The following is a 112,039-nucleotide window of genomic DNA, read 5'->3' on the forward strand; positions in this document are numbered from 1 at the left end:
GGCGACGCGGGTGGTGACGGTGCGCAGATAGGTGACGCGGCCATGCAGGAGAAAGGTCATTTGCCTCGTGATGTCGTTGCCTGCGCCTTGCATGATGATGTCCCACACCGCGTCGAGCTTCTCAGCATGCTGCCTGGCAAGCTCGGAGGTGTCGGTTTCGCCTGCTTCCGAAATACGCCGCGCCAATTCGTCCATTTGTTCCTGGCTGGCCCGTTCGACAAACAGGCGCGCCATGGCCGATTCCAGGATTGCGCGGGCCTCGTAGATCTGCCGGACTTCCCGTTCCGACAAGCGGGTCACGAACATGCCCTTGCCGGCTACCCGAGTCACAAGCCCTTCGGACTCAAGCTGGCTCAGCGCTTCCCGAATGCTTGTGCGGCTTACGCCGGTCTGCTCGGCGAGCTTCCGTTCGACCAGCTTGTCACCCGGCTTGAACACTTCGTTGAACAACGCCTCGCGCAGCGTGACAACGGTCTGCTCGCGCAATGTCGGCGAATCCGCAATCGACCAGTCAGTCCATTCATGCATCGCGGCGTCCTCTCCCGTCGTTCCTTTCATGACAGCTACGCGTTCGACTCTTTCATCACAAGTAGCCGATTCAAATACGGTTGACCATATGCCTGTCTGTCGGTATACCAAAAAAATCGAGTTCGAACGAGGGACCTGGGATGGCGCCGATGCGCACCAAAGACGATCTCATCGCCTATGAGAGAAGCGGTAAGGGGCATCCTCTCGTGCTGGTGCACGGTGTCGGCGCCAATCTGCAAAGCTGGGACGACGTCAGCAGCGAACTGGAGGGCAGCTTCGACATTATTCGTTCCGACCTGCGCGGTCATGGTCAGTCCGCGCACATCGACTCGGAATATTCCGTCGAGAAATTTGCCGCCGATATCGTTCGGGTGATGGACGATGCCGGCGTGCGCAAAGCCCATCTGGTCGGCTTTTCATTGGGGGGCTTGATCGCGCAAGAACTGGCCTGTTCCTATCCGGACCGGTTTGAGCGCGTCGTGCTTCTTTCCGCAGTTGCGGGGCGCACCCCCGCCGAACGTGAGAAGGTTGTAGCGCGCCTGCAGATGATCCGCGACGGCGGTATGGACGCAGTCGTTGGTGCTGCGCACGACCGCTGGTTCACCAAGGAATTCGCCGAGCGCCATCCCGATGTAATCGAGCGGCGAATTGCCGAGCTCAAGGCTGTCCACGTGCCGTCTTACCTGGAGGCGTATCGGGTGTTCGGCCTTACCGAACTGGTGGATCGGCTTCCCGAGATCAGGCAGCCAACGCTGGTGATGACGGGCGAATTCGATCAGGGGTCGAATGTCCGGATGGCCGAGACGATGCGCCGGCTGATCCCCGATTCGGAATTACGCATTCTGGCCGGCCTGAAGCACAGCGTCCTGGTCGAGGCATCCAAGCTGGTGTCCGATCATGTCCGCGAGTTCCTTTTGCGTCCACGCTGAAAATGAAGGGAAGACGAATGAACGAGACGCTATTTGAGCGTGGGCTGGAGCGGCGCAAGGCGACGCTCGGCAGCGAATATGTTGAAAACTCGCTGAGCAAGGCGACGGAGTTTTCCAAGGGTTTTCAGTCGTTTATCACAGAATATTGCTGGGGGGCGGCCTGGGGCGACGACAGGCTGGATGCCAGGACCCGCAGCATGCTGAACATCGTCATGATTGCCGCGCTCAACCGCATGCATGAGTGGGAACTGCATTTTCGTGGCGCCCTTCGCAACGGGGTCACCCGGGATGAGCTGGACGCATTGATAACCCATCTCACGATCTATTGCGGCGTTCCTGTCGGCGTCGAATGCCATCGCATCGCCAACCGCGTGCTTGCCGAAGTCGCAGCCGGCGGAGTGAAAAAATGACTGGGGTCCTGATCCGCAAGATCGTCGATTTCGTCGAGGACACGCTTATCGAAGGGGGGCGCGTCGCGCCGGTTCCGCTTCGCATGGCCGCCTGCGCGGCGGTAATCCGTAATCCCTGGGCAGGATCGGCATTCGTCGAGGACCTGCAGCCGCACATCATGGAGCACGCCAAGGCTCTCACGGATACCCTCGTGCCTCGCCTGGTGGCGATCATGGGCGGTCCGGACCGGATAGAAGCGTTTGGAAAGTGCGCGGTGACCGGGACGGACGGCGAAGTCGAACACGCGGCCGGCCTGATCCACACGCTGCATTTCGGCAATGTCTTCCGCATCGCCGCCGGCGGCGATTCCTTTCTCCCGTTCACGAACAAGCGTGCCGGCGCCGGCACTGCGCTCACCGTTCCCTTGACCCACAAGGACGCCGAGAGGAAGGGGAGCCGCGCTCATTTTCTGACCGTGGAATTCACCATTCCCGACGCGCCTGCCCATGACGAGATCGTCATCGCCTTGGGCGCCGCGAGCGGCGGGCGTCCGCACCATCGCATCGGCGATCGGTTCAACGACATGCGGATCATGGGAGTCGATCAGGCCGGCCGGCCGCTGCCAGCCGAGAGCAAATAACGCGCAAGCCTCCGGGTCCTTGCCCGGAGGTCAATAACGGCAATGCCGATAATATCGGGAACTGAACCAACGGAGGATTTGTCATGGATAGAAGACAATTTATGGCCGCCGTCAGCGGCTTCGCAATCGTGGCCTCTTTGCCGGTGGCAGCGCTGGCTCAAGATACCCAGCCGGTCACCGGCGGCACGCTCAACGTCGGCTTCATCAGCGACGTCCGCACGCTCGACCCGCTTCAGTCGTCGCAATGGACCGAGCGGCAGATCCTTTTCCTGATATTCGATACGCTTCTCGAAACCGAGGCGGACTTTTCCCTCAAGCCTGCCCTGGCGAAAAGCTGGGAGTTTTCGGACGACGGCAAGCGCGTGGTCCTGAAGCTGCAGGAAGGCGTGAAGTTCCATGACGGCACACCGTTCAACGCCGAGGCCGTGAAATGGAACCTTGATGCGCGTCTCGATCCGAAAGGCAACTCATCGCAGCTCAAGTTGCTGGAAGGCGTCAAGAATGTCGAAGTGCTCGACGAATTCACCGTCGCCATCGACATGAAGGAACCTTATCCGCCCCTGCTGGCGCTGTTTGCCGACCGCGCAGGGCTGATGGCTTCGCCAACTGCGGCCAAGAAATACGGCAGCGATGTCGGTTCCAATCCTGTCGGGACCGGTCCGTTCGTTTTCGGCGAATGGGTGCGCGGGTCACGCATAGCGCTCACCAAGAACGACAGCTATTGGCAGAAGGGAATGCCATATCTCGACGGCATCACGTTCCATGACATTCCGACGAACGTCGTCGGCATTCAGCGCATGGCCATCGGTGAACTGGATTTCATAAGCCAGCTTGATCCGCTAGATACGCGCCTTTCCAAGGCCAGCCCGGACATCGAGCTTGTGCCGTCGAAGGGTGGCGTCTGGTATTCCTACCAGTGGCGGTGGGACGCCGAGCCATATAACAAGCCGGAACTGCGCCAGGCCATCGCGCATGGCCTCAACCGCGACCGCATCAACCAGATCATATGGGCCGGGCAAGGCAAGATTTCCGACAGCTTCACGCCAGACGGGCTGTGGTGGACCCCAACCGATCTGGTGCACTACGAATACGATCCGGAAAAGGCGCGCAAGATCGTGGCTGATTCCGGCCTGAAGGGCACCACCATCAAGCTTGCGGCGCCAAGCGGCGATACGCTGCGACGCTTCGCCGAACTTGCCAAGGAAGACCTCGACGCGATCGGCCTCAACATTGAGCTCGAGCCGGTCCCCCAAAGCGACTACTACGCAAAGGCGGTCTCAGGCGAGATACGCTTCACGCCGATGCGCTGGACGCAACGGGCGGATCCCGACGGCCTTATCCACTATCTCTTCTCCAGCAAAGGCACCGCGAACTCCACGGGCTACAAGAATGACCAAGTGGACAAATGGATCGATGAAGCGCGGGTAATTTCCGATCAGGCGCGCCGCAAGGAATTGTACGAAAAGATCCAGCGTCAGATTTCTGCCGATCTGCCTTACATGCCCGTCGGGTTCAGCGTCGAATTCAACGCCATGCGCAACACCGTCAAAGGGTTCGCTCCGATGCCGGACGAAATCCCGCGGTTCCGTTACGTCTGGAAAACGCAGGCCTGATCTTCAGGCATTGCCGCGGCGCGCCGCGCCGCGGCTTCTGGCGCAGGTGGACCTGGTCCCGCCTGAAACCGGTAGAGGAACTTGATCGCCACTATGACCATCGCCCATCGGATGTGCCCCAACCGCCCGCTTTGCGAGACGGGCGCTCCGGAGGCGTTTCTTCAATCCTTCGCGATGAACTGAGGCCGGCATGCTTGCGCTTGTACTTTCCCGCATAGCGATCATGGTTCCGAACGTTATCGTTCTGACGTTTCTGCTGTTCACGTCGGTGACGTCCTTTCTGGGGACGCCGGCGGCGATCATGCTGGGCGAGAACGCATCCCCCCAATCGATCGCCGAACTCAACGCGAAGCTAGGCTTCGACCAGCCCATCCTGTCGCGTTACTGGAACTGGATTAGCGCCGCATTGTCGGGCGACCTGGGCCGGTCTTATTCCACCCAACAGCCTGTCGCGCAAATGATCGCGGATGCCCTTCCTCTAACGCTTGAGCTGGCATCCTGGGCAATCCTCATCGCTTTCCTGGGCGCCACGCTGATCAATTCGGCGACGTTCATGAAAAAGCTGGTGGACCGGCTCACCGCCGCCGTCAGCATCGTCGGCATCACCGTACCGAATTTCTTTCTCGGACTGCTGCTGATCTACCTGTTTTCGGTTCAGCTCCGCTGGCTGCCGACGACCGGATGGTCGCCGTGGTCACGGGGCGCTGGGCAGCATCTCATCCACATGATCCTGCCCGTCATCACGCTTACGACCTTCTATTTCAGCTCCTTCACGCTCGTCTACAAAGCCGAATACCAGTCGGTGAAAGGCAGCCTCTACATCCAGGCCGCGCGTTCGAAGGGGCTGTCCGAGGCGCGCATTTCCTACCGGCACATTCTGCCCAACAGCATATTGCCCTTGATCACCTATGCCGGTCTTTCGCTTGGGCAACTGGTTGGCGGCGCGGTCGTCACCGAAACCGTCTTTTCGATGCCGGGCATGGGCCGGCTTCTGGTCGAAGCGATCTCGTCCCGGGATTTTCCTGTCATGCTGTCGGTTGGAATGGTGATCATCGTCGGCGTGATGATCCTCAACCTTGTGGCGGACGTGACCTACAGCCTCGTCAATCCGCTCGTGCGAACATCGGCTTAGCATCCAATGAGAAAACTTCCATTCCGATTGGTCCTTGGCCTGACGCTTCTGGTGATCATCACTTTGATCGCGGTGTTCGCGCCCTTGATCGCGCCCCTGCACCCGACCGCCACGACGGTGAACGTCCTCGGGCCGCCTTCGGCTGAAAACATCCTTGGCACGGATCAACTTGGCCGGGACGTGCTGTCGCGCGTCATTTACGGAACAAGGGTTTCACTGCAGGTGGGTGCTTCGGCGGCCATCGTGGCTGTGCTGATCGGCGCCCCCATTGGCCTGATCGCCGGATTTTTCCGTGGCTGGATCGATTTCTTCCTCGTCCAGATCATCGACATTTTCATCGCCTTGCCGGGGCTCGTTCTCGCATTGATCATCACCGCGATGCTCGGGCCATCGGTGGTCAATCTGGCGGTGACACTGGGTGTCGTCACCGCGCCGACGGTCGCCCGGCTGGTTCGGGGTCAGGTCTTCGTCGTCCGGGAAATGGTCTTCGTGGAAGCTGCGCGCGCCACCGGCGCAAGCTCTTTCTGGATCATCCGCCATCATATCATGCCAAACACGATGCGCGTGGTGTGGGCGCAGTTCGCAATCAATGTGGCCTTCGCGATCTTCACCTCCGCAAGCCTCAGCTTCCTGGGGCTGGGCGTTCCTCCGCCGGCTCCGGATTGGGGCGGCATGGTACGCGACGGTTCGATGTTCCTGCCGATCCTGCCGCTGCTCAGCCTGGGGCCGGGCGCTGCCGTCGCCCTTACCGTTTTCACATTTTATCTTGTCGGGTCGAGCATGAATGAGGCCGCGTCCCGCAATGATCGCTGATTGGAACAGGGAAATGACGTCTGACCAGATCGAACCGCCGCTGCCGGCATTCATAGAACAACGCCTGCAGGAGTTTGCGGGCCGGGAAGGTGCCCTGAAAGCGCGGCGATGGATGCGGCCGGCGGATGTTCTGATGCGTGTGGAGAACCTTCGCTGCTTCAAGGCTTCGCGCGTCAGTTTTGCCGACATGTTGTTGCGCAGGATCGTTCGCGAACGCTGGCAGATAAGGATGATCTCGGCGGAATGCGGCGATGACGGCGCGGCGAGATTCGTCTACCGGATCGACGCGGAGGGCCATTCCTTCTCCTATATTGCCCGAGCATATCCATGGGACGGAATCGAAAAAGTCGGACGCCGCTCCGATGGCGCGGACCGTGACATGTTCGGCGCGCTCTTCGTCAACCTTGCCAGCCAACAGCGTATCGAGCGGGAATTTGAAACGTTCGACATCAAGGCCGAAGGCCAGATGCGTACGGATTCGGATGTGGTCGGCTGGACCCCGGCCAATCGCAGCAGCCGGCATTTCGACGCCGCTGTCGAAGCCCTGTCCCGCGGCGAACAGCCCGCTCCGGAGCTTGGCATCGCCTATCTCATGCGGAACGGTGGCTTTCAAAGCAGCGGCCGCAACGGCACGGTTTCCTATCCGGGCATTCCCGAGGGGCATCCGCTGGCGCACCCATTCTTTGCGGATATCTTCGCCATCTACCTGGTGCGGCTCGTCTCCATCGATCTCGTCAATGCCGTCGCGCGGCGGCGCAATCCGGACGCAGCGCAGCTCGACATTTCGATCGCGCGCGGGCTTGGAATAGGCAACTCCTCAGGCCAGGGCATGTGCGTTGCCCTCCAGCGCTGGCCGCATTGGGTCGCCACCTGGGTGACCGTGCGCGAGGCGGCGCTTGGCTACGCAAAAAGCCTGCCGGTCGATACGGGAAGCATTTCGGTTGTCCGCGGCTCGATAGAGAGCACCATCCGCATCTATGCGCAGACCGACCCACAGACGCAGGACTATGTGATGGCCAACGAAACCATCATCGAGAACCTGACACGCATATCGGCAAGCCTGCGCGAAGGACGGTTCCAGTGCTGGGGCGACGTTGCTGCGCACGTCGCAGAAGTCATGGATGGCGAGACCAGTGAGCAGTTCCATAGCGTACTTCTCGACGTGGTACCGGACTTTTGTGACGCCATCGCGCCCTATTTCCAGATGGGCGCAGCCCGCAAGCGGCAATTGCAGCCAGCAATGACAGTCGCTGAATTGCGCGAGATCCTGCGCAGGAACTACGTCTGGGCTCTCACCGCCGACCGCACGCTTGCCGAAACCCATCAGCACTTCTGGTACCATTCGATCGATAATGGCGAACAAAGGCGCGGCGAGCGGGTCATCGACCCGCACGAGCGTTTCGAATCCTTCATCGATCATATCGGACTGATCCAGAGGCTGGCGGCGGTGCTGGTCAGCCGCGGTGACAAGGAGCGCGCCGGCGACGTCGTTCTCGACCATCCGGACCTGCACTACGCCATTTCGCGCGTGCAATATCTGGATGGCCTGCCCTATGCGGAAATACGCGATCCGCTCGCGCATCGCGATTTCGTCCCCGCCGATCTCATACGGTTTTTCCTTGCGTCGCTGGGCATTCGCGGCTCGACGCCGCTCAGCATCCGCTATGTGCGGGGGACTTTCTTCCAAGACCAGCCGCTGCCTTCGGAATTCCTCGAGCCTGACAAGCCGGGTTCCCGGGTTCGCAAGCATGAGAATGAGGTCGCCCTGTGAGCACGACCATGTTTGTTGCCTATTCCGAACTGACCCGCGTCCTGCCGTGGTCGCTTAGGGCGCTGGGCTACGCGTTCGGAACCGCTGACCGGGGCGCTCATCTCGTTGCAACAGGTGCGGCGCTCGATCCGGCTATTCTGGATGAAATTCGCCAGGCGGGACCGCGGCCCTCCCATGGCTTCCGCTATCGGAAGTCGAACGGACTCACGATGCTGGACGCCGCCGGCGTTTCATTTCTGGAAACGGGACCTGCCGCGATCGATGCTCTCGCCGCGCATGCAGGCGGCGCCAAATGGGAAATGTGCCGGATATCGTCGGCGACCGAGCTGTCGCTTGTTCCGGCCACGCTGGTTGGTGCGATGGACTACAATCTCTCCTCTATCGGCATCATCGCCAGGGATGGAACCTTCGACTGGCTGTTGGCTGAACCGGACCCACGGGGTGTGCTTTATTCGGGCCGGGGCCGGGATGCCCTGGCGGCGCTCCTCGGTGAGGACACGGCGGTTCTGCAATCGATCGACGCCGCCGGGCTGACGCCGGGCTGCGCGCTTCTCATGGTCAGCACCCGCAGGCCTGAGCTGAAGGCGTCCGGGCACGTTGCCGTTCGGCCTTGGGAAAAGATCGCCGTGGCGCACCAGAAGGGCATTCCCCTGTCGCGCGAGACGCTGGATGCGCTGTACGCGCTCGAAATGCTCACCTGGGCTCCAACTTCGGAGCGCTCTCGCTCGCAGGCGGGCTTCACTGTTGCACCGGCGCCAAGCTCATGAGTGAACGGAAATCCGATCCAGTGGTCGAGGTAAAAGGCCTCAACGTCGCTTTCGGCAAGCATCAGGTGGTGCATGACGTCGATCTGGCCATCCATGCTGGCGAGACGCTGGCGCTTGTCGGCGAGTCGGGGTCCGGCAAGAGCGTCACCTCCATGACGATCATGGGACTGCTTTCCGGCAATACCCAAGTGACCGGTTCGGTCATCGTGGATGGCCAGCAAGTGGTGGGCGCGTCGACATCGACATTGCGGCGGGTGCGTGGCGGCATTGCCAGCATGATCTTCCAAGAACCGATGATGAGCCTGAACCCGGTTCTGCAGGTCAGCACCCAGATCAAGGAAATGCTGCGCCAGCATCGACCCTTGAGCGATGCCGAGGCGCGGGAGGAGGGCATCCGGCTTTTCGACCGCGTTCGCATTCCTGACGCGCGGCGGCGGTTCAATGACTATCCTCACATGTTCTCCGGGGGGATGCGGCAGCGGATCATGATCGCCATCGCATTGGCGTGCTCGCCGAAGCTGCTTATCGCCGATGAGCCGACGACAGCGCTCGACGTGACGATACAGGCGCAAATCCTCGATCTCCTGAACGAGGTCCAGCGCGATACCGGCACCGCGATCCTGTTCATCACGCATGACATGGGCGTAGTGGCCAACATCGCCGACCGCGTCATGGTCATGCACAAGGGACGCGTGGTGGAGACGGGAGCAGTAAAGGACGTTTTCGAGCGTCCGCGCGAGGACTATACGAGGATGCTGATCGACGCGGTCCCCCGCCTGGGGCAAGGCGTGGCCCGCTCCTACCGCGCGCCCGTCAAGGATGCTGTGCCGAAGCCGGTTTTGAGCGTGCGCAAGCTGGTAACCCGGTTCGACGTGCGTGGCGGGGCGATGCGTCGCAAGGTGGGGCGTCTCCATGCCGTCGAGGGTCTGAGCTTCGACATCATGCCTGGAGAAACGCTGTCGCTGGTTGGCGAGTCCGGCTGCGGCAAGTCGACGACCGGACGCAGCATCCTGTTTCTCAATCCTCCGGATTCCGGCGAGGTGGTCTTCGACGGCCGCACGGTGCGGCGCGACAACAGGTCCGATCTTTCGGATCTGCGGCGCAACGTGCAGATGATCTTCCAGGATCCGTTCAGTTCCCTGGACCCGAAGCAAAACGTCGGTGCGATCCTGGCTGAGCCCCTGCTATGCCATGGGTTGGCGACCAGGGCCGAGGCCCTGGACAAGGCCAAACACCTTCTGGAGCGTGTCGGCCTCGAACCGTCGATGATCACCCGTCTTCCGCACGAGTTTTCCGGCGGGCAGCGCCAGAGAATCTGCATTGCGCGGACCCTGATGCTCGACCCGAAGGTCATCATAGCCGACGAGGCCGTCTCGGCGCTCGACGTTTCGGTCAAGGCGCAGGTGATCGACCTGCTGCTTGAGTTGCAGGAGGACCTGCGGCTGTCCTACCTCTTCATCAGTCACGACATGGCCATTGTCGAACGTGTCAGCCACCGTGTGGCGGTCATGTATCTTGGCGAGATCGTGGAGATCGGGCCCAGCCGCGAGGTGATAGGGAACCCGAAACATCCCTATACCCAGAGGCTGATGGCAGCGGTGCCGAACCCGGAGCCGGCCGCGGACAGGCACCGCTTGATCGGCAAGCCAGTGACGGAATTGCCGTCTCCCGTGCGGCCGCTCGATTTCATTCCGCCGAAGCGGCAGCCTCGCGCGGTCGGACCCGACCACTTCGTGATCGAGTGACAAGCTTTAACGAGGGCGCTTCAGATGGACGCCCTTGAACGAATCCGGGCAAGGCGCTTCCCGATACCTATGGAGAATTCGATGAACACACATGCTGATCAGTTCCGAATTGGAGAGAAGGCGGCGTCCTTTTTACGCCAGGAGAAAAAACTCCTTATCGATGGAAAATGGGTGCCGGCCCAGTCCGGGAAAATTTTCGACACATATGATCCGGGCACGGGGCGCATAATCGCGCAGGTTCCGGAGGGCGACGCCGCCGACATCGACGATGCCGTCAAAGCTGCGCGGCGGGCTTTTGAAGAAGGCCCATGGAGCCGCATCACGCCCAGCGAACGTGGACGTCTCATCTGGAAACTGGCGGATCTGCTGGAACAGAACGCCGATGAACTGGCCGAACTGGAGGTTCTCAACAACGGCAAGCCGCTTGCCAATGCCCGGAATTCCGACGTCGCGCTCAGCGTGGATATGTTCCGCTACATGGCGGGCTGGGCGACCAAGATAACAGGGGAAACCATTTCGATCTCCGCGCCGGACAAATACCATGCCTTCACGGTGCGCGAGCCGGTCGGCGTCGTCGGGCAGATCATTCCGTGGAATGCGCCACTGCTCATGCTGGCCTGGAAAGTAGCTCCGGCGCTGGCCACCGGCTGCACGATCGTGCTCAAGCCGGCGGAGCAGACGCCGCTGACGGCGCTGCGCTTCGGTGAACTGGTCCAGGAGGCCGGCATTCCCGCTGGCGTGATCAATATCGTGACCGGTTTTGGCCCGACGGCGGGTGCCGCGATCGCCTCGCACCCCCAGATCGACAAGGTTGCCTTTACGGGTTCCAGCGAGGTCGGCCGCATCATCGTCAAGGCTGCCGCGGGCAATTTGAAGAAAGTGTCGCTCGAACTGGGAGGGAAGTCGCCCGTCATCGTCTTTCCCGATGCTGACATGTCGGTTGCCATTCCCGGTGTCACGCAGGGCATTTTTGCCAACAGCGGCCAGGTCTGCACCGCGGGATCGCGGCTGTTCGCCCATAAGAAGGTGTTCGACCAGATCGTGGATGGGATCGGCCAGCGGGCGGGGAATATCCGGGTCGGTCATGGCCTCAGCGAAGGCGTCCAGATGGGGCCGGTCATTTCCCCGGTCCAGTGCGACCGCGTGATGGGCTATATCGAGCAGGGCAGGAGCGCCGGTGCAACGGTGGCGTTTGGCGGCACGCGGATAGGCAATGAAGGCAACTTCATTGCGCCGACCGTGCTGACCGACACCCGGCCCGACATGGCTGTGGTGCAGGAAGAGATTTTCGGTCCTGTCCTGTGCGCCATGAGCTTCGATGACGACGACCTGGAACAGATCGCACGGCAGGCGAACGATAGCATTTTCGGGCTTGCCGGCAGCGTCTGGACGCGGGACCTGAGCGTCGCCCACAAGATGGTACGGCGAATTCGCGCGGGCCGGATCGGGGTCAACGTACACGGCTCGGTGGACGCGGCGATACCCACCGGCGGCTTCAAGCAATCCGGCTGGGGCAGGGAACGGGGACAGGAAGGGCTGAACCTTTATACGGAGACCAAGTCGGTCATCATGTCGCTTTGAAGGCCTGCCAAACCTTTCGCGAACAGCCGGCAAGGTCGATCCTATCCATGCCGGCCATGCGGCGACATGGCCGCCGGTAACGAATATGACTGTGGCGCGCCATCGACCAGGAAGGTTATGTAACGATCGAGTACCGGCAAGCAGCGAGGTTCTGTTGAGCGCTTTGGATCGCCCGCTGTCACGCGTCCTGCGCGACGTGACCAGCCTCATCAATTCCAGCGTCGATCTCGAGACAACGCTGCAGCACCTTGTCGATGCGGCATGCCAGCACGATGCCTGGTCGATGGCGGCGGTGATGAGCATCGATCAGGCGGATGGAAATGCTGTGGTCGTGACTCGGCATGATCCGAGCCAGTTGACGAAGTCCTATCGCAACCGCTGGACGCTGGCGACAAGTCCATCCCTCATCGCGTTGACCCGCAATGATCCGGTGATCATTCGCGATGCCCAGGAGAGCATCGAATTTCCCGGCTATCGGGAAGAGGCAATCCAGCGCGGCTATCGCACTGTCGTGGTTTTGCCGCTGGGCTGCCGGGACATGGAAGACCGCGCGATGGTCTTGTCGGTGCAGTCGCGCGACGTTGTCGATCTGTCGGCGGCCGATCTCGCATTCCTGCAGACGATCGTCCATCTGGGCGCCATAGCCGTGGACAAGGCGCACAGGCTAAGGGCGGAACATGCTGCCGCCGCGCAACTCCAAAACGCACTTGCCGCGCATTCCTCCCTGATGCACCAGGTCCTGTCGGACGGTTCTGTCGCATCCGCGGCTTCCATGGTCGAAACCTTCCTGCCGAACGCAATCGTGGTGGTGGATCTGACTGCCAACCTGGTCGTTGCCGGACGCTCGCCCAAGCCGGACCTCATCGACACCGACCGCTGGCGCGAGGAGATGGACGATTGCATGAGCCGCCAGTTTCTGCGTCTTGCTCGCGATATCTCGGACCAGGCCGGGCTTGAAATGCGCAAGCTGTACCTGAACTGCGGCGGCCATCACCTCAACCTGCCGGCGGCGGTGGAGCCGTTGGTCGTGGATGGCAAGACGGTAGGGGCCCTGATCGTGTTTTCGCTCGACGCCAATTTCGGCGACCTCGATCATCTTCTTCTTCAGAGCGCCCGGTTCGCGCTCAGCGTCCAGTTGATGCGCAGCCATTTACGCTTCCAGACGGAATCGCAGACTTCCAGCGAATTGTTCATGGAAATCGTTTCCGGCAACTGGCGCAACGTCGACGATTTGACGGCGCGGGCGCGCCGGCTCGGCATTGACGTAAACGCCACCGCCAGGCTGGTCGCGATCGGCCTCCCGGAAACTGTGCCGGAAAAGGGCAAGACCATACCCGAACTGCACCGCTCCATCATGCGGCTCGCCGGCCAATTGGCGCCGCAGGCGACCGCCGCCGCATTGGGCGAGATCATTCTGTGCCGCATTCCCGACGCGCCCCGCGACGCGGACACGGTGGTCAAGACGTTTGTGCGCAAGCTGATCGAGGAAACGCAGTGGCTGATCGGTACCAAGCCGATCATCGTGGCGGGTAAGACCTGTTCGAGCATTCACGACTATCCCCAGGCATGGCTTGAATGCGAGCGCATGATCCGTCTTGCCGTCCGCTTCAACCGTACCGGGTTGCTTGCGCCCCAGGACTTCGGTCCTTTTCCGCTGCTGCTTTCGGCGGCCGACAGCAAGGAAGTGAGGTCGTTCGTGGATATCGCCATTGGCGCGGTCGTGCGTCACGACGAGGCGCATGCAACGGACTATATCAGGACCCTGACCGTCTTTCTGGAGCACGGTTGCCGCAGCCAGGCCTGCGCGGATGCGATGGAATTGCATGTTACAACGCTTCGCTACCGCCTGAACCGTATCCAGGAACTGTTTGGCATCGAGATCGATTCACCCGAACGTCGGTTCGCGCTTGAACTGGCAATACGCCTCAACGAGACCATTGCCCGGGAGCAACCTGTCTGACGCGGTCTCTGCTTCGTGTCCTAGGAGCCTGACTGCCGCTTCTCCTGCGTAGAGCAGGAAGACCCTCTCTCACGTCCCTTTATCCTTCCACTCTCTCCTGGAGAGGCAGGACGCATGACGGACAAGAGGGAAAAAGAGCTGAGCACGATCGATCCAGTGGAACTGCGGCGAACGTTCGGCACCTTCGTCACGGGCATCACGGTGGTGACGACGCGGGACGAAGATGGTTCGCCGCGCGGCATGACTGCGAATTCCTTCACCTCAGTCTCTCTTGAGCCGCCGCTGCTGCTCGTCTGCATAGGAAAGAGCGCCAGCAGCTTTCCGGCGTTCAACACCGCCGAAGGCTTCGCCGTCAACGTTCTGCACGACCGCCAGAAGGAGGTGGCGAGCCTCTTCGCCTCGAAGTCACTCTCCAAGTTCGAGACGATAGCCCATACCACCGTGCATACGGGCTCGCCGGTGCTCACCGACAGCCTCACCTGGTTCGACTGCACGGTGCATGACCGTATCGAGGCAGGAGACCATGTGATCCTGATCGGCCGGGTGCGTGCTTTCGGCACCAGCCCTGCCGCTCCGCTAGGGTTTTGCCGGGGACGCTATGTCTGCGTGGAAGACCCGATGCCGCCTGGCTGGACGCCTTCCCATCGCATGATCATCGGCTACCTGGTCGAGCATGACGGCCGCATCCTGCTGCGCGACGATGGCGCCGGAGGCTGGGAACTGCCGACGGCAACGCACCGTAAGCCGGGCGACATGCTCAGCTTCGAAGGCGGCGGCGTGGTTGCGCCGCTCACCAGCGATGCGTTTCTCTATTCGGTCTTCGACGTGGCCGACCAGCAGCCCGGCTATGTCGTCTACCGTGGCGCGCTCGCGGGCCCACCCGGCGAAATGCCGGATTTGTCGCCGTCGCTGAGGTTCTTTGCCCATGAAGAGCTGCCTTGGGACAGCATTCCGATCAGGCAGATACGCGCAACGCTGCGCCGTTACCTGCATGAGCGCGCGGACTCTCGCTTCGGGATCTACGTCGATTCCAGCGATGGCGGCCGGGTGGCGATGATAGACGGCCCCCCGCGTCCGTGGCGGTCGCTTAACGGCTTGGCTGGCGACCGAGAAACCGCGAAGGGATGAGATGATGGGCCTGACGCTGAAGGTGATCGAAGGATCGCGCCAGGATCTTTTCATTGCCGGGGAGCGCGTCGCGCCGCGGTCCGGCCGCTACATGCCGAGCTACGATCCGACGAACGCGGCCCCTTGGTATGAGGTTGCCGACGCCGGGGCGGATGATGTCGACGCCGCCGTGCAGGCAGCCAAAAGAGCGTTTCACGACCCGGCGTGGCGCAGGCTGACGCAGACGGATCGCGGCAAGCTGCTGCGCCGGTTGGCCGATCTCATCGCGGAACATGCCGATGAACTCGCCGCCATCGAGACGCGTGACAACGGCAAGCTTCTGAAAGAGATGCGTGTGCAACTGCGCGCGGCGCCGGACAGCTATCTCTATTTCGCCGGAATGGCTGACAAGCTGCATGGCGAGACCATACCGGTCAATAAGCTCGATATGCTGAACTTCACGCTGCGCGAGCCGATCGGCGTGGTGGGCATGATCTCGCCGTGGAATTCACCGCTGATGCTGCTGACCGGCACGCTCGCACCCTGCCTGGCAATTGGCAATACGGTTGTGGTCAAGCCATCAGAGCATACTTCCGCGTCCACCCTTGCCCTCGCCGAACTGATTGCAAAAGCGGGCTTCCCGGCTGGCGTTTTCAATGTCGTTACCGGCAAGGGCGCGACGGCGGGCGAAGCGCTGACCTTGCATCCCGATGTCGCCAAGATCGCCTTCACGGGCAGTACGGCAACCGGCCGCCGCATCGCCGCCAACGCTGCCAGCCGACTTGTTTCGTGCCAGGTGGAACTGGGCGGCAAGTCGCCTCATGTCGTATTCGCCGATACCGACATCGAGCGCGCGGTGAACGGCGTGGTTGCCGGCGTGTTCGCCGCTGCCGGGCAGACCTGTATCGCAGGCTCGCGCTGTTTCGTCGAAAAATCCATCTATGCCGCATTCGTCGAAAAGCTGGCGGATCGTACCAGGCGCGTGCGTATCGGCCATCCGACCGATGAGGACACGGAAATCGGTCCGCTGGCGCTGGCTGCCCAACTCGACAAGGTCGAGCAGTATGTGGACTACGGCGTCGCCGATGGCGCGCGGCTGGTTGCCGGAGGCCACCGGCCGCGGCGGGACGACCTCTCCGGCGGCTGGTATTACGAGCCCACGGTTCTGGCGGATGCGCGCAACGACATGCGCTTCATGCGCGACGAAATTTTCGGCCCGGTCGTGGGCGTCGTGCCGTTCGACAATGAAAGCGAACTGATTGGGCTTGCCAACGACACCCATTATGGGCTGGCGGCGGGTGTCTGGACCCGCGACATCGACCGGGCGCTGCGCTTTGCGCGCAACGTCGATGCCGGCACGGTCTGGGTCAATACGTATCGCTCGGCTGCTTACATGTCGCCCTCCGGCGGGTTCAAGGAGAGCGGTTACGGCAAGCGCGGGGGTTTCGAGGTCATGCGCGAGTTCTCCCGCCTGAAGAATGTCGTCATCGACTACTCCGGCGCCACACAGGACCCGTTCGTAATCCGTTTGCGCTGATGCCTCATCCGACGATTCCCTAATATTCGAAAGGTCATTGCCATGAAATTTTCCGTTTCCCTGAACATGGAGAGGTTCAGTCCGGACAAGGATATGCGCCAGGTGGCGGCTGAGACGCTGGAACTGGTCCGTATGGCCGATGCCGGCGGCTTCGAGACCGCCTGGTCGCCCGAGCATCACACGATTGAATTCACGATCGCGCCCGGCCCGTTCCAGTTGCTGGTCTGGTGGGGAGCTCATACCGAACAGATCCGGCTTGGCACCGCCACCATCGTCGCGCCGTACTGGACCCCGATCCGTCTCGCGGGAGAGGCCGCACTTTGCGATCACCTGACGGGAGGGCGGCTGGAATTCGGCATCGCCCGCGGCGCCTATCAGTATGAATTTGACCGTATGGCGGGAGGCATCCCGCAACAGGAAGGCGGCGCCTACATGCAGGAACTGCTGCCGGCAGTCCAGAAATTATGGGCAGGCGACTACGCCCACGAGGGTAAGTATTACCACTTCCCGCTGGCAACCTCGGTGCCGAAGCCCTTGCAGCAACCCAACCCGCCCATCTGGGTGGCGGCGCGTGACCCCGGCACATTCGATTGGGCGGTGCGCAATGGCCACAACATCCTCTCCACGCCGTTGTCGCGGCCGGTCGCGGAAGTCGGCATTCTCGGCGACAAGTTCAAGAAGGCGGTCCAGGATCATCCGGAAGTGCCGAGGCCGCGGTTCATGATGCTGCGCCGCACTTGCGTGTATGAACGTCCCGAGGACTGGGAACTGCCGGTCCGCTACAGCTATCAATATGGGCGCAGCTTCGAGAACCTGTTCCAGAACATCGGCCCGGTGAAGAACGGCTTTCCTGAAGCGGTTTCTTACGACACCGTTGGCAACAGCGGCGACTACGATCCGCGGTCGATCCGCGACAATCTCCTTTTCGGCACTCCGGACGAGGTGGTCGAAAAGCTGATGGTCTATGAAGCGGCGGGCGTAGACCAGTTCTGCCTCGGCCTCGCCTTCGACCTGCCGTTTGAAGTGCAGAAGAAATCGCTGGCGCTGTTCATCAAGGAAGTGATGCCCGTATTTGCGATGCGCGAGAAGGAAGCGGGCAGGGAAAAGTCGCGGGTGATCGCCTGATGGGAGCTGTCGCGCCATGATTGTCGAGGAACGCATCTACAAGATAAGGGCCGGCCGTCTCGCCAGATACATGCAGCTTATCAGCGAGGAAGGCCTTGCCATCCAGCAGCCGATCTTGGGCAACCTGATCGGCTATTTCCGCACCGAGATCGGACCTCTCAACCATGTCGTGCATCTATGGGGCTATAGCGATCTGAACGACCGCGCCGAGCGGCGTCAGCGGCTGGCCGAAGATCCCGCGTGGCGGGCGTTTACCGTCAAGCTCACCGAGAATATCGAAACGATGGAAAACCGAATCCTGATCCCGACCGATTTTTCACCGCTGCGATAGGTTCAAGACCTGGCTTCCCGCTTGCCCCACCGCGAAAGAATCCAGAACCCGGTCCGTGGTCATGACCCAGCCGTAGTTGCGTGCGAAAGCCTCGAGCATGGCCTGCCGGCTGGGCGGATGGTTGGAAGAAACAGCATCCTCCACCACAATCGTGGGATAACCGAAATGCACGGCGTGACGGCAGCTATCTTCGACGCACATCTCGGCTACCGTGCCGACGAATACCAGACCATCCACCGCAAGCAGCTTGAGCGTCTTGGCAAGATCCGTGGCATGAAAGGCGCTGAAATAGATCTTATCCAGCACGATGTCGCCATTCTGTGGCGCAAGCTCGTCGATCACCTCCGCAGCATCCCGCATGCCCTCGACATCGCCGTAGGAGCGCATGAAGCCCGGCACGCACGCATGGGTCGGCGCATCGGTCAGCTTGATCCAGGTCAGCTTGCCGGCGAGGGCCTGATACAGGGGGGCGGCAACATATCGCGTGAATACCACCGGCTTGCCGTTGCCGCGAAACGCCGTAATGAGTCTGCCGATCGAAGGTATGGTTTCGCGCGCGGATGCAACCTCCATCGGCGCATGCCTGCGCACGAAATCGTTCTGCATGTCCACGACGATGAGAGCAGGGTTTTTAAGCGAAGCCAGCACGCCGTTTCTCCATACAGGCGTCCCGGATTATACCTATCCGGGTGGCGGAGAGCCTATATCATCGAACCCGCGAGCCGTATGCTTTCCTTCGTAGTATTGGGCTACGCGGGTATCCTGCCGAACGGGGGAAGACGGCGGCTGCAGTTCTATCTTCATTAATCGGGATCGTGGCTCTGGAATGTGCTGACTATCGTCCGCCAGGCCAGGAGTGGAGAACAGGTGTGACGGATCGCATAACGGTCGAGGGCGTGTACAAGATTTTCGGCAGATCGCCGGAACCGGCTTTGGCCATGCTGAAGTCTGGCGAGACAAAGGAAGCGGTGCTCCAGAAGACCGGGCAGGTCGTCGGCTTGAGCGACGTGTCGCTGTCCGTTCCCGTCGGTTCGATTTACATGATCATGGGCTTGTCCGGCTCCGGTAAGTCGACGCTTGCGCGATGCATCAATCGCCTCATCGAGCCGAATGCAGGGCGCATCCTTATCGATGGCGAGGAGATCACCGGCGCCAGCGAAGCGCGGCTGCGCGAAATCCGCCGGACGCGTATCTCCATGGTGTTCCAGCACTTCGGCCTGTTGCCCAACAGAACGGTGTTGGAGAATGCCGAGTTCGGCCTGAAACTGCGCGGTGTGCCAGCCGCCGCGCGCAGGAAGAAGGTGATGGAGGTACTGGAGGTCGTCGGGCTGGCTTCGTGGGCAAATCATCTTCCCGGTACGTTGAGCGGCGGCATGCGTCAGCGCGTCGGATTGGCCCGCGCACTCGCCACGGATGCCGACGTTCTGATCATGGACGAGGCTTTCAGTGCGCTGGATCCACTCATCCGCAGCGAAATGCAGGACGAACTGCTGCGCCTGCACAGGACTTTCCACAAGACCATCCTGTTCATCACGCACGATTTCCAGGAGGCGCTGAAGCTCGGAAGCCGGGTCGCCATCATGGCGGATGGAATGGTGATGCGCGAAGGCGTTCCGCAGGACATCGTGACCAAGCCCGGCAATGACTACGTCGCCGCCTTCACCCGCGACGTCAACCGGGCCCATCTGTTCGATGCCAGTTCCGTGATGGTGGAAAGCAGCCCGCTCCGGCTAGACGCACGTGCGTCCGGCGGCCGCGATGCCGAGGGCGAACCTGTGTTCATCGTCGACGATTCGATGCAGGTCGTGGGTGTCGTCGGACCGCGCCAGTTGCCACGCCTCGCCGATGGTTCGGCGATCCAATCATTGATGAGCAAGGACTATGAGACGGTATGCGGCACGGAAAAGCTGTCCGTGGTGGCCAGCCTGTGTCATCGAGACCGGCCGATAGCCGTTGTTGATGAGGGCGGCCGATATCTGGGGCGTGTCGATCCACTCCAGATCTTGTCCCGCATTGGCGCTCCGGCGGCGGCTTCCTCGCAATCCCCGGGAGCGGAGGCCTGATCATGCTGGATCTCGATAATCTCTATGTCATCCCGCTGGACCAGTGGATCCAGGTCGGCGTCCGCTGGCTGGCAATGCATTTCCGGCCGCTGTTCCAGACAATCAAGTGGCCCGTCGAGACCCTTCTGACCGCGATCGACCATGGACTCCATGCCATTCCGTTTCCGATCCTGATCGGGATCTTTGCCCTCATCGCATGGCGCTCCGCATCGCGTGGCGTGGCCATATTCACGCTGCTTTCGCTGACCCTGATTGCCTTCATGGGCCTGTGGGCGGAAGCGATCACCACCCTGTCGCTCATCGCCACGGCAATCGTGGTGTGCGTCATCCTTGGCATTCCAATCGGGATCCTGTGCGCCCGCCACGACCGCGCCTGGACCATTGTGCGGCCGGTGCTCGACGTCATGCAGACGACGCCCAGCTTCGTCTACCTGGTCCCGGTGGTCATGCTGTTCGGCGTCGGAACGGTGCCTGGGGCAGTCGCGGTCATCGTGGCGGCGATATCGCCGCTGATCCGCTTCACCAATCTCGGGATTCGTCTTGTCGACAAGGAGATGGTCGAGGCGGGGCGGGCTTTCGGTGCCACCGATCGCCAACTTCTCTGGGAAGTCCAACTTCCATTGGCCTTGCCAACCATTCTGGGCGGCCTCAACCAGACGGTGCTGATGGCCATGGTCATGTCGGTGATCGTATCCATGATCGGGGCCGAAGGGCTCGGACTTGTGGTCCTGCAGGGGCTGGGACGTCTCGATGTCGGCATGGCTGCCGTCGGCGGCATCGCCATCGTCCTGCTAGCCATGATCCTCGATCGCATCACGCAGGGCCTGGCCAACCAGGACAAGGCCGGACCGACCCGGGGCATCCGCGCCGCCCTGGCTCAGCTGCTGCGTCCCGGAAATGAGGAAGCGGGGAGTTTCGAAACGAACCACCAGCAGGTGTGAACACCGTCTCGATCAGGCGGAACGACGCAACAAATATCACAACAAGGGGATAATACATGTCGGCGAATTATCGATACCGCAAAGGGTTGAGACTGGCCTGCGCCACGGCTGTTGCAGCAACCATGATGGGTGGGCTGAGTTTTGCGCAGGATAAGCCTGGCGAAGGCAAGACCATTCGTTTCACGTCGTCCGACAGCCTGGGCGCCAACTATATTCAGGACCAGGTCCTGATAGCGGGCCTCGAGAAACTCGGTTACGACGTAAAGTTGTCGACCATGAACATGTCGGCGATCCTGCAGGCCATTTCGCAGGACGACCTCGACATGACCGGCGACATCAACTGGCCGCAGGCCGAGCCCGCCATCGCACAGATCTCGGATACGGTCGAACTGATCAATGAAGGCACGATCGCGGGCGGCGGCATCAACGGCTACATGATCGACAAGAAGACGGCCGAAGCCAACAACATCACCAATGTTTCGCAACTGAAGGACCCGAAGATCGCGGCCTTGTTCGACACCGACGGTGACGGAAAAGCCAATCTGGTGAATTGCGATCCCGCTTGGAAGTGCGGTGACGTCGTCGATTTCCAGGTCAAGGAGTTCGGTTTGAGCGATACGGTGCGCTCCATCCGCGCCAAATACGAGCCGCTGATCGGCGAGGTCTTTGCACGGGCCGACCGAGGAGAGCCGATCCTTCTTTACACCTGGAGCCCATCCTGGATCGTCTATCGGCTGAAGCCCGGCAAGGACGTGGTGTGGCTGCCGATCCCGTATGACGCTCTTCCCGAGGGCGTATCGAAACCGAAGACGCACGAGGTCAAGGATGTGGTTGGCTGTGCGGGGGGCCAGAACCCATGCCGCATGGCGGTTGGCCCATGGAACTGGCGCACGCTCGCCAACAAGAAGTTCCTGGCTGACAATCCGGCGGCCAAGAAATTCATCGAACAGGCGAAATGGTCGCTGGACATCTGGAGCCAGTGGGAAGGCGATCTGGGGGCCGGCAACAAGACCGACGCCGAGATCAAGAAGATCGCCAACGACTGGATTGCCGCAAATCAGTCGGAGTTCGATGGCTGGGTAAAGAATGCGGCTGCCGCCGGAAAATAATCCGGGCAGACCTCTATCGCGGCTTGTTATCACAGTGGTGGCGGACCCTGTCCGCCACCACTGTCGATTGAGGAGACCGATTGCCGGCCAGGCGTTTTCGCTTCATGGCGACGTTCCTTGTGCAGAGCGGCTACACCAGGCTCATGCAAAGGGCAGGCGATCGTTTGGACATGCGGCCACAGAGACGATTATCTCGGGATAAATAGCGCCGCCGCGCCTGGTCGAGCGCGGGCCGCTTGGCATAGCGAGAAAAGCTGAGTGAAGCTTTATTTCTCGCGCAGCTATTACTCTAGGTCGCGCGTGAAGGTTCCATTCCCCTTGAGCCCCCTGCTGTCGTGGAACCTGACAACTAGACGCCAATGCGAACGGCGGCGGCATGTCGTTACAAGCGCGAAACCGTCGCCAGGGGCGAAACTTGTCTGCACGTCGCAACAATACGGCCCGTTCGTAGGATCGGGATCGGGATCGCGAAAGTAAAAAGTCTCATTGGCCTGGAAATTGTCGGCAGTTCCGTTCGCAAACGGATAAGGCGCGTACAGCGCCGAACTGTGGATACAATGCAGGATGCTCTGCTTGCCGGTTTTGCTGTTTGTTACACGGGCGGTGACCAGGCTGCTCACGTGCTCGTCACCCGACAGGAATACCAGTCGCTTTATTTCCTTGTCGCACGCGAACCTGAGCAGCGCGTGCATGGAGAGCGGGTACCCATCCCACGCGTCCGAACGCAGGGCACAGGTGGGGTCCTCGGCCACCTCCCGCCGCCGCGGCAGCACTGCCGAGGATGTGAGAACAAATTTGGGCACTTCGGCGTGTTCAGGCTTGGTAAGCCATTCACGAAGTTTCGCGAATTGGGTTGGACCCATAATCCGCGCTTTGCACCAGTTCGAAACCGTCCGTCCTTCACGTTCGGTGCGCGTGTCGCAAAGGAAGAATGGCATCCCTTTGTGGGTAAAATCATCTCGCCAGATGTGTGCCGGCAGGCGTTTTTCCAGCACCCCGGCCTTGACACGTTCATACCTGAAGTAAGCCAGCTTCCCAGGCTTTATGACGGGATCGTTCTTGCGCATCGCCGGGTCGGGGTCTTTTGCCCAATTGTCGCGCAACTCGTGGTCATCGAGCATCATTTCAACCGCCATGTCCAAGCGCTGCATCACCGCCTTCACGCCGCGGCTCTGGCCTCGGCGTTCGTAGGGTATTCGGAATCGGTCATCGGTCGCCTTGGGGTCGAAAAGCCCTGCCGTAGCGTCGACATATACTTGGTCGCCGGCCAGCAGCAGCAACGTGGGAGCGCCGGGTTTGCCCAGTAGATCGCCGAGCGCGAGCAGAGACGCATCCGCGGGCCCTCGTGTTGCATGCTGACCGTCGGGCATGTGGTCGAGGAAATCACTGGGGTATTGGCAACTTGCGAGAGCGAATGAAAGGTTCGATACCGTCCCGATAGCGCTCTTGTGGCGGTAGCTTCTGTGTGATCTTCCAGGCCTGCCGAGGATCAGGCCACCTCGCAAATCATCCAATGTGTCAGTCTCGAGCGCATACCGAATAGCCTCGGCGGCCCTCTTCACCGCGTACTCGGCATGCAAACCTTTGTCGGGGATTTCAGATGCTGATTCCGCCGCGTCGGGCAGTTTCGGTAACCGAGCCAAGCCGCCAATACCCTGCGCCTGAACGTACAGCAGCAAGACGAGTACCTGCTGCGCTTCAGGCCACTTGTGGAGCGGAACTTCAAATACATAGGGAGATGCGGGTTGCTCGATATAGTACGGGAGGAGACTGTCATGGAGGCTGCCGTCTCTCTGTCCTTTCTCGTCGCCAGGGCTCGTAGCCGGCGGATCGATCATGTGCAGGCGGTCGCCCTTTGCGTAAACGGGAACAATAAGGGCTGCATGAGGCAAGCCCCGCCCTCCGCTATCGGCCGCTTGCACCAGGATCTTGCCCGCTTCGATCCCTACGCGCACGCCGAAGACGGGCGCCCTGGCTTCGAAGGGGAGAGAACGCGTCATGGCTTGTCCTCCAGGGGGCCCGGCATATCCGGCATTCCAAGGTATTTCGCTATAACACCGCAGATCGACGGGGCGTCTTTGCCAATCAGGCAATCCTGATGACCGTGGCCGGCAATGCACCAGGTCAGGTAGGACGGTTGGCCGAGCCCCAGGAACTGGCGGCTTTTGTCGATAAGATGCCTGATTTCTTCGTCCGATTGCACCGCCTCGACCGCATGCAGAGATGAGTTCAAGTGCGGCACGCCGGCCCCTTTGAGCATATTTCGCATCAGTGTCAGCGTTGAGGGGGCGACCAAACCGTTTTCGGCTCCATGGATCGACATCATCGGGAACTTCAGTCGATCCCTCACCCGGTCCGGCAGCACATAGCGATTTATGCCGGCGCGGTCGGTCACGGTGTTGAAGCCAGCAAAATGTATGACCTGCGAGACTGTCTCGACGCTGAGCGGGCCGAAGAAATCGTCGATGTGGTCGAGTACGAGGTCAGAGAGATTGTTGAGCGAGAAGGTGCGTGCATAGAGCGCGTCCATCCGATGTCTTGTGCCGACCCAAGGCGTCGCCTTGCCTGGAGGCCAGAGGGGATTCTCGCGCCGATATTCATCGGACGGCAGCCTCATTGCCGAGAGCGCTCTGTCGAGCAATTGACCGGCGAGCGAGATATCGCCATGCGGACTAAACACATAGTCATCAAGCTGAAGAAAATAACGCACATATCGCATGACATATGCGGCGAGCACATTTGCCGAACTCAACAGCATTACCGGGCCGACTTGTGAAAATACCACGCGCCCGATCTTATTGTGCAAAGTCCTTCGATCGTGCCCGCCAAGCACTGCCATGCTGAACATTGCCGCGCCCATACAATGGCAGACGACATCGAGCCTTTCCTGCCCTGTCGCAGCCAGCACGTGTTGGATGGCGATCGGAATGTCATTCTCCGCCATCTCCTCAAAAGCCCAACTGCCCGTGGCGGTAGTCAGGCCTGAACTCGATCGCATATCGAGCACCCAGACATCGCGCCCAGCATCACACAGCGATTGAGCGAGGTTGCCGGGTACGGCAGCATGAGCAAATGTGGTGCCGCTCGCACTGTAGCCATGAACAAGCAAGACGGGGCGTTTCGGGACGCCGTTCTCGACCGCCTTTGCGGACCTGCCGTCATAGCGGGCCAGGCGAATGCGGATCGGGGGGCTTGGCTGGCCGTCCAAAGTCAACCAGTCGATCTGCGGCGCCGGTAAGCCCGGCACTGCCCCGGGCAGCCGTTGCGGTTCACGCGTCGATGGCGGGTCGGGGCGGCGAAAACTCAGTGCATGTATCTGAAGCACGACGCGAAAGCCGTAGAGAATGAAAGAGGCCAGATCTGCCAGCGCTGCGACACGGTCTTGCTGATCTACTATTCGCAGCAATGGCACTCCCTGTCGCGCCAGGTATCGCTTATTCAGTTCCAGCGAGGACAGCTTTTTGCGAACGATGGCCTTGCGCATCTGCGGGAATGCCTCGACCGACATTTCCATCAACTGCGTCCAAGGGCTGGCGCCACGTGCATATGTGAGCCGCTTCACCCCTCTAATTTTCTTCTGTGCGAACAAAGAACTGTCGAACCTCACGCCCGTGCCGAGATCTTCCGGCTCGACAACCTTGTCGATGTGCAAATCGTATTCGATCAGGCGCACCCCGCCCGCACGCGAGCACAGGTGCAGAATATCGAGCAGTCTGAGATGGGACGGCTCTCCGCTAGGTGGCGTGAGACGCAACCATTCCTGGCCCTGGCGGACCAAGCGGTAAGCAAAGTCGCGCACCCCGCGGTTGAGCGCCCACGCAAGGACAGCGCGCAGCATTCGAGGCACGGGACGCGATTCTTCCAGATCGAACAGGTGGAGCGATCCCGAGATCTCCGCCTCGAGCGCAACATCGCTTTCATAGGCCTGATCTGCAATGGGGTCGAACTCCTTTCCTGCACGCAGAACGCGCAGCCGACCGTGGGCAATCGGCAAACAGCGTCCACGGGGCGTTTGCAGCGCGAAGAGATCGGCAAGCGCCACCGGCTTGGTGGTCAGGGTCAGTTCGACGGTATGCGGTTTCACACCTCTGCCGCGCACCGCCAGAGGGATCTTGCCGCGCACCTGTTCGGTCAGTTCGATGCTGGTAGGCGTAGGTGCAGCATTCGTCCGCGGCGTGGAATAAATCGGCCGCGTTTCGCCACGAGAGTTCCCAGACAAGGGTGCATTGGTCAAACGGCCGCCACTGAGTTGCCATTCCCCCTTGAGCTCGGTGATCGCTCGCAATGCCAGAACGGCTATGGTCAAGGCGGGATTGATGCCGAGAGACGTCGGCACAACCGAGCCATCGAGCACGATCAACCCTGCGTGAGTGCGTCTGAGGCCGATCGCGGCGGCATCGAACACGCGGCCGCAATGATCGGTCACGCCTTGTCGAACGTCGTCACCCATGGCGCAGCCCCCGAGCGGATGCACTGTCAGCAGCGGCCCGCGTTGGCGACCGAACACGGCTTCGAGCCTGTCGGACAAAGGTCTCCACAGCAGGTTGTTCACCAGCCGTCCCCCCAATCCCGACTCTCGAAGCAAGCTGTCAAGGCGCGCATGATGGTTCTCCAGCCGGGGGTCAAGTCGCAACTCCGGCCAGCGCACTGTGAGCATCCCGTCGGCGCGCATTTCGTCAGCATCGTCTTGCATCTCATCGACGCTGTTTTGCCTCGAGGCCTCTAGTGCCAGTGCTCCCTCCGCGTCGTCGCGGCCGATCATAGCCAGCACCAGGGAGTTGGTGATGGCGGCAGGATTGACGGCTGCGTCGTCTGCCCGTGAAGGATTCGGCTCATGCTTGGCCCAGTCGCCATCGGCAACGCGATTGAGCACATCGAATGTGGTGGCGCTTTCCTCAAACAGGCGGCGCAGCGGTCCCGGTACGGCAAGATCCTGGATCACCAGGTCAGTAGCCGCGTTGCCGTCGCGCAGATCGATCATTGCGGTTATTGTCGGGCCGACCGCGCGACCGCAATTCTCGCTTTTGATGTTTGGAGCCGGATCCTCGGTTTCGTCAGCAACGCCATTCACCCTTGCCGCCAAATCGTGAGCAACCACGAGCATGTCACCATTGGCGGAGAACTTACCTCCCAGCTGATCGGAGAACTTTATCCCGCGAATTTGCGAGCGCATCAAAATTTCCGTCGAGCCGAATGTGCCTGCTGCAAGGATCACGCGCCTCGCCAGCAGCGCGAACGGATTCCGCTGGTTATCGCGTAGATGGCCATCGGTGTGATTGACGTCCAACTGCCATCCTTCGCCCGCGCGCAAAACGCGCAAGACGGTGGCGCCAGTGACGATTCGTACTCCGCTTTGTCGAGCCAGCCGCAACAAGTTCAGGTCGAGGGATTCTTTGGCATTGTAGTTGCAACCAGTGGCGCAGTCGCCGCAACGGCGACATTCGCTCATCGCGACCCCGGCGTGGTTGGTGTGGCAATCGGAAGCGACGGTTATGTGAGCGGGTCGTGCTTTGCCACCAGCCAAATTTCTAATTGCTTCGGACTTGGCCAAGAAAGGCTTGGTGGTGGTACGTATCGGCTTGGCTCCCAACCAATCGCGCAGCCGTTCAGCCGTCTCTGCGAGCTTCGTATCTCTACGGATTTTGGTGGGCCAGCGTGCTTCCCGGAAAATCTCCGGCAGCGGCATCTCCATCACGCCGGCGTTGATTAATGAGCCTCCGCCCAAGCCACACGCGACGAGAGCTACCGCGTCGTCGCTGCAGCGCAAGTCGTAAAGACCATCGAACACGCCGCGTTGGCGTTTCGCAAAGGGGGTGGCAAAGCGGACGTGGCCGCCCAGATCGGCCAATCGCGAAGGGAACATTCCAGCCAGGTACTCCTTGCCGCGTTCGAGCACGCAGATTTTTAAAGATTGGCCTTGCACGTCCTTGCAGCTACTCAGTTCGGCGGCAGCCACCGAGCCACCATAGCCGCTGCCAACGATGACAATATCAAAGTCATATCCGCCGTTGACGGTTGTCCTTGGCGTATCAGCGATCTGCGGAAAATCGTGGACCAACGCCTCAAGTCCGCGCGAGAGCCAAGTCGTCGCGCGTGGCGGCTCCGGCGCTGCCTTGATGTGTACAGGCAATGCGTCCTCCCTAATTTAGGTATCAATAATATACGAAATTTGGTGTAACGTCAGGAAGTCACGCAATCTATCGGGGCGATCTTCATTCCCTCTAAGAAGTGCGCGGTCGGCGGTGCCTTTCTCTGCCCTGAAATTATGGGCACGGCTGCGGGAAGGAACCCATGAAGGGTACTTGCGAGCTACTTGAGAGTTTTCTGCCGCTGGAATTACTCGGTAGAATTCACGCACTTCGAGCGGATGGCCCAGTAGCCGTCGAATTCCCGGCCGCAGTGGTGTTTGTCGATGTGTCGAGATACACGGCCTTGGTCGAGCAACTAGCACGACGAGGGCAAGAAGGACTTGAAAGAATCCCGAGCCTGCTTAGTCACTCCTACGCACGATGCGTGGAGCAAGTATACAATCGTGGAGGCGAGATTTTGTACCTCGCCGGCGACGAACTGCTGGCCTACTGGTCGGCGGATGTCCGCGGACTTGAAAGCGCGGTGCGAGCGGCGACAGCCTGTGCCAAGGCAATCTGCGGCGGCCGGAACGAGCGTTTGGAGAACGGAACAGCTGAAATCGCACCCGCGCTGCATGTTGGAGTAGGGGCGGGGGCCCTCTGGGCGGCGGCTTTGGGCGGTCAGCCGGTCTGGACTCTCTTTGCAGGTGGAGATGCCATCATGCAGGCCGCTCAGTCCCAAGCGGCTGCGCGCCGATGGGAATATGTACTTTCCGACAAAGCCAACTTGGCCCTTGCGCAGCCGTCTCAATCGCGGCGCAGTCGGCCTACGCTGGATTCTCCGCCTCCGGGCTGGCTGGCAAGGTTCCTGCCTTTGCAGCTCAGGGACCTGCTGTCCGAAGCCGACTTGCGCTCAGTTGCTGCCGACAGCGCCATTGCCATCCGTTCCGAAGAAGATCGTCCAACGACCGCCCGCTTAGACGCCCTGGCGGAGATTAGGCCGATCACCGCCCTTTTCGCGCGAATTGCCGGACTTGACCACCGCCAACCTCAGGCGCTTGCGCGCTATCAACTGCTATGCGCGACCCTCCAGGAGGATCTGCGTTCGCGCGGTGGACCGGCCGGCGAGTTGCTCTTTGACGACAAAGGTCTGATTTTCTTTGCGACGTTCGGGGCGCGGGGCAGTTTCCACCGCGACGACCCTTGCCGTGCCGTCGATGCTGCTCGCGCGATCCGTCTGACGGCCCAACGCTTGGGCCTCTCCGCGTCGATGGGAGTGGCTACCGGCGATGCGCTTTTTAGTGTTGTCGGAAGCGCACGTCGGCGCCAGCTGATGGTGATCGGCGCGCCCGTGAATCGGGCGGCGCGGCTTATGACAGCGGCATCGGCAAACGTTCTCTGCGATGCGCCGACAGAGCGAGCCAGCCGGGCGGCGTTTTGGTTCGAAGAACACGGCACGTTGCAACTGGACGGACTTGGGGACATGGCAACGGTGTTTTGTCCCATGGATCCGCGCGCCCCGGTCCAACCTCTTAATCCGCTGATTGGTCGGCGGAGCGAGCTGGAGTTCCTGAAACGTACGTTCGAGGAGACCCGCCGTGGAGGCAGGCGTTTGCTCGTTGTCTTGGGTGAGTCGGGCATTGGAAAGACCGCTTTGATCAGAGCTTTCACGGACGAACTGCGCTCAACCGCAATCGAGGTTCTGACAGCGCGCGCCGAACGTGACGATCGCCGGACATCGCTCCTGCCATGGCGGCGGGTGCTTGTGTCCCTTCTCGGCCTACCGTCCGACAGCGATGGATTTGCGGTGCTTGATGTCGTCACGCAACGGGTTCAGGGCAATCTGTCGCTCGTTGCGCGACTGCCCTTGCTAGGTGATGTTTTGAGCATCGAAATTCCCCAAAACGACGGGACGCGACATCTGGAGGGACCTCATCGCGCTGATGCCACCATGCGCCTTTTGGGTGATCTCATGGATAACTTGGCACCGCGCCCGCTGGCATTGGTCCTGGAGGACAGTCAGTGGCTGGATTCGGCATCGTGGCGCCTCGTCGAGTGGGTTCTCTCATCTCTGTCCTCGTTGCTTCTGGTCCTGTGCGTACGCTCGGACGAAGTTCCGGAGGAGTTAAAAAACCTACGAAGGCGAGCCGAGGCCTCACGAAGGAATACATCCGGAACGGAACCTGACGATCCCGCCCGCCTGTGTCGTATCCTGGATCTTGAGGAACTCAGCGAAGCGTCGATTTGCGAACTGGTCGCCCGCACGCTCGGGGATGTGCCCCCACATGGCGAACTGGCGCGCCGGGTCTCGGCCTTGGCCGGTGGCAATCCGTTTTTCGCCGAGGAGATAGCGCTGACATTAAAGAGCCAGGGGCTCATCGCCATACGCGATGGTTTGTGGTGTCCGATCCGCCCGCTCGAGAGCCTTCGATATTTCGAAGGTGTCGATCGGGTCATTCGGGAGCGCGTTGATCGATTGGAGACCCCAGTCCAGCACGTTCTCAGGGCTGCGGCGGTGATCGGGCGTTCCTTTACCGGCGAGGCCCTGGCGACGTTGCTCGAGGGCGAACTGGGTCACGACGGTGTGGGTGCAGCTGTCGAGTCGCTCGTGGCGGCGCATCTCGTGCGTCAGGGCACCGGATCAGGGAACTACGAGTTCCGTCATGATCAAATCCGAGACGTCGTTTATGGTTCAATTCCCAGTGAAGTGCGACAGCGACTTCATGCAGCTCTGGCCGCCTGGATCGAGTCGAGCCAGTCGGCCGCCATGGGCGCGGATGTCGCGGCCCTCGTTCAGCATTTTGAGGCCGCCGGAAACAATTTCAAGGCAGTTGAATATGCCAATTTGGCAGCAATCAAGGCGCTGCAGGTCGGTGCATTTCGAGAGGTCGAGGCGTTTCTGGAAATCTGCTTAAGATACGAGTCGAAGCAGCCTTGGAGTGCTGAGCAAAGACTTCAGTCGGTGCGTTGGCGCAGGCAGCTCGGCGAGGCTCATTACAGTCGCGGCGACCTCCATGCTCAGGGCATTTCGGTGAGGCGCGCCCTCACCTTGGCGGGCACGCCGGTTCCACGCTCCTCGGCAGCCCTTTTGATGCGGCTGCTTGGGGGTGGAATGCGGCTCGCGTTCCAACAGGTGTTCCCTCCCTCGCTATGGTCAACTCAGGGTGGTGTACTGGACTCATGGGAGCGAGAACTAGCGCGCTGTCTTAACCAGGCGGCGGTCGTGGACTATTTCGAGCTTCGCTTTTCGCGAGCGTTTTCCCACACCGTCGCGGCTGTCGCCCATGCGGAGCGCACGGGGCTCACCATGGAGATGGTGGTCGCGTCCGCCCAACTGGCATGCGGGCTGGGAATTCTGGGGCGCCGGCGCGCTTGCAACTACTTCATGGCAAGGGCAGAACGGGTGGTGACTGCGCTCGCCGATCCAGCGGTCCATGCCCACCTGTGTAATCTCGATGCTCTCTGGCGCATCGGGCGCTGCGACTGGCTGATGGTAGATCGTCGTCTGGATCAGTCCCAAGAGCTATGTCTAAAGGCGGGCGATCAACTAAGTTGGTGCAACGCCCAGGCCATGCGCTTCTGGTCAATGTACTACCGGGGTGAATCGGGTGCGCTGGAGTACACCGCCCAAGCGCTGCTCTCCCGCGCACAGAACAGCGGAAACCTCCAGCAAGAGATTTGGGCGCTCCGATGCAAGTCGTTGTGTGTGCTCCACACGGATAGCCCCCGTGAAGCGGTGGACATCCTTCGGCTGACCACGTCCGCTATGGCCGGGTCCGCCGATCTCGCCGACTTGGTCTCCGCCAAAGGGTCGCTTGCGCTCGCGCTTGCACGGGTCGGGCTCCATGCTGAGAGCCTTCGGGCTGTGGTCGAGACGCTACGCCTGCTGCGCGAGATGCGTCGGCCGACTGTGCACAGCACACTGCCCGGCATTGCTGGCGTGTGCGAAGTGCTTCTGCGCGGCAGGGAGGCAGGCCTCTCGCGCGAGTACGACCAGTGGCACCACTGGGAGCGCCAAGCGCTGCATGAGCTCAAGCGCTACCGCCGCGCGTTTCCTGTCGGCACCGCCCAGTATGGGCTGTGGGTCGGCGTGGCCCATTGGTTGGACGGGCGCGGTGACCGCGCCGTCTCTACTTGGCGGCAAGCACTCGCGGCTGCGCGGCGCCTCTCGTTACGCAGGGATCAGTCGATCATTGCGGCCGAGCTGAGGCGCCGGCAAGACAAGATCTAAGATACTCTCTTGCGTTGGAGTTATCCGATCGGCAACTTGGGGGCGACATGGCTTTTGGCGGCGCGAACGAAAGAAATGATCTGCCGCGCCTTGCACGGATCGATCCGCGCTTGTTCGATCTTCTTTTCGGCGGCTGCAAGGCTGAACGCCACGCGGCGGGCCAGATTCTCTTCGTCCAGGAAGATCCATCCGATCGTATTTACGGGGTGATGAGCGGGACGGTGGAGATCTCGATGTATTCGCCGGGAGGCCGGAAGCTGGTGGCCAATATCGAGCTTTCGCACAGCTTGGTCGGAGAGATCGGCGCGCTCGACGGGCGCCCTCGCACTGCAACCGCCACTTGCCTGACCGTTTGCGATCTGGCCTCGCTCGGCCGGGCGCAGCTCTTCGATCGCATCGAAAAAACCCCACATCTGGCACGCGCCATGATTGAGCTTTTGTGCGCACGGCTGCGTTGGGTCAGCGGCGAACTTGGCGATCAGGCTTTCTTCGGCATTGAGGCCAGGCTGGCAAAGCGACTGGCCTTTTTGGCCGGCGCTATGGCGGATGACTCAGGTTGGATACCGATCTCTCAGTCCGAACTGGGCGAGTTCCTGGGCGCCACGCGCGAGTCCGTCAACAAGACGCTTAACGATTGGCGCAACCGTTCGATCATCGCAATCAAGCGTGGTGGCCTGCGCATAACGAATGCCGGTGCGCTTCGTCACATCGCCGAGTCACAGGACGATGACTGATCGTTTCGCAATGGGCGTGCGCGCATCAGAGCCGCGAATTAGGTTGCGCAACGAAGACCGGATCGGCATGAAGAGATAGTCCTCTACCTGCATCGCGACGAACTGGGGCTTCCGTTCAGCATCCTGACGCCGGCCCAGGCGGATTTGACCTGCCACGGCTGTCGCGCGATCCATGGTCGGGCCTTTTCTTGATAGTCCGTCGGTCAGTCGGTACCCGCTCAAGGAGGCAGAGCGGTGGCGCTAGCCACCGCTCTTATCTGGGTCAATTCCGGCAGTCCGGGCTGACGGGATCGTACTGGTGTGGGCTGACCCCCATGCACTTGGAGTTCGAAGCGCCACCAGGCAACCCGATCGATCCGGTCGGGAAGCCATACACCGCTTCTTCTGAAGGCAATGAATGTTGACCCTTCAAGTCACCCGGGGCCTCGAAGTCACCATTGTCGGCTCGCAGACTGTGGACGAAGGTCGAGTCGATCGCGAACGAAGGCACCGTGAGGATGAAGAACGCAGACGCAGCTGTAATGATCTTATACATGTTGATCTCCCTTTGGTTGATGGCATCACAACAAGTCGTGATGAGAACGAAATTGGCTTAGTTTCAAAAAACCAACTTCCTCTTCGGATTTGATCTTCTCTATTTTCTTTACGATCTATCCGAAAGAGAGACTAAATTGCCTGCTCTGTCATCTCTTGTACGCCGCGGGTGGAATTTGTATGTGAAGGAATTCACAAAGGGTGCCAATATGATCGATGGGACGCCTTTCAGGCATACCCTTCCCGCGAGATGGGTGACATTTCATTCCGGATAGTTGGGTTACACTTTCGGCCCTTTGCAAGGAGAGCAAGGTGCCTTGGAAGGAGTGTAACGTCGTGGAAGAGCGGCCGAAGTTCATCGCCCGGCTGCTGGACGGCGAGAGAATGGTGGTGCTGTGCCGGAATTCGATATCGCTCAAGACGGGCTATAAGATCCTCACGCGCTACAATGATGGCGGCCTGGAAGGGCTAGCTCCGTGATCAATCCCGCTGCTTCTGCACCGGGATCGGAATGAGGGACATCGGCTGGTACTGAGCCAGTCTTCGAAGGCCCGCAAGATCAGTCAAATCGATGAAGCGCGCGTTGCTGGTGATAAGCTGTTCGGCGCGCAATTGCTGAATGACGCGATTGAGATGGGGCACGCTCAACCCGAGCGCGTCTGCCATGATTTCCTGTGAAAACGGCAAATCGAAACTTGCTTCGTCGGCGCGTTCGACCTCCAGGAGACGTGCGTGAATCTCCAGCAAAAGGTGCGCCAGCCTTTCAATCGGAGTGCGCCGACCCAGATTGACAATGTGTTCCGCATAAGTCGCTGCCTCTTGGGCGGCGAGCCAACTTAACACCAGACCGAATTGGGGCTGCTCGTAGCAGAGACGAATGTAAGCGTCGAACGAACAGACGGCGTAGGTCAGTTCGCTCACGGCAACGACCGCACAGGTGGATCGATCGAAAAAGCTGACCGGGAAGCCAATGACATCACCGGGCAGGATGAGCTTCAGGATTTGCCGCCTGCCGCTGCGCAGCAACCTGTAGCGGATCGCGTAGCCGTCTTTAACAAAGCACAGGTTTCGGAACTCGGAGCCGTGAACGACGAGCTCCTCCCGTTTCCGAATGGTAAGATCGCGCTCGAAGATTGCCTCAAGACGTTTGATGTCTAGCGCATCCAGCTTCATTGCACGTGTCAGTCGGGTCACAATCGGGTGGCCGGTCAGCGGCATGCCATGCTCCAAATGTTCATGACCTTCAACGAAACTTTCCTATGCTTATTAATCCAGATCAATGAACAGAATCATCAAACGAAAGTTGTATTGACTGGCAGGCCTACGCCACTGCGAATGCCCATGCAAATAGGCCATTTTCAGCGTTTTTGCTGGAAAAAACCGGTTTCCGGGAACAACAATGAGAGCCGTCCGACGGCTCCACGCTTAGGAGGAACAGCTGATGCCGCTCGACGATCAAAATACTTCCAATATATCCCGCCGTACCATGCTGCACGCGGGCGCAGGTCTTCTCGGTAGTGCCGTTCTGCCGTTATCCAGCTTTGCGGCTTTTGCGGCCGACGACAAGCCCGCGATAGGCACCTGGCCGGCCGGGTCGGCGGGCGACACCGTCCACATCGGAGCGGCGGTACCCCTTACCGGCGCCTATGCGGTGCAGGGTGCTGACGAACTTAAGGGCTGGCAGCTCGCGGTCGACCACATCAACAACGGCCATGAGTTGATGAAGGCGTTGGCACCGAAGGTCGACAAGGGGCTGCTCGGCAAGAAGGTCGAGCTGTTGTCCGCCGACAGCGCGGCCAAGCCGAACCAGGCCGTCGAGCTTGAGCAGAATTTCATCCACCAAAACAACATCATCCTGATGACCGGCTCGACTTCATCGGCGGTCGCGGTTGCGCTCAACAAATTCGCGCAGCGCGAGAAGATCCTCTACGTCGCGGGGATCTCCGGCTCAAACGACACAACCGGCAAGGACTGCGTCCGCTACGGCTTCCGCCAGAACTTCTACGGCCAGACCGCAGCCAACGCGATTGGCCCGATCCTTGTGAAGACCTACGGCAAGGGAAAGAAGGCCGCATTCATGACGCCGGACTACACTTACGGCCACACCGTCACCAAGTCTGTGAACGACTACCTGACCTCTCAGGGCGGATGGGAGATGGTGACGGACCAGGTCTCGCCGTTGGGCACCCAGGATTTCAGCCAGTATCTGACCAACATCGCCAATTCGGGCGCCGAATTCATTGTCAACGTCAACTGGGGCCGCGACGCGGTGCTGTCGATGCAGCAGGCCAAGCAGTTCGGCCTGACTCCGAGCATGAAGATGGTCATCCCCTACCAGATCCCCTTCCTTGCCAAGGAAGTAGGCCCCGAACTGACAGCCGGGGTTTTTGCCGCTACCGATTTCTGGTGGACCCTGCAAGACAAGTATCCGCTCGCCAAGCAGTTCGTGGACGCGTTCCAGCAAAAGTTCGGCTATCGGCCGGAATGGGGCGCCGAAAACGCCTATGTCAGCTTCGCTCATTGGGCGCGCATGGTGTCGCAGGCCGGTAGCTTCTATCCGCCGGACGTCATCAAGCAATACGAGAAGGGTGAGACCATCCCTTCACTCGTCGGCGACGTTCACTATCGGCCGGAAGACCATCAGTGCGTGCGACCGGTCGTACTCGTCCAGGGTAAGGACCCCAAGGACATGAAGAGCGACGACGACTACTGGAACGTGGTCGAGGTGGTCGATGGCGCGCCGCTGATGCAGAAGCCCGACGAGTTCGGCTGCAACCTGGGCAGCTACACCTGATACCCGACAGCGCCTTCTCCGCCCGACTCGGGTGGAGAAGGCGCTCGCACCGGGACTGGCTCTGGCTGAACGCAGACGGTTTGTCTCCCGGCGGTCGGTGTGATGTCGGTTGTTCGCGACTTGTCTGCCAAACCCTTGCTGGCGCGAGGCCAGGGCATATTTTCCATGATTAAGGTGGGCGCAGAGTGATCAACTGGGCAAATTTCATTTCGCAGTGCTTCAATGGGCTCGTGCTCGGCGCGCTTCTGGCGCTGATCTCCTCCGGGCTGACCATCATCTACGGCACGCTCGGCGTCCTGAACCTTGCTCATGGCGCGATGTTCATGCTCGGAGGCTATGCCGGCTGGCTCGCCTACACCTATACAGGTTCATTCCTCGCCGCGGTGGCGGCCGGATCGCTGTTCGTGATGATCGTCGGGGTGTTGATCGAGCGGCTGATCATTCGCCATTTCTACACGCGGCCGCTCGAGGATCAGCTCCTCGTCACGTTCGGGCTTGGCATCGTTTTCGTCGAGACGGTCCGTTTTTTCTTCGGCAGCCTCTCGCGCACGGTGCCGCCGCCCGCCTCGCTGGTCGGCATCACCCATCTGGGCTTCATGGTCTATCCCACCTACCGATTGGCGCTGCTCGGCATCGTCGCCCTGGCGCTGCTGATGCTCTATGTCGTGCTCTATCGCACCCGCATCGGGATGATCGTGCGAGCAGGCATCGAGGATTCGGTAATGGTCGATTCGCTTGGAATCGACGTCTACAAGATCTTCATGCTCGTCTTCGGCATCGGAGCCATGGCGGCCGGCTTTGCCGGCATTGTCAACGCACCCGTGGTGTCGATCGCGCCCGATGTCGGGGAAGCCATACTGGTCCAGACCTTCGTGGTCGTGGTGATTGGCGGCGTCGGTTCCTTTCCGGGCGCCATCCTCGGCGGGCTCATCGCCGGCGAAATCATCAGCATCACCTCGATGTTCAATCCCGGTTATTCCTATGTCATGCTGTTTGTGGCGATGACGCTGGTGCTGGTGCTTCGCCCGCACGGGCTGCTCGGCACGGCAGGGCGCGAGTAGACGCGGGCGGCCATGAACATCAAACATCCCTTCCTTGTCGAGCTTCTGACAGCGCTGGCGCTCGTCCTGGCGCCCTTCGTGCTGCCCCATCTCGGCTTCTCGCCCAGCACGATCAATCGCATTCTCATTTGGGGGCTGTTCGGGATCGGCTTCGACATCCTGTTCGGCTATACTGGATTGCTGTCCTTCGGCCAGTCGGCCTTCTACGGTACCGGCGGGATGTTCGCCGCCTATCTCCTGACTGAAACCGGTTTCTCCTATGTCATGGCTGCCATTGTCATGGGTGCCGTCGTGTCGGGTGTCGTCGGCTATGTGATCGGATTGATCGCCCTGCGACGCACCGGCATCTATTTCGCCATGATCACGGTGGCGATCGCCGAAGTCTTCTTCTTTGTCGAGTTCAATCCGCTCTCGGCATTCACGGGCGGCGAGAACGGCTTGCCCGGCGTGCCAACCCCGGTTGTCAACCTCGGCTTCACGGCGCTCGAATTCAATACCGACTGGACGATGTATACCTTCCTGGCGTTCTGGTATTTCGTCGGTATTGTCGTCGCACTTCGCATCGTACGCTCGCCCGTTGGCGCGATCCTTTCGGCGATCCGCGACAATCCGCTCCGCGCCGCGGCGCTCGGCCACGACGTACACGGCTACAAGCTCACGGCCTTCGTGGTTGCGGCGATCTATGCCGGCTTTGCCGGCGGCTTGTTGGGCGTCATGCAGGGCTTCATGCCGCCGGACGCTTTCATGTTCGACACGTCCGGCCAGGTCGTGATGCAGACGGCGATCGGTGGTGCCGGCACACTGTTCGGGCCGCTGGTGGGCGCGACGGTGTGGCTCTATCTGAGCGACTTTTTCCAGAACACATTGCATCTCGGCGCCACATGGAAGTTGGTGCTCGGTGTCGTTTTCGTGCTGCTGGTCTGCTTCCTGCGGCGCGGCATCGTCGGTGCGATCGTCGATCTCTATGGGTTGACCCGCGGCCGCAAGCGCATCGAACCGGCCAATACCGCGGTTGAGAGTGCGCCGCCCGTCGTGACCGTCGTCGAGCCGCTGGCGGCGCGCCGGCGTGGCACTGCGCCGGCATCCGGACCGATCCTGCAGGTGCAGGGCTTAACCAAGCGCTATGGCGGTATCACGGCCAACAGCGACATCGACTTCAGCGTCGGTCACGGGGAGATACGGGGCATCATCGGTCCCAACGGCGCGGGCAAGACCACGTTCTTCAAGATGCTCACCTGCGAGATCGCGCCGACCTCCGGCCGCATCATACTGGCCGGCCGCGACATTACGGGCATGGGTGTGTCCGAGGTGTGCCAGCTCGGGCTCACCAAGAGCTACCAGATCAACCAACTGTTCGACCGCCTGACGGTGCGGCGGAACCTGATGATTGCCGCGCTGGGCGAGGCGCGTGGAAAGTTCCGGCTTGACCTGTTCAAGAGTATCCACAGCGTTCCCGGTCTCAATGAGCAGGTCGAGCGAACGGCGGCGCTGGTGAACCTTACGGCGCGGCTCGATCGGCCTGTCTCGGAACTGGCTTATGGTGAGAAGCGGCGGCTGGAAATCGGTCTTGCGCTGGCGACGTCGCCGAGCCTGCTCCTGCTTGACGAACCGCTTGCCGGCATGAGCCCGCGCGAGCGCGTTGAGACCGTGGCGCTGCTCAAGTCAATCGCGCGTGGACGCACGATGATCATCATCGACCACGACATGGATTCGCTCTTCGAGCTGGTCGACAAAGTGACCGTCCTGCAGGAGGGCAGGGTGCTGGTCGAAGGCATGCCCGGTGCGATCAAGACCAACGCAAAGGTGCAGGAAGCCTACCTCGGCGGGGTACATGGAGAGGTGGCATGAGCCTGCTCGAAGTCAGAGCGTTGAACAGCTATTATGGCGACAGTCACATTCTGTTCGACGTTGCATTGAGGGTCGAGAAAAACGAGGTCGTGGCGCTGCTCGGGCGCAACGGCGCGGGCAAGTCGACGACGCTGAAGAGCCTGATGGGCGTGGTGATGCCCCGTGCCGGCTCGGTTGAGCTCGACGGGGTTGAGCTGGTGGGCAGGAAGGCGCACAGCATCGCTCGGGAAGGCATGCAGCTCGTGCACGAGAATCGGCGCATCTTCGGCAGCCTGAGCGTCGAGGAAAACATCATTCTGGCCGGGTTGACCGCCGTCGACCGCTGGCCGCTGGAACGCATCTACACGATGTTCCCACGGCTGAAGGAACGGCGCACCAGCCGTGGTACGGATCTCTCGGGTGGCGAACAGCAGATGTTGGCCATAGCCCGTGCATTGGTGCGCAACCCGAAGATCCTTCTGCTTGATGAACCCTTCGAAGGACTTGCTCCAGTCATTGTGCACGATCTGGTGCGCGCCTGCCGCGAACTGGCCGAGGCGGGTCAGACAATCGTGCTGGTGGAACAGAACATCGCCGCGACGCTGGCACTCGCGAGCCGCGTTTATATCATCAACAACGGCCATATCGCCCATGAGGGCCCGGCCGCCGAGCTCAAGACACAGCCGGGGCTGCTGCAGCATCACCTCGGCGTCTAGAGGCGAGCAGTCGCGGACGGCGTTCGACTTTCGACGCCTTCGGCCATCCCGCTCTATCGCGGCAATCCGTGGTTCATGCCGGCGATTATCCGGGGCTATCGCCTGCAGGGCCGTATCGCCTTCTGGCGCGCCAGTCGCTGATCGCCGGAAATATCAGGGCAGTCTCCAGGTTGGAGTCGGCCTGGATTATTGCCGACCTGCTGTGTTGGAAAAGAGAGGCACCGTTCGATTTTCGAGGAATTTCAAGTCGAGCCGGCGCCGGCTTCGGCGGCAATCGAGCAGATGATCGCGTGGAACCCGGAACGGATCGTGTCGACGCACGGTTGATGGTCTCCGGCGGTGCGGTGGCCGAACTGAGGCGGACCTTCCGCCGGGTCTTGTAAAGAGCGCTTTGCCGGCTTGTGCACCGCAAGCGAGCGCTCTGATATTGGCGCGAGGAGATCGAGATGACTGAACGACCGGAGAGATATCGAAACGCGATTGTCCCTCACATCTATGTCGACGGGGCGTCGGATGGGATCGCGTTCTACGAGAGGGCATTCGGAGCGATGGAACTGTTCCGAATTGCCCACCCAGACGGCAAAATCATGCACGCCGAGATTTTGATCTGCGGAGCCGTGATCATGATCGGGGATCCGGACGAGAGACTTTACGGCGAGCCGCGGACACTTGGTCGCTGCACAGCAGGCCTTCACATCTTCACTGATGATAATGCGACCCTGCTGCGACGCGCGGTCAAGGCTGGCGCGGAAGAGATTCAGCCACCCACGGATATGTTCTATGGCGCCAGTTCCGCCTCCGTGCGCGATCCCTTCGGCCACGTCTGGGTGCTCCTGTCGTGGAAGGAGGACCTCGATCCGGCAGAGATGGAACGACGCGGGAATGCGCTCCTGGCCTAAAGAAGGAGACGCCGGCGACATGGCCAAATGCGGCTTGTTCGCTGTGCGGCTCGTAATGAGCGAGGTAGCCGAGCTTCGCCCGAGCGGCGTCGCAGTATTCTCCACAGGACCCGAGAAATGTGGGTCATCGAGATTGCTCCCGGATCTCTGAACCCGCCGCGTGAATCATTCAGATGCCTGGCGTCAGGGCGTCGGCCTTTGCCGCTTTCCATTCCGCCGGCTCCGCCCTGCGCCATTCGGTTTCCCCTGCGGTGTGCCGAGCAGCACGCGAACGGCGATTTCATGAAGCGGTTGCGAGGCGCCCTTGACGACGTAGTCGAGGCTGGAGCGATCGGAGATCAGGGTCGGCAGGCGCAAGGTGCCGACCAGTCCTTCCGCTTCGAAGCGGGAGCGTAAAAGTTCGTAGAGTCCGGCATTGCAGGTAAACGGGCCGGTGATGAACACCTTCTCTGGGAAAAGCAGCCTGCAGGCATTACCTAGCGCACGCGCCACAAGATCGACGGCGACCCGAATTTCGGGAATATCCGTCAGCTCCATCGTCTCGATTTGGCTGGAGAGGAGTTCCTCCTCCCCCGAAGCCCACGGATATATCTCCCGTATGGCCGGCAACAGGGCTGACAGCGAAGCTGCTGTTTCGAGACAGCCCCGGTTGCCGCATCCGCAGGGGCGATCCTTGAGCACGTTGAAACGCCAATGGCCGATTTCGCCGAAGGGGCCGCTCTGGCGCATCGGCGCATCGTCGCTGCCGCGATAGGCCAGGCCGATGCCCCAACCCCAATGAAGAATGAAGGCGCCTTCCAGCCTTTCCATGCCCGGCACGGCGTATCGGGCGCTCAATTCGACATCCAGTTGGCGAAACAGGAACACGCGCGGCGTGATGCCGTCGAGCGCCTTGCCGACGTCGAAATCGCGAACGTTCGGCCATCGCGAGGTCAATATCCACGTCCGGGTCTTCACGTCCACAATGCCGGAAACGGCAACGGACGTTCCGACATGACGCATGCCAGACGGACAGTTGCCGAGCAGACCGGCGACAAGGTCGCACATCGTGGCGGTCATGCGGGCCGAATCGGCGTCGGACGGAACATGGGCGGTTTGCCGGGCGAGGACACTTCCGCGGAAATCGACAAGGACGCCAACCAGTTCCTGGCTGGAAACAAGAAGGACGGTCGCGCCCGCGCAACCGGGGTTCAAAACGATTTGCGCTGGTGGGCGGCCACGGCCGCTCACTTGGCCGACGCTTTGCTCGATGATGCCCATGCCGACGAGGTCGGCGATGGCGCGCGAGGTCGCCATCGAGGTCATGTCCAACTCGGCGGCAAGTGTGGCGCGGGATTTGCCGCCGCCTTGGTGCAGGCTGGCGATGATGCGTGCGCAGTCGCGTTGGCGGGCGTCCTCGAAATCCGCGGTGTGGAGCGTCAACATGCCCGGATTCTTTCCTTTCGCATTTTTGGATAACATTATTCAAAAATGGCTTGCAAGCGGTATCGGGCCGTGTACTCTCCCCGTAAGGAACCTTGGCGATCGGCCGCATCATGATTACTCCCGGTCTGGTCGACATGCAGGTCAATGGCTTTGCCGGCGTCGATTTCAACTCGGGGACCCTGACGGCGGCGGAACTCGACGAAGCGCTGGAGGCCCTTCTGGCGTGCGGCGTGACGGCGTGCCTGCCGACGATCATCACGGCAAGGCCGGACGAATTGTCGGCGCGGTTCAGCGCTCTCGACAAGGCTGTTTCCGAAAGCCGCCTCGGTCCCCTCATGTGCCCCGGCTATCATCTGGAAGGTCCGTTCCTCAATCCCGCCCCGGGTTATTCCGGATGCCATCCCGCCTCGGCGATGACCGCCGCGGATCCTGCTCTCATTGAGCGCCTGCAATCGCTGCTCAAGCGCCCGATCCTTCTGACGACGCTGGCACCCGAAGTGGAAGGTGGCATTGCTTTCATACGGGCCATGAACCGGCACAACATCCTTGTTTCGATTGGCCACTCGGCTTGCGGTTTTGAGCTCGTGGCGCAGGCCGCGGCGGCTGGCGCTGTCCTTTCCACCCATCTCGGCAACGGGCTGCCGCAAAGCTTGCCGAAATTGGACAATACCCTGTTTGCCCAACTGGCCGAAGACCGTCTCGCCGCGACCTTCATCGCCGACGGGATTCACGTTCCGCCAGGCGCGTTGAAATCGCTGGTCCGGGCAAAAGGGCTGGACCGGTCGATCCTGGTTACCGATGCCGTTTCGGCTGCCGGTGCGCCGCACGGGTCTTACGAATTTGCCGGAATGGGGATCGAGAGCCGCGCCGATGGCTCGGTCCGCGTTCCTGGCGGCATCGGGCTCGCCGGGTCGGCGCTGCGACTGGACGACGCCGTGCGCAACCTGGTGCGCTGGGGCATCGCCGGTTTCGCACAGGCTGTCGATATGGCTTCGGCAAATGTGATGGCGCTGCTGCAGCCGGTGCTGGACGCGCATGGCCTTCGCGTGCCCGCCAGCGAGATCGAGTGGGCGCCCGACATGACCATCAGCCGTGCGCGCGTCGGAGAAGAAGAACGCGGATACCGGCAAACGACAAAATGGGAAGGAAGACAGCCATGACTGCTCGTGAACTCAAGGTGAATCGCCGCACCATCCTTGGCGGCATTGGCGGTACATTCCTCGCCGGCACGACGCGGGCCTGGGCGCAATCACCCAAATTGCCGGCATCGCCGGTCGTCATCTCGGTGATGGACGTGGGCGGCGCGCTGGCGCTTTCGCAACCGGCCTTCGAAAACTACGCCAAGAAATATCCCGAGCGCACCGAACGGATCGTCTTCACCAAGGCGCCGGTGACCGAGCTGGCCGGAAAGCTGCGCGCGCAGCAGGAAGCCAACCGCGTCGATATCGACATGGTGCTGACGGGGTCCGACGGTCTGGCGGCAGGCCTAGCCAACGGCACATGGATCAAGATTCTGCCTGATTTCAACGACAAGTTCCCTAAGATCGAGGACAATTACGAACCCGCCGCACTGGCCCTGCACAAGAAGCAGGGCGCAGGATATGGCGTTGTCGTCAACTACTATCCTTCCGGCCCGCTGATCGAATACGCGCCTGAGCGGGTGAAGGAGGTTCCCGGCTCGGTAGAGGCGCTGCTAGCCTGGGCCAAGGCCAATCCGGGCCGCTTCATGTATGCGCGGCCCACCAATTCCGGCCCTGGCCGTACATTCATGATGGGTCTCCCCTACCTGCTCGGCGACAAGGATCCGCAGGATCCCGTCGACGGCTGGGAGAAGACCTGGGCGTATCTGGCAGAGATCGGCCAGTATATCGACTATTATCCCACGGGCACCGGCGTTACCATGAAGGAATTCGGGGAAGGCAGCCGCGACATCATCATTTCGACCACGGGATGGGATATCAATCCGCGCGCCCTCGGCATCGTGCCGGAATCGGCAAGGATCGGCACGCTCAAGGGCTTCCATTGGGTTTCGGACGCATTTTTCATGTGCGTTCCGAAAGGCATTTCCGACGACAAGCTCGCCGTGGTGCTCGATCTGATGGCATTTTTGCTTACTCCCGAAGCGCAGGCCTATTCCTACGATGAGGGTTATCTCTACCCCGGCCCGGCGGTGAAGAACGTGCCTGTCTCCATGGCGCCGCAGCACAGCCAGGACATCGTCAAACGTTTCGGCAGGGACGAGTATGCCAGCCTCATCGCCGATAACCCGGTCGAGCTGCCGCTGCCGCCGGAAAAGATGATCGCCGCCTTCCGAAAGTGGGACGAATTGGTCGGCGCAAAGAAATCCTGATGCTTCGCCAAAGGCCGGCCGCGTCGAGGGATTGGCGCTAGGATAGTACAGCATGCCAGGCACCGGCCTGACGCGGCCTGTCCGCGACGGGACCTCAGCGCAGCGGGGCGTCATTTGTGTTGCATTCGATACTAATAGACTAATATATCATTCGTCTGGGAGAACCGGGATGAAAGCGCGGAGATCCCGTTCTTTCAAAGGGATAAATGAGGAGGACGACGATGTTCACGATTTCACGCCGCCAGGCGCTTGCCGGATTGGCCGGGTTTGCAACGCTGCCCTTTGGCAGGTCATTCGCCGACGAGCTTGCCCTGCCCACTTCGCCGGTGGCGCTCAACATCATTGATGTCGCGGGCAATCTGCAGCTTACCCAGGCGGCAATCGAGAAATTCGGCAAGGAAAATCCGGGGCTCGTCTCCAAGATCACGTTCTCGCGCGCGCCGTCCCCCGAACTGCCGGCCAAGCTCGCCGCGCAGCAGGCGGCCAACCGGGTCGACATCGACCTGGTGCTGACGGGTCCGGGTGCCATGTCGGACGGCATCACCCAGGGCCTGTGGATCGACGTGTGGACGAAATACCCCACTGCGCTGCCCAAGGCTGAGGACGTCTATCTCGACAGCGCCTTGATGATGCAGAAGAACTTCGGCCAGAACGAAGGCGTCGCCGTCGTCTATTCGCCGTCGGGCCCACTCTTCGAATATGCGCCGGACAGGGTCAAGACCATCCCCAGGAACACCGACGAACTGCTGGCGTGGGTGAAGGCCAATCCCGGCAAATTCTGCTATGCGCGGCCGGTCAATTCGGGACCGGGCTGGACCTTCCTTATGGCCATGCCCTACATCCTCGGCGACAAGAACCCTTCCGATCCCATCAATGGCTGGGAGAAGACCTGGGCCTATCTGAAGGCACTGGATGAAGGCATCGATTACTATCCCTCCGGCACCACCGTGACGATGAAGGAACTGGCCGAGGGCACCCGCGACATGATCGTTTCCACCTTCGGCTGGGACATCAACCCGCGCGTGTTGGGCATCGTGCCGAAGGAGATCGAGACGTTTGCGCTGGAAGGCACGCATTGGGTGCCCGATACGCAGTTCATGTGTATTCCCAAGGGCGTCGCCGAGGAAAAGGTCGCGGTTCTGGTCAAGCTCATGGCCTTCATGCTCGAACCCGCGCAGCAGGCCTATACCTACGACAAGGGATATTTCTATCCCGGTCCGGCGGTCAAGGGCGTACCGCTCAGCGCCGCGCCGCAGGAAAGCCAGGACGCCGTTGCCGAGTTCGGCCGCCCACAATATGAAGAGCTGATCAGGAAGTTCCCGGTCGAAGCCCCGTTAAAGCCGGAAGCACTGGTCGCCGCCTTCGAGAAATGGGACCGCGAGGTCGGTGCCAACAAGATGAAGTAGCCGACCAATGCGATTTGCCGTGATCGGCATCGATCATCGTCACGTCTATGACCTGATCGGTGGACTTCTGGATGCCGGCGCCGAGTGCGCCGGCTATGATCCCGCGACGACCGATCCCAAGGTTGCCGCCGGCATCGCCGATCGTTTTCCACGGATCGCGCCGGTCGAACGACGGCGCCTGATCGAGGATCGCGCCATCGACCTCGTCGTTACCGCGGCTGTCCCCTTCGAGCGGGCCGCCATTGCCGTCGAGGCCATGCGGCATGGCAAGGACGTGCTTGCGGACAAGCCCGGCCTGACCACGTTCGGGCAGCTTGCCGCCGTGCGGCAGGCCGTGCGTGAGACGGGACGCATCTTTTCGATCTGCTTTTCGGAGCGCCTCCTGACCCGAGCCTCGACGCTGGCGACGCAACTGGCGATGGGCGGCGCCATCGGCGAAGTCATCCATGTGACGGGCCTGGGGCCGCACCGGCTCAACCGTGCGCTACGCCCGGCGTGGTTTTTCGATCCCGTGAATTACGGCGGCATCCTGGTCGATATCGCCTCGCACCAAATTGATCAGTTCCTGTTCTATACTGGCTGCGCCGACGCGAATGTCGTTTCAAGTGCGGTCGGCCATTTTGGCGCTCCTGATATTCCGGCATTCCAGGATTTCGGCGACATCCTCCTGCGGGGAGACAAAGCGAGCGGCTATATCCGCGTCGACTGGTTCACCGCCGATGGGCTGCCGACCTGGGGGGATGGACGGCTCATCCTGCTCGGCACCAAGGGCACGATCGAGCTTAGGAAATATGTCGACATAGCCGGCAAACCTGGCACGGACCACGTATTTCTCGTCGATGGCCAGGGCACGCGCCATTTCGATGCGTCGGGCGAAAAGATATCCTATTTCGAGCGCCTGCTTGCCGATGTGCGCGAGCGTACCGAAACGGCGATGACGCAGGAGCATGTCTTCACGGTCTGCCGGCTGGCGCTTGAGGCGCAAGCGGCGGCGGTCGTCGTGACGGGGCAGGAAAGGAACGCGCGATGAGCAGGCTACGTGTCGCCATGATCGGCTTGGGTCCGGCGGCGTTGCCGCATGCGAAGAGCCTCGTCGATCTTGCCGGCAGGATCGAGGTGAAATGGGCGGCCAGCCGCAGCCAGGCGACGGCAGAGGCCTTTGCCGACCAGTTTTCCTTTCCCGTGACGACCGATATCGCGGCCGCGATTGCCGATCCCGAGGTTCAGGCGGTGCTGGTGCTGACGCCGGCCAACGCACATCTGGCGGTGGCCGAACTGGCCCTTGCCGCCGGCAAGCACGTGCTGGTCGAAAAGCCACTCGAAACGACACTGGCGCGCGCCGAGAAGCTGGTCACGCTGGCCCGCGGGGCGGGCCTGCACCTCGGCGTCGTCCTGCAGCACCGTTTCCGGCCGGCCAGTCTGCGGCTGCGCCAAGTGCTGGCTGCCGGCGCCATCGGCACCGTCGAGGCGGCCAGCCTTCGGGTTCCGTGGTGGCGGCCGCAGGCCTACTACGACACCGGCGGCCGCGGCAGCTTCGCGCGGGACGGGGGCGGGGTGCTGTTGTCGCAGGCCATCCACGCCATCGACCTTTTCCGCTCTCTCCTGGGAGAGGTCGAGGTGGTGGCTTCGCAGGTGCGGACGACCGGCCTGCACCGGATGGAGGCTGAGGACTATGTCACCGCCCTGATGCGGCTCGGCAACGGCTCACCGGCCTCGCTGCTCGCCACGACGGCGGCCTATCCGGGCTCGCCTGAAACCATGGAGCTTGTCGGCTCGCTCGGCACGGCCGCGCTGACCGGCGGAGCGCTGAGCGTCGACTGGCTCGACGGGCGCGAAGAGCGCGTCGAGGCGGAGGGGAAGACAGGCAGCGGCGCAGCCATCATGGACTTCCCCCATGACGCGCATCGTGCGCTGATTGACGATTTCGCCGATGCGATTTCGCAAGACCGCGATCCGGTCGTGACGGGTGAGGAGGCGCTCCAGACACAGCGCCTGATCGCAGCCCTCATCCGTGCGGATCCGGCCAGCAACCAACCGGTATAAGAGCGCTTCCTTCGAACCTCGAACGCTCCAGGATTCCTGGAGAGTGGCTTTCCGCCGCCATCATGCGGCGGAAAGAAAGCCTGTTTCAGGCGGAGGCGGGCTGCTGCTTTGCCCGCGCGACAATCTGCGTCGGATTGACGAAGCGCAGTGCGATCAGCAGCCAGACCAGCGTCGTTATCATATACACCACCGCCATCGCATCGATCGACTGCACCGCGCGAACGCCCGAGGCGAAAACCGAATAGTACAGCGCCACGACGAGCGTCTGGCTGGTCGGCCCGGCCGTCAGGAAGGTCAGTTCGAACATGCCGATGGTCCGCACCAGCACCAGCAGCAGCGCCGCCAAGATGCCCGGCATCAGCATCGGCAGCAGAACATGGAGAAAGAGCTGGAACGTGTTGGCGCCGAAAACACGCGCGGCTGCCTCGATCTTGGGATCGATCTGCTCGATGAAGGGGATCATCACCAGAATGACGAAAGGAACCGTCGGCACGAGATTGGCCAGCACCACGCCCCAGAAGGTGCCACCGACCCCCGATTGGTAGAGCACGGTAGCTAGCGGAATGCCGAAGGTGATCGGCGGGACCAGAAGCGGCAGCAGGAACAGAAGCATGATCAGCTTCTTGCCGGGAAAATCGCGGCGCGCCAGCGCATAGGCTGCCGTCACGCCGAGCAGGCCTGAAAGCGCGACCACGGTAAAGGCGATCTGGAAGGTTACGATTAGGATATCGTGGAGCTGGAATTCCGCCCAGGCGGCGAAATACCAGCGGGTGGTAAAGCCGGCAGGAATCCATGTGCCCAGCCAGCGCGTGCCGAAGGACGACAGGATGACCGTGGCAATCATCGCCGCGAGGTTGAGTACGAAGAAACCCACCACCACCCAGATGGCGGTGATCCAGAGCTTGGCGGCGATGGTTGTGTCGCGGATCATGTCAGCCCTTTCCGCCTGCGGTGCTGCCGCGATAGAACAGGTTGCGCAGCATCAGGATGGCGACGACGATGACCAACTGCACACCGGCCATGATCATCGCGATTGCCGAGGCCATCGAGTAGTCATATTGCTCGAAGGCGGCCTGGTAGGCTGCAATCGAGATGACGCGGGTCGGCCCGGCCGGCGCACCGAGCAGAACCGCCGACGGAAAGACGGCGAAGGCCTGTACGAACGAAAGCAGGAAGGCGATGGCCAGGCCGGGGATCAGCAGCGGCAGGAACACATAGCGGAACCGCTGCCAGGAGCGCGCGCCGTGGGTCGCCGCTGCCTGTTCCAGTGCCGGATCGATGCCTGTCACATAGGAGAGCGTCAAAAGGAACGTGAACGGGAAACCGGTGATGATCAGCGACGCGAAAACACCCCAGTAATTGTTGGTGAGTTTCACGGGACTGCTGATGACGCCGAACAACATCAGCGTGCGGCTGAACCAGCCCTGCGGTCCCAGATAGTTGAGCAGGCCTTCCGCCACCAGCACCGTGCCGAGCGTTACCGGCAGCACGAGGATGGTGGTCAGCATACGCTGGTGCGTCATCAGGCGAACGCGAAAGGCGATGGGCAGCGCCAGCGCCAGGCTGATAACGGTGACCGGCACGGCCAGCCACAGCGTTGTGGCAATGGTGTTGTATAGGAACGGGTCGGAAAAGAAACGCTGGTAGTTGGCGAGGAGCCCCCCTTCCTTCGGCTGGAAGGACAGGAGCAGGCCGTAGACAAAGGGATAGACGAAGATCGCCAGCGTAAACAAGGCGGCCGGAAGCACCAGAAGGGTGACGCCGTCCATCCCGTGCAAGGCCAGCCGCTGGCGCAGGGAAGGAGAGGGCGTATGATCGAGCGTCGACATCGCCGTCCTCAGGCCGCGTAGATCAGGGCGTGGGCAGAATCGATCGAGAGCGAAACCGTGTTCCCGACCGACGCGGCCTGGCTGGCATGGAAGATCAGCTCGAGGCCGCCCTCGGTGCGTGCCGTGCCGACGAATTCCCGGCCGCGATACTCGATGGTTTCGACCTTCGCATCGAGCGTCCCGATGCCCTTGTCGCTCACGGTGACATCGTCCGGTCTGGCGGCGATCACGGCTTGCGCGCCAGCCGCGAGATCGTCGCGCAGCCTGCCCGAAAGGCTGACGCCGCCGACTTCGACCGTGGCAATGTCACCGTCGCGCCGCGTGACCTTGCCGGTTAGCCGGTTGCGGTAGCCCATGAATTCGGCGACGTCCAGATGGTCAGGGCTCTCATAGAGGTCCCGCGGAGCGCCGACCTGCCGGATTCGGCCATCGCGCAGCACGACTATGCGGTCGGCCAGCGACAAGGCCTCGTCCTGGTCATGGGTCACATAAAGGGTGGTGGCCCCGAGCTGGTTGTGGATGCGCCGGATTTCCGCACGCATCTCGATGCGCAATTTTGCGTCGAGGTTGGAGAGCGGCTCGTCCATCAGCACCAGCGGCGGCTCGATGACGATGGCGCGGGCGATGGCCACCCGCTGCTGCTGGCCGCCTGACAGTTGACCCGGCAGCTTGTGGCCCTGCGTTTCCAGCCGCACCAGCCCCAGCGCCTCGTCGACGCGCTGCGTGATCTCGGCCTTGGGCGTGCCGCGCATTTTCAGGCCGAAGCCGATATTGGCTTTGACGGTCATATGCGGGAACAGCGCATAGTTCTGGAAGACCATGCCGAAGCCGCGGTCTTCCGGCTTAAGCTGGTCGATGCGCTTGTCGTCGAGATAGATGCTGCCGCCCGTGGTGGAAAGCAGTCCGGCGATGCAGTTCAGTGCGGTCGACTTGCCGCAGCCCGAAGGTCCCAGCAGGGCGATGAATTCCCCCTTGCGCACGGTCAGCGAAACGTCACTCAGCGCGCTCATACTGCCGAATTTTCGACTCATATGATCGAGGCGGAGTTCGTCGAATTTCGACGAGGCGAGCAGCATCCGTTCGTAGCCCTATTGTTGTAGGCGAACCGGGCGGCATGCCCGGTTCATATTATGCGCTGAAACTCAAAGGTTTGTCATTTCGCGGCGGCGGCGACCTGTTCGTCCCAGATTCGGAATGCCGTTACCATCGAAGCGGGCTCCAGCGGCAGTTCGATCGGGTTGTTGGCGATCAGGTCGGCATATTCGGTGCGGCCGAATTCGGCGATCGCATTCTGGCTTTCCTGCGGCGCCATGTCGAGGGTGACATCCTTGACCGCCGGGCCCGGATAGAAATAGCCCTCGTCATAGGTATAGGCCTGCTGCTTAGGCGCCAGCAGGAATGCCATCATGTCCTTGAGCACGGCCAGTTTTTCGTCGCTGACCCCTTTCGGCACGCACATGTAATGGGCGTCGGCGACCCAATGGAAGCCTTTCAGCGCCCCAACCCTGGCTTCCTTCGGCACGACGCCGAGAACGCGCGGGTTTATGTCCCAGCCCGTCGTCGACACCGTCATGTCGCGCGTGCCTTCGCCGAGTTCCTTCATCAGCGCCCCGGTGCCGGTCGGATAATATTCGATGTGTTTGTGCAGTTCCTTGAGATAGGCCCAGGTCTTGTCCCAGCCCTTGACCGGATCCTTCGGATCGCTGTCGCCGAGCAGATAGGGGAGGCCCATCAGGAAGGTACGGCCGGGGCCGGAATTGGCCGGGCGCGCATAGAGGAACCGGTTCGGGTTCTCCTTGGCCCAGGCCAGAAGCTCCTCCGCCGTGGTCGGCACTGTCTTGACCTTGTCCGGCATGTATTCGAGCAGCGGCCCGGACGGGTAGTAGGTGACGACGACGCCGTGGTCCTTGGCCAGCGTCTGCATGCGCGCTGCCGGCTCCTGATAGATATCGGCCAGCTTCGGCAAGGCGCCCGAATCATCAGGAAGCAGCTTGACCCACAGGTCCATCTCCAGGCCTGCCGACAGCGCATCCGTTCCGGTAAGCACGAGATCGATATCGACACGGTTCGCCGCCTGCTGCGCCTTGATCTTGCCCGGAAGCTCCGGGGCGGGCGCCTTGGTGAAGACGATGTTCGAGATCAGTTCCGGCTTGGCCGTCTTGTAATTCTCGATCGCCTTCTGGGTTAGCGCCAGATTGCCGGCGACATCGACGATATTGATGGTGACGGGCGCGGTCGGCAGCTTGGCGGTCTGGGCAAGCGCGCGCGCAACCGGAAGCGCCGCCATGCCGGCTAGTCCGCCGACCGCCTGTCGCCGAGTGATCTTGATCATCTTCATCTCCTCCGCTGGGATCCTGTCTTGTCCGGGCAGGATCTCAATTTTGATATATTAATCTACCAGTCCTCAAAAACAACCGCTTTCTGCTCCGTGCATGAACCGCTGCACCCATCGTGGCACGGTGGCCGCGGTGCCGTCGTTCAAACGATCGATCAATACGGTTCCCGGCCTTGCGAAATGGAGCTCGGCCGGGAGATCGGTGCCGAAGACCTGCTTCAGCCACAGGAAGACGGGGGCCAGTTCGGCAGCCGAGCCGAGCTCTGCGGTCCGTGCGCCCGATCCCGGCCGGCAGGTCACCAGGGTCCGATTGGAAAGCCGCTGCGCCATGGTCAGAACCTATAGGCTTTCTTGGCGAGGCGGTAGGCGAGATCGTGCGCCACTTCCTGCGCCTCGTCCTCGTCGAGCCGGTGGTCAGCCACCAATTCCGCGAGAAAATTGCAGTCGACGCGGCGCGCCATGTCGTGCCGCGCGGGGATCGAACAGAAGGCACGGGTGTCGTCGTTGAAGCCCACCGTGTTATAGAAGCCGGCTGTCTCCGTGGTAAGCTTGCGAAACCGGTACATGCCTTCGGGGCTGTCGAAAAACCACCAGGGCGGGCCGAGGCGCAACGCCGGATAATGTCCGGCAAGCGGCGCAAGCTCGCGCCCATAGGCCGTCTCGTCCAGTGTGAACAGGATCAATGTCAGGCGCGTGTCGTTGCCGAACGCGTCGAGGAGCGGCTTGAGGTCGTGGACATAATCGGTGCTGGTGGGAATGTCTGCGCCCTTGTCGAAGCCGAACTCGGTGAAAATCTGCGGGTTGTGGTTGCGGAAAGAGCCGGGATGGATTTGCATGACCAGGCCGTCCTCGACGCTCATGCGCGCCATTTCGGTCAGCATTTGCGCGCGGAACAGGTCGGCATCCTCGGGCGAGACATCGGCCTTCAGCACTCGGTCGAACAGAGCCGTTGCTTCCGCCTTCGACAGGTCGGCGGTGCGGGCATTCGGATGGCCGTGGTCGGTGGATGTCGCGCCACGCTGCTTGAAATAGGCACGGCGGATGCGGTGCGCCTCAAGATAGCCGGGATAGCTGGCCGGCGTTCCGGCCAACGCCAGAAACCGCTCCACCTCGGCATGGAAACCCTTGCGCGAAGGGTCGACGACGGCGTCTGGCCGGTAGGCCGGCACAATCTGGCCGTTCCAGCCGGAAGCCTTGATCGCATCATGCGCGGCAAGCGCATCGGTGGCGGCGTCCGTCGTTGAGATGGCTTCGATGTTGAAACGCTTGTAGAGCGCGCGCGGGCGCATCTCCGGCCGTTCGAGCTGTTCGGCGATTCGATCATAAAGAAGGTCGGCATTCTTCGCGCCGAGCCGCTCTTCGATTCCGAAGACCGTTGCCAGCGAATGCTCGAACCAAAGCCGCGTCGGCGTGCCGCGGAAAAGGGCGTAGTTCTCGGCGAAGCGGCGCCAGATCTTGCGGGGATCGGTTTCGATCGGGCCCCCATCCAGCCGTGGGACGCCGAAATCTTCCATGCGCATTCCCTGGGAATAGAACATGCGCAAAATGTAGTGGTCGGGCTTGACGAACAGCGTGGCCGGATCCGGGAACGGCAGGTCATACGCATACCAATCCGGCTCGGTATGGCCGTGCGGGGAGATGATCGGCAAGGCACGCACGCCTTCATAGAGGCGCCTGGCGATGGAACGGACGGTAGGGTCAGGCGAAAAAAGCCTGTCGGGATGGAGCGGCATTGCAAAATCCTTGCGGTCGAGCCGCGAAGCGGCGTTCGGAAGGGAGGGGCGATTGAATGCGCGCAATCATAATTTGGGATGAAGCGGCGTTCCGATATTGGCGAACAGTAAGGAATAATATATTAATATGTCAACTGATTGAAGATCGGGGATTGAGAATGACATCAGCAAAGGCGCATGCGGGCATTGCGGGCTCCGACCGCGACGCCGTCCCCGTTCGAACGAAGATGCGTCGGCCGGGCATCGTGCGTACGACCGCTGCGTCCGCAGTATACCGCGAACTGCACGAGGCGATCGTATCCATGCAGCTTAAGCCCGGCAACGCCTTGAATGAAAAGGTCCTGACCGAGCGTTTCGGTGTCAGCCGCACGCCGGTTCGCGAGGCGTTGATTCGCCTGGTCGAAGACGGGCTGGTCAATATCTATCCCCAGTCGGGAACCTTCGTCGCGCCGATACCGATCTCGCTCATTCCCGAAGCCGTCGTCATCCGTAAGGCGCTGGAAGGCGCCACGGTCGAAAAGGCCGCGCAATGCGCAAACGGCGACGATGTGGGAAAGCTCGACGATATATTGGCGCGGCAGCGGTTCCTTGCCGAACGACAGGACATGAACGGCTTTCACGAGGCCGATGAGGCCTTTCACGAGGCGATTGCCCGAATAGCCAACTATTCCGGCATCTGGAACTATCTGAAGCCGGTCAAGGTGCAGATCGACCGGGCGCGACGCATGACGCTGCCGGCGCTCGGCCGCATGGACCATGTGATCGGCGAGCATACGGTTATCCGCAACGCCATAGCGGCGCATGACGTGGAGGCTGCCTGCAAGGCCATGCGTATCCATCTGGGCGCTGTCATTCCCGATGTCGAGCAACTGCGCGACGCCTACCCCGACTGGTTTATTTGAGCCGACCAGCCCTGAAATAGTTGGAGAAATGACGAATGCGCGAGGCATGGAGATGGTTTGGGCCGGATGCCGGGGTTCCGCTCGATGCGGTGCGTCAGGCCGGCGCCACCGATATCGTATCGGCGTTGCACGAAGTCCCGATCGGGCGTGCCTGGACGAAGGCGGAGGTGGCGACGCGCAAGGCGATGATCGAGGATACGCCGTCCGACCGATCTCCGCTTGTCTGGTCGGTTGTTGAAAGCATACCGGTCCCCGACGCTGTCAAGCGTCACGGCGGCGAGGCGAAAGCCGAGATCGAGGCCTGGATCGCCAGCATGGAAGCGGTTGCGGCCAACGGCATCCATATCATCTGTTTCAATTTCATGCCGCTGGTGGACTGGACCCGCACGGATCTCGACTACGAACTGCCAAGCGGCGCGACCGCGATGCGTTTCGATCAGGACCGGTTTGCAGCTTTCGACCTGCACATCCTGCAGCGCAGGGGAGCCGAGGCCGATTATTCGAACGAGGACCGGGAGCGGGCGAAAGCTGTCTTCGAGGCGATGAGCGAAGAGGAGGCCGCGACCCTCGTCGCCAACATCGCCAGCGCGCTGCCGGGTTCAACCACGGAGCCATTGACGGTCCCGCAATTTCGCGACCGGCTGGAGCGTTATGCGGGCATCGATGCCGCCCGGCTGCGCCACCATCTCACCGAATTCCTGGCGGCGATCGCGCCCGCTGCAGAGAGCAGCGGCGTCCGGCTTGCGCTGCATCCGGACGATCCGCCCCGCTCGCTCTTCGGTCTGCCGCGGGTGGCCTCGACCGCCGCCGACTACAACGCGCTCTTCGAGGCAGTTCCGTCGCCGGCCGTCGGCATGTGCTTTTGCACCGGAAGCCTTGGCGTGCGCGCCGACAACAATCTTCCGGCGATGGCGAAGCACTTCGCGCCGCGTATCCCCTTCGCGCATTTGCGGGCGACCAAGCGCGAAGGCGATGGCCGCACCTTCCATGAAGCGGCGCATCTGGACGGCGACGTGGACATGGTTGCGGTACTGCGCGAATTGTTGGCCGAAGACGGCAAACGGGAACCGCACGACACCATCGTCTTCCGCTCCGACCACGGCCACCGCATGCTGGACGATCTCACAAAGAAGGTGAATCCGGGCTATCCGGCGATAGGCCGCCTGCGCGGTTTGGCGGAACTGCGCGGCGTGATCCACGCGCTCCAGTCCAAGGGTTGACGGCGCGGCAATGCCCACCGTGATCGGCGCGGCCTTCGGTCCGCCTGCGCCGATCCTGTCCTATCCCTGACGTCGATCGGCATTAGGTCGGTTTCCGCCTGTGGAGGACTGCCTCGGGGGACACCCCGACTATCCGACCTGTTCTAGGTCAATCAATCCTTGACACGACTTCGTGCAAGCGCTTTCATGCAAGCGCTTGCATAGGGGCGCGCATGCCTGACCGAAGGCGGAACAATTCATCTTCAACACCGACGCTGAGCGAGGTGGCGGACGCCGCCAACGTCTCTTCGGCTACCGTTTCGCGTGCTTTCAGCCGGCCGGAACTTCTCAGTCGCGAGACGGTCGCGCGGGTTCACTCGGTCGCCGCGCGGCTCGGCTACGTTCCCAACCATGCCGCGCGCGCACTAAGCACCGGCCGGATGGGCAATATCGCGCTGATCGTGCCCGACATCACCAACCCGTTCTTCGCGGCGATGATGCGTGGGGGGCAGGCGACGGCCCGCGACTGTGGCTATGCGACGTTTATCGGCGATTCTGACGAGACGCCGGAAGTGGAAGACATTCTCCTGACCAAGCTGTCGGCGCAGGTAGAAGGTTTCATCATCGCCTCTTCGCGCCTGCACACGAAACAGATCCTTGAACATGCGCGGAAGCGGCCTTGCGTCCTCGTCAACCGCGACATTCCCGGCATGGTACGGCTTCTGGTCGACAGCGGGCCAAGCTATGGGCAAGCGCTGGAGCATCTGGTTTCGCTGGGCCATAGATCGATCGCCTATGTTGCCGGGCCGGCATTCTCCTGGTCGAACAGCCAGCGCTACGGCACCGTGACCAGGAGGGCCGCCGAGCTTGGGGTCGAGATCGTACGAGTTCCGACCTCGCGGCCAAGCTTCGAGGCCGGCCAGGCCTGCGTCGATGAACTCGTCCTGACGGGCGCGACCGCCGTACTCGCGTTCGACGATGTCATGGCGCAAGGCATCATGGCCGGGCTTGCCGCGCGCGGCCTGTCGGTGCCGGGCGACTACAGCGTGATCGGCTGCGACGGCATACTGGCGCCAACCCTTTTCCCGCCCCTGACGTCCATCGCAACCCATTGCGCGGAGGCCGGCAGGCAGGCGGTCGAGCTTCTCGTCGCTATGCTGCAAGGCAAGCCGCTCGCTCACAAGCGCATCAATCTCGTCACCGAATTCGTCATCAGGGCGACAACCCAGGCCCCGTGCTCGCAGCGAGCCACGGCGGGGCTCGATCGACTTACAACCACGGAGTGATCATGCGAATTTACGTGAAACCGGACAAAAAGCTGCTGGGCGCCGCTGCCGCTGAACTGGGGGCGCAGTCGATCCGCGCCGCGATCGAGGCGCGCGGCGCGGCCAATATCGTCGTCGCCACCGGCGCCAGCCAGTTCGAGGTACTTGCCGCGCTGGTGAAGCGGGATGACATCGACTGGTCGCGCGTCACCGGCTTTCACCTCGATGAATATGTCGCCATGCCGGATACGCATCCGGCCAGTTTTCGGCGCTATCTCAAGGAGCGCTTCACCGCACTGCTGCCGTCGCTCGGGGCCTTTCATTTCATCGACGGGGACGTGCCGGATCCAGGTGCCGAGGTGGCGCGCATCAATGCGTTGATTGCCCGCCACCCCATCGATGTGACCTTCGCGGGCATCGGCGAAAACGGCCACCTCGCCTTCAACGATCCGCCCGCGGACTTCGAGACGACCGCGCCTTTCCACCTGGTAACGCTGGATGACCGCTGCCGCCGCCAGCAGTTCGGCGAAGGCTGGTTTCCGACGCTGGAAGACGTTCCGCACAGGGCGATCTCCATGACCGTCAACCAAATCATGAAAAGCGGTCTGATCGTGCTGGCGGTGCCGGACCGCCGCAAGGCCGAGGCGGTGCGCGATACGGTCGAAGCGCCGATCTCGCCGATGGTGCCGGCCGGTATCTTGCGCAGGCATGCCGACTGCCACCTGTTTCTCGATCCGCAATCGACTGCTTTGCTTCGCGAAGTGCCGGACACCGTGGGCGAATAATCGTCCACGCAACCTAGAAAGGGAGGAGACACCAATGACAACCCGACGCAATGCCCTTCTAACGATCCTGGGTGCTGGCGTTGCCGCGACGGCAAGGCCGGTTTTCGCGCTTGCCAAGGAGTTCCCGAAGCCGAAGGAACCGCTGGTCATCAATGTGGTCGACGTTGCCGGCGACCTGCAGCTCAGCCAGCGAGCGCTTGAAAAGTTCGCCGAGACCCATCCGGAACTGATTTCGAAGTTCGTTTATACGCAGGCCCCCGCGCCCGAACTTGCCGCCAAGCTCAAGGCCCAGCAGGCGGCAGGCCGGTTGGACATCGATTTCGTGCTCACCGGTAACGACGCCCTTGCAGCGGGCATCGACCAGGGATTGTGGACCCAGATCCTGCCCGACTACGCCGATATGTTTCCCAAGCTCGACGAGCGCTACCTGCCGGGCGCCTATGCCATGCAGCAGATGGCGAAGGGCCAGGCCTTCGTCGATAGCTGGTATCCGTCAGGCCCGCTCCTGGAATATGCGCCGGATCGGGTCAAGGACCTTCCTGGGACCGCTGAAGAGTTGCTTGCCTGGTGCAAGGCGCATCCGGGAAAGTTCATGTATGCGCGACCGGCGAATTCCGGCCCCGGCCGAACCTTCGTCATGGGCCTTCCCTACCTGCTCGGCGATAAGGATCCGCTGGATCCTATCGACGGCTGGGAGAAGACCTGGGCCTATCTCAAGGAACTGAACGACTGCATCGACTATTATCCCTCCGGCACGACCGTCACCATGAAGGAACTGGGTGACGGCACGCGCGACATCATCGCCACGACCACCGGATGGGACATCAATCCGCGCTATCTCGGCATCGTTCCCGAAGACTACAAGATTGCGACCCTGAAGGGCTTCCACTGGGTCAGCGACGCCAACTATGTGGCTATCCCAAAGGGCGTTTCCGACGAAAAGCTCGGCGTTCTCCTGCAACTGATCGCCTTCATTCTTGAGCCCGAGCAGCAGGCATTCATGTACGATCACGGCTACATGTACCCCGGCCCGTCGATCAGGGACGTGCCGATAGAGATGGCGCCGCAGGACAGCCAGGACACGATCAAGCGCTTCGGCCGGCCCGAATATGCCGCGATGATCGCCGACAACCCGATCGAACCGCCGCTCGACGCCAAACCGCTGGTTGCCATGTTCGAGAAGTGGGACAAGGAGATCGGCGGGGCCAAAAACGCCAAATAGGGCATCTCCGCGCACGGCCATTCGACAGCGGTTTGTCCCCGCTGGCATGATAGCTAGGCCGCCTTGACAATACCCCTGGTGGTCCGGGGAAGCCGCCGGTCCGACCGAGATCGCGGTCGACTGGCCAAGGCCTTGGCCGGTCGAGGGATGGATGACTCGTCTCGCTACATGGCGGCTGCGATGCCATCCATCCTGACGCGAATGCGGCAACCGTTGCGGTACGGTGCCCAAGTTCGACGCTCGCCCGCCTGCGCTGCCGACAGCGGGGATGCCTCCAACTGCGCTTGGTGCCGCCATGGGCCGGCTCCTTGGAAATCGTCGAGGACGAGGGAAGCTTTCATCTGTCCCGGACGTTTATGACAGTGTTTACCATCTCTCAGGAGCTGGTCCCGACCCGGTCGGGTTCCTAGTCACGCCCGCGGTACACCAGCCTAAAGATGTAGGCCGAAGAAAAATGCCCGCTCAAGCCTTCATCAATCGGATTGCGGCAGCCGTTCCGCAGAATGGCGTTCACCGCTTCTTTCTTCAATTTGCCGGTTCCCAGCTGACGGCAGATCCCCGTCGCCGGGCGATCTTTGATCGCATGGCGGACCGATGCGGAATAGAGCATCGTTATTCGTGCTTTGCGCCCGCCGATGATCCTGAAGGTCCAAGTGTCGATCTGGAGGGTGTTTTCAAACGCGGCGCGTTTCCAGGCACGGCAAAGCGCATGGAAATGTTCGCGGCCACAGCGCCCGCTCTGGCTGAACAGGCCGTGGAGAAGCTCCTTCATGGTCAGGACAGGAGCCGTATCACGCATTTGATCGTTACCACCTGCACGGGGTTTTCCGCCCCCGGCCTGGATCTGGAAATAATTGCCCGGTGCAACCTGCCGACCACCATCGAGCGCACAATCATAGGCTTCATGGGTTGCTATGCAGCGATTAACGCACTCAAGCAGGCACGACACATCATCCGGTCGGAACCCGAGGCCCGGGTTCTGGTGGTCAGCATCGAACTCTGTACGCTCCACCTCAAGGAGACCTCCGACCTCGAAAAGCTGCTCTCGTTCTGCCTGTGGGGCGATGGCTGCTCGGCTGCGTCGGTAAGCGCCAGCCCTTTTGGCATCGGATTGGATAGTTTTCACGCGCTCGTCGATGCCGGCAGCCGCGACCTCATGACCTGGAACATACATGACGATGGTTTCGACATGGTGTTGTCGGGAGAGGTTCCCGCCGCAATCCACCATGCACTCGGCACAGACATCGGCAGCATTCTGGGAAACAGGAGCGTCGCAGACGTCGACCTTTGGGCCGTCCACCCGGGCGGGCGCTCCGTTCTCGACGCTGTGGAGCGCGCGCTAAATCTCCATTCCGATGCGTTGTCGGCCTCCCGGGAGGTCCTTCGCGAAAACGGAAACATGTCCTCTGCTACCGTCATGTTCGTGCTCGAGCGAATGCTGCGCGAGGCCACAAAGGAAGACCGTGTGGGTTGTGCCATGGCATTCGGACCCGGCCTGACGACCGAGACGATGATGTTCCACACAGCCGGCGATACCTAAATGGCCAATGATCTCGACCATCGTCGGATCGAGCGGGAACTGCTCGACAATTTGCCCCCCGACGATCCCAGAGCAGTCGGTTCGCGGCGTGATCTTGCTTGGATAAACGCACTAATGTTTCAGAGCGCGATCATGGCCAGCCTGTTGAAGGCGAACGTGCGCAAAAGCCCGACCAGATTTTTGGAAATTGGTTCCGGCGATGGAGCATTCATGCTCTCCGTCGCAAAGCGCCTCGCCCGGCGCTGGACAGATGTCGACCTTGTCATGCTTGACCAGTTCAACCTCATTTCGGACAAGCGGTTCGCTGATTTCTCCGCACTTGGTTGGCGTATCGAAACCGTCACCGATGATGTCTTCGAATGGATCGAAAGACCCCGCGCCGGGACCTTCGATGTGGTATCGGCCAACTTGTTTCTGCACCATTTTTCGGACGCAGCCCTGAAACGCCTTTTTTTGGCGCTTCGCCCTCTGGCGCCAGTGTTTCTCGCCACCGAGCCGAGCCGAAACGCCATTGCCTTAAGAGCCTGTTCGCTTCTGCATGTCATCGGCGCGAACGAGGTGACTTTGCACGATGCGCCGGCAAGCGTCCGCGCCGGTTTTGCGGGGCATGAGCTTTCCAGCCTATGGTCTCCGGATTTCAGGCGCCAGTGTGCAGAACGCAGAATTGGACCGTTTACGCACGCCTTCCTTGCCGTCGACCGCGCTTCGGAAGGTTTGCCATGATGTACGACGCCATCGTCATAGGCGCCGGGCCAAGTGGTTCTTCGGTGGCCTTGGCTTTGAGCGGCCAGGGGCGCGCCGTTGCCATCGTCGAACGAAGTGAATTCCCGCGCCGCAAAGTTTGCGGGGAATTCATGTCTGCGGTCAATCTGGATCTGTTGGACAAATTGGGTGGGGGCGCCGTGGTTCGCGCCAAAGCTGGTCCTGAGGTCAAGCGAGTTGCACTTTTTGCATCGGGTCCCAGCACGGATGCGGGCATGCCGCGGGCCGCGGGAGATGCATTTGGACGCGCGCTCGGGCGCGACGTTCTGGATGGCATACTTTTGGATGCGGCTCGCGATGCCGGAGCCGACGTGTTTCAGCCTTGGCGGGCGGCGGAGATCACCACCGATGGTGACAACGCCATGGTTCGGATCGAAAGCAAGCACGTTCAGGGAGTTCTCGTTGCGCCGGTCGTGATCGCCGCGCATGGCTCGTGGGAGCAAGGAAGGCTTCCGACGAATCTGCCGAAAACCAACGCGCCGCACGATCTTTTCGGATTCAAGGCTCATTTCACCGGCGCTGAGCTCGACCGCGACCTCATGCCCCTGCTGGCATTTCCAGGCGGCTATGGCGGCATGGTCTGGGCCGACCGGAACAGGATGTCGCTGTCGTGCTGCATACGCCGCGACGTCTTGATCAGGCTGCGCGAAAAAGGCAACGCCTCGTCGGCAGCCCAAGCTGTTCATGCGCATATCCTTGCTTCGTGTCCCCGTGTCGCCTCCATGATCGTGAATGCCACGCTCCATGGCGAATGGCTCGCCGCAGGTCCCATGCGGCCTGGCATACGCCCACGTTTTGCCGACGACATATTTCGGGTGGGCAACCTCGCCGGTGAGTCCCATCCCATCATCGCTGAAGGCATCTCGATGGCGTTGCAGTCAGGCTGGTTGTTGGCCAATGAACTGGCCAGGTTCGACCGTTGGGACCGGGCGGCGAGGATTGCTGTTGGACGCCGCTATTCGAAGGCCTGGAACCGACAATTTGCAACCCGCATTCGCGTGGCTGCCTTGTTGGCACGCCTTGCCTCCCATCCCATGTCCGCTGCCGCGGTGAACACGTTCGTGAGCGGGTTCCCGAACAGCCTGACGCTGGGGGCCAGATTGACCGGCAAAACGAAACTGCTGCCGATCGCGTGCGACTGAGAGGCTCAAGGCTTGGTAGTAGCGGTCACGCACTGAGTCTTTCGATAGGCCCAGCCTTACGATTCTCAGGCCCGGTCATCGCCGGGCCTGAGCTGAATTCTGCTGGCGGAACTATTTGTTGCAATTCTGGGACGGCGAGGTGGCAGTGCCGCTGGCGGTATTGGTGTCGACGTCATTGCCCGCAGTGTCCTTGCAACGGTCATTCATGCCGTTGGGCGTTGTCGTGGTCGAGTTCGTCGCATTCGGATCAGTTGTGACGGTACCCGTGGTGTTGCCGGAGCCATTGACGCTCGTGCCGCTGTTGTTCATGCCGCCACCTGCGGTACCGCCGGCATTGCCCGAGCCGCTCGTTTGGGCCAGGGCGGATGTGGCGAGCGCTAAGGACAGCGCGGATGCGACGAAGATCGTTTTCATCATAAGTGTCTCCATTGGTTAAATCGCTTGTTGCGATCACTTTCCCAACGGTGCGCCCTCCTTGTTGTTCCTGTAACGAAAAATCGTGATCGATCTTCATTCTTGTCCGACTTTGATGCTGAGCGAAGCACATCAAGAACTGTATAAATGACGACTGCCGGTCCGTGGCGCCGGGCCACACTCAGCCTGATCGACGGTTATGCTTGCTGAGCAGGATCGGCAGGGAAACCGGCCGGAAATTCCACACGTCAACGCCGACATCACGCTGGCGAGTAAGCGGCTTCAGCTTGCCATGCGAATGCCCGTGCAAATTCACCGATTGCTTGCCCATCTGATTCCAGGTCCGAAACGGATAATGGCACAGGATGAGGAGGGTGCCGTCCACCACCAGTTCCGCATAGTGCTGGATGCTGGCCCAGCCAGATGCGAGCGTTGCATCGCTTGCGTCATTATTGCCGATGATCAGGTGCTTGCGCCCGTTGAGTTGCGACAGGATGTTTTCGATGCCGGCCCTCGGGCGGGCAAAATCACCCAGATGCCAGATCTCGTCGTCCGAGCCGACGGTCTCGTTCCAGAGGCTCATCAGCGCCGCGTCATGCGTTGCCAGCGAGCTGAACGGCCGCCGGTCGATTCGCAGGATGCGTGGATCGTTGAAATGAGTGTCGCTCGTGAAGAAGATCATCCTGTGCGGGGCTTCCCTCGCTGATCGACCCAGCCCGATACGCCAGACTAACGATCCGGTATTCGGCTGTAGGCGCTCGTCAGCTCTCTTCCTTACGGCCGTCACCAGCGGCAGACGCTGAGTGTTCAGGCTCCGCAGCCTCAAGACCTTCGATGATTGGCGTGAGCGAGCCATCTTCTTCCGGCACTGGCTGCCGGCCGTTGGTTGCGCTCGTCTTGTCGAGGGCCTGCTGGATGGCGTCCTCTATGTTGCCGATATCTTCTTCGCGAACCTCGCGCCCATATCCTGCGGCGTCCGCATCCTGCTCGAATTGCTGGGCCAACACGGCGACGCTGACTTGCGTGTCGGTGGCCAGGTTTCCGACATTCTCCTGCAGCCAGGTTCGAAAGAACTCGATCGTCGCGCTCATATTGCCTCCTGAAGCGGACAACTGCTGCTGAGAGCGGTTGTTCCATGTTCCTGGCCACACTTTGCGGACTCTTGTGACGCTGACCTTGGGTGACAGGGATCTGATGAAAACGCTGGTTGAGCATGGCCGTTGCCGCCACGGCCCCTGCCATCGGTGCCGCGGCCCTTGCCGTCGGCAGCACACGGTATCCGAACGGAGTAGCCCCAAACTGCCAGCTTACAATTTGCAGTCATAGGTTACAGACTTCCCGTGTTCTATAAAGGGAGGTGGGAAGTACCTGGGCCTAACAATACTCTAATGCGTGGTTGACGGTTCGCCTTCGAATCGCGAAATGCCCAGGTGGTTCACAACTCCCAAAACAACGGGAGGTGTCAGCCAAACAGGATGAAAATCGGGTTTCGGACCCTAGTCCCCTCGGTCCGATTCACCGCTTCAAGGGCAACGTTAACACAGCTCAAAGCCGCACAGGAAAAATGCAGTCCGGCAAGTCTCGGCCTCACATCGGGAAACCAGAGCCAGGCACCGACTTCCGCGCAGCACGACGTGTCCTCTCCGGCGATTGAGGAAAAATTGCGAGGTGATTGTCGCGTCTGTCGCCTGTCTTGACGCAGTCCCCCCGTTCATGGACAGAAGCGCTCCCGCAACTGCACCGCGCACAGTCGGCAGTGCCTGGCACACGCCGACCACCTCTCCTAGCTGGCCAGGGCGCGATATCGCGCGGCTTGGCCAGCTAGCTTCCCGCAACGTCCTTCAAAATAGATGGATCATTCCGGATCAAGGTCCGGAGATTGAATCGCAAAGCCCGGCAGGATCCAACTCTGGCTCTCCACCCACGCGCAGTGGTTCATGTTGGATATCCACATATGCTCATATGATCGCCGAAATTGCAGCAACGCTTCCATTTCCGGCTTCCCGCGCTCATAGGTGGATTGCGGATCGCCGAGCGTGAGCTTGCTGGCCGCTCGCGAGCACAGCTTCGCATGCTGCAATCCCAGCTCAAGGAACTTCACCCGCATGGAGGCTTCCGGATCTTGGATTGCGAAGGCGGTCGCCCGGTCCAGCAAGGCTTCCGCCGGCGCGAAACTCTCCTCTGGATAGACAGCGTGCGCCGCCTTTGCCCAGCTTCGCCAACGAGATGCTCCAAGAGCCTCGAACCCGTCCCGCAGCTGGGCGCGAGCGTTCGAAGTATACGCCTGCCAATAATTAAAATAGCTTTTGACGTCGTCGGCCGCAGGTCCGAAGGCTGAATAATATTCCGACAACAATGACTCCACGGCAATCTCAGGATGTGTCTGCAGGCGCATCAACAAATAGAGATTTGGACCTTGCGTCGCCCAATGGCCTGTCAGCGAGTCAAAATCGGTTCCGACCATCCCGTTTCGCGCCGCGTTCTGAAACTCGTCGGCGAACTGGCCGGCGAATATATGCGGCATGCAGTAGCCATCCAGGAAATAGTTGGTGCGCATGAACACCTGGGCAGTCGTTGCCGCCCATCCGCGCCACTGGTCTTTTATCCAGTCCTGCTCTTCGCCGTTGCGTGGATAGTACCAGGCCGATGGGCAAAACCCGATCAGGATATTCGGGTTCAACTTGATTCCCGATGTCGGTGCCGCGAAGTAGTTCATATAGGCGTATCCAACCACGACCGCGTTAGGGTCGTCTTTGGCGGCTATCCGCTGAATGGCTTGCCATGAACGCGCATAGCGGTCCGATACGAAAGGCTTGCTGGCGATCTTCGACTTCGACGGAATGAACTTTCGATAGTCAGGCGGCTCTGGGCCATCCAGCGCCTTGCATACTTCGCACTCGCATTGCCCCGGGATGTCGTTCTCGACCGCATTGACGAAAGCTGGTTGTCCCGCAGAGGCGCTCCGATGCTCACGCCATTGCGAAACGATCTCTTCTCGCAAGCCCGGATTGGAAATGCACATCGAGAAGCGAGCGCCCAGCCTCACCGGGCCCCGTTTGCCTCTGACCAATTGAAACCATTCGGGATGCTCGGTGCCATACCGCTGCCACCAGTCGACGAAAGCGTGACCGTAGTTCGTGGGTACTCTGCGGCCCATTCGGTGGCGACGCAGGAACGTGGCCTGTGCCTTCATGTATTCTTTCGCCGCTGCTGCGGTGAACCCCATTTCGGGATGTTCTTCGCTCGTGAAGCCAGCCCCAGGGCGCACGCGACGCTGCATGAACCGAGGCGTAACGACGTAATCAAGCGGAGGGATCACCAAGGACTGTGCCTTTGGGACAAACGTTCCCAGCTCACCTGGCCATAGCCATCGGACACCGAAATAGCGGTCAAGGAGCTCGTACACGCCGAAGAGGGTGCCCGCGGACGTGTTTTGGTCGAGTGCACTGCCGGGATGATCGAGGCCGGCGATGCACAGATGGTTGCCGACGGTTCGGATGATACAGGTTTCACGCGGCAATGCACCGAGGGTGATTCCGGCCGCCCGGGCGAACCGGGTGTCGCCCAGAAAGATATGGGCGGCGTTCCGCAGGCCAGCCGGCGAGACATGACTTTCAGTTGTGATGGCAGGTTGGATGCCGGTCGCTTTTTCTATGTGCCAGCCGAGTTCCGTGGCGGCGTAGTGAACAGAGCCACTCGGTTGGTCCGAAGTAACGAGCGTTACCGCAGGTCTGCCGCCGGCGATAAGCGTTACGCCAGCTGAAGATTGAGTGGCCGCTTTGCCAGGGTTGGTAAGGCCAAGCCAGTGTAACAGGCCCAGAACTGTTCCCTGTGCAAACGTCCTTCGCGATAACGGCCCCATGCCAAAGACCTCACTTAGAGCGCCCATCCAAGAATGTAGACGCTTTTTGAGAAGAAGGGGGTTCACAACAATTTGTATCAAGTAAGCTTTGCATGCTTCAGCCGTTACGTTTCCCCTTACCCGCATGCCGTCTATGGATCGCCATTCTGCAGTTCGGGGCCAAGACGAAGATCAGCGTGTAAGGGTTCCCTTTGTACAATATGTACATACATGCAGAGTTCCCATCTGATTTAACGGATGCAAAGAATTAATCGATATATACGAGATTTTCCTCGAAAAAAACTATTCATATCCGCGGGATAAGCAATGCCCTCTTTTGGAGGCTTATCACGATCAAACACATTCTTTTGACAGGCTCACTGACCGCTTCAGTGCTTCTTTCATCTGATCGTTTTGCCGATTCCGGGACAAAGGTCGGATCGGCCGATGCCGGTCGGTCCGGCGCTGTGCGACCGGTTTGCGCAAACCACTGATGAAGTCCCCACGATCCGGAACTCTCATCCGCCATGTTCGTTACTGCTCCACATTATGGAGAGACGGGGGTCGGATGGATTTTTCAAAACGTACGGACTGGGAGGCTCTAGCCAGCGCCCTCGACGTCAACATCTATCAGCGTTCGAAGACAGTGTGGATTGCGGCTGGAAAGTACCGCGGCAAAGACATTGAAGTGAAAGGCCGCTCGCCAAGCATCGCACTCGCATTGTGGAAGGAAGCTGCGGGTTATACCGGCTCGGAGTGGTAGAAAGAGTTGCTCCTCAAGCCGCGCCGCTCAGGTCCGAGCGCGCTCGCGCAGCGCAAGGCGCAAACATCATTCAAGGCGCGGCGCGTGGACAATCGTGACTTCGCGCTCGCCATGAAGCTCCTGACACGACAGCCTTAACAAGTCGAGCCGCCGCAGAGAGGCGGCGCTGGATATCGATTTAACAGTCGGTGCCGGTACGCGATATGTGCGCACCGGCATCGGATCACTGAGGTCCTGCCGGCTTAGCTGTGCCGCCGTTGTTGCCATTTCGCCGCTGCCGTCACGGGATAGGCACTGCCAGCGGTACCACTTTTGGATGGATCGGCTGCCGCCAAGGGACAATTGACACAAACGGCACCTGGGGATGGCATTGGGCTATGCAAGGAGCGGGGCATCAGGAGCATTCTCCTGTGACGGTGGGCAGTCCTTCAATGAGCGATGCAGAACGTGCTCCGCGCCTCGGCCACGGAAGGTAATCTTCTTCAGGCAATGAGCGGACTCATGGACTCTGACCCCGCCGACCACATTGAGCTAACCGCTGATATTGTTTCGGCCTATGTCAGGAAGAACCGGACGTCGCCTTCCGACCTGATTGACCTGATCCAGAATGTCGGCCGTGCTTTGCAAAAGCTTGCCGTGGGCGATCACCAGCCCGAACCAAAACCTGTTCCAGCCGTGCCGATCCGCAAGTCGGTGACCCCTGACTTCATCATCAATCTGGAGGACGGACGCCGGATGAAATCGTTGAAGCGGTATCTTACGTCCATCGGCATGACGCCAGCGCAATATCGGCAGAAATGGGGTTTGCCGCCGGATTATCCGATTGTGGCGCCGAATTTAACTGCGTTGCGTTCGGAGGCAGCCAAGAGGATCAGGCTTGGACAACGGAATGCCAGTGGCCGAACTTCCAGAGGCTAACCGAATGGAGCACAGGGCGGGGCTCCGGCAGTCCTCGCGCCGTTGCTCGTATCGTCGCATTTGTTTTCTTCGAATGACAAATTTAACGTGCCTGCCCGATGCCAGCGGGACCAGCAGCCAGATAGGGCTGGGGGCAGGGCGCAAATGGACACGCTATTCTCACAAGCGTGCAATTTCTGGTCCCGATCGACGCCATGCCCGATCGACGCCATGATTGAAGATTGCAACGCCTTTCCGCAGGGGATGCGCCTGGAGGCGGACGTGTGCATTGTGGGAGCCGGTGCCGCCGGTCTGGCGATAGCATCACAACTCGAAGGCATGCGGCATCGCATATGCGTCATCGAAAGCGGCGGCATGACGTACGAGCACTGGCGCCAACGGCTGTCGCGCGGGCTGTCCGTGGGTCAACCCTACGAAGCTCTTGACCTTTGCCGCCTTCGTCAGTTCGGCGGGAGCACAGGCAAGGCTGGTTGGGGCGGATGGTGCAAGATGTTGGATCATGGCGATTTCGAGCATCGCCCCTGGATACCCCTGAGTGGGTGGCCCGTCGCCCATAACTCGTTACTACCCCATTATGAGACCGCAGCCCGGCTGCTCGGAATCGACGACCTCCTGACCGATTGGCCGACTTCCGCGGTCATGCCTGAAAACGGGCCGCTCTTTTCGGAACGCTGCTTTCTCAGTCCCACTCCGGATATCGGAGCAACGCTTCGCAAGAAGCTTCAGGACGCAAAAAACGTGCAGGTCGTGCTGCATGCCACGGCGCTGCGGCTCGACACCGATGACTGCGGAAGGCGGGTTCGCTCCATCGAGGTAGCGAGCACGCCGAACAAACGATTCCAGATTGACGCGCGATTTTTCGTGCTGGCCTGTGGCGGTATCGAAAACGCGCGCCTGCTCCTTGTTTCAAACCGACAGGCGCCGAATGGCATAGGGAACCAGTATGACCTGGTTGGCCGCTATTTCATGGAGCATCCCCGGGTAAAATGGGGAAGCCTGCAAGTCAGCCAACCCGACAACATGATAGACCTCCACGTGCCCTGGACCCGCAGGACCGGATTGTCGCCTGAAAACCGCGGCACCAATGATGCGTTCGGACTGGCGCTGCGGCCCGAGATACGTGCAAGCGAGCGCCTCCTCGATTCCCGCACATGGATCAAGCCTGGACCTTGCGTCAATCACATGGATGGTTCCGAAGCCTTGCAGTATCTTGCCTTCTGGCTGCGGAGAGGCCGCCTGCATCGCGATCTTATCAAATGCGGCCGAACTGTCCTGATGCATCCTGCGGGAGCAATGTCGGCAGGTTTCGAACGGATATGGCACTCACGTCGGCGTGCAAGGCATTTTCATTTTGACACGATACTCGAACAAGAACCGGATCCGGCAAGCCGCGTCACGCTCGATACAAGGCTCGACGAGTTCAGTCTGCCCCGTGTGAAGCTGCAATGGAATGTGGGGCCTCTCGTCCGACGGACGCTTGAGCGTGTCCAGGCAATCATCACTGAAGAGATGAAGCGGCTGGGGCATAGAAGCGCCATTCATGCAGGCCAGGACGAAAACCCGGCGGGGGAGCGAGACATCCCTTATCACTGGGTTCGACACCACATGGGCACGACGAGGATGAGCGATGACCCGCGAACCGGCGTGGTCGATAGTTCGTGCCAGGTGCACGGCCTCGCAAATCTGTTCGTCGCCGGCAGCTCGGTCTTCCCGACTGGAGGCAACGACATGCCCACGCTCACCATCGTCGCGCTCGCTATCAGGCTGGGCCAGCACTTGCGGCAAAGCCTCGAATAAGGCTCGCCTCCATCTTCGCTAAGGCGGCCAATCGACGGGAAAGGGCGCTGGCTGCGACGTCTCATGCCGCAGGTCCGCCATATGGAATGTGCCGGCTCCTGAATGCAATTTTACGTTTTGCCGAGAAAGTATGCGCGTTTTGAGCGAAGGTCTGACCAACGGCTCACATAACCACCCTGTTCAGCTCTTTGTCGTAAGGATTCTGGGTGACCGCTACTTCCGTAGCTACCCCCTATTGGTAAGCGCATGGACTTCGAAGCCAACTATAATACTGCAACCAGGACTTTTTCACTTTGATTGCTTGGGGAAACCGAAATTTTGGCCGCGCTGTGCGTTTTGTCACACCACCACCTCCGGTCCACAAGCTATTACTAAAGTGTTAAGGTATGGGTTTAAAAGCGAAATCTCCGTTGGGGCGAGATTTGCGCGGGGGTGAGTCATGACAAGTTTTTTGCCTGCGAATGATCGGACGGACAAAACTGATCTTGATCAATATCCATCTATTCTCGACGTCAATCGTCTCTCACCGTCCTCGGGAGAGGGAATCGAGATTGCAATCATCGATGGCCGGCCTTTGATGTGTGACTGCTTCAGCAGAAGCCTCGAAATCATCGAGCCATCATTTCATATCCAGCATTACGCGTCGGTCGAAGCGTTCGACATGGCGGATCCCGAAGAAACGCAGAGAGTTTCGACGGTCCTGATGTGTGTGATGTGGTCGAACTCCCAGGCGGACTACCATCTTTCCCAGATAGGCCATCTGAAGGCGACCAGGCCCGAGGTAGGGGTGGTCATCCTATCGGATATCGAGAACTTTGAGGACATTCTCAAAGTGGTCGAAAACGGCGCGCGTGGCTATATTCCTACCAGCGTCAGGTTGCAGGTGGCCGCCAAGGCGATCCAGCTTGTCGCGGCGGGCGGAACCTTCGTCCCGCCCAGTGTTCTCTTTCATTCAGGGCGCGCCGTCACCGACGGCCAGCCCGCGACCAAGCAGCAGCCGCACGGAGACAACACTTTTACTTCGCGTCAGATGTCTGTCATCGAGGCATTGCGTCGAGGAAAGGCGAACAAGGTCATCGCGTACGAGCTCAACATGTGTGAAAGCACGGTCAAGGTACACATCCGGAATGTGATGAAAAAACTTCGTGCGAGAAACCGTACGGAAGTTGCCTACATACTCAACACAACGCCGTATGAAGGGATTGCCATACGGAATTGAAATATGGGTGCCGCCTCACTCAACGAATAATGGTTCTTGACGGACCGTTTTAGTAGATGTGATTTGCTTGAGCTTGGGAAGCAGCCGCAACGGAAGCGGCTGCGAACCTTTGCAAGGGGGGCGCGATCCAGGATGAAACAACCGCCCGTTCGATATCCAGGCCCGCAGACTGACGGGGAGATCACCTCCGTAGCTGATGCCAACCATATGCACGGGCCGGATTTGAAAAATATCGAGCATTTCAGCAATGTTAAGTCGTCCACGCTGATAGAGATAGACCGCCGCTGTCGTTGGTTGCATCTCAATGAGGGGGATGTACTGGTCCCGGCCGGCGAAAGTGTCGACCGGCTTTTTTTTCTGCTCGAGGGTGAGCTTCGGGCGCTTGTTTATACCCGGAACGGCAAGATCGTTTCGCTCCCCCCCGCACATCGTGGCTCTCTTGTTAACGGAATTGCCTTGAGCGGCGACATCCAGATGCCATATTCGGTCGAAGCGGCGGGACCATGTACTGTCGCTTCGATCGGCAGTCGTGCCTTTCTGGAGATAGTCAAGCAGGATCCTGAAGCCCTGCATGCCGTTGTACAATTGTTGGTGGAACGTCAGCAGGTGCTTGTCGAGCACATCGTTGAGCTTTCGACGCTCAACGTTCGGTCCCGGGTGCATAAGGAACTGCTGCGCTTATGCGCCGAAGACATAGGAGCCGACGGTTCAGCGAGGATTTCTCCTATCCCGACCCACACGGATCTGGCCCACCGCATTGGCACCCACCGCGAGGCGGTGGCACGCGAACTGAGCTACCTGCAAAACATCGGATTGGTGCTACGCCATGCGAAAGAGCTTTACGTGCCGGACGTGTCCCGCATCGCCGATCTTGTGGCAAAGTCGGACGACTAATCGTAGGTGATGCGTCGGGGCACCTTTCGAGAGTGGTCGCGATCTCTGAGATTGCCGGTTTGCATTGGGACCGGACATCGGTTGTGTTTGGGCTTGATCTATGCTGGCCCTGAGCGGCAGCCGCGGTGCTTCGAGGTGACTGATAGGCAGCTTCGCCTGCTCATTCGGCTACGCCCGTGAACTCGCTCCGCGACCGCCTTCAGGAATTGGTCGGACGTCGATGTCCATCCAAAGAGTATCTGAACGAGCGTGATCGAGGCATCATGATTGCTCCTTGGGGCGTCCCAAGCGATGGGCTCGCTGGTGCAATCCGTCAGCAGTATGCAGCGATAGTCCCTGAAGAAGGCATCCCGAATTGTCGATTCCACACACACGCTGGTCGTGCATCCTGTCACGATGAGGTGTTTGACGCCTGCGGTTTTCAGAACCGAATCGAGTTCGGTTTCGTAGAAACCGCTGAATCGCGTTTTATAGAGGACGATATCCCCTGCCTGTGGCTTGAGGTCGTTGACGACATCTGTTCCCCAGGTGTCGCGGATCAGAATCCGGCTCTCGCTGCCATCCGGGGCTGCCATGTTCGCGCCGACCCCGAAGATCTGGAGATGTCGAATACGGTTGGGGGCGTCCGATGTTCCAAGGTCCGAGAGGTCGCGATGATATCCCATCTTCAGGTAGACGATGGGCATGCTCAATTCGCGAGCGGCAGCTATTACGCTGGCAGTAGGGCCGACAGCCCGTTGAATCCCGGAGATATCGATTCCGGCTCTGTCGAACATTCCACCGTTGGAGCCGAAGTCATTCTGCATGTCCACGACGAGCACGGCAGCGTCAGCGGGATCGATTGAAATAGGTTGAGGCTTGGCGTCGATGACAAGTGGATCCATTTCGTCCTCCCACTAGCATGAGGTGTCGCTGTTTGCGCCCTTGGTCATCACGATCCCGCGCCTACATCGCGTCACACAAATGCGAGCTACATCCCTGCTTGCAGCCTTAGAACAGTGTTACGACCAGTCCGCTATCTATCCACCTCAAAAAACCGCAGGTCGCCGCGCAACGGCGGTCCTACCCCCGCAGCCATGCCGCACGTTTGGCATTTGACGCCAGCCAAAGCCTCATTGCGCTTGGCTGCGAGTTCGAGCGATAGATCTTCTGATGATAGACAAATTCGTAAGGCCACAGCTCGAGCGTTCTGTTCGCGAAATGCGTGAGCACCCAGGTGATCGCCGCCGCCACCAAAATGAAGGCACCCATTGATACGGCAACATTGTCCGAAAAGAGATGGGCGCGGGAAAACAGCGAGCGCGTCAGAAAATACGTGTAGGGATGTACCAAATACAGACTGTAGCTCACCGTTCCGAAGTATCGAAGCAGCCGATTGCCAAGGAGTAGGGCCGTTAAGCTGTTCCGCGACACTGCAAGGAAGAAATAAAGCCCCGTCGCGACCATAAGCAAGGGAAGCTCGGCACTTTGGAAATCGGACCAGTGATAGTCGTAATGGCCGCGGCTGGCGAGAAAGACGCAGGCTGCCAACGCCCCACTCTCGGCAAGCCGATGGCGGCCCAGGCTTACCCATTCATATCGGTCATAGGCAAGGCGAATCAGCCCGCCGGCAAGAAAGTACAATGCGATCGGATACCGGGCGACAAAGAGCGCCGCGAGAAGACCGAGCGCAATTGTGCCGAGCCTGGTCGGGCGACGAACCGTCAGGAAAACGAATGCTGCGGTAAACACATAGAACCAGACCTCGAAGGTCAGGCTCCATGCGTTCGGCGTCAATTGCTCGGTATGGGTTGCAAGGTTCAGGAATGTCAGTCCTGCCAGAACCGCTGTGAGATTGTTGGTTTCGGGATAAAAGTTGGTAGTTGCGTTCAGCACGATGAAAAGCAGGCTGAGTGCGAAAAACAGAGGGTAGAGGCGCAGGAACCGTCGGGCAGCAAACTGAGCGGGACTATAGCGTATCGCACTAGGCAGGATGACGAAGCCACTGATGACGAAGAAAAGGCAGACTCCGAAGGTGCCGAAATTCCAGAAGGGCGTAATGCGGTCGACATAGGCCGAATTGGAGGCGTAGACGTGCTCCGCCGTGCCGCCCAGGAGGTGAGCGAAGAAGACCATCAGAGAAGCAATGCCGCGCAACCCATGCGCGGCTACATTGAACGAATTGTCGCCAGCCCGCTTCGCTGACGCTTCGACGGGAAAATGCTGCGGACCCGATGAGTTCTGAGAATGGAGATGTTCAACGGTCATCTGAGCCTTCAAGTTGGATCCCGCAGACCATTTCACCGTACACCATCCCAGGTCTCGCAATGCTCGGGAATTCGAAGGACACCCCCGCCCAAAAGTAGTGGGCTGCCGCAGAAACTCCACCGGATGACTAACAGCCGCATTGCGGGACTGATTTAACCCAGCCCCCATGCTGATTGCGGCGACCGCTGGACCGCAACCGAAGTACGGCTCGACTGACACGGATCGGAATTGGCGAGCCCTCGGCCGCTGGGACGAGAGCCGCCACGTCGAACCGCCCGCCATGTCGCTTTCCCGAGCCGGAGATCGCCTTTGGGCGACATGCATTAGCGGAGATGGCGGCGGCCCTGCGCGTCGACGATGGTGTTGTCTGCGACATTGGCGCTGATATGCGCGCCGTTGTGGATCAGGCAGTCGGCGCCGATCTGGACGCCCAGGAGCACCGTTGCGCCCATTCCTACGACGGTCATGGCTCCGATGCCCACTCCGCCGGCTAGGATGGCGCCTGGTGTCAGGTGCGCATTGTCCTGAACGAGGCTGTCGTGGCAGACTATAGTCCCTTGATTGACGATGACGTTGTTACCGATCGTACAGCGCGGACCGATGCTCGCGCCGGCCAAAATATGGCAGCCATGTCCAATCCTGGTCGCCTTGGAGACGATCGCGGAAGGATGGATCACAGGCGGCAGAACGAAGCCCATTGCGGTGGCGCGTTCATACATTGCCCGCCTCACCTGGCTTGACTGGGCGCCTCCAATGCCGATGAAGGCATAGCGCGTGCCCTCGGCAAGCAAGCGCTCCAGGCAGTCTTCCGTGCCGATTACCGAAATACCGCCGCAGACGTGGTGGCCGGCGGGCAACGCTTGATCGGTGCAGCCCACGATATCGTATCCGGCCCCATCGAGAGCATCGATCAAACAGGCGGCGTGGCCGCCGCCACCGATGATGACGGCCCGCCTGGAGAAAGCGACAGAACTGGGCTCGCCCGGTTCGGCTCTCTTGGCGCCGGATCGGCGACCGGCAGCAGCGCGCACCTCGGCTTCGCCAATGCGGCCATTGGACGGAATGACGTTCGCAAGGTCGACCCCGAGCTCGGATGCGGCCTTGCGGGCTTTAGCCGTTATCGCGACCTCGCTGGCCCCGACATCGGCCGCGCTGGTTTCCCCGACAACGGCATTCGAATTTTCGTCGACGATTTTGCAAAGCGTTGCGCCGACAGGAACGAAGTCACCGACCTTGATGTCCAGCAGGCCGACAGTTCCTGCCTCCGGAGCATCAACTTCGACTGCGGCCTTGGTGGTCTCAAGCACGAAAAGAATTGTGCCTTGTTCGACCCTTTCACCTTGTGTGACCCGAATCTCGATGAGCTGGAGATTGTCCTCGTTGGCGTTAACCCGCGGGGCTTCGACAAGCACGGTCATGTACGCTTAGCCTTTCTGGAACAGGTCGATGCAGGCCGCCTGGATGGCGTTCACACCCGGCAGCAGGTCGTCCTCCCAGTCGCGGCTTGAGGGAATGGGGTGATCGGGCCCGGTCAATGCGCTGAAGTGCTTGACCCGACCGATCAGCGCGCGCGCACACTCCGACGCGAAGCCCCAGCCGGGAGAGCCTTCCTCCACCGCGACCACACGCGTGCAGTTGCCGACCTGGCTTCGAACATCATCGCCAGGGAAGGGCGACAGCTGTTCGACGGCCACCACGGTGGTCGCGATTTCCTCCTCTTGCGCGAGTTTCTTTGCGGCCGCGACAGCGTGCTCGACGCAACCCCCATATGTCAGGATCACGACATCTGCATCCGCCGGATGTGGAAGCGCGTCGGGTCCGAGCACGGGCCTGGAATACATCACCTTGTTTTCGATGATCAGATGAGGGGATCGCGACGCGAAGGCCCGATGCAGAAGCGTACCAGGATCGGCATACTCGTGAGTGGCAAGCACCGTCAGCCCGGGCACGCCGCAAAAATGCTTTTCCAGGCTTTGCGAGTGCGTCGGCCCATAGCCGCGCCGACCGCCCATGGGAGCGCGGATGATGACGGGGACCTCAACCTGGTCGTTGTACATCCAGCGGAACTTGGCGACGTGGTTGATGATCTGGTCGGCAGCAAGGGCTATGAAGTCTCCGAACATGAGTTCGACGATCACGGGCCGGCCTTTGATGGCCATGCCTGCCGCCATGCCAACAATGCCGCCTTCACTGATCGGCGTGGTCCAGACACGGTCCTTGTAGGCTGATGAAAGACCCTTGGTGACCTTGAAGGCGCCACCGTAGGGGTCAAGAACATCCTCACCCAAAATCACCAGACGGAGATCGGCTCCCATGAGATCGTGTAGAGCGCGATTGATCGATTCGACGACACGCATGGATCAGCCCCGCGCCAAGGCGGCCGCGGCGGCGGATTCGACCGCGCGGTCCACCACATTCAGGCAGTAGGCGTCGATCTCATCGGCGTTCGCAACGCGTCGGCGCATCGGAGGTATGGGATCTCTGGCGCGAGCTTGCTCAAGACGCTCCGCCGGCCTTGTATCATCTCCCTTGCTGTGCGGGCCGATCCGTTCGGTTCGCAAGTAGAGCCAGCAAGGGCGGGATTTGGCGCGTACATAGCCTATGGCTTCTTGGGCGAGCTCATATATCGCGATCGGATCGTTGCCATCATAGGCGAACGTGCGGACGCCGAACGGCTCGGCCCTGGCGACGATCGAACCGGAGACGGTCAGATGCTTGGGCGTCGTCTGGGCGATCTCGTTGTCCTCGATCACAAAAACCACGGGTGCGGCGAAAACAGACGCAAGGTTCAGGCTCTCGTATACGGCTCCCTCGCCCATCGTGCCGTCGCCGAGGAACACCACCGCAACGGCGCCCTCGTCCTTTCGCGCCAGCGCGCTGCCAACCGCGACGGGCGCGATGCCCCCTTGGATGCCATTGGAGTGGAAGTTGCGGAAGCACAGGTGCTGGCTGCCGCCGCGTCCGCCGCAAATGCCGGTTACACGCCCCATGATCTCCGCTATCAGGCCTTCGACTTCACCCGAATAGGCAATGAAATGACCGTGGCAGCGGTGGTTGCTCCAGACAATGTCGCGGTCCCGGTCAAGAGCGTTTATCACGCCAACCGCATTGGCTTCCTGTCCAATGGATGTGTGCGTCGTGCCGAACAGGAGACCTTGGGAAAAAAGATCGAGCAAGCGCTCCTCCACGAGCCGGATGAGCATCATCTGCTGATAAAATCGAACCGCGGCGGGCAGTTCGAATCCGAGCAAACCACGCTCTGCACGGGCAAGGGTGAGGTTCCTCGCTGCTGACGACGTCACTATCTGCAGCTCTGCCAGAGAAGACGCTAGAACGTTTTCATCCTTTCTGATGGCGCGTTCCTTTGTCATGCTGCCTCGAGCTGGCGCGAAGCCGTAACTAGGATTGACCGCGCCGTCGACGCAGCAGCCATGGTCTCCTCGGTCGTCCAGGATGGGTCGACCAGAAAAGCCATACTCGTTTCACCGAGCTGCCGTGCGACCGGCAGACGTTCGGGCGGCGCTACCCCGGCGTCCGCGAAGGCATGTTCAAGATAGATCTCGGAGCAGCTTCCCGAGAAGCATGGGACGCCGGCCGCATTGATAGCCGCAATCAACTCGTCGCGCGACCATCCAGGGGACAGCATCTCGGGCTTGATATAGAAATAGCATCGGTACCAGGCATGCTTATGCTCCGAACCGAGCTGGGGCGCGTGCAGCATCGGCAATTCAGCAAGCGTCCTCATCCAGATGCTGGCATTTCGCTCGCGTTGGCGAGTCCAATCGGGCAGGCGTTCGAGCTGCCGCAAGCCAAGCACTGCCTGGATTGATGTCATGCGCCAGTTGGTGCCGATGCTGTCATGCAGCCAGCGAAACCCTGTCGCCCTATGGGGGGCAAAGACCAGATCGTAGTTCTTGCCGTGGTCCTTGAGGCTCCAGGCAGCGAGCCACAATTTCTTGTCGTCCATTGCGACAAGCCCACCTTCGCCGCCCGTCGTGATGATCTTGTCCTGGCAGAACGAGAACGCCGCTATGTCGCCGAAGGAGCCAATCGGTCGCCCGTTGTATTCGGCTCCATGCGCCTGGGCGCAATCTTCGATGACTTTTATGCCGCTGCGCTTTGCGAGTTCCATGATCGGCGCCATATCGCACGGCCAGCCGGCAATATGCACGACGATCACTGCCTTTGTTCGAGCCGTTATCTTCGGCGCAATCGTCTCGGCGGAAAGGTTGCCCGAACTCGGGTCGACATCCGCGAAAACAGGCGTGGCGCCGGCAAACATGACGCAGGCGGCGGAGGCGACGAAACTGCGGGGCGTGACGATCACCTCGTCGCCGGCGCCGATGTGGAGGATCTTCATCGCAAGATCCAGCGCGAGCGAGCCGTTGGCCAGCGCCACCGCGTGACGTCGGCCGAGGCTGCGCGCATAGGCGCGTTCGAAGGTCTTCACATGGTCGCCGGTCCAGGCGTTCACCTGGCCGGATCGCAAAACCTCTACCACATCGGTTATTTGTTCTTCGTCGTAGATTGGCCAGCGTTTCATCGCAGAATACTCCAGCTAGGATTCAAATGACGTTTCGCAGAAGGACAAAGGCCTCGGCCGCCCTCAGATGGGCGGCCGTGCCCCTGACGATCGCAAGCGCCCGCAAGGTTTCGATCGAACGCTCATGCGGGAAATCTCTGATCTGTGAGGCGAACATCGACGCAGCTTCGAGTTTGCGGTCCAGTGTCGATGCGATGTCTATGAAGACGTTCGGCACGAAGCTCGGCGTCACATAGGGCGCATTCCAGTTCGTTTCGGAGACGGTCTCGTAAGCCATGATCGTCCGCGGATATTGAGATTGGGTCGGGCGAGCCGCTACCAGCGATGACAGGAAGATCAGCTGGTGGTCCATGTGCACATCACCGACGAAGGGGATGAGCAGCGTATCCGGCACGACATCCCGCAACAGGGTCAGCAGCGCCCTGTTAAGCGTCGCATGCGGCGTCTCGGCGATCTGCGCTGCCGGCAGATCAAGCCAATGCGTCTGTTGCACGCCCAAACAGGCATGCGCCGCCTTGGCCTCGCTGCGAACCCGTTCCGTCATCTCCTCTGTGAAGGCGGGCGGGCTGCCTCGCGTAACCACTGCGACATGAACTTCAGCGCCTTGCGCAGCCATCCGGGCTATCGTGCCGCCACACCCCAGGACCTCATCATCAGGATGTGGTGCGATCACCAGAAGTCGACCGAGTGCTGGGTTCATGGCCGGACCGTCCCGGCGAGCATAGCCTTCAAAGCATGGTCGACATGGCGGCGGTCGACGCGTTCGCCCAACAGTGCCACTTGGACAGTCAGAACCAGTATGTGCAGATCGAGCCACAGGCTGCGGTTGCGCACATACCAGAGGTCGAGCGCCAGCTTTTCGCTGTTGGTGAGGCGGGTATTGCCGTTCACCTGTGCCCATCCGGACAGGCCGGGGCGGACCGTGCCGCGAATACGCCCCAGCTCGCCGAATTCGGCGATGGTGGCCGGGAGCAACGGACGGGGCCCCATGAAGGCCATGTCTCCCTTGGCTATCGAGAGAAGCTGCGGCAGCTCATCGATGCGCACGGAGCGCATCAGCCGCGTGGCCGGCGTCTCACGCAAGGCGTCGGGGAGCAGCATGCCGTTCCCGTCTCGCCCCTCGTGCATCGTACGAAACTTGCAGATCACGAACGGACGACCTTCCAGCCCGCTGCGAGACTGGCGGAAAAACAGCGGACGGCCAATGTTCGCCCAGACAAGGACAGCAGCCACCAGCCATAGCGGCAGGCTGAGCACCAAAAGGAACACCGCGGCGATACGGCTTGGTATGGCCCGGCCAGGCGGAACGCGCGCAGTCCAGCCGCCGGAACGTGCTGTCGGGGTGCCGAGGCCGATCATTGCGACGGTCCGACCTGGACGGAAGAGGTCGTCGCCAAGGTAGTGGCTGAACGGCTTGTTGTGTCCTGGGCGCTGTCCAGGCGGTTTATTGACACCAGGATCGTATCTCCGGCCGCAACCGGATCATCGAGGGTCGCCACCTTTGTGGCGGTCTGGCCATTTACCTTGCGGCGGATCTGGTAGGTGAACGTGATGGAGTTGTTGCTGCGTGTCTGCTCCGCGGCCAGCGAGCTCAACAGCAGGATCTGTTCCTCGGTCGATTCTCGAACCGCGATCAGGCGTTCGATTTCAGAGTTGTGGGCCTGGAGATCCGTCAGCGCCGTATGTGTCCAGGTCTGGGTGGCGTCATCCAGGTCGCGCTGCAACTGGCTCAATTCGCGGCGCACCGTCGATGCCTGATTGTAGATTTCAAGCAGATGGGATTGCTGGGTGGTCGCTTCGCGCTCTGCGTTCGAGAGGTCTGTGATTGTGACGAGACCTTTCTTATTGAGGCCCCTGATGCGGTCGAGATCCGCCTGTGCCGAAGCGATCACCGTCTTTTGTATGTCCGAAAGCTGTTGAACATTGGCGAGGGCAACATTCACTTCTTCGATCCCCGCCGAGAGCTGCTTGCGACGTGTGGTCAGCGCATGTTGATCTGCTTCAAGGATGCGCTGCTCGGTAGGAAGCAGCGTCGCGAGCAGGTTGGCATTCATCAGCCCCTTGACCTTGGCTGGCAGATCCAGTTCCGAGATCTTGTCGCTGTTTGCCAACTGGGCCTTGATGCGCGCAGCGGCGACCGCCTCCTTGGCGATCTCCACCACGCTTTCATCAAGAGCTCCGCGCAACCGGGCGCGTGTTACGACGCGATCCTCCGCCGTGGCTCCCCCGGTCGACTGGCCGCCCGCAAGCGCCACCGCCTGCTCCACATTCAGTGCCGGCTGGTACGGAAATGAGCCCGGCGCCTTGACATCCCCAAGGACGAAGATCGGGCGAAAGCTCACCACCGCAAGAGCTATATGCGGGTCATTGAAGAGTTCACGCTCGATGAATGCTTTACGGATCCGACTCAAGGCGTCGGGTACCGTCAGGCCGCCGACTTCAAAGCTGCCGATCAGCGGAATGTTGATCGCGCCATCGCTGGCGACCGTGAGTTGTTCGGCGGGAAGCGCGTCGTCGATGAAGTCAAACGACACCACATCGCCGACCGAAACCTTGTAGTCATCGTCCGCCGCGGCCCGGGCATCAAGCTGGGAAACCAGAATCGCTGCAACCGCAAGGATCGCAATACTGGCGGACCCCAGTGCTTTCGCAAGGAATGTACTGGTCCATGCGCCTGTCGATCGCGTGCTCCGCGCCGCATTGCAATAAGATGCCATGGAAGCCCACCATAGAATTTTCCTGCAAAGACCCTAGCGACACCTGCGCGAGGACAATGAGTCATACCTTTGGTGGAGCGGTGACAACCTTCGGTCTGGTTCCCCCCTAATTTGGCTAACTGGATGTCGGCTGCAACCAACGTATGGTGCGGCTGGATACTGTCGGTCGATGGAATGCTTCCTCAGGGCGGAGCGTTGCAGACAGCTGGGAAGCTTGCGTGCACACAAGTGTTCTTCACACCATTACCAGTCTCGACGTCGGCGGCGCTCAGGTCATGCTTGCCCGTTTTCTTGGCCAGGTCGACCAAAATCGCTTCTCGACTTCAGTTCTGTCCCTGCTTTCACCCGGTCCGGTGGCTGCAAACGTAGAATATACAAGATCGGGGCTCGTTTCGCTCGGCATGACGGAACGGCCGCGACCGCGCGATGTCGTTCGGCTGACGCGGTCGGTAAGACGGGCGGCGCCCGATCTTCTTCACGGATGGATGTATCACGGCAACGTCGCGGCAACGCTCGGCTCGATGCTGGGGCTCAATTTCTCGCCGGTCATCTGGAGCATCCATCACACGGTTCGAGATCTCGCCGACGAGAAACCGTTGACGCGTCAATTGATACGGCTCTCGGCCCGCCTGTCGAGGCGCACCAGCGCGATCTCATATTGCTCGCGCGTCGCCGCCGATGATCACGAGCGTCTGGGCTTCGATCCGCGCCGGAGGGCGGTTATCCCGAACGGGACGGATTGCGATCAATTTTCCCCCTCGGCCGACGCCGGTGCGAAACTGCGCCGCCTGTTCGGCTTGCCGCCCGGACGGCTGATGATCGGCCATGTGGCACGCTTCCATCCCATGAAGGACCAGGTTAGCCTGGTCCGCGCCATCAGCCGGCTCCTGGACCAGGGATACGACGTTCAGGGCATATTTATAGGGGAGGGACATGCCGACGGCCCGGTGCGGCGCGCCGCCCGTGAGCTCGGCATAGACGACCGCATTACCACGCCGGGCATCCGCGCTGACATCGCCGACCTCATGCCGGGCTTCGATGTCTACGCGCTTTGCTCGGCTTGGGGCGAGGCATTTTCCCTTGCCGTAGGCGAGGCGATGGCCAGTGGCGTGCCGGCGGTGGTTACCGCGGTCGGCGACTCCGGCTGGCTGGTCGGCGACAGCGGCGTGGTCGTTCCACCGGGAGACAGTGACGCACTGGCCGCCGGATTGATCAGGCTTGTCAGCCTTGAACCGGCCGAGCGCCGTGCCTTGGGTCAACAAGCGCGTCGTCGCGTCATGGAGAACTTCTCGCTTTCCCTTTACGTCGGCCGGCACCTGGAACTCTACGAAGCAGCTCTAGGGCGTCGTCGCCATATCCGGTAGGAGCGGCTGGTGGTTGCTGTGCACATGAATGGTCGGGATTCTCCTCGCGCCCCTATGGACGATGCGATGCGCCGCAAGCGCATCGTCGTCATTGCGAGCCTGACGCGTTCGCTTGTCAATTTTCGCCTCGAATTGTTGAAGGCCATGGTCGCTGCCGGGCATGATGTCATCGCGCTCGCCCCCGATGAAGATGAGCGGGCGATCGCCGGGCTCAAGGCAATTGGCGTGACCTTCCGACAGATTCCGATGGCCAGGACGGGTACCAGTCCGCTGGCCGATTTGCGAACGCTCAAGGCGCTTTACAAGCTCATCCGCGGCTTGGCGCCCGAAATCGTCCTGGCATATACGATGAAGCCGATCATCTATGGTGGATTGGCTGCCCGCCTTGCCCGTGTACCGCGCCGGTTTGCGCTCTTTACAGGCTTCGGCTTCATATTCAGCGGCAGCATGACGGGACTGCGCGCAACTGTCTTGCGCCGGTTGAGTATTGGTCTCTACCGCTCGGCTCTGGTCGGCTGCGAAGCAGTTTTCGCTTACAATGACGCCGATGCTTCCGACATCCGGCGCCATGGGATGGTTTCTGCGACGACGCCGGTAATCATGATCCCGGGTTCAGGAGTGGACCTGACGCTGTTTGCCGCAAGCCGCCCACCTTCAGGGCCTCCCGTCTTCCTTCTGATCGCTCGCTTGCTTCGCGAAAAGGGAATTGCCGAGTTTGCTGCCGCCGCGCGTATCCTGAAGACCAAGTACCGCGCTGCACGCTTTCAGATTCTGGGGCCCTTCGATCCCAGTCCCCTCTCCATCTCGAAAGCCGAAATGGACCAGTGGACCAAGGAAGGTGCCGTTGAATATCTCGGCGAAACACACGACGTGGCTCCCTATTTGACCGCGTCCACCGTGTTCGTGTTGCCGTCCTATTACAGGGAGGGCATTCCTCGCAGCGCGCTGGAAGCCTTGTCGACGGGCCGGCCGATAATCACGACCAACGCCCCTGGCTGTCAAGAAACGGTGATCGAGGGCGAGAACGGATTCCGGGTCGAGCCGCGAGACGTGGAAGCTCTCGCCTCGGCGCAGCGGGCTTTTCTCGAGGATGAGGAACTCGCCGCAAAAATGGGTGCCAGCTCGAGAAAGCTCGCGGAAGACCGGTTCGATGTTCACAAGGTGAACCAAACCCTGCTCGAGGCGATGGGAATATAGTCGGCCGCGCCTGATCGGCCGCGCGGCCGATGGCGGTCAAGCGGGAAAATAACGACGAATCTGCTGCCGTTTCAAATAAGCTTTCCGCAGGGCACCACGGGCCTGTCGGAAGGGGTCAACGCGGTTGAACACCCAGCCGATCGATGGGCCGCCAGCGAACCGCAAGCGCTCGACAACCTGGGAGAGAGCCTCTTGCGTGGTGTTGTCGCACGCGGCCACGACCACGACAGTGTCCACCGAGGCGGCAATCCTGATAGCGTCTTCCACGACGAGCACAGGCGGCGCGTCGATGATCACCACGTCGTATTCCAGCCGGAACGCCTCCAGCAATTTCGCGAATTGGCTGGAATTGAGGAATTCAGGCAAGGTCTGGTCGTCGGCAGATGGCGCCAGCACATCCAGTCGCGGAACTTCAGGAAGCGTCTGAACGATCTCCGCCAGGGTGCAACCACCATGCAGGTAGTCGTTGAGTGTCTTGTCGGCGGGCCCAAACTCCATGGCGCCATGGATGCTGCGGGTTCGCAAATCCAGATCGATCAGCGCTGTCAGGGCGCCGTCCATTCCAGCTGCCACGGCGAGGCCCATGGCGGTCGTTGTCTTGCCCTCCTGCGGTAGTCCTGAGCTGACCAGGATAACCTGTTTGCTCCGACCACCGTTCATCCGGGTGCAGGCCATGTACAGCGACCGGAAGGCATCGGAGAAGGCCGACCGCGGCTGCGACAACAAGGTTTCAAGAGGGGGCGTGGCGCGTTGCAGGAACTTCTTGGGCAGTTGCGGAATCGATGCCAGCAGTGGCGCACGGATAAGCTTCGATACCCGTTGTGACTCGCGTATTCTCACATCCATGCTTTCAAGCGTCAGCACAAGGATCAGGGCTAGGATCAGCGACGCGGCGAAACCGCCCGCCGTCATCAAACGAAGTTTGGGAAAGGAAGGGCTCGTCGGAATCTCGGCGGCGGAAACCGTCCGCACGCCGGGCTCGACCGCCTCGGAAAACGGATCGAGGCTGCCAAGTCTGCCTGACACGAGGTCGTAGAGCTTCTGCTCGGTCGACAATTGGTTGTTCAGTTCCCGGAGCTTCGCTTCCGCCAGGCTCCTTTGCCGCAGTTGCTCGTTGGACTCCTCCAAAGTCTTCGCGAGTTGGTTGACCCTGCCTTCGTTGACGCGGACGTCATTTTCCAGGATTGCGATCGTACGCAGCATCTCTTGAGAGATCATCGTGCGGACGGCCGCTACTTTTGCATCCGCCTCCTGGACCAAGGGATGATTGCGCCCGTAATTGCTGGCCAGTTGCGCGCGATCCCTCATCGCCGTCGCTTCGTCGTTGCGCAGGGACGTCAGGAAGTCCGATGAGAGCAGGGGATCGACGTTGGCACCCGCGTCGCCGGTCTTGGCCGCCAGCCTGACCTGGGCGAGGCGCGCCTGCGCTTGCGTGTATTCACCTCTGGCGGTACTGAGCTGCTCGTTGCTTTGCTGGATCGAGGCGCGCAGCAGATCGTCGCGCGGATCGCTGGATACGCCGTGTTCTCGGGCATACTGGGCGATCTGGCCTTCTATGGCGGCTATCCGTGACGCAAGCTCTGTCGATTGCTGCCTCAGAAAGCTAACGGCGTCCTTGATGTCCTGCCGCTTGTTGTCCCGGGACCATTCCACGAACAGTTTGGCCGTCGCATTGGCTATCAGGGCCGCTCTCGACGCGTCGTCATTGAAAAAGGAGATCGTCATCGCCGAGCTCTCTCCGGACCGGTCGACGGAAACGCTCGACAGATACGATGAAATCGCCCGATCTTGCTGAACCCCCTTCGATGGCAGCGACGCGGTATCCTGCGGGTCGGCGCCGGCGACCAGGCTCCATAGCGCTCGCGGTATCGAGACGATCAAGCCGACGGTCTGTGACAGCAGTCCAGAGCCCGAATCCGAAGGGGCTCGGCTCGTGGCTGGTTTCAGATAGGTGTTGAAGTCCGGGTCCTTGATGAGGTCCAGTCTGTCGACGACCAGGCTGGCAAAGACACGAGAGGTGATCAGATCCGCCTCGGTGTCCATTCGCGACTTGTCAGGCTGTTGATTAGGCTGCGCTTGTGCGGTGTCGAGAGGATTGGGATCGTCGGATTCGACAACGATCATCGAACGGGCGGTATACGTCTTGGGAAGTTCCATGGCCGTGATGAGCGCGAGAGCGGTGCCGGTAGTCACGACCGCAAGGATCAAGGGGAGGCGCCTTCGGAAAAGCGTGTAGAGCTCGCGCGGGCCGAAAGTGCGTTCCTTCGACGGCTCGATCGGCTCTTGAAGGAATGGTTCCAGACGGCTCCACACGCTGTTGTCGTCTATCAAGCTCACAGATCCCGCCCCTTTTTGTTCTGTCTCGACTGGTCTAATCCGGCCCTGCCACATCGGACCTGAAGGCAACCCAACATCGAATTCGCGACTTACCGCGACGACAGTTTTAACATGGTTGTGCGGCCGCAATCGCGCTCAAGAGGCTTAGCCGCAAAGGCAACATCATCCAAAAGGATAGCGTAACCGGCCCGGGCCCTATCTTGGCAGATAGGCTGAACTGCAGGCCCAATGAGAGCTGGCGAAAAGGACTCTCAAAACAGATTTCAGGAGTGAGGATGAACTACGCCAGGGCTCCTCGCCATTATTGGACAAGGCCCGGCCCCAAACCGGCCGTCACATCGTTGCCAGAGGTAGCCGAGAGACTCGGGCTTTGGTTCGCCGTGGCGTCCGTCTTTCTCACGCCCTTCAATATTCTTCGTTTTGATGCATTCTACTTTACCATCAGCGACGGCTTCGCTCTCGCGGCCGTATTTGCGGCCATGCTCGGGAAATCCTTTTCGATCTCTCCCTTGGGGGCGGGGACGTTTCTATGGAACATCGGCATCACCCTACTATGCGGGATGCTGCTGCTAAGCAGTCTGATCCACGGAGATCCGCAGCGAGGCTTCATCATCTCGGCGCAATATCTGTACGCTTACTTTCTCCTGGCCTTCATGATCGTGTCGAGACCCTGGGCCGAAATCGTTCTCTTGATAAAATCATTTCTTTGCTCGATCGCCGTGATGTGTCTGCAAGGGATAGTGATAATCGACATCCTCAAGCAACGCGGCACCGTCTTTGTCAGCGGCAATGGTCGTTTCCAGGGTTGGGTGGAACGCGAGAATGAATGCGCAACGCTGATAGCGCTCTCTGTCCCGCTAATGTTGTGGCTGGTGGCGTCAGGCTGCATGAGGCCTCGCTGGCTTTGGGTCGGACTGCCGCTTTTTGGTTATGGCATTATTTTGACAGGATCCAATACCGGCCTGATCGGCCTTGTCTTTGCGGTCACCATCTTCGTGGTCGCGACGGGCTCGTGGCGCCGTATCATTTCTTTAGCTGTGACCTCGCTCGCCACATTTTTCATTGCCGTTACCTGGGGCCGCGACTTCTTGCCCGAGGTCTTCCAACGCCGCGTGCTGAATGCGCTGCAGAATGGTGATCTCGATGAGGCTGGTACGTTTGCGGACCGTATGCGGCTCATCCATGAGGCGATTGGCAAAGCGGACAATAATTCGCTGCTTGGCATCGGTGCCGACCAGTATCGGCACGTCAGCGAATTGCACGCCCCGGTCCACAACGCCTATCTCCTCATATGGGTCGAGGCAGGGCTGCCCGGATTCGTCGGTTTTCTGCTCCTGCTCGTGGCAGGCATCACCATCGCCATCCTTGCCGCTCGTAATCGTGAAGGCAGGGCATCTGCCATTTGCACGGCGACGACCGTTCTCCTCTTCGCGGCGCTGGCTAATGCGCTGCCCCATATCTACGGTCGTTTTTTTGTCGTGCCTCTGCTGCTTGGAATGGCGCCCAGTGTTGCGATTTTGCGCGACGGCCCAGCTCCAAGAACGGTCGCGCGCTTTCTTCGCGGTGCTCGCTCCAAGTACGGTCGTTCGCGACCTTTCCTACGCAGGCCGATCTAAGGCCCACCAGCCGAGCTTTCCAGCTTCTACAAAGGCTAAATCGGCGCACCGGAAGATCTGGTCAGAACCTCCCCATGGCAGGAGCGAGCGATATGTAGAAACTATTTCGCCGGCTCTGATGCTTGCGCGGAGATGAAACGAGCGAGGGCGAACACGCCCTCGACGAATTCTTCTCCCTCGATAAACCGGCCCTCAACCCAGCGTCCCTGGGTATCCTGACTGTCGACGAGCTGACGCACCTTCGAATTCAGTTCGCCAGCGCTCAACTCATCCGCGGCACTGATCCACAGTCGTTGACGTGAAACTCTCTGCCCCCGCTTTGCAATCTCGAGCCGAGCGAACACCGGCTCGATCTCTGCACCGGTTTTCATGCCGTAGTGTTTCAGGAGGTCCATGTCGTCGAAGGTCACTTGGCCGCCCTCATCGATGTAAAGCGGCCGGTTGGTGTTGAGTTCGTAAAAACGTGCCCAACTGCCGTCGGGCAGGCGCACTGCCTCTAGCCAGGTGGCCGCAGACGTCGCCGCGTGCAGCAACCGCGCATCCCTGTTTTGCTCGTTCAACTCGATCAGGTACTCGATATTGCCGGCGGTTTCGCGCGAGACGACCGCTGGCGGCTCAAACCTGCGCCCCCAAACCGGCTGCATGGAACGATCGTAACCCTGAGCCCAGCCCTGTTGTGGCGCGGGCAATTGGGCTGCAAGGAGAAAATCACCGACCTTCTCCGCCGTCTTGAGATATGCGGGATCATGATATGTGCGGTAGGCGTTGAGAAAGAGACGACCCATATCGCGGGGAAGATTGTCGTTGATGATGAAATAGGGCGGATGATCAGGCTTCTGCCACTCGTGAGACCAACTGGCCGGAATACTCGCCTTGGCCGCAGCCTTTACATCCGCCCCAGGCGCGGCTCCCTTGAAGAAGACTGGGAAGGCCCCATTTGCGTATTGCACCCGCATCAATCGATGAAGCGCCCTGTCGATGCAGGAACGGACGTCCGGATCCGAACCGCCACTCGCCAGGTCGAACCACATCAGAAAATTCAGCACGCTCTGTGTGTTGTTGTCATCGAGGACAGTCTCGTTGCGTTGCGGATTGTCCTTGATATCGCGACAGGTATTCCTGCCCAGCTTCAGTGCGTGGTAGCACCATGTCACCGCCTTTTGCGGGTCGGTCTCGATCTTGTAAAACCATCCGCCGGACTCCAGCTGAGTTTTGACGAGAGCGGTTGCCACGACCTGGGCAGACTGAAGCCATTGCTTGTCGCCGGTAACCTCGAAGATGCGCAGGAACGCAGCGCCGACGGCCGGCGTACCAGGCGGCTGCACCCAGCCAACGCTCGCGGGCACGGTACCGCCTTCGCCCACCCTCTTTTGGCCGTCGAGGGAATATTTCCATACATAAGTTCCCGCTACACCGAGATGATCGCGGAAATAGGCCCCCGCAAGCTCGACCGCCTCCCGTGCCTCGGCCACTGTCGGCTGAGGTTGAGGCGCCCCGGCCAGTGCAGTACCGCACGACAGCGCGACAAACAGAGCCGAGGCAATATGCGTTAGCACGGCAGCGCTCCCGCTGGGCCTCAAGCGGCCGCCTCGTGTGGACGCGTGGTTGCCTTGGCTGAACCGAGGATCACATGAGGCACGAATGGCGCCGTCACCGCCGCCGCAGGCTTGGCTTCGTCTCTGCGGTAACTGGGAAGCATATCCGCAACAAGGTTTAACACTCCCTCAGTGTCGCCGGCCCTCGCCAAGCGACGCAATTGCGAAAATCCCTTGCGAAGCGTGTCAAGCGGCATCGCATTGGGCACGGCGCCCAAGACTCCGGAAATCGGAACGTCGACACGTCTTTCGCTTTCGTCGAAGAGTTCCTCGAACAGCTTTTCTCCCGGCCGGCAGCCGACAATCTTGATCTTGATGTCCTCATCCGGTCGAAATCCCGCGAGCTTGATCATGCGGCGCGCCATGTCGATGATCTTGATTGGCGCACCCATGTCGAGAACGAAGATTTCGCCCTGTCCGAGTTTTTTCTCCAGACCATGGGCCGATGCCTGCAAGGTCAGTTCAACCGCCTCGCGTATTGTCATGAAGAAGCGCTTCATCTCCATGTCGGTCACGGTCAGCGGACCGCCGTGGGCGAGTTGGCGCTTGAATAATGGGATCAGCGACCCGCTTGAACCCAGAACATTGCCGAAACGAACGGTCATGAAGCGGACGGGGGTATCGCCGGCGGTAAAGGCGAGGTCCAGGGACTGGCAGTAGAGTTCCGCTAGGCGCTTGGTAGCGCCCATGACACTGGTCGTGTTCACAACCTTGTCGGTGGATATCTGGACCATTGCCTTGGCGCCGCAAAGGCGGGTCGCTTCTGCCACGTTCATAGTACCGATGACGTTGGTAAGAATGCCCTCACAGGGATTCAACTCGACCATCGGCACATGTTTGAGCGCCGCCGCGTGGAAGACCAGGTCGACGCGATGGCGTCGGAAAATCTCGCCCAGGCGAACAGGGTCGCGTACGTCGCAGATATATGGCTTCCGGCGCACATTCGGGAATTTCTCCGCCAACTCCAGATCGATGGCATACAAATTGTACTCGCTGTTATCGATCAGGACCACTTCGGTGGGACCGAGCGCGGCAATCTGCTGCGTGAGCTCTCCGCCGATCGAGCCTCCGGCGCCGGTGACGACGATGCGCCTGTTTTCGATCATTCGGGACAACGCATCTTTATCAAGAACCGCCTGCGGCCTCTCCAGCAGGTCGGTAAGTTCGATCGGGCGCAAGTCGAAGCGACTCTGATATTTAGGATTGCGCAGTTCCAGGACCGGGGCGGGGCGAGAGACAGCGATGCCCAGACGGTCGGCCCGGTCGATCAGCGCTTCAAGCGTCGGGTCGACGAGGCCAGGCACCCTCTCGGTGAAAATCACGTGGCGGGGCTTGATGCCGCGACCTTCCAGATCGCCGATGACCGTGTCGAAGTCTTCGATGCTGCCCAGAACCGGCACGCCGCGCAGGAAATAGCCCTCTGTCGTTGCGCCATTGTCGAGCACGCCGACCGGCCAATGGCGTGCATTCGGATCCCGCTGCAGCGCGCGAATATAAAGATCGGCCGCATCGCCCGCACCGATCAGCAGCACAGGGACCACGTCGCGTCCGTTTCTCGCTCTGTTCGCAGTCGGACCAAAGCGGCTTAGCTCAACGAGCTTGGAGCGGATGCGAACCGAAATAAGCAGCGGCACGAGCAACAGAAACTGGATCACTATCACCGAGCGCGGGATCGAATCGAGCCGTGTAGCCACAAACATCAGGAACACGAACGCCAGCGATGTGACGAATGCCGCGCGAACGATACCGAGCATGTCGCCGACAGACGCATATCGCCAGTTGCGGGTGTAGAGGCAAGTCACCGGGAAGACCACGGCGCATGTAAGCAGGAAGCAAGGGAGTGCGAAGAGCAACGAAGCGTGGCTCTCCGGACCGGTGAATTCCCCATCAAGGCCCAATCGCATGAACGAAGCAAACGACAGTGCCGCCAGCGCCAGGGCCAAATCGATGATGTAGAGATGAAGGTTCTTGCCAACGGCCTTGGCGCGCCCGGTCACCCGCCGGCGCAAGTACGACAGCACATGAACAATTGTGCGCGGTTTGCTGACGAGACGGCCGAGAGCGATCGCAGTGGCCAGCAAAAGGGATTGGCCTCCCAGTGGACTGATTGCCTCAAACGGCTGATCTGACTGGCTCATTCTAGACCTCGACAAAGCTTAGCCGCCGCGCTCCAAGAGAGCACGTTAAGAGACGCGGCTGTTTGAACTCGCAGGCACAAATCCGTGCCTGCCAGTCCCTTGCTCAATCAAGAACAGGTTGGCCTGCAATCGTTCGGACTCGAGGCTACGATCTTATCGTTGCTATGGGGCGCTTTCCCCGCTTTCTAAGCAACACATGCTTTTGTGCATGGGGGGACTATCGGAACTGCAAGCGGACTTTGCCGCGTTAATCCAAAGAGGTACTCCCACCAGTCCGGGCCAGCCAGCTAGCTAGGTCTCGCTGCACCGACGCAATGGCTTACAATGGCGGAGATTAAAATGGTCGCTTGAGTTTCGGCCCGGGGGTCCGTTCTTCGGGCACTTCATTATCGACGACGCTAATGCGCCAAGCTCACGCTAGCAGAGGAAGCTTTCTATGCTCGGACAGTTGAAGAACAATCTTCGCGACGCTACCTTCTTCCTTGGCGAAGCCGTCGTTCCAAAGAAAATACGCTACTCGGGTCCCCTGGGAGCGTTGCGCCGCCAGATGATCTTTTGGTCGCGGGACTCCTTTGTGCTTTCATACCCGAAATGCGGTCGAACGTGGCTGCGCACCATGGTTGGCCGCGTCATCGACAAACACTACGGCCTTAACCTGCAGAATCCGATGGAAATCCAGCATTTCTGGAAGATCTCGTCGAATATCCCTTGCATTGGCTTTTCTCACGACGACAGCCCAAATCTTAAGCGTCCCAGCGAAATCCAGTCCGATAAGTCAAGATATTCAGGAAAAAAGATCCTATTTCTGGTTCGGGATCCGCGAGACGTGCTTGTTTCATACTATTTCGACGCAACGCACCGGATGAAGGTGTTTGACGGGACGATCAGTGAGTTTCTTGCCCAGGATGTCGGCGGCATTGATTCCATCATAGCGTTCTACAACGCCTGGGCGCACAACCGCGACAAGGTGAAGGCATTTCAATTGCTGTCCTACGAACACATGCGCCAAGCTCCAAAATCGGCGCTTCGTACGGCGCTGGATTTTCTGGGCATTCAGGGCGTGCCGGAAATGATCCTCGATGAGGCGACAACCTTTGGCTCTTTCGAGAATTTGCGAAAGATCGAAATGGCAGACGCTTTCGGTCACGAGAGAATGCGCCCGACAGACCAGTCGAATCCCGACAGTTTTAAGGTGCGGCGGGGTAAAATCGGGGGTTATGTCGACTATTTCAACAGAGACGAGATCGCTTACATGGATGAGAGAATTGCCAGCTCTTTGGACCCGTATTTCCAAATATACCACCGCAAGGCATAGCGTCGAGCTCTACTGCAAGGGGCGGCCTTGTCGCCTCCGTGCTGGAACGTCGCACAAGGCTTCTCCGTCGAAAAAGTCCACGGCTCTCCTTCGTCTGTCATCGGTCATTTCCCCACCGTGCTTTGATGGCGTCCATGATCAAAACGTTGAGCTTGGACGCGCCGGTCTCGCTGAGATGGTTGTCGTCCCGATAAAAAATCTGAGAGCCTCGATTGGCGAAACAGCGCTGTTGATCGCAGAAGGCCTTCTCCGGATACACGCGCACGAGATTTGGATCGGATCCGACATTATCGTATAATTCGTATGTCCGTTGCGTTCGCCGGCGGAAATCCCCGTAGGAAACCGAAATCGGTTCCGCCTGCATATAAGCTGCAGGATCGTTCTGGCGTCTGGCCCGCATGAGAAGCACCTGCGGGACGTTCCAACCCATCTCCGGGACAGGATAGACTAAGACAACCTTCACCCCGCGCTCCAGAAGTGTGTTTATGGTGTGGGAAATGGCCGTGGCGACTGCAGCCGGATCGGCTGGCCCGGTTTCACCCAGCTTGGCCAAATGCGGGTGATCGTCGCCCGGCTCGATTCCCCCCTCGCCATTGTCATAACGGCTCTGCTCCACGAGAATGGGGAGACGCCATAAGAGCACGGCTATCGGTCGCTTCAGCTTGCCTATGTAGTCGAGCCTCTTGTCATTGTAGTCGCCTGGACAACCCGGTTGGTCCACGTCAACCCTTTGCACACCCAGGAGAAATACGCAGCCGCCTCGATTGAGCGGTGTGAACGAAGCGATATCTCGGTAGTCGTCGAGGCTGTCTCGCATCGGACCAAGCAGAGTGCGAGCGTGAGAGTCACCTAAACTAACAAGAGCATAGCCCTCGGAATTCGAGCCATGAAAGGTACAAGGGCCCTGTTCAGGCGCAAAGTTGAGACAGCTCTTCCCGTTCTGAAAAATCTGAGCCTCACGAATATCGGATGCAGCGGCAATCGGGGCAAGGCCGTCCGCAAAACGGCTTGGCATGCCATTTTGGACATACCAGTAGTATCCGCCGCCGCTGAGTAGTACGGCTCCAAGTGAGGCAATCAGCCATATAACGGGCTTGCTGGTTCGCTTTCTGCTGCGGGTCGGCATCTCAACGAAGCGGTAAGTCGCAATGGCAAGTATAACAGACATCAAAATCCAACAAAATACCATCGTGCCATCGACAGAATTGGTCGCACTCATTCTGCCGAAAGCAAATATCGGCTGGTGCCAAAGGTAGAGGGAATATGATATCAGGCCGACAAATACAAACGGCTGGGAGGAAAGCGCTCGTGTAATGGGATCGCCGTGCCCTGTATACCAGATAAGCAATGCCGTTCCTGCAACCGGGATCAGCGTTACAAGTCCTGGGTGGTGCCACTGCGGCCTCATCAGCGGCACCGCGCAGATCAGGAGCGCCAAACCGACCGCAGGCGCGACTCGTGAAGAGCGTATCGACACAAGCCGGCCGCCAGTCAATTCGCGTCTTGCCAGAAACACCCCCAACCCTAGTTCCCAGATCCGAGGCGGCAGTAGAAAAAAAGATGCATCCGGCAAATGCCTTGTCATCCACTCCGCAAGAATGAACGAAACGACGAGCCCAAGGCACAGGATGGCGGTTAAAAACGTCCGAGCATATTTCCACACCAGTAGGAGAAAGCAAGGAAAGATCACGTAGAACTGTTCCTCGACCCCCAAGCTCCAAGTGTGAATTAACGGGCGAAAAAGATTGTCGGTTGCGTCATAACTCGCAACATGCCAGAAATATAGATTGGATGCTGAAAACACGGTTGCCAAAAGACTCGCCGAATAGTCTCTGAAGGCACTCGGCAGCATATAGAGCCAAGCGAAGGGGATCGTTACTGCTAAGACGGTATACAGCGCGGGTAAGATCCGTCTCGCGCGACGCTCGTAAAAGCTGGCGAACGAGAAAGTCCCATCCATGACTTCCCGCTGTACAATCGAGCCAATCAGATAGCCGCTAATAACAAAAAAAACATCAACGCCAATAAAACCGCCCGCAAAGGGGTCAAGGCCCGCGACGCGAAGCCCTGAATGGTAGAGAATCACCAGAACGACTGCGATCGCCCTCAGGCCGTCAATTTCGCGGCGATATCCAACTTGACCGGTCCGGGTGGCAATGATCCCACTCTGGGCAGCTCCCGTGTCTTGGTTCGCATTGCGAGCAGGATGATGGGCTTCGTACGGCAACCCTCGATCAATGCCGGGGGAACCATATGTCAATGGCGCAGCTGACTTTCCGCGAAACTCACTCATGTCAAAGGAGGCCCTTCCCTTGGATGCGTCTATCAAGATACCGGCGTGCTGACGCTCGGATCGGCCTGAAGCTGCTGCTTCAGCCAGGTCGTCGTGCTTTTTGCGGCTCCGATGACAAGGAAATCGATGTGCTCTACCCGCATTGTGAAAACCCTTTAACCGCCGATTTCGCTGGTTAGGTCGGTCGCCAAGCCGGCTTTGCGGGAGCAAAGCGCCCTGTCATAGATCTTCATGACATTTTCGACATGGCGGTGCGTGCTGTAGGAAAAGAAGGCGTGGTCGCGGGCTGCATCGCTGATCCGGGCCCAGAGCGGCGGATTGGACAGCAACCGCGATAGCGGCTCCATGAAGGCCCCGGCGTCTTCCGGTGTGACCAGAAATCCGGTCCGCTCGTTCTCGATAGCTTCCGGATTGCCGCCATGATCGGTTGCAACCACCGGCGTCCCAAGGAACATCGCCTCGATAAGGGTTCGGCCGAAGGGCTCTCCCATGGCGGGAACGACCAGAACATCCGTTGCCGCGAGGAAAGGTTCAATCGGGTTGCGAAAACCCATGAAGCGCACCGTTTGGCCGAGCCCGCGCTCGGCGCAGCGCACGCGGGCGGCCGCTTCAAGATCTTGCGAGCCCGCGGGTGAAGTCCCGAACACGCAGCCGACGACCGGGATTTGCGGGTGCTCCCGCACGAAACGATCAAGGATATCGATGAAGAGGAGCGGCCGCTTTCGTTCGATCAGCCCGCCGATGAAGCTCAGGACGCGTGTTCCTGGTGCAAGGCCTAGCTCGTCCAGAAGTGCGGCCTTGGCCGCGATCCTGTCAGGCACAGTCGACGGATGGTCGAAGGGACTATGGATGACGCTAAGCCGTCCCTTGAGGGATCTGATCGGATGCCGCGGTCGCGAAAATCGCGACACTGTCACCATGCGATGCGCGATGAGCGGCGCAAGCACGTTGGCGCCCTTGGCGTCGGGGTCGCCGCGATGATGCCAAACCAGCCGGGCACCTGCCAGCCTCGCCGCAATGCCCCAATTCACATGCGTCCTGCCGTCATTGGTGTGAACGATATCGAACTTCTGCTCCTTGATGAAACGCCGCATGCGCGGGAGCGTACTGGTCAGATAGGTCATGACATCGCCGGGAATTGTTCCCTTTCCAGGCGAAGTCGTCGGCAGCGGAAAACCCATGAAGGGCTGGCCTTCCATTTGCAGAAAGGCCGCCAGAGGCCCGGCCGTTTCCTGAAGCACCAGAATGGGAACGACCTTCGATGTATCGAGGTTCTGGATGAGCTTGAGCGCCGAGATGTGGCTTCCACCGACATCATCACCGATAAATGGAAAGCAAACCCGTACCGGCCCTTGGCTAGCTCCTCCAACCATCGCCTGTTACCCGGTCGCAGTTCCGAGATAGCTGCCTCGTTCGAGGTAGCTGACGATCTCTTCCGCGGCCTCCTCGGCACTCAGATCCGGCGTAACCGTGATCTGTGGCGCTTCTGGGCGCTCATAGGGGCTGCCGATGCCGGTGAAATTCTGGATCAAGCCGTTTCGGGCGCGTCGATAAAGGCCCTTCGGGTCGCGGCTTTCGGCGACCTCCAGTGGTGTATCGATGAAGATCTCGATAAACTGCCCTGGGCCGAAGAGGTCGCGCGCCATCCGCCGTTCAGCCTGGAATGGCGAAATGAATGAAGTAAGCGCTATCAGTCCGGCATCGACCATCAGCTTGGCGGCCTCGGCCACGCGTCGAATGTTCTCCACGCGATCAGCATCGGTGAAGCCGAGATCTCGGTTCAAGCCATGGCGAACATTGTCGCCGTCAAGTAGGTAGGTGTGCTTGCCGAGCGCATGGAGGCGCTTCTCCACGAGATTCGCGATCGTCGATTTTCCGGAGCCCGACAGGCCTGTGAACCACAGCACCACGGGCTTTTGACCTTTGGCGATCGCCCGCGCATTCATGTCGACATCCAGTGCTTGCCAATGGACGTTGTTCGCCCTGCGCAGACTGAAGTCGATCATTCCGGCACCGACCGTGTGGTTGTTGATCCGGTCGATGACGATGAACGCGCCGGTTTCGTGCACGCTGGAGAACGGGTCGAAGGCGAGCGGCGCCTGCGTCGTCAAGTTGACGAAGCCGACGTCGTTCTTCTCGAGGGTTTTTGCTGCCAGTTTTGCAAAATTATTAATGTCGACCCGGTGTTTTATCTGCGTGACGCTCGCACCCACCACGCTGGTGGCGAGCTTGATCAGATACGGGCGGCCGGGGATCAATGGATCCTCGTGCATCCAGAGCAGATGGGCCGCAAACTGGTCTGACACTTCCGGGCGCTCCGCCGCCCCCGCCAGGACGTCGCCGCGAGAAACGTCGATCTCATCTTCGAGCGTCAGCGTGACAGCCTCGCCCGCCGCTGCCTCCGACAGGTCTCCGTCCTGGGTAACGATGCGCTTGACCAAGCTTGTCACGCCGGAGCGTGCCACGACCACACGGTCTCCCGGCCGGATCACGCCGGCGGCGATGGTGCCGGCAAACCCGCGAAAGTCGAGGTTCGGACGATTGACCCATTGCACCGGCATCCGGAAAGGCGCGCTACGGCGGTCTCGTTCCACCTCGACGGTTTCCAGATGCTCGATGAGCGTCCGGCCTCGATACCAGGGCAGGTTCTCGCCTTTCGAAAGAACATTGTCGCCATAACGCGCCGAAAGCGGGATGGCCTCCAGAGAAACGAAGCCAAGCGGTTCCGCGAAGCTTCGATAGGTCGCCTCGATCTCGTCGAATACCGTTTGCGAATAATCGACCAGGTCGATTTTGTTGACCGCAAGAACGACATGCCGGATTCCGAGCAGCGAAACGATGAAGGAATGTCGGCGTGTCTGGGTCAGAATGCCCTGCCGCGCATCGACAAGAATGATCGCCAGGTCGGCATTGGATGCGCCAGTAGCCATGTTGCGGGTGTATTGCTCATGGCCTGGCGTGTCGGCGACTATGAATTTGCGCCGCTCCGTGGCGAAGAAACGATAGGCCACGTCGATCGTAATGCCCTGTTCGCGCTCGCTGGCGAGACCGTCGACCAGAAGGGCGAAGTCGAGATCGCCGCCGGTTGTGCCGTGGCGTTGGGAATCGCGGGTAAGTGTGGCAAGCTGGTCTTCCATCAGCAGCTTCGTGTCGTAGAGCAGCCTGCCGATCAGCGTCGACTTGCCGTCGTCCACGCTGCCGCATGTCAAAAATCGCAGCAGGCTCTTCTTCTCGTGGACAGCAAGATATTGCGAAGTGATCTCGTCTATCGAGGAAGATTCGAGTTCCGCGGTTTGAGCAAAACCCAGCATCAGAAATACCCCTCGCGCTTTTTCTTTTCCATCGATGTTGCTTCGTCATGGTCGATCAGCCGGCCCGATCGTTCGGAGGTCCTCACGACAAGCATTTCCTGGAGCACTTCGGGAACAGACGCGGCAGTGCTTTCGGTAGCCGCGGTGAGGGGATAGCAACCAAGCGTGCGGAAGCGGACCGAGCGCATTTCGGGGGATTCGCCCGGGCGAAGCGGCAGACGGTCGTCGTCCACCATAATCAACTGTCCGTCGCGCTCCACCACCGGGCGCTTGGCCGCGAAATACAGCGAGACGATGGGAATGTTCTCCCTCATGATGTATTGCCATATGTCGATTTCGGTCCAGTTCGAGAGCGGAAAAACCCGGACCGACTCCCCTGGTTTCAGCCGGCCGTTGTAGAGGTTCCATAGTTCCGGGCGCTGGTTCTTTGGATCCCAGCCGTGGCTATCGCTGCGCAGCGAAAACACCCGTTCTTTCGCGCGGCTCTTTTCCTCGTCGCGGCGCGCGCCGCCGAAAGCGGCATCGAAGCCGAGCGAGGTCAGTGCCGATTTCAGCGCCTCCGTCTTCATGATCTGCGTGTAGGTCGACGAGCCATGTGTAAATGGCGTGATCCCTTCGGCCAGGCCGGCCTCGTTGCGACGCACCAGCAGCTTCAGGCCAAGCCGCGCGACTGTCTCGTCGCGGAAACGGATCATTTCCTTGAACTTCCACGTCGTGTCGATGTGGAGAAGGGGGAACGGCAGTTGCGACGGATAGAAGGCCTTCATCGCGAGATGGAGCATCACGGCGGAGTCCTTGCCCACCGAATACAACATCACCGGGTTGCGCAGTTCGGCGGCGACCTCGCGAATGATATGGATCGATTCTGCCTCGAGCCGTTGCAGATGGGTAAGCGATGACGGCGAGCGTCGCTGCGCTATGGGCAAAGTGGCCAGGGCTTGAGGTGCAAGAGACATCTAGATCGCCTTTGAAGGGGCAAGACTTGCTTGGTTGAGAGCGTCCGCCGGCGGGGTTTGCCGGGCGGGGTGATGGGCGGTCTTGAGTGCCTGTCGCAACGAAAACGCCAGGCCGAAGGCCCACAGAATGCCCAGGACGATATGGGCAATATTGCCCCCCATCGCGCCGATCCGCGGGATGAGCAGGAGGGCCGTCACGTGGAAGGCGGCTGTCGCAACGACAACAATGCGCAACACCTCACGTTGCCGGCCCATGGCAAGCAGCGCCGAGCGGGCGGCTGAGCCTGAAAGCACGAACGTGACAGCCACCATCTGCACGATGACTAGGCTGGCTGCGCCTATGAACTCCGGTCCTGCGGTCCAGGCGAGCAGCGGCCGGATGAGCACCGCCACGACCAGGACGCAAATGACGCCAAAGCAGAGCAGCATGGCTTCGGTCTGAAAGATCACCCGCTTGAATTCCTCGATGCTGCCTTTTGCCCAAAGGCGGGCGACGTCGGGATAGAGAACGTTTTGCACCTGCGGGCCTACTTGCTGGCCGACGCGGCCTATGCGCTTGGCGATCTGGTACAAGCCAGCCGAGGCCGGGTCGGCTAGCCATCCGACCAGCAGTGTATCGAGCTCTTGCGCGCTCGCGCGCAAAGTGAGTGAAATGTTCGACGACCACGCGAAATTCCAGATGCCAGGGAAGCGGCGTGTGATGCCGGCCAAAGGCGCGCCCAGGACATTGTGGACACCCTGCCTGTGTAGCGCGCGCATGGTCAGCGTCAGGAGCGCCAGGGAGCCGAGGATCTGCGTTCCGGCCCAAACCGCTGTGAAATAGGCGAGATCGCCATTGAGCAGCACGCCGAGCAGACACAGCAATACGCGCAGAACCGCGTTGAGCAACTGCCCATAGGCGAGTAGGCGGAAGTTGCCGGCCATGCGTTGGACAGCCACGGGGACGCCGGAAATCTGAAACAGCAGAACACTGGAGTAGAGAACAAGAAGATGCACGATTTGCGTCGACCAACCGAAAACCGGTGCAAGGAGAAGGGCCGCGCCAATGGCGACGACCCAAGCGCAGACAGCGGCACCGACATCGATAAGCAGGCCGAACTTCATGAGGACACGCAAATTCTCGTGGCCCTCGGATGCGTTCATGCCGGCTGCGTATTTGATAATTGGCTGCCACGACTGGAAGCTGACAACGCGCTCCACGACCCTTGTGAACGCGATGATCAATGCAAGCTCACCATAATTCGTCACGCCAAGCGCGCGTGCTGAAAGCGTAAAGGCTACAAGCGCCAGCAATGAGCCAAGAAAATTGCCGGTCAGAAGGTGTGCGATATTGGCCAGGCGCGTGCGGCCCGCACTCTTGCGCCTGGCAGCTTGCAGCACCCGTCGAGCCAGTCTTCCGATCATCGCAACCGTAGCCAAAGTCGCCCCGCTCATTCTTGATCGGCAATACGCGTCCCTTGGTCGTTCTGCGGGATTGTTTCTGCCGATGACATCCATCATCGGCAGAAACCAGAAAGCCGCCACGACCAAGTTTGGTCCTGTCGCAACCCCAATAAGCTAGGACCTGATCGCCGCTACGACCGATGGCCTACCCCATTAGCGGTAGCAGCTTCATGGCCGTTTATCGATAAAATATATACGGCGCGAAAAAGTAGAACTATAAGACATACCGAACTAATAAAGAGAAAATCCCTTAAATATTTGGCTTTGTAATCTTCAAGAAAAGCAAACGGCTCCATATCCTATTAATCTCCTCGGGATGAAGCGCAACATATATGGTGCGCCTCTTTCGCTGTTGGTCGAGGACTGATCTAAGGTTGGATCCGGTAAGAGATATGCCGAAATCCGACGGGCCCGAATAGGCCTGGCCGAGCATGCGATCCAGCATCAACTCTCCCAAGGCCGGAGTGTAGCGCGCAGAGCTCCAGTACCACCGCATCGTCTGATGACGATCGCCCGGATCCGGAATGTCTTCCATTGTAACGGAGTTATAGCCGCTAAAATCCCACAGTTTCACTTCAGACGTGGCTGTCTTGGATGCATTGACCTGACTTACAGTATACGTCAGATCCACACGCCAGCGGTCGTAAACCGGGAGTAGCCCCATGGCCCTGAGTGCTTCCATCTGACGAGCATGTATCGGTGAGATGAAGAGCGTGACGTCTACTCCAGCGGCGGTGAGACGATCCAGCAGGTCACGCAACAGGCCGATTCTGGTGAGGTCATAATCGAAGCTGCCGGGAGAGGAAAACTCCGCCATCAACCGATTCAGCCTCTGGTCGGACACCTGTCTGTAGCTGTAATTGTGCGTCAACATGATCTGGTGAAAACCGTCTTCCTTGTCGGTCTCCCGAAATCCAATGCTGTTGGCGTGCACCGTCCGCAAAGCGTCGATAAAGCTTTCGGGGGAGAACAAGGACCGCGCATAAACGATAGGCATTGGAACTCCGGCAAAGCCGGACTCCGGAAAATCTTGGGTTTCCGTTCGGTCCGCCTCAAACATGGAGAAATCGAGATTGACGATCATCCGGCGGGGTGCGCCATGAGCCAAGGCGAACATGCCAATGTCATAGAGTTCGGCCATGCTCGCATGCGGAACAGCGGCATTGTAGGCCTTCAGCCTAGCTAGGCTCGGTCCGGCGGGATCAAGCCCGACGCGCGCCCGCGAGCCGCCGAGGATCAAAGTGTCGTAATCGGTGAGCCATAGACGTAGTGAGCGCTCGGCTGTCGTACCGATCGAAAGGCGATGTGTCTTTTCGGCATTGAAATCAGGAATCTCCAGATGATGGTTGATCCCATATGGATCGACAACAAAAACGAAAGCGGCAGTCCCAAGCTCTAGCAGAATACCGATGGCTGCAACCCTTGCAGCGAACCGTGGCAGGCGCGATCCAGATGTCCTCAACGGCCCGCCCGACTGCGAAACCTGCGAGCCCATGAACTCGGGCATGGTGGCGTGTCCCGCGGCGCTGATCCCCTCTCGGGTGAAGATCTTGTAAAAGGTCAGGCAGAGAATTTTCAGGTCAAGTGCGAAGGTTCGGTGATCGACATACCAGACGTCCAGGACGAAGCGGTTCTCCCAATCAAGTGCGTTGCGGCCGTTCACCTGCGCCAAACCTGTGATGCCGGGAATGACTTGGTGACGACGCGCCTGCTCAGGGCTATAGCGGGGGAGATACTCCATCAAGAGTGGACGAGGCCCGACGAGGCTCATCTCACCCCGCAATACGTTGATCAATTCGGGCAGCTCATCAAGGCTGCTTGCGCGCAGAAAGCTGCCGAAGCCAGTTAGCCTGTCAGCATCGGGAAGCAGCCGGCCATGACGATCCCGACGATCGGTCATCGTTCTGAACTTGATTATCTTGAATGGTTTTCCGTGGAGGCCGGGACGTTCCTGGCGGAAAAAAACAGGACGCCCAAGAAGCAGCGCGACTGCTATTGAAAGCACCGCGATGAGGGGCGACATCAGCAGCAGAAGGCAGGCGGCACCGAGCAGGTCGAACGTGCGTTTCATGAGCGATGCTCCTTTCATCAGCATGCCTGCCCCGGCTCGCTGATACGCCCTCTGGCCAACCGCAAGGCTCCGTAGTGATCAAAAGCCAGGCCACGCCAAGGGACACAATCTCGAAAGTCTACATGTAGCCTTGTGTCTTGAGGCCGATCCCAGCCAGGGACGATGTGCGGGCATTGCCTTGCCCCAGGCGACGCGCGACAGGTCGCCGCTTTTAGTTATATTGGCTGTAAAGTGCGCCTATCAAAGATCATCTCCGGATGAACATCAGGATATGTGCGCCGGATTTGAAAACGCTCGAGGTGTTCTTGTCCGGCATTGGATATTTTTCATTCGCAGATCGCGAACCTGAACAACTGGGTTCGTGATCAATTGCCTTCACTCAGAATTTCGTCAAAGCGGAGTCCCATTTTTCCGCAATCTGCTGCATTGAGAACCGATCGATCGTTTTCCGGGCCGATCTTCCCATTTTGTGGCGAAGAGCATTATTTCGCATCAGGCATGCCATTGCAGATGCCAACTCGGCAACATCGTCGACTGGTACCAGCAGACCCGAAACGCCTGGTTCGACGATTTCGGAGGGACCGAAATCACAGTCCGTTGCGACGACGGGCAGGCCGGCCGCCATCGCCTCGATCAGCACGTTGGGAAAGCCTTCGTAGCGTGACGGCAGGACAAAGAGGGAGGCGTCGCGTGCCCATTCGCCCGGACGCTCGGTAATGCCGGCAAGCTTTACCCTGTCCTCCAAATCAAACGCATCGATCTGACGTTGAAGAAGAACCCGATCAGGTCCCTCGCCGAAGATCGTCAATGCCCATGCCGGAAATTCGGTGGCGATTTTAGCAAACGCCTTTATCAGCGTGTCGAAGCCTTTCTGTTCCACCAGGCGTCCGACGCCGACCAGGCGAAACATTTCATTGCCATGGTCTTTGTAGGCATCGGTCGCCTCGCACGGATTTCCGATGACCTCGCAAGGATTTCCGATAACGTGGGCCTTTTTTCTGAGCGTATCTGGAAGCGTCTTGACAATCGCATCGGTCTGCATGACAAGCCGATCCGCTTGCCGAAGTATAATGCCAGAAACGAGCCGCCAAGCGGCGTGTTTCTTCTGCGCCTTTGGATTGTTTCTTTCCGAGATAATAACCCGGATGCCAAGATTCTTCGCCGCCAGCAGGCAGAGAATATTAATTTTTGTTAGAAACGAAACGATCAGAGTGGGCTGAAGCCGCTTGAATTCCGCGCGCAACACGGCCACGCGCCGCAAGCTGCGGACAAATCCGAGTTTCGAAAGCCGCGAAGCTCCGTCCTCTACAAGTCTGTGGACGGTGACCTTTGGGTGCAGGGCAAAATAGCTCTTATCTTGCTCTCCCACGAAAGCAAATAGATGGACTTCATCTCCGCGCCTGCATCGATCTGCGGCAAGCAGACTGACGACGCGCTCCGTCCCTCCTGCACCCAGGCCCGCCTGCACAATCGCAAGTCGCATTTACTCCCCTCTTAACGTCAAGACGTCGATGGATTATTTCCATACTTCTCGGCGATCTCCGCCAAGTTGCTGCATGGATTGGTGGAAAGGGATTCGATGACAGGAAGATCTCTCTTGATCATCTCGCCTTGGCCGTGTTCATCCATGAGTTGACGGCGAAGTTCATACCAGCCGCATACGAGCTGCGTTCCGCCACGGCGAAGCAGTTCCATCGCGGCTGGAGTTAGCCAGTCGATGCAGGTCTGCTCAATGAGCTCGGCTTGCGCATCACTAAGATGATCGGCAAAGCCGCCGACCTTGCCGAGACGCGCATGCTGACTTTCGCCATCGTGCGCCGTTAGGCCGCCCGCCATCTCATGCTCACGCATCACATAGAAACGCGAAGCGTCGATAGAATCCTGAAGCGCGCGCGCGGACGGTGTGTGGCCAAGAAATCTCAGGATACGCGTGCAGGCACCCATAGGATCTTCAGTCAGTTCCTCATAGCCCAATACTGCACTCACGTGATGCTTTAGACCTCTACCCCAATCATTCAGATATACTATCAGAGCCGGCAGGCCTTGTTCGCGATCGGCAATGAACGCGTCCATGGTGCCTTCAAAGCAGTGTTTGTGACGTGTGGCATCGAAATAAGCTGACACGATTACGTCGCGCGGATCTCGAGTCATGAAGATGATGGGTCGGTTGAGGAAAAGCGAGCGTCTATAGGTGAGGTGCGAAACCAGGACGAGCGGCACGCGATGGCGCTCATCTGTGTAACGAAAAGCCGGGATGCCCCTCGTCGGATCGAGATCGAAATCCGGAAGAACTTCGAACATTGGCGAAAGATCGACGTTCTCGCCGTTGGCGTGGCGACTGAAGTATTCCGAAAGTATATGTCTAAGCTGGGTTGCTCCGGATTCGGGATAGGAGACAAGAAACGCGTCTGCGCCCGACGCAGCCCAGGTCATCCTGATCCGGGCGTCGATCTTATGCAATGTCAGACGGGTGGTCGTCAGCATGGTGACAGGTCTTCAGTCCTTGGGGATCGTAGCGCAGCATGTATGACGTCGCAGTCGAAGGACGCGATGGGAGGGCTGCTGGCCATGGCCTTGAGTGGTACCGCGCAATCTTCGTAGCGGGACGAAAGCACAAATGCGTCGGCGTCCAGAAGGCAGGATCGCCATGCGTAGCAGATCAGATCCGCCCTTCCCGACTGTAGTGGCGCTGCGATCCAGAAATGCCAAGCCGGCGAAGCTGTCCATCGCGTATTCCAATCCCGCTGTCGCAACCCCTAAATACCCAGCTTTCTTTGAACCGACGAGTTGCACATAGGGATGCATCGCCGGCTGCCGTTTACCTCTAAAGGAGGACTTGGGCGCAGAAACGAAGCAGACAATAGAAGAGATCTGTGTCCATCTATCGCTCACGCCGGTGAGTTGGAGCCTTGAATTCATGCGCATAGCCTTTGTCGGTGCGGTGGAGGGATCTCGGGTCGCATTCGATGCCCTTGTCGAAGCCGGCATGACGCCATCGCTGCTTGTCACTCTTGCGGGCGAAGCTTCCAAACGCCATTCCGATTTCGTCGATCTGGCGGGGCCGGCACGTCTGGCCGGGGCCGCGGTCCACCTGACCAAGGACATCAATGCCCCCGACACGATCGACAGGCTCGAAGCCGAGCGGCCCGATTTGACGATGGTGGTCGGCTGGTCGCAAATCTGCCGCGGCGAATTTCGCTCGGTCGCCCGATATGGCTCGATCGGCTTTCACCCGGCGCCGTTACCGCGTTTTCGGGGGAGGGCGGTGATCCCCTGGACGATCATTGCGAATGAAAAGGAGACGGGCTCGACTTTCTTCCGGCTGGACGAGGGTGTCGACAGTGGCCCTATCGTCCTCCAGAAGCTTTTTGCCGTAGCACCGGACGAGACCGCGCGCTCGCTCTACGACAAGCACAAGCAGGCCCTGTTCGAGATGACGCCGCTTGTCGTTTCGGCGATAAGTCGTGACAAGGCCGTGGGCGTCGCGCAGGACGAATCCCTTGCCAGCTATTGCGCAAAGCGCACGGCCGATGACGGAATGATCAACTGGAGCGATGCCGCCGAGAATGTCCTTCGTTTTGTCCGCGCCGTCGGCGATCCCTATCCGGGCGCCTTCACTTTCACTGCCGGTGCCAAGATCGTGATCGACATGGCGCGCATGTTTGCCCCGCCTGGGCGCCATATCGGGCTGACCGGCCAGGTCCAAACTCATACCGACAGCGGCTTTACAGTGCTTTGTGGAGACGGAGCCGCCATTGAGGTGACATCCTGGCATGGCGAGAGGCCCAGGATACACGCCAAGCTGGCCTCGGCATGACCAACCTGTGTCGGGCCAAGGGTTTAGGCGCGTGCACTGATTACAGGCTACGCGCTTCAGGCGGCTATTGTCGGCCGCGACGGCCGTTCTTCCAGATACCAGCGTACGAAGGCGGTCACCCCGTCCTCGACGCTGGTGCAAGGGCGAAAGCCGGTAAGGGCCTCCAGCAGGCGGGGGTCGGCATAGGTTGCCCGCATGTCGCCAGCCTGCATCGGCAACATCTTGCGGATGGCTCGTTTGCCCAGGCAGTTCTCGATTGTCTCGATAAAAGGCAGCAGCCCGACAGGCTCGCCGCAGCCTATGTTGACGACACGCCACGGCGCGACGGGTGACAGCGTGTCGACGACGCCGGGAGCGGACGCCGTGCGACCTGTCGCCGGCGTGCATTCGACGAGCCGGACGACGGCTTCGACGAGATCATCGATATAAGTGAAATCACGCTTCATCAGGCCTTCGCCATACACTTCGATCGGACGGCCGTTCTGGATCGCGTCGACAAATTTGAAGAGCGCCATGTCGGGCCGGCCCCAGGGGCCATATACGGTGAAGAAGCGGAAGCATGTGGTCGGCGTTCCGAAGATATGTGAATAGGAGTGCGCCATCGCCTCCATCGCCTTCTTCGTGGCCGCATAAAAGGTCAACGGCCAATCAGCCTTGTCGGTTTCGACGAATGGCATCTTGTCGTTCGCTCCATAGGCCGAGCTCGTGGACGCAAGGAGCAAATGCCGGGGCTTGAGATCACGCGCAAGCTCAAGGACGTTGAACGAGCCGACGAGATTGCTGTCCGTGTAACTTCGCGGATTGTCGATTGAGTAGCGGACACCGGCCTGCGCGGCCAGATGCACGATCACGTCGGGCCGGGCGGAGTCTGCGGCGCGGCGAAGGGCGTCCATGTCTTCCAGTTGGCCGATATGGGCGCGAAAGGCGTCGTACCGTTGAAGCAGGGCGTGTCGCGACTGCTTCAGGACCATGTCATAGTATGGCGTCATCCCGTCGAATCCGGTGACGCGATGACCGTCGTCGAGCAGCCGGCGCGCCAGGTGAAAACCGATGAATCCTGCGGTGCCGGTGATCAGATACCTCATTCCGCGGCCGCGGCGAAAACTGCCTTGTCTCCGACCGCTCCCTCACCGATATTCACGTACTCGAAGCCGTGTCTGGAGATGTCTTCCCGCCGGTAAATGTTGCGCAGGTCGACCACCACCCGTTTCGACATCGTGCGGGACAATCGTTCAAAATCCAGGGCGCGGAACTGATTCCACTCGGTCACGATGACCAGCGCGTCGGCGCCCTCGGCGCATTCATAGGCGCCTTCGGCATAGCTGACGCTGTTGCCGAGCACGATTTTCGCCTGATCCATGCCTTCGGGGTCATACACTCGGACATGGGCCCCAAAATCGATCAAGGCCTGGATGATCGAGAGGGAAGGCGCTTCACGGACGTCATCGGTGTTGGGTTTGAAGGTAAGGCCCAGCAAGGCCACTGTCTTTGCGCGGACATCGCCGCCGCAGGCAAATACGATCTTGCGCGCCATGGTGCGTTTTCGCTGGTCGTTCACGGCAACCGTCGTTTCGATCAGGCGCAAGGGCGCGCCGCTGTCCTGCGCCGTCTTGACCAAAGCCAGCGTGTCTTTTGGAAAACAGGATCCTCCATAGCCCGGGCCGGCGTGCAGGAACTTTGAGCCGATGCGATTGTCGAGCCCGATGCCCCGCGCTACCTCGCGCACGTTCGCGCCCACGCTCTCGCACAGATCCGCGATCTCGTTGATGAACGTGATCTTGAGCGCCAGGAAGGCGTTGGCCGCATATTTGATCAGCTCGGACGTGCGGCGGCCGGTAAACAGGATTGGTGCCTGGTTGAGATAAAGCGGCCGATACACCTCCGCCATCACCTCCCGGCCACGCTCGTCCGACGGCAGGCCGATAACGATCCGGTCTGGTCGTTTGAAGTCGTCGATCGCGGCTCCTTCGCGCAGGAATTCCGGGTTGGAGACGACCGCCACATCGGCCAGGGGATTGCATTGGCGAATGATCCGTTCGACCTCATCCCCCGTGCCCACCGGCACCGTGGATTTGATTGCCACCACGGTGAACCCGTGAACAGCGGCCGCGATTTCTCGGGCCGCTTCGTAGACATAGGACAGATCGGCATGGCCGTCGCCCCGCCTCGAAGGCGTCCCGACTGCAATGAACACCACGTCCGCATCGGCGACTGCCGCTGCAAGCGTGCTGGTGAAGGTGAGCTGGCCGCTCGCGGAATTCTTGTCGACGAGGTCGTCGAGACCTGGCTCATAGATCGGCATTCTTCCGGCCTGGAGATCGGCAATCTTGGCCTCCGCCTTATCGACGCAGACGACTTGATGGCCGAAATCAGCCAGGCAAGCGCCCGATACAAGACCCACGTAACCCGAACCAACAATCGCGATGCGCATGTAACCGCCACTCTGATGATGACAACTGACGCGATTAAGCCAGCAGCGGCCAAGAAAATGGAGTGCGCAATCGGATAAGACATTACCACTTCCGAGACCTGGTATGGGGCCGGACGGTCGTCTGGCGCAGTTTGACAACGCTAAGTGCTGATGGCCATTGCAAATGGACGAGACGAGATGATCTGGCGCCTAGCCACGCTCGGCTGCAAGCCGGCTGACGGCGCTTCATTGGCGCGTCGATTGCTTGAGTTCATTTTCCGTCAAAATTCCGCTCAGCGGCCGTTCGGTCTTTTGCCATGCTCTTGGAGGTAGCTCGGTTCTCGCTTCAACTTGCCGTCCAGGAGCCGAGTCAGGAAATTGCCCTCGGACAGCCTCGCCTGAGCTTGATGGATCTTCGTCCGGGTGAGACTGCGCGCTGGAGTTCTGCCGTGACGAACAACGCTAGGCTGAGCACGCCGAGGCCGGCAGGGCGATTTTCCGGTCCATGCAATGGAATTGTTGCCGGCTGCGCGCGGTCGCATTTGCCGGCGAACATTCAAAGAATGTAGCCGAGGGCCTCGCTTTCCGTCGCACTGTCAGCCGCGGAGACAGGCTTGGCGAAGAGGAAGGCACCATCTCGCGAGAACAGATCCGCCGGCATCATCTGGAACTCGCGCTGCGAATGCGGGACATCCAATTCACGATCGACAATATGCCAGAGGCTGTTGAAGAACGACCCGTCGGCTTGCCTCATGCTTTCCCCCCGAAGCGGCTTTCTCGATGAGAAAACCGTTGCTGGATTGGCCCACATGTCGGCAATGGCGATATCGTAATAGCCGGGATGCGCGGCATTGGGTTTGATAATCGCGAAGGGCGTGTTCTTTTCCGGCCAGCCTACGCGGCCCACGGTCAGGCACTCTTCCGGCTCGGGCAATCTTGCCTCCACAAGATAGGCCAGTGCCGCATCGATGCCGCCGATTTCCGAAACGACGCACGATGTCAGTCCCGCGCGGGCAAGCTGCATCAGCTTTCGAGCCTCTTGTTCATCCATATCGGCCCATCTCAGGAAAGCCATCCATTGCTGGTGCAGGCAGTCGTCCTTGGCCTGGCAAAGAAGTCGTCCTGCCTCCAAAGCGGATTCGACCCTCCTCCTGTCCGCCTCCGCGAAGGCTTCTCGCGCAGGGCGAATTCGGCCGGCTATTTCCATCAGGTCATTTGAGATGTTTTTCATATCCTCCTCCCCAGGCGGATTTCTAATCTGACTTATGCGCTCCATGATGCGTTGGTTTTGTATTGCGTAGAATGCCTTCACGGGAACGCGCGAGATATCTTAGTGACGTGGCCAACCTATTCTTTTGAGCAAGGGTCCCACTTCCGACCGTCGGCTGTACCCGCGCGCGATAGTGTTCGCTACTACTTGCTGCCATAGCTTCGCTTTCGTCGTTGTCGGCGTCGCCTGGTCCACACGACGACGCCGGCAAATTCTGTCGTCCGATCGGCCCAACGCCGTCTGCGGGGCGATATGCGCGCGGTGGATGCTCGGGACGCAACGCTGGTCGCGACATGCAAGGCTTGTCCCCCGGGGCTTAATTTTTCGACGGCTGAAGAATACGCGTACCCTATCATTTCGGTGATGGTGCTCATCCAACCAGATCTGAAGACCTGCGCAGTAAGGAGTAGTCAGAAGAGCTGGAGAAAGCCCGAATGACGGCGAAGGAAGAAAATCCACACGCCTTTGGGCGAATGGAAGTAGGCGCCGTATCTTTCAACGAACTTGCGCGCCCAAGGCTCTTGAAGTCATAGCGAAGGGCAATCTGGCTTGAACGAGTGGGGCGATCCAGAACTCCATGACAGCAGTGGCCATCACAGCACCCGCTCGGGCGGGTTGGCGGTTTCGACAGCCGAGCGTCATTCCGGGTTTCGGATTGACGCTCGGCTT

Annotated in this window: 90 protein-coding genes and 2 pseudogenes (1 of these 92 cut by a window edge); 51 read left to right on the forward strand and 41 right to left on the reverse strand. The window is 60.2% G+C overall.

The genetic code is table 11. The features are described from left to right. Positions 1 to 528: the 5' portion of a GntR family transcriptional regulator gene (locus LB533_RS18290; protein ID WP_181169513.1), read on the reverse strand. 195 nt of this gene lie to the left of the window's left edge; the window shows 528 of its 723 coding nt (coding positions 1-528); the start codon lies at positions 526 to 528; its stop codon lies off the left edge, out of view. Positions 529 to 677: 149 nt separating this feature from the next. On the opposite strand from LB533_RS18290, the gene LB533_RS18295 reads away from it, so the two are divergent. From LB533_RS18295 to LB533_RS18365, 15 genes are all read left to right on the forward strand, one after another. After that, entirely contained in the window at positions 678 to 1,457 is a 780-nt protein-coding gene (locus LB533_RS18295; RefSeq protein ID WP_181169511.1) for an alpha/beta fold hydrolase, read from the forward strand. A 17-nt stretch (positions 1,458 to 1,474) separates the two neighbouring features. Continuing rightward, positions 1,475 to 1,867 (forward strand): carboxymuconolactone decarboxylase family protein, encoded by a 393-nt coding sequence (locus LB533_RS18300; RefSeq protein ID WP_140643032.1) that lies wholly within the window; start codon positions 1,475 to 1,477, stop codon positions 1,865 to 1,867. Continuing rightward, complete coding sequence (locus LB533_RS18305; protein ID WP_224677880.1) at positions 1,864 to 2,487, forward strand: amino acid synthesis family protein; 624 nt, start codon at positions 1,864 to 1,866, stop codon at positions 2,485 to 2,487. Before LB533_RS18300 ends, LB533_RS18305 begins: the two co-directional genes overlap by 4 nt. A gap of 101 nt (positions 2,488 to 2,588) precedes the next feature. Then, entirely contained in the window at positions 2,589 to 4,100 is a 1,512-nt protein-coding gene (locus LB533_RS18310; protein WP_224677881.1) for an ABC transporter substrate-binding protein, read from the forward strand. Positions 4,101 to 4,290: 190 nt separating this feature from the next. After that, a complete protein-coding gene (locus LB533_RS18315) occupies positions 4,291 to 5,232 on the forward strand; it encodes an ABC transporter permease (RefSeq protein ID WP_140513435.1) in 942 nt (313 codons plus the stop codon). 180 nt (positions 5,233 to 5,412) lie between these two features. Next, the gene (locus LB533_RS18320; protein ID WP_224677882.1) at positions 5,413 to 6,045 is read left to right on the forward strand and encodes an ABC transporter permease; all 633 of its coding nucleotides are present in this window, start codon (positions 5,413 to 5,415) and stop codon (positions 6,043 to 6,045) included. A 13-nt stretch (positions 6,046 to 6,058) separates the two neighbouring features. Then, on the forward strand, positions 6,059 to 7,816 hold the full coding sequence (locus LB533_RS18325; RefSeq protein ID WP_224677883.1) for a hypothetical protein: 1,758 nt from the start codon (positions 6,059 to 6,061) through the stop codon (positions 7,814 to 7,816). Continuing rightward, a complete protein-coding gene (locus tag LB533_RS18330; RefSeq protein WP_224677884.1) occupies positions 7,813 to 8,583 on the forward strand; it encodes a hypothetical protein in 771 nt (256 codons plus the stop codon). The genes LB533_RS18325 and LB533_RS18330 overlap by 4 nt, the downstream gene beginning before the upstream one ends. After that, positions 8,580 to 10,328 carry an ABC transporter ATP-binding protein gene (locus LB533_RS18335; protein WP_140643020.1) on the forward strand — a complete coding sequence of 583 codons (1,749 nt, stop codon included), beginning with the start codon at positions 8,580 to 8,582 and terminating at the stop codon, positions 10,326 to 10,328. The genes LB533_RS18330 and LB533_RS18335 overlap by 4 nt, the downstream gene beginning before the upstream one ends. Positions 10,329 to 10,409: 81 nt before the next feature. Beyond that, entirely contained in the window at positions 10,410 to 11,909 is a 1,500-nt protein-coding gene (locus LB533_RS18340) for an aldehyde dehydrogenase family protein (RefSeq protein WP_140643018.1), read from the forward strand. Positions 11,910 to 11,994: 85 nt separating this feature from the next. Next, positions 11,995 to 13,869 (forward strand): helix-turn-helix domain-containing protein, encoded by a 1,875-nt coding sequence (locus LB533_RS18345; RefSeq protein WP_140498493.1) that lies wholly within the window; start codon positions 11,995 to 11,997, stop codon positions 13,867 to 13,869. Positions 13,870 to 13,983: 114 nt separating this feature from the next. After that, entirely contained in the window at positions 13,984 to 14,997 is a 1,014-nt protein-coding gene (locus LB533_RS18350; RefSeq protein ID WP_140643016.1) for a flavin reductase, read from the forward strand. Between the two features lie 4 nt (positions 14,998 to 15,001). Further along, positions 15,002 to 16,513, forward strand: a complete 1,512-nt coding sequence (locus tag LB533_RS18355; RefSeq protein WP_140643083.1) for an aldehyde dehydrogenase — start codon at positions 15,002 to 15,004, stop codon at positions 16,511 to 16,513. 42 nt (positions 16,514 to 16,555) lie between these two features. Then, positions 16,556 to 17,638: an LLM class flavin-dependent oxidoreductase gene (locus LB533_RS18360; protein ID WP_140643014.1), complete on the forward strand. Its 1,083-nt coding sequence runs from the start codon at positions 16,556 to 16,558 to the stop codon at positions 17,636 to 17,638. 16 nt (positions 17,639 to 17,654) lie between these two features. After that, positions 17,655 to 17,969, forward strand: coding sequence for an NIPSNAP family protein (locus tag LB533_RS18365; protein ID WP_140498490.1), 315 nt, complete (start codon positions 17,655 to 17,657; stop codon positions 17,967 to 17,969). Here LB533_RS18365 and LB533_RS18370 read toward each other — a convergent pair. Then, complete coding sequence (locus tag LB533_RS18370; protein ID WP_140643012.1) at positions 17,955 to 18,617, reverse strand: cysteine hydrolase family protein; 663 nt, start codon at positions 18,615 to 18,617, stop codon at positions 17,955 to 17,957. The genes LB533_RS18365 and LB533_RS18370 overlap by 15 nt on opposite strands. 41 nt (positions 18,618 to 18,658) lie before the next feature. Between LB533_RS18370 and LB533_RS18375 the strand changes: the two genes are divergently transcribed. The 3 genes from LB533_RS18375 to proX are packed head-to-tail and all read left to right on the forward strand — an operon-like array spanning position 18,659 to position 22,082. After that, complete coding sequence (locus LB533_RS18375; RefSeq protein WP_224557125.1) at positions 18,659 to 20,032, forward strand: glycine betaine/L-proline ABC transporter ATP-binding protein; 1,374 nt, start codon at positions 18,659 to 18,661, stop codon at positions 20,030 to 20,032. 2 nt (positions 20,033 to 20,034) lie between these two features. Beyond that, a complete protein-coding gene (locus tag LB533_RS18380; protein ID WP_140643009.1) occupies positions 20,035 to 20,973 on the forward strand; it encodes an ABC transporter permease in 939 nt (312 codons plus the stop codon). Between the two features lie 56 nt (positions 20,974 to 21,029). Beyond that, positions 21,030 to 22,082: a glycine betaine/L-proline ABC transporter substrate-binding protein ProX gene (proX, locus tag LB533_RS18385; RefSeq protein WP_140643007.1), complete on the forward strand. Its 1,053-nt coding sequence runs from the start codon at positions 21,030 to 21,032 to the stop codon at positions 22,080 to 22,082. A gap of 284 nt (positions 22,083 to 22,366) precedes the next feature. Here proX and LB533_RS18390 read toward each other — a convergent pair whose 3' ends face one another. Together LB533_RS18390 and LB533_RS18395 are read right to left on the reverse strand one after the other, a co-directional pair. Continuing rightward, on the reverse strand, positions 22,367 to 24,082 hold the full coding sequence (locus tag LB533_RS18390) for an alkaline phosphatase D family protein (RefSeq protein WP_140643005.1): 1,716 nt from the start codon (positions 24,080 to 24,082) through the stop codon (positions 22,367 to 22,369). Further along, positions 24,079 to 28,212 (reverse strand): GMC family oxidoreductase N-terminal domain-containing protein, encoded by a 4,134-nt coding sequence (locus tag LB533_RS18395; RefSeq protein WP_140643003.1) that lies wholly within the window; start codon positions 28,210 to 28,212, stop codon positions 24,079 to 24,081. The genes LB533_RS18390 and LB533_RS18395 overlap by 4 nt, the downstream gene beginning before the upstream one ends. Positions 28,213 to 28,595: 383 nt before the next feature. Between LB533_RS18395 and LB533_RS18400 the strand changes: the two genes are divergently transcribed. Both LB533_RS18400 and LB533_RS18405 read left to right on the forward strand, forming a co-directional pair. After that, on the forward strand, positions 28,596 to 32,381 hold the full coding sequence (locus tag LB533_RS18400) for an ATP-binding protein (RefSeq protein ID WP_181169506.1): 3,786 nt from the start codon (positions 28,596 to 28,598) through the stop codon (positions 32,379 to 32,381). Positions 32,382 to 32,428: 47 nt separating this feature from the next. Further along, positions 32,429 to 33,115 carry a Crp/Fnr family transcriptional regulator gene (locus tag LB533_RS18405; protein ID WP_140642999.1) on the forward strand — a complete coding sequence of 229 codons (687 nt, stop codon included), beginning with the start codon at positions 32,429 to 32,431 and terminating at the stop codon, positions 33,113 to 33,115. Here LB533_RS18405 and LB533_RS18410 read toward each other — a convergent pair. Together LB533_RS18410 and LB533_RS18415 are read right to left on the reverse strand one after the other, a co-directional pair. Beyond that, positions 33,098 to 33,289, reverse strand: coding sequence for a hypothetical protein (locus LB533_RS18410; RefSeq protein WP_140642998.1), 192 nt, complete (start codon positions 33,287 to 33,289; stop codon positions 33,098 to 33,100). The two genes, LB533_RS18405 and LB533_RS18410, sit on opposite strands and share 18 nt — an antisense overlap. 88 nt (positions 33,290 to 33,377) lie before the next feature. After that, entirely contained in the window at positions 33,378 to 33,650 is a 273-nt protein-coding gene (locus LB533_RS18415; protein ID WP_140642996.1) for a hypothetical protein, read from the reverse strand. 311 nt (positions 33,651 to 33,961) lie between these two features. Between LB533_RS18415 and LB533_RS18420 the strand changes: the two genes are divergently transcribed. Then, positions 33,962 to 34,129 carry a helix-turn-helix domain-containing protein gene (locus LB533_RS18420; protein ID WP_224677885.1) on the forward strand — a complete coding sequence of 56 codons (168 nt, stop codon included), beginning with the start codon at positions 33,962 to 33,964 and terminating at the stop codon, positions 34,127 to 34,129. On the opposite strand, the gene LB533_RS18425 is transcribed toward LB533_RS18420, so the two are convergent. Continuing rightward, a complete protein-coding gene (locus LB533_RS18425; RefSeq protein ID WP_140642994.1) occupies positions 34,130 to 34,867 on the reverse strand; it encodes a Crp/Fnr family transcriptional regulator in 738 nt (245 codons plus the stop codon). Between the two features lie 223 nt (positions 34,868 to 35,090). On the opposite strand from LB533_RS18425, the gene LB533_RS18430 reads away from it, so the two are divergent. From LB533_RS18430 to LB533_RS18455, 6 genes and pseudogenes are all read left to right on the forward strand, one after another. After that, on the forward strand, positions 35,091 to 36,443 hold the full coding sequence (locus LB533_RS18430) for a substrate-binding protein (RefSeq protein WP_140642992.1): 1,353 nt from the start codon (positions 35,091 to 35,093) through the stop codon (positions 36,441 to 36,443). 185 nt (positions 36,444 to 36,628) lie between these two features. Next, positions 36,629 to 37,504 carry a branched-chain amino acid ABC transporter permease gene (locus LB533_RS18435; RefSeq protein WP_140498479.1) on the forward strand — a complete coding sequence of 292 codons (876 nt, stop codon included), beginning with the start codon at positions 36,629 to 36,631 and terminating at the stop codon, positions 37,502 to 37,504. 12 nt (positions 37,505 to 37,516) lie between these two features. After that, positions 37,517 to 39,352 (forward strand): ABC transporter permease subunit, encoded by a 1,836-nt coding sequence (locus tag LB533_RS18440; RefSeq protein WP_140642990.1) that lies wholly within the window; start codon positions 37,517 to 37,519, stop codon positions 39,350 to 39,352. Beyond that, positions 39,349 to 40,047 carry an ABC transporter ATP-binding protein gene (locus tag LB533_RS18445; protein WP_140642988.1) on the forward strand — a complete coding sequence of 233 codons (699 nt, stop codon included), beginning with the start codon at positions 39,349 to 39,351 and terminating at the stop codon, positions 40,045 to 40,047. The genes LB533_RS18440 and LB533_RS18445 overlap by 4 nt, the downstream gene beginning before the upstream one ends. Position 40,048: 1 nt before the next feature. Beyond that, positions 40,049 to 40,188, forward strand: a pseudogene (locus LB533_RS18450) (oxidoreductase); the annotation flags it as partial. 305 nt (positions 40,189 to 40,493) lie between these two features. Continuing rightward, positions 40,494 to 40,946 carry a VOC family protein gene (locus LB533_RS18455; RefSeq protein WP_140642986.1) on the forward strand — a complete coding sequence of 151 codons (453 nt, stop codon included), beginning with the start codon at positions 40,494 to 40,496 and terminating at the stop codon, positions 40,944 to 40,946. Positions 40,947 to 41,129: 183 nt separating this feature from the next. On the opposite strand, the gene LB533_RS18460 is transcribed toward LB533_RS18455, so the two are convergent. After that, complete coding sequence (locus LB533_RS18460) at positions 41,130 to 42,371, reverse strand: ROK family transcriptional regulator (protein ID WP_181169503.1); 1,242 nt, start codon at positions 42,369 to 42,371, stop codon at positions 41,130 to 41,132. Positions 42,372 to 42,481: 110 nt separating this feature from the next. On the opposite strand from LB533_RS18460, the gene LB533_RS18465 reads away from it, so the two are divergent. From LB533_RS18465 to LB533_RS18485, 5 genes are all read left to right on the forward strand, one after another. Further along, positions 42,482 to 43,531: an N-acetylglucosamine-6-phosphate deacetylase gene (locus LB533_RS18465; protein ID WP_140642983.1), complete on the forward strand. Its 1,050-nt coding sequence runs from the start codon at positions 42,482 to 42,484 to the stop codon at positions 43,529 to 43,531. Beyond that, the gene (locus LB533_RS18470) at positions 43,528 to 44,721 is read left to right on the forward strand and encodes an ABC transporter substrate-binding protein (RefSeq protein WP_140642982.1); all 1,194 of its coding nucleotides are present in this window, start codon (positions 43,528 to 43,530) and stop codon (positions 44,719 to 44,721) included. The genes LB533_RS18465 and LB533_RS18470 overlap by 4 nt, the downstream gene beginning before the upstream one ends. A 221-nt stretch (positions 44,722 to 44,942) precedes the next feature. Then, on the forward strand, positions 44,943 to 46,127 hold the full coding sequence (locus LB533_RS18475) for an ABC transporter substrate-binding protein (RefSeq protein ID WP_140642980.1): 1,185 nt from the start codon (positions 44,943 to 44,945) through the stop codon (positions 46,125 to 46,127). 7 nt (positions 46,128 to 46,134) lie between these two features. Then, on the forward strand, positions 46,135 to 47,157 hold the full coding sequence (locus tag LB533_RS18480) for a Gfo/Idh/MocA family protein (protein ID WP_140642979.1): 1,023 nt from the start codon (positions 46,135 to 46,137) through the stop codon (positions 47,155 to 47,157). Further along, on the forward strand, positions 47,154 to 48,170 hold the full coding sequence (locus LB533_RS18485; RefSeq protein WP_140642977.1) for a Gfo/Idh/MocA family protein: 1,017 nt from the start codon (positions 47,154 to 47,156) through the stop codon (positions 48,168 to 48,170). The genes LB533_RS18480 and LB533_RS18485 overlap by 4 nt, the downstream gene beginning before the upstream one ends. An 85-nt stretch (positions 48,171 to 48,255) precedes the next feature. Here LB533_RS18485 and LB533_RS18490 read toward each other — a convergent pair whose 3' ends face one another. The 6 genes from LB533_RS18490 to uxaC form a co-directional block, all read right to left on the reverse strand. Then, positions 48,256 to 49,101: an ABC transporter permease gene (locus tag LB533_RS18490; RefSeq protein ID WP_140513473.1), complete on the reverse strand. Its 846-nt coding sequence runs from the start codon at positions 49,099 to 49,101 to the stop codon at positions 48,256 to 48,258. 1 nt (position 49,102) lies between these two features. Continuing rightward, the gene (locus LB533_RS18495) at positions 49,103 to 49,999 is read right to left on the reverse strand and encodes an ABC transporter permease (protein WP_140642976.1); all 897 of its coding nucleotides are present in this window, start codon (positions 49,997 to 49,999) and stop codon (positions 49,103 to 49,105) included. A gap of 8 nt (positions 50,000 to 50,007) precedes the next feature. After that, the gene (locus tag LB533_RS18500) at positions 50,008 to 51,075 is read right to left on the reverse strand and encodes an ABC transporter ATP-binding protein (RefSeq protein ID WP_140642974.1); all 1,068 of its coding nucleotides are present in this window, start codon (positions 51,073 to 51,075) and stop codon (positions 50,008 to 50,010) included. A gap of 77 nt (positions 51,076 to 51,152) precedes the next feature. Next, complete coding sequence (locus LB533_RS18505) at positions 51,153 to 52,328, reverse strand: extracellular solute-binding protein (RefSeq protein ID WP_224677897.1); 1,176 nt, start codon at positions 52,326 to 52,328, stop codon at positions 51,153 to 51,155. Positions 52,329 to 52,403: 75 nt separating this feature from the next. Next, a complete protein-coding gene (locus LB533_RS18510; protein WP_140642972.1) occupies positions 52,404 to 52,664 on the reverse strand; it encodes a hypothetical protein in 261 nt (86 codons plus the stop codon). A 2-nt stretch (positions 52,665 to 52,666) separates the two neighbouring features. Continuing rightward, on the reverse strand, positions 52,667 to 54,067 hold the full coding sequence (gene uxaC, locus LB533_RS18515) for a glucuronate isomerase (RefSeq protein WP_140642971.1): 1,401 nt from the start codon (positions 54,065 to 54,067) through the stop codon (positions 52,667 to 52,669). Between the two features lie 227 nt (positions 54,068 to 54,294). Here uxaC and LB533_RS18520 point away from each other — a divergent pair, with 227 nt between their 5' ends. The 8 genes from LB533_RS18520 (at position 54,295) to LB533_RS18555 (ending at position 62,884) form a co-directional block, all read left to right on the forward strand. Continuing rightward, the gene (locus LB533_RS18520; RefSeq protein ID WP_224557170.1) at positions 54,295 to 54,969 is read left to right on the forward strand and encodes a GntR family transcriptional regulator; all 675 of its coding nucleotides are present in this window, start codon (positions 54,295 to 54,297) and stop codon (positions 54,967 to 54,969) included. A gap of 35 nt (positions 54,970 to 55,004) precedes the next feature. Continuing rightward, positions 55,005 to 56,189, forward strand: a complete 1,185-nt coding sequence (gene uxuA / locus LB533_RS18525) for a mannonate dehydratase (protein ID WP_140642969.1) — start codon at positions 55,005 to 55,007, stop codon at positions 56,187 to 56,189. A gap of 212 nt (positions 56,190 to 56,401) precedes the next feature. Beyond that, positions 56,402 to 57,454 (forward strand): LacI family DNA-binding transcriptional regulator, encoded by a 1,053-nt coding sequence (locus tag LB533_RS18530; protein WP_140642968.1) that lies wholly within the window; start codon positions 56,402 to 56,404, stop codon positions 57,452 to 57,454. A gap of 2 nt (positions 57,455 to 57,456) precedes the next feature. Next, a complete protein-coding gene (locus LB533_RS18535) occupies positions 57,457 to 58,218 on the forward strand; it encodes a glucosamine-6-phosphate deaminase (protein WP_140642966.1) in 762 nt (253 codons plus the stop codon). Positions 58,219 to 58,252: 34 nt separating this feature from the next. Continuing rightward, positions 58,253 to 59,440 (forward strand): extracellular solute-binding protein, encoded by a 1,188-nt coding sequence (locus tag LB533_RS18540; RefSeq protein ID WP_140642964.1) that lies wholly within the window; start codon positions 58,253 to 58,255, stop codon positions 59,438 to 59,440. Positions 59,441 to 59,894: 454 nt separating this feature from the next. Then, positions 59,895 to 60,980, forward strand: coding sequence for a type III polyketide synthase (locus LB533_RS18545; RefSeq protein ID WP_140642962.1), 1,086 nt, complete (start codon positions 59,895 to 59,897; stop codon positions 60,978 to 60,980). Further along, on the forward strand, positions 60,981 to 61,703 hold the full coding sequence (locus tag LB533_RS18550) for a class I SAM-dependent methyltransferase (protein WP_140642960.1): 723 nt from the start codon (positions 60,981 to 60,983) through the stop codon (positions 61,701 to 61,703). Beyond that, entirely contained in the window at positions 61,700 to 62,884 is a 1,185-nt protein-coding gene (locus LB533_RS18555; RefSeq protein ID WP_224557128.1) for an NAD(P)/FAD-dependent oxidoreductase, read from the forward strand. Before LB533_RS18550 ends, LB533_RS18555 begins: the two co-directional genes overlap by 4 nt. Before the next feature lie 111 nt (positions 62,885 to 62,995). Here the strand turns inward: LB533_RS18555 and LB533_RS18560 are convergent, their stop codons facing one another. The 4 genes from LB533_RS18560 to LB533_RS18575 all read right to left on the reverse strand — a co-directional run bounded on the left by LB533_RS18560 (position 62,996) and on the right by LB533_RS18575 (position 67,241). Further along, positions 62,996 to 63,301, reverse strand: coding sequence for a hypothetical protein (locus LB533_RS18560; protein WP_140552796.1), 306 nt, complete (start codon positions 63,299 to 63,301; stop codon positions 62,996 to 62,998). A 178-nt stretch (positions 63,302 to 63,479) separates the two neighbouring features. Continuing rightward, on the reverse strand, positions 63,480 to 63,980 hold the full coding sequence (locus LB533_RS18565) for a metallophosphoesterase family protein (protein ID WP_140642957.1): 501 nt from the start codon (positions 63,978 to 63,980) through the stop codon (positions 63,480 to 63,482). Between the two features lie 79 nt (positions 63,981 to 64,059). After that, positions 64,060 to 64,389: a DUF768 domain-containing protein gene (locus LB533_RS18570; RefSeq protein ID WP_140642955.1), complete on the reverse strand. Its 330-nt coding sequence runs from the start codon at positions 64,387 to 64,389 to the stop codon at positions 64,060 to 64,062. 764 nt (positions 64,390 to 65,153) lie between these two features. Next, positions 65,154 to 67,241, reverse strand: coding sequence for a DUF4838 domain-containing protein (locus LB533_RS18575; RefSeq protein WP_181169501.1), 2,088 nt, complete (start codon positions 67,239 to 67,241; stop codon positions 65,154 to 65,156). A 466-nt stretch (positions 67,242 to 67,707) separates the two neighbouring features. On the opposite strand from LB533_RS18575, the gene LB533_RS18580 reads away from it, so the two are divergent. From LB533_RS18580 to LB533_RS18600, 5 genes are all read left to right on the forward strand, one after another. Then, positions 67,708 to 67,902 (forward strand): hypothetical protein, encoded by a 195-nt coding sequence (locus LB533_RS18580; RefSeq protein WP_140552792.1) that lies wholly within the window; start codon positions 67,708 to 67,710, stop codon positions 67,900 to 67,902. 438 nt (positions 67,903 to 68,340) lie between these two features. Continuing rightward, positions 68,341 to 68,820: a MucR family transcriptional regulator gene (locus LB533_RS18585; protein ID WP_411910503.1), complete on the forward strand. Its 480-nt coding sequence runs from the start codon at positions 68,341 to 68,343 to the stop codon at positions 68,818 to 68,820. Between the two features lie 144 nt (positions 68,821 to 68,964). Continuing rightward, the gene (locus LB533_RS18590) at positions 68,965 to 70,617 is read left to right on the forward strand and encodes an FAD-dependent oxidoreductase (RefSeq protein WP_224677886.1); all 1,653 of its coding nucleotides are present in this window, start codon (positions 68,965 to 68,967) and stop codon (positions 70,615 to 70,617) included. 439 nt (positions 70,618 to 71,056) lie between these two features. Beyond that, positions 71,057 to 71,836 (forward strand): response regulator transcription factor, encoded by a 780-nt coding sequence (locus tag LB533_RS18595; protein WP_140552790.1) that lies wholly within the window; start codon positions 71,057 to 71,059, stop codon positions 71,834 to 71,836. A 132-nt stretch (positions 71,837 to 71,968) separates the two neighbouring features. Further along, positions 71,969 to 72,730, forward strand: a complete 762-nt coding sequence (locus LB533_RS18600) for a Crp/Fnr family transcriptional regulator (protein ID WP_140642951.1) — start codon at positions 71,969 to 71,971, stop codon at positions 72,728 to 72,730. 98 nt (positions 72,731 to 72,828) lie between these two features. Here LB533_RS18600 and LB533_RS18605 read toward each other — a convergent pair whose 3' ends face one another. The 9 genes from LB533_RS18605 to LB533_RS18645 form a co-directional block, all read right to left on the reverse strand. Further along, a complete protein-coding gene (locus LB533_RS18605) occupies positions 72,829 to 73,614 on the reverse strand; it encodes a cysteine hydrolase family protein (RefSeq protein ID WP_140642950.1) in 786 nt (261 codons plus the stop codon). Between the two features lie 178 nt (positions 73,615 to 73,792). Then, positions 73,793 to 74,977: an acyltransferase family protein gene (locus tag LB533_RS18610; RefSeq protein ID WP_181169499.1), complete on the reverse strand. Its 1,185-nt coding sequence runs from the start codon at positions 74,975 to 74,977 to the stop codon at positions 73,793 to 73,795. Positions 74,978 to 75,300: 323 nt separating this feature from the next. Beyond that, positions 75,301 to 76,395, reverse strand: coding sequence for a NeuD/PglB/VioB family sugar acetyltransferase (locus LB533_RS30170; RefSeq protein ID WP_224677887.1), 1,095 nt, complete (start codon positions 76,393 to 76,395; stop codon positions 75,301 to 75,303). Between the two features lie 6 nt (positions 76,396 to 76,401). Next, positions 76,402 to 77,334 carry an alpha-ketoacid dehydrogenase subunit beta gene (locus LB533_RS18620; RefSeq protein ID WP_140642944.1) on the reverse strand — a complete coding sequence of 311 codons (933 nt, stop codon included), beginning with the start codon at positions 77,332 to 77,334 and terminating at the stop codon, positions 76,402 to 76,404. 3 nt (positions 77,335 to 77,337) lie between these two features. Continuing rightward, entirely contained in the window at positions 77,338 to 78,348 is a 1,011-nt protein-coding gene (locus LB533_RS18625) for a thiamine pyrophosphate-dependent dehydrogenase E1 component subunit alpha (RefSeq protein ID WP_224677888.1), read from the reverse strand. Then, the gene (locus LB533_RS18630; protein ID WP_224677889.1) at positions 78,345 to 79,520 is read right to left on the reverse strand and encodes a DegT/DnrJ/EryC1/StrS family aminotransferase; all 1,176 of its coding nucleotides are present in this window, start codon (positions 79,518 to 79,520) and stop codon (positions 78,345 to 78,347) included. The genes LB533_RS18625 and LB533_RS18630 overlap by 4 nt, the downstream gene beginning before the upstream one ends. 22 nt (positions 79,521 to 79,542) lie before the next feature. Beyond that, entirely contained in the window at positions 79,543 to 80,220 is a 678-nt protein-coding gene (locus tag LB533_RS18635; protein WP_140498445.1) for a PIG-L deacetylase family protein, read from the reverse strand. Then, positions 80,217 to 80,879, reverse strand: a complete 663-nt coding sequence (locus tag LB533_RS18640) for a sugar transferase (RefSeq protein ID WP_224677890.1) — start codon at positions 80,877 to 80,879, stop codon at positions 80,217 to 80,219. Before LB533_RS18640 ends, LB533_RS18635 begins: the two co-directional genes overlap by 4 nt. Beyond that, complete coding sequence (locus LB533_RS18645) at positions 80,876 to 82,237, reverse strand: polysaccharide biosynthesis/export family protein (protein ID WP_224677891.1); 1,362 nt, start codon at positions 82,235 to 82,237, stop codon at positions 80,876 to 80,878. Before LB533_RS18645 ends, LB533_RS18640 begins: the two co-directional genes overlap by 4 nt. A gap of 143 nt (positions 82,238 to 82,380) precedes the next feature. Here LB533_RS18645 and LB533_RS18650 point away from each other — a divergent pair, with 143 nt between their 5' ends. After that, a complete protein-coding gene (locus LB533_RS18650; protein WP_140642936.1) occupies positions 82,381 to 83,601 on the forward strand; it encodes a glycosyltransferase in 1,221 nt (406 codons plus the stop codon). Between the two features lie 54 nt (positions 83,602 to 83,655). Continuing rightward, positions 83,656 to 84,798 carry a glycosyltransferase family 4 protein gene (locus LB533_RS18655; RefSeq protein ID WP_224557131.1) on the forward strand — a complete coding sequence of 381 codons (1,143 nt, stop codon included), beginning with the start codon at positions 83,656 to 83,658 and terminating at the stop codon, positions 84,796 to 84,798. A gap of 36 nt (positions 84,799 to 84,834) precedes the next feature. On the opposite strand, the gene LB533_RS18660 is transcribed toward LB533_RS18655, so the two are convergent. Then, positions 84,835 to 87,129, reverse strand: coding sequence for a GumC family protein (locus LB533_RS18660; RefSeq protein WP_181169497.1), 2,295 nt, complete (start codon positions 87,127 to 87,129; stop codon positions 84,835 to 84,837). A 281-nt stretch (positions 87,130 to 87,410) separates the two neighbouring features. Here LB533_RS18660 and LB533_RS18665 point away from each other — a divergent pair, with 281 nt between their 5' ends. Beyond that, on the forward strand, positions 87,411 to 88,751 hold the full coding sequence (locus LB533_RS18665) for an O-antigen ligase family protein (protein WP_140642932.1): 1,341 nt from the start codon (positions 87,411 to 87,413) through the stop codon (positions 88,749 to 88,751). A 101-nt stretch (positions 88,752 to 88,852) separates the two neighbouring features. On the opposite strand, the gene LB533_RS30015 is transcribed toward LB533_RS18665, so the two are convergent. Then, complete coding sequence (locus tag LB533_RS30015) at positions 88,853 to 90,307, reverse strand: pectate lyase (RefSeq protein WP_140642930.1); 1,455 nt, start codon at positions 90,305 to 90,307, stop codon at positions 88,853 to 88,855. Positions 90,308 to 90,327: 20 nt separating this feature from the next. Then, positions 90,328 to 92,484 carry a nucleoside-diphosphate sugar epimerase/dehydratase gene (locus LB533_RS18675; protein WP_140642928.1) on the reverse strand — a complete coding sequence of 719 codons (2,157 nt, stop codon included), beginning with the start codon at positions 92,482 to 92,484 and terminating at the stop codon, positions 90,328 to 90,330. Between the two features lie 436 nt (positions 92,485 to 92,920). Between LB533_RS18675 and LB533_RS18680 the strand changes: the two genes are divergently transcribed. Next, complete coding sequence (locus tag LB533_RS18680) at positions 92,921 to 93,799, forward strand: sulfotransferase domain-containing protein (protein WP_140642926.1); 879 nt, start codon at positions 92,921 to 92,923, stop codon at positions 93,797 to 93,799. A 97-nt stretch (positions 93,800 to 93,896) separates the two neighbouring features. Here LB533_RS18680 and LB533_RS18685 read toward each other — a convergent pair whose 3' ends face one another. From LB533_RS18685 to LB533_RS18725, 8 genes are all read right to left on the reverse strand, one after another. Then, entirely contained in the window at positions 93,897 to 96,092 is a 2,196-nt protein-coding gene (locus tag LB533_RS18685; protein WP_140642925.1) for an acyltransferase family protein, read from the reverse strand. A gap of 155 nt (positions 96,093 to 96,247) precedes the next feature. Beyond that, positions 96,248 to 97,465, reverse strand: a complete 1,218-nt coding sequence (locus tag LB533_RS18695; RefSeq protein WP_411970896.1) for a glycosyltransferase family 4 protein — start codon at positions 97,463 to 97,465, stop codon at positions 96,248 to 96,250. Between the two features lie 6 nt (positions 97,466 to 97,471). Beyond that, positions 97,472 to 99,403: a sulfate adenylyltransferase subunit CysN gene (cysN, locus tag LB533_RS18700; protein WP_140642921.1), complete on the reverse strand. Its 1,932-nt coding sequence runs from the start codon at positions 99,401 to 99,403 to the stop codon at positions 97,472 to 97,474. Further along, on the reverse strand, positions 99,403 to 100,359 hold the full coding sequence (gene cysD, locus LB533_RS18705) for a sulfate adenylyltransferase subunit CysD (RefSeq protein WP_210239925.1): 957 nt from the start codon (positions 100,357 to 100,359) through the stop codon (positions 99,403 to 99,405). Before cysD ends, cysN begins: the two co-directional genes overlap by 1 nt. Beyond that, positions 100,360 to 101,763 (reverse strand): lipopolysaccharide biosynthesis protein, encoded by a 1,404-nt coding sequence (locus LB533_RS18710; RefSeq protein ID WP_263491766.1) that lies wholly within the window; start codon positions 101,761 to 101,763, stop codon positions 100,360 to 100,362. It lies immediately after the preceding gene. 289 nt (positions 101,764 to 102,052) lie between these two features. Beyond that, positions 102,053 to 103,873 carry a sugar transferase gene (locus LB533_RS30020; RefSeq protein ID WP_140642920.1) on the reverse strand — a complete coding sequence of 607 codons (1,821 nt, stop codon included), beginning with the start codon at positions 103,871 to 103,873 and terminating at the stop codon, positions 102,053 to 102,055. 379 nt (positions 103,874 to 104,252) lie between these two features. Next, positions 104,253 to 105,356 carry a glycosyltransferase family 4 protein gene (locus tag LB533_RS18720; RefSeq protein ID WP_140642918.1) on the reverse strand — a complete coding sequence of 368 codons (1,104 nt, stop codon included), beginning with the start codon at positions 105,354 to 105,356 and terminating at the stop codon, positions 104,253 to 104,255. Positions 105,357 to 105,373: 17 nt separating this feature from the next. After that, positions 105,374 to 106,357 (reverse strand): sulfotransferase domain-containing protein, encoded by a 984-nt coding sequence (locus LB533_RS18725; RefSeq protein WP_140642917.1) that lies wholly within the window; start codon positions 106,355 to 106,357, stop codon positions 105,374 to 105,376. A gap of 433 nt (positions 106,358 to 106,790) precedes the next feature. Here LB533_RS18725 and LB533_RS18730 point away from each other — a divergent pair, with 433 nt between their 5' ends. After that, positions 106,791 to 107,690 (forward strand): formyltransferase family protein, encoded by a 900-nt coding sequence (locus tag LB533_RS18730; protein WP_140642915.1) that lies wholly within the window; start codon positions 106,791 to 106,793, stop codon positions 107,688 to 107,690. A 56-nt stretch (positions 107,691 to 107,746) separates the two neighbouring features. Here the strand turns inward: LB533_RS18730 and LB533_RS18735 are convergent, their stop codons facing one another. From LB533_RS18735 to LB533_RS18745, 3 genes are all read right to left on the reverse strand, one after another. Next, entirely contained in the window at positions 107,747 to 108,775 is a 1,029-nt protein-coding gene (locus tag LB533_RS18735) for an NAD-dependent epimerase/dehydratase family protein (protein ID WP_224677893.1), read from the reverse strand. Then, positions 108,772 to 110,121: a UDP-glucose dehydrogenase family protein gene (locus LB533_RS18740; RefSeq protein WP_140642912.1), complete on the reverse strand. Its 1,350-nt coding sequence runs from the start codon at positions 110,119 to 110,121 to the stop codon at positions 108,772 to 108,774. Before LB533_RS18740 ends, LB533_RS18735 begins: the two co-directional genes overlap by 4 nt. A 535-nt stretch (positions 110,122 to 110,656) precedes the next feature. After that, complete coding sequence (locus tag LB533_RS18745) at positions 110,657 to 111,331, reverse strand: hypothetical protein (protein ID WP_140642911.1); 675 nt, start codon at positions 111,329 to 111,331, stop codon at positions 110,657 to 110,659. Positions 111,332 to 111,947: 616 nt separating this feature from the next. Here LB533_RS18745 and LB533_RS30025 point away from each other — a divergent pair. Further along, positions 111,948 to 112,039, forward strand: a pseudogene (locus LB533_RS30025) (molybdate ABC transporter permease subunit); the annotation flags it as partial.

The organism is Mesorhizobium sp. BR1-1-13 (assembly GCF_020165515.1).
Classification (GTDB): domain Bacteria; phylum Pseudomonadota; class Alphaproteobacteria; order Rhizobiales; family Rhizobiaceae; genus Mesorhizobium.

What these genes read in the sequence shown, in the direction of transcription:
- LB533_RS18585 (WP_411910503.1), top strand. Translation starts at nt 68,341, where the DNA reads ATGCAGAACGTGCTCCGCGCCTCGGCCACGGAAGGTAATCTTCTTCAG.
- LB533_RS18455 (WP_140642986.1), top strand. Translation starts at nt 40,494, where the DNA reads ATGACTGAACGACCGGAGAGATATCGAAACGCGATTGTCCCTCACATC.
- LB533_RS18390 (WP_140643005.1), bottom strand. Translation starts at nt 24,082, where the DNA reads ATGACGCGTTCTCTCCCCTTCGAAGCCAGGGCGCCCGTCTTCGGCGTG.
- proX (WP_140643007.1), top strand. Translation starts at nt 21,030, where the DNA reads ATGTCGGCGAATTATCGATACCGCAAAGGGTTGAGACTGGCCTGCGCC.
- LB533_RS18730 (WP_140642915.1), top strand. Translation starts at nt 106,791, where the DNA reads ATGCGCATAGCCTTTGTCGGTGCGGTGGAGGGATCTCGGGTCGCATTC.
- LB533_RS18355 (WP_140643083.1), top strand. Translation starts at nt 15,002, where the DNA reads ATGGGCCTGACGCTGAAGGTGATCGAAGGATCGCGCCAGGATCTTTTC.
- LB533_RS18580 (WP_140552792.1), top strand. Translation starts at nt 67,708, where the DNA reads ATGGATTTTTCAAAACGTACGGACTGGGAGGCTCTAGCCAGCGCCCTC.
- LB533_RS18645 (WP_224677891.1), bottom strand. Translation starts at nt 82,237, where the DNA reads ATGGCATCTTATTGCAATGCGGCGCGGAGCACGCGATCGACAGGCGCA.
- LB533_RS18495 (WP_140642976.1), bottom strand. Translation starts at nt 49,999, where the DNA reads ATGTCGACGCTCGATCATACGCCCTCTCCTTCCCTGCGCCAGCGGCTG.
- LB533_RS18695 (WP_411970896.1), bottom strand. Translation starts at nt 97,465, where the DNA reads ATGGTTGGAGGAGCTAGCCAAGGGCCGGTACGGGTTTGCTTTCCATTT.
- LB533_RS18655 (WP_224557131.1), top strand. Translation starts at nt 83,656, where the DNA reads ATGGACGATGCGATGCGCCGCAAGCGCATCGTCGTCATTGCGAGCCTG.
- LB533_RS18570 (WP_140642955.1), bottom strand. Translation starts at nt 64,389, where the DNA reads ATGAGCGCGACGATCGAGTTCTTTCGAACCTGGCTGCAGGAGAATGTC.
- LB533_RS18745 (WP_140642911.1), bottom strand. Translation starts at nt 111,331, where the DNA reads ATGAAAAACATCTCAAATGACCTGATGGAAATAGCCGGCCGAATTCGC.
- LB533_RS18600 (WP_140642951.1), top strand. Translation starts at nt 71,969, where the DNA reads ATGAAACAACCGCCCGTTCGATATCCAGGCCCGCAGACTGACGGGGAG.
- LB533_RS18430 (WP_140642992.1), top strand. Translation starts at nt 35,091, where the DNA reads ATGCCGCTCGACGATCAAAATACTTCCAATATATCCCGCCGTACCATG.
- LB533_RS18520 (WP_224557170.1), top strand. Translation starts at nt 54,295, where the DNA reads ATGCGTCGGCCGGGCATCGTGCGTACGACCGCTGCGTCCGCAGTATAC.
- LB533_RS18335 (WP_140643020.1), top strand. Translation starts at nt 8,580, where the DNA reads ATGAGTGAACGGAAATCCGATCCAGTGGTCGAGGTAAAAGGCCTCAAC.
- LB533_RS18425 (WP_140642994.1), bottom strand. Translation starts at nt 34,867, where the DNA reads ATGCCGCTGACCGGCCACCCGATTGTGACCCGACTGACACGTGCAATG.
- LB533_RS18470 (WP_140642982.1), top strand. Translation starts at nt 43,528, where the DNA reads ATGACTGCTCGTGAACTCAAGGTGAATCGCCGCACCATCCTTGGCGGC.
- LB533_RS18410 (WP_140642998.1), bottom strand. Translation starts at nt 33,289, where the DNA reads ATGGATCGCGCGACAGCCGTGGCAGGTCAAATCCGCCTGGGCCGGCGT.
- LB533_RS18460 (WP_181169503.1), bottom strand. Translation starts at nt 42,371, where the DNA reads ATGTTGACGCTCCACACCGCGGATTTCGAGGACGCCCGCCAACGCGAC.
- LB533_RS18535 (WP_140642966.1), top strand. Translation starts at nt 57,457, where the DNA reads ATGCGAATTTACGTGAAACCGGACAAAAAGCTGCTGGGCGCCGCTGCC.
- LB533_RS18710 (WP_263491766.1), bottom strand. Translation starts at nt 101,763, where the DNA reads ATGATCGGAAGACTGGCTCGACGGGTGCTGCAAGCTGCCAGGCGCAAG.
- LB533_RS18620 (WP_140642944.1), bottom strand. Translation starts at nt 77,334, where the DNA reads ATGCGTGTCGTCGAATCGATCAATCGCGCTCTACACGATCTCATGGGA.
- LB533_RS18550 (WP_140642960.1), top strand. Translation starts at nt 60,981, where the DNA reads ATGGCCAATGATCTCGACCATCGTCGGATCGAGCGGGAACTGCTCGAC.
- LB533_RS18560 (WP_140552796.1), bottom strand. Translation starts at nt 63,301, where the DNA reads ATGATGAAAACGATCTTCGTCGCATCCGCGCTGTCCTTAGCGCTCGCC.
- uxuA (WP_140642969.1), top strand. Translation starts at nt 55,005, where the DNA reads ATGCGCGAGGCATGGAGATGGTTTGGGCCGGATGCCGGGGTTCCGCTC.
- LB533_RS18685 (WP_140642925.1), bottom strand. Translation starts at nt 96,092, where the DNA reads ATGAGTGAGTTTCGCGGAAAGTCAGCTGCGCCATTGACATATGGTTCC.
- LB533_RS18510 (WP_140642972.1), bottom strand. Translation starts at nt 52,664, where the DNA reads ATGGCGCAGCGGCTTTCCAATCGGACCCTGGTGACCTGCCGGCCGGGA.
- LB533_RS18630 (WP_224677889.1), bottom strand. Translation starts at nt 79,520, where the DNA reads ATGAAACGCTGGCCAATCTACGACGAAGAACAAATAACCGATGTGGTA.
- LB533_RS18625 (WP_224677888.1), bottom strand. Translation starts at nt 78,348, where the DNA reads ATGACAAAGGAACGCGCCATCAGAAAGGATGAAAACGTTCTAGCGTCT.
- LB533_RS18665 (WP_140642932.1), top strand. Translation starts at nt 87,411, where the DNA reads ATGAACTACGCCAGGGCTCCTCGCCATTATTGGACAAGGCCCGGCCCC.
- LB533_RS18640 (WP_224677890.1), bottom strand. Translation starts at nt 80,879, where the DNA reads ATGATCGGCCTCGGCACCCCGACAGCACGTTCCGGCGGCTGGACTGCG.
- LB533_RS18305 (WP_224677880.1), top strand. Translation starts at nt 1,864, where the DNA reads ATGACTGGGGTCCTGATCCGCAAGATCGTCGATTTCGTCGAGGACACG.
- LB533_RS18440 (WP_140642990.1), top strand. Translation starts at nt 37,517, where the DNA reads ATGAACATCAAACATCCCTTCCTTGTCGAGCTTCTGACAGCGCTGGCG.
- LB533_RS18325 (WP_224677883.1), top strand. Translation starts at nt 6,059, where the DNA reads ATGACGTCTGACCAGATCGAACCGCCGCTGCCGGCATTCATAGAACAA.
- LB533_RS18405 (WP_140642999.1), top strand. Translation starts at nt 32,429, where the DNA reads ATGGCTTTTGGCGGCGCGAACGAAAGAAATGATCTGCCGCGCCTTGCA.
- LB533_RS18315 (WP_140513435.1), top strand. Translation starts at nt 4,291, where the DNA reads ATGCTTGCGCTTGTACTTTCCCGCATAGCGATCATGGTTCCGAACGTT.
- LB533_RS30020 (WP_140642920.1), bottom strand. Translation starts at nt 103,873, where the DNA reads ATGAAACGCACGTTCGACCTGCTCGGTGCCGCCTGCCTTCTGCTGCTG.
- cysD (WP_210239925.1), bottom strand. Translation starts at nt 100,359, where the DNA reads ATGTCTCTTGCACCTCAAGCCCTGGCCACTTTGCCCATAGCGCAGCGA.
- LB533_RS18565 (WP_140642957.1), bottom strand. Translation starts at nt 63,980, where the DNA reads ATGATCTTCTTCACGAGCGACACTCATTTCAACGATCCACGCATCCTG.
- LB533_RS18740 (WP_140642912.1), bottom strand. Translation starts at nt 110,121, where the DNA reads ATGCGCATCGCGATTGTTGGTTCGGGTTACGTGGGTCTTGTATCGGGC.
- LB533_RS18555 (WP_224557128.1), top strand. Translation starts at nt 61,700, where the DNA reads ATGATGTACGACGCCATCGTCATAGGCGCCGGGCCAAGTGGTTCTTCG.
- LB533_RS18595 (WP_140552790.1), top strand. Translation starts at nt 71,057, where the DNA reads ATGACAAGTTTTTTGCCTGCGAATGATCGGACGGACAAAACTGATCTT.
- LB533_RS18345 (WP_140498493.1), top strand. Translation starts at nt 11,995, where the DNA reads ATGACTGTGGCGCGCCATCGACCAGGAAGGTTATGTAACGATCGAGTA.
- LB533_RS18545 (WP_140642962.1), top strand. Translation starts at nt 59,895, where the DNA reads ATGCCCGCTCAAGCCTTCATCAATCGGATTGCGGCAGCCGTTCCGCAG.
- LB533_RS18485 (WP_140642977.1), top strand. Translation starts at nt 47,154, where the DNA reads ATGAGCAGGCTACGTGTCGCCATGATCGGCTTGGGTCCGGCGGCGTTG.
- LB533_RS18295 (WP_181169511.1), top strand. Translation starts at nt 678, where the DNA reads ATGCGCACCAAAGACGATCTCATCGCCTATGAGAGAAGCGGTAAGGGG.
- LB533_RS18540 (WP_140642964.1), top strand. Translation starts at nt 58,253, where the DNA reads ATGACAACCCGACGCAATGCCCTTCTAACGATCCTGGGTGCTGGCGTT.
- LB533_RS18480 (WP_140642979.1), top strand. Translation starts at nt 46,135, where the DNA reads ATGCGATTTGCCGTGATCGGCATCGATCATCGTCACGTCTATGACCTG.
- LB533_RS18605 (WP_140642950.1), bottom strand. Translation starts at nt 73,614, where the DNA reads ATGGATCCACTTGTCATCGACGCCAAGCCTCAACCTATTTCAATCGAT.
- LB533_RS18635 (WP_140498445.1), bottom strand. Translation starts at nt 80,220, where the DNA reads ATGAACCCAGCACTCGGTCGACTTCTGGTGATCGCACCACATCCTGAT.
- LB533_RS18340 (WP_140643018.1), top strand. Translation starts at nt 10,410, where the DNA reads ATGAACACACATGCTGATCAGTTCCGAATTGGAGAGAAGGCGGCGTCC.
- LB533_RS18720 (WP_140642918.1), bottom strand. Translation starts at nt 105,356, where the DNA reads ATGCGACTTGCGATTGTGCAGGCGGGCCTGGGTGCAGGAGGGACGGAG.
- LB533_RS18465 (WP_140642983.1), top strand. Translation starts at nt 42,482, where the DNA reads ATGATTACTCCCGGTCTGGTCGACATGCAGGTCAATGGCTTTGCCGGC.
- LB533_RS18490 (WP_140513473.1), bottom strand. Translation starts at nt 49,101, where the DNA reads ATGATCCGCGACACAACCATCGCCGCCAAGCTCTGGATCACCGCCATC.
- cysN (WP_140642921.1), bottom strand. Translation starts at nt 99,403, where the DNA reads ATGCTGGGTTTTGCTCAAACCGCGGAACTCGAATCTTCCTCGATAGAC.
- LB533_RS30170 (WP_224677887.1), bottom strand. Translation starts at nt 76,395, where the DNA reads ATGACCGTGCTTGTCGAAGCCCCGCGGGTTAACGCCAACGAGGACAAT.
- LB533_RS18610 (WP_181169499.1), bottom strand. Translation starts at nt 74,977, where the DNA reads ATGACCGTTGAACATCTCCATTCTCAGAACTCATCGGGTCCGCAGCAT.
- LB533_RS18475 (WP_140642980.1), top strand. Translation starts at nt 44,943, where the DNA reads ATGTTCACGATTTCACGCCGCCAGGCGCTTGCCGGATTGGCCGGGTTT.
- LB533_RS18350 (WP_140643016.1), top strand. Translation starts at nt 13,984, where the DNA reads ATGACGGACAAGAGGGAAAAAGAGCTGAGCACGATCGATCCAGTGGAA.
- LB533_RS18680 (WP_140642926.1), top strand. Translation starts at nt 92,921, where the DNA reads ATGCTCGGACAGTTGAAGAACAATCTTCGCGACGCTACCTTCTTCCTT.
- LB533_RS18725 (WP_140642917.1), bottom strand. Translation starts at nt 106,357, where the DNA reads ATGCTGACGACCACCCGTCTGACATTGCATAAGATCGACGCCCGGATC.
- LB533_RS18500 (WP_140642974.1), bottom strand. Translation starts at nt 51,075, where the DNA reads ATGCTGCTCGCCTCGTCGAAATTCGACGAACTCCGCCTCGATCATATG.
- LB533_RS18735 (WP_224677893.1), bottom strand. Translation starts at nt 108,775, where the DNA reads ATGAGGTATCTGATCACCGGCACCGCAGGATTCATCGGTTTTCACCTG.
- LB533_RS18530 (WP_140642968.1), top strand. Translation starts at nt 56,402, where the DNA reads ATGCCTGACCGAAGGCGGAACAATTCATCTTCAACACCGACGCTGAGC.
- LB533_RS18650 (WP_140642936.1), top strand. Translation starts at nt 82,381, where the DNA reads ATGGTGCGGCTGGATACTGTCGGTCGATGGAATGCTTCCTCAGGGCGG.
- LB533_RS18310 (WP_224677881.1), top strand. Translation starts at nt 2,589, where the DNA reads ATGGCCGCCGTCAGCGGCTTCGCAATCGTGGCCTCTTTGCCGGTGGCA.
- uxaC (WP_140642971.1), bottom strand. Translation starts at nt 54,067, where the DNA reads ATGCCGCTCCATCCCGACAGGCTTTTTTCGCCTGACCCTACCGTCCGT.
- LB533_RS18445 (WP_140642988.1), top strand. Translation starts at nt 39,349, where the DNA reads ATGAGCCTGCTCGAAGTCAGAGCGTTGAACAGCTATTATGGCGACAGT.
- LB533_RS18590 (WP_224677886.1), top strand. Translation starts at nt 68,965, where the DNA reads ATGGACACGCTATTCTCACAAGCGTGCAATTTCTGGTCCCGATCGACG.
- LB533_RS18365 (WP_140498490.1), top strand. Translation starts at nt 17,655, where the DNA reads ATGATTGTCGAGGAACGCATCTACAAGATAAGGGCCGGCCGTCTCGCC.
- LB533_RS18675 (WP_140642928.1), bottom strand. Translation starts at nt 92,484, where the DNA reads ATGAGCCAGTCAGATCAGCCGTTTGAGGCAATCAGTCCACTGGGAGGC.
- LB533_RS18360 (WP_140643014.1), top strand. Translation starts at nt 16,556, where the DNA reads ATGAAATTTTCCGTTTCCCTGAACATGGAGAGGTTCAGTCCGGACAAG.
- LB533_RS18380 (WP_140643009.1), top strand. Translation starts at nt 20,035, where the DNA reads ATGCTGGATCTCGATAATCTCTATGTCATCCCGCTGGACCAGTGGATC.
- LB533_RS18300 (WP_140643032.1), top strand. Translation starts at nt 1,475, where the DNA reads ATGAACGAGACGCTATTTGAGCGTGGGCTGGAGCGGCGCAAGGCGACG.
- LB533_RS18415 (WP_140642996.1), bottom strand. Translation starts at nt 33,650, where the DNA reads ATGTATAAGATCATTACAGCTGCGTCTGCGTTCTTCATCCTCACGGTG.